This is a genomic window from Streptomyces sp. NPDC002795 (assembly GCF_042888725.1).
Lineage (GTDB): Bacteria > Actinomycetota > Actinomycetes > Streptomycetales > Streptomycetaceae > Streptomyces.
Window position 1 is genome coordinate 731,878 of record NZ_JBIAQB010000003.1, and the last position, 113,263, is coordinate 845,140.

Here is a 113,263-nt window from a genome sequence, read left to right on the forward strand (position 1 = left end):
CGTGTCGGCGACGGGAGCCTCCTCGCCCGGCTCCGCCGGTTCGAGGGGGTGGATGCCCTCGCGCAACGAGCCGTCCTCGGTGATGCCCCTGAAGTCGTTCTTGTAGAGCGGCCGCCAGCCCCGGATGAGCCCCCCGGTGAACGTGCCCTCGGCCTGCGCGACCTCCCGATAGGCGTACGGGGCAAGGCCCTTGAGGTCTTGGATGCGCGGATGACCCGGTGGAAAGAGATACTCGCGAAACGCGGCGGATGACATCGGGTTCCTCCCGGACAGGACCTAAAGCGGCGTGTTGTGGCGGGCCACGGCCGCGCGCACGGCGGCCTCGTCACCCGCGGCGATGGCGTCGACGAGGTCCTCGTGCGCTCCGCACCGCTCGGCCCGGTACCGCTGCGAGGCCTCCGCGTCGTCGTCGAGCCGGGAGGAGGTGGAGGAGTTGAGGTGGCCGAGTGTTCCGGTGTAGACGGCCGCCGCCATGCGGTTGGGGCAGATGGCCACGATCCGTTCGTGCAGCGCCCAGTTGGCCCGAATGAACGCGTCCCAGTCAGGCGCCGCCCGCATCCCTTCCAGGAGCGTACGCAGGTCGGTGACGTCCGCGTCGGTGCGGCAGCGGGCGGCGCCGACGTCGACCAACACCTCCAGATGATCGCGGAGTTCGATGGCGTCGGCGACCGTCTCGGGCTCGTCCTGGACGTCGAGCAGGGTGTGGCGCAGTCGCACCACCGGGCCCCGTTCGGCGACGAAGAGGCCGCCGCCGCGGCCGGGGCGGATCTGGAGCGCCCCGCGGTCCCGCAGGATCCGCACGGCCTCGCTGACCGTCGAGTAGGCGTAACCCGTCTCCTCCCGCAGGGAGTCGAGGGTGCCCACCGGGTCGCCGGCCCGGAGGCCGAGCGAGCGGATGCGGGCGTCGAGGTCGGTGGCGAGCTGCTCGGCGCGCGTGCGGCGGGGCGCGGCGCCCAGGCCGCCGATGACCGCTTGTCGGGCCGCTGGTTCGTCAGGCATAGTCGCCATCGAAGCACAAACCTCCGAACCTTTAAAGGGATTGAACCTTCAGAGGGATCGGGACGTCCTTCGAGCAGGGAGCAGTGCATGCGCATAGTGGGGATCCGACGGCCGGGCGCGGTAACGGAGGTGGCCCAACTCTCGGACGACGGGCGGGAGGTGACGGTGCTGGCCGCACTCGACGCGTTCTGGTCCGACCCCTTCGGACATCTCGCGGCGGACTTCGACGGGCCGAGCCTCGCGGCCTCGACCGTGAGGTTCGTACCGCCGGTGCGGCCCGACGCCCGCGTCGTCTGCATCGGCCTGAACTACCTGAAGCACGTGGCGGAGGGCACGTTCCGCGAGGCCGAACTGCCCGAGTACCCCACGCTGTTCGCACGCTGGAGCCAGTCGCTCACCGTGGACGGCGCTGTCGTTCCCGTCCCGTCCGGCGAGGACGGCCTGGACTGGGAGGGCGAGGTCGTCGCATGGGTCGGGGCGCCGCTCGTGGACGCCACCCCCGAGGAGGCGCTGGCCGCGGTGGTCGGCTACTCCACGTTCAACGACCTCACCGCGCGCCGCGCCCAGAAGCTCACCTCGCAGTGGATCCTCGGCAAGAACGCCGACCGCTCGGGACCGCTCGGGCCGATGGTCCCGGCCGCCGAAGTCGGCGACCTGCGCGAGGGGTTGCGCGTGGTCACCCGGGTGAACGGGGAGATCGTCCAGGACGGCAGCACCGACGAGATGGTGTACGGGGTGGGTGACACGCTCGCCCATATCTCCCGCACCTTCACCCTCCGCCCCGGTGACCTGCTGGCCACCGGCACCCCTTCCGGAGTCGGCTACGCGCGTACGCCGCCGTGGCTGCTGCGGCCCGGCGACGTGGTGGAGGTGGAGGTGGAACGCCTCGGATCGCTGCGCAACACGGTGGTCGGCAACGCGGCGCGCCAGGCCCCCACGGTCGCGCGCTGACCGGCCGCGCTCAGCCGGTCTGCTGCAGCGCGCGGAACTGCTCGAACCAGACGTTGCGGCCGAGGGTGCCGTTCTCGTTCGGCCGCACGGTCCGGTTGGCGTACAGGGGGTTGAGGATCCATGGTGTCTTGTCGGCGTCCCACTCCGAGGCCATCGACTCGATCTGCAGGCCTCCGTAGGTCGCCACCGCCAGTTTCCCGGTGTCGCGGAACGCCTTCATCTGCGCGGTGAGGTAGTTCCTGTGGGTGTCGAACCACTGGGTCATCGAGATGAAGTCGTTCCACTTCTCCTGCGGGAACGGCTGCTTGATGGCGTCCCCGATCACCTGCCACACCTTCCGGCCCGGGTCCACGTTGTGACGCTTGGCGAACGCCGGGGACACCGGGTCGTCCATGTGCTCCGTCCAGAACTGCACCAGGGAGAACTCCGTGGCGAGGAACTTCTGGTCCGAACGCAGGGTCGGCACCACGTAGTTGATGTACTTGGCGGCGTTCTGCAGCGACGTGACGTGCGGGTGGATGTCGACGCCGGCGAGCTCGGGTGTCCTGTTGACGAACCGCAGCCACCGCTCGGTCGCGGGCGTGCGGCTCTCCGGGTCGTCGAGGTGGTTGAGCGCGCCCATGTAGAGACTGGTCCCCGAGCCCGCGCCGCCGTGCTGTTCGCGGTACGCGATGACGTGGCGGGCCAGCGTCTCGTAGAACACGTTCAGGGTCTTGTCGCGCTCTTCGTTCAGCGTTTCCAGGAACGGCTCGTTGCCGATCGTGAGGATGTCGACCTTGCCGAGGACGGCGGCCAGCACCCGGTCCACGAGGGCCAGCAGGTCCTTCAGCTCGGGGCTGCCCGGCGCGGGGAGCGGGCCCTTCGTGGGGCCCAGCGAATAGGGGAACTTGAGGGAGAGGATCGTCTTGCGGCCGTCACCGTGCGCGGTCAGGAGCGCCTTGACGGCGCGCTGCCGCGTGATGTCCTCCTCGAGATCGCCCGGCGTCACCGGGACGAAGCCGCGCACCCAGGTGGCCGAGAGTGCCTGAAGTTGTGCGGCGCCGAGGCCCGCGGGGTCCTCGTTGAAGTTGACGCCGAGAGCGCCGTCGGGCGCGCCGGACGGGGCCTTTCCGGCGGCGGCCTTGCCCTCGATCGACTCGGAGGCCGACTTCGACGGCGAGCCCTTCGCGCCGGACGGCTTGGCATCATTCGATGACGGTGAGCACGCGGCGGCGAGGAAGGCGGAGCCGGTGACGCCAAGGAGCATGCGGCGAGAGGTGGTGTGCCGAGTCACTGCTGTCCGTTTCTGTGTGTGGGGGGATCGCTGTCCACTGCACCGACACCGTAGGCACGGACGTGCGCGCAATTGTGCTGCTGTGACAGCCCCGCGACATCATCCTGACAACGTCAAAACCCCGGATGTCTCAGGCGCGGGCCTCCACCGCCGGAGCCGAACCCGGCAGCGGCCGTCCCGCGGACTCCGCCGCGAAGTACGCCGCCACGGCGCCGATCGCACCCGCCGCCATCAGGTAGTAACCAGGCACGTTGACATCACCGGTGGCCTGCACCAGAAGGGCGTTGACGACGGCGGTCGTGCCACCGAACAGCGAGACCGAGAGGTTGAACGCGATCGAAAGACCGCCGTAGCGGATGTCCGTCGGGAACAGCGCCGGGAGCGTGGACGGGATCGTGCTGTTGAAGCAGAGCAGCATCAGCGACATCAGCACCAGGCCGAAGAAGACCGACATCAGGGTGTTCTGCTGGATCAGCAGCACCGAGGGAACGCCGAGCACGATTAGCATGCCGCAGCCGAAATACAGGACCGGCTTGCGCCCGATACGGTCCGAGAGACGGCCGACGAAGGTGATGAGCACCATGCCGACGGCGAGGACCGAGATCTCCAGAAGCTGCGCCCAGGTGGAGCTCACCGACGGGGCGAACTTGTCGATGTACTCCAGCATGTACGTCGTGAGCATGTAGTTGGTGACGTTGAAGACGAGCACCAGACCCATGCAGATCAGCATCGGACGCCAGTGGTCGGTGAAGACCCGGCGGATCTCCTTGAGGGTCTGATTGCCCTCCCGGCCCTGCTGCTTCGCCGCGGCCGCCTTGAACGCGGGGGTGTCCTCCAGCTTCAGACGGAGGTAGAGCCCGATGATGCCGATCGGCCCGGAGATCAGGAACGGGATGCGCCAGCCCCAGGACAGCAGGTCCTCGTGCGACATGACGCCCGGCAGCTGGATGACAAGCCCCGCGACGCCGCCGAGGAGATAGCCGGTCAGCGTGCCGAACTCCAGCCAGCTGCCCAGGAATCCGCGCTTCTTGTCGGGGGCGTACTCGGCGATGAACGTCATCGCGCCGCCGTACTCGCCGCCCGTCGAGAAGCCCTGTACGAGGCGGGCGAGCAGCATCAGCAGTGGGGCGGCGGGGCCCCACGTCTCGTAGCCGGGGATGAACGCGATCACGAAGGTGCCGATGGCCATCATGATGACCGTGATCGACAGCACCTTGGTGCGGCCGATCCGGTCGCCGAGCGGACCGAAGAACATGCCTCCGAGCGGACGCACCAGGAAGGCGACCGCGAACAGGCCGAGGGTTCCGATCGTGCCGACGGTCTGGCTCGCGCCGGTGAAAAACACCGCGGTGAGCACCGGGGTCAGATTGGCGAAGACGCCGAAGTCGAACCACTCGGTGATGTTTCCGATGGCTGCGGCGCCGACGGCCCTCCTGGTCACCTTGGGGTCGGTCACCAATGGCTCGTCGGCCGGGCCCGCCTTGCTGTCGGGAAGCTCGGAAACGGTGTGCGCGGCTGGCACGTACTACTCCTCAGAATTGCGGGGTACTGCGGGTGGGACGCCCGCACAGGGGCTTCGGGTCGATCCAGTGAACGAGGTGGGGGAGGTGCTGCCCCGGCCGGCGTACGGTGCGGCCGGCCTCCAGGACGGCGCCGGTCGCCGGGAAGACGAGCAGAGCGACGACCGAGGCCACCAGGGCCGTCGCGGTCGCCGGGGAGCTCGTGGGCGCGAGCAGCGCCGTACAGATGACCGGCAGGCCGAGGCCCAGGCAGGCGGCGGCAGGCGTGCGCACACCGAGGGCCGCGCTCGCTCCGGCGCGGGCGAGTCCATGGCCGAATCCGGCGCACACGGCGGCGCCCAGGGTCGCCCAGGTCGACGTTCCCGCCGTCAGCGACAGCACGGAAAGGCTCACCAGCAGTGCGGTGAGGCCGGTGAACTGCGCGCAGCGGAAGCCGAGTTCGGCGGCGAGCGGCCGCGCGAGTGCCGAGCAGACGAGAACGGACAGCGGGACACCGCAGACGACGGCCGGATCGCTCCGCCCCGAGACGATCAGGACGGCGGGAACGACGGCGAGGAACAGGCCCGCCGTGGCCCAGGCCAGAAAGCGGACGGCCGAGACCATGGCGTACAAGGCGCGCATCCCCGTGGGGACGACCCGATTCCGGCGCAGGAAAGGACTCTTGGACAACACCGGGGAAGAGTGTCACCCGTAACTGATCGACACAATTACACGATCTTGCATGTGACCGTGCAAGATGGTCGAATGATCGATCCCAAGCTCAAGGTGCTGCAGATGGTCGAGGCGCACGGCGGAGTGACCGCGGCCGCCGAGGCCTCGGGGCTCAAGCCGTCAACGGTCTCGTACCAGGTGAGGCAGCTGGCCGAGCAGGTCGGCGTGGTGCTCCTGGAGCCCGCGGGCCGCGGCATCAAGCTGACCGCCGCCGCCCGTACGCTGCTCCGGCACGCGGCCGTCCTGGACGCGCAGTGGGAGCGGGCCCGCAGCGACCTGGCCGCGATGGCCGACGTACAGACCGGCTCGTTCACGCTCTGCGGCTTCTCCACGGCCGCCACACATCTGCTGCCGTCCACCGCCGCGACCCTGCGCGACCGGCATCCGCAGCTCGGGGTCCGCCTGGTGGAGGCGGAGCCGGCGCGCTGCTTCGAGCTGCTGCTCACGGGGGAGGCGGACCTCGGCCTGGTCGTCGTGACGGCCGGCTCACCGCCGCTGACCGACGAGCGCTTCGAACAGCAGCCGCTGCTCGACGACCCGCTCGACCTGGTCGTCCCCGCCGACCATCCGCTGGCGGCGCGGGACCGGGTGGTCCTCGCGGACGCCGCCCGCGAGACGTGGATCGTCGGCACACCGGGCACCACGTACCACGACCTGCTGGTCACCGCGTGCATGGCCGCCGGGTTCATGCCCGACATGGGCCACCAGTCCGACGAGTGGGACACCGGCACGGCGATGGTGGCGCACGGCCTCGGCGTGATCCTGGTGCCGCGCCTCGCCCGCATCAACACGGAATGGCCCGTGGCCCGCGTCCCTCTCTCCGGCGAACCCGCCCCCGCCCGCCGCATCCTCGCCGCCACCCGCAAGGGCGGCGCCCGGCACCCCGTGGTGGCGCAGGCCCTCGACCTGATCAAGGCCTCGGCGTCGAACCTGGTGACGGCCGAGTAGCGGCGGCCTCCGAAGGGTGTGTGAGAACCACCAAGGAGTGCGCCTCCAGCCGGACGGTCGCTTCGGCCTTGTACTCGGACTCGTCCGACACACCATCGGACTCTGCCGTGTCGATCCGTGGTGCCCAGGAGGCGCCGTACGAGGCGTCGGGCAGCCGGAACTCCATCGGGGCCCAGTAGAAATTGAAGAGGATCAGGAACGAGTCGTCGATGACACGCTCCCCTGAGCTGCCGCGTCCCGCGATCTCGTCGCCGTTGAGGAAGACCGCGAGGGCGTGCGCGTCGGTCCTGTTCCAGTCCTCGTCCGCCATCTCCGTCGCGTCGGGGCGCAGCCACACCAGGTCCGGCAGGCTGTCGTGGTGGCCGGTGGCGGCCTCGCCGCGGAAGAAGCGGCGTTGGCGCAGCACAGGGTGCGTGGACCGCAGTTCGATGAGATCGCGGGTGAAGGCCAGCAGGGAGGCGCGTTCGTCGTCGAGGTTCCAGTCGACCCAGGTCAGTTCGTTGTCCTGGCAGTAGGCGTTGTTGTTGCCCCGCTGGGTGCGGCCCAGCTCGTCTCCGTGGCTCAGCATGGGGATGCCCTGGGACAGCACCAAGGTGGCCAGAAGATTGCGTTGCTGCCTGGCACGCAGTGCGCGCACGCCCGGGTCGTCGGTCGGCCCTTCCGCTCCGCAGTTCCAGGACCGGTTGTCGTTCTCGCCGTCGTTGTTGTGCTCCCCGTTGTCCTCGTTGTGCTTCTCGTCGTACGACACGAGATCGCGCAGCGTGAATCCGTCGTGCGCGGTGACGAAGTTGATGCTGGCCCGCGGGCGTCTGCGGTCGTGCTGATAGAGGTCGGCGGAACCGGTGAGCCGGGAGGCGAACTCCGGCAGGACCCCCTCCTGGGCCCGCCAGACGTCCCTGACGCAGTCGCGGTACTTGCCGTTCCACTCGGACCACAGCGGTGGGAAGTTCCCCACCTGGTAGCCACCTTCGCCGAGGTCCCAGGGTTCGGCGATCAGCTTGACGCGGCTGATGACGGGGTCCTGCTGGACGAGGTCGAAGAAGGCCGACAACCGGTCGACCTCATGGAACTGCCGGGCCAGCGTGGCCGCCAGGTCGAAGCGGAAGCCGTCCACATGACACTCGGTGACCCAGTACCGCAGTGAGTCCATGAGCAGTTGCAGGACGTTGGGGTGGCGCATGAGGAGGCTGTTGCCGGTGCCCGTGGTGTCGTAGTAACGACTGAAGTCGTGATCGGCGAGACGGTAGTACGACGCGTTGTCGATACCGCGGAAGGACAGCGTGGGGCCGTTCTCGTTCCCCTCCGCCGTGTGGTTGTAGACCACGTCGAGGATCACTTCGAGGCCCGCGGCGTGGAGCGACTTGACCATGCTCTTGAACTCGGTGACCTGCTCGCCGAGCGTGCCGTGGGCGGCGTAGGCGTGATGCGGCGCGAAGAAGCCGATCGTGTTGTAGCCCCAGTAGTTGGACAGGCCGCGGTCCCGCAGAAAGCCGTCCTGCACGAACTGGTGCACCGGGAGGAGCTCGACCGCGGTCACCTTCAGAGCCGTGAGGTGGTCGAGCACGGCCGGCGTGGCCAGCCCCGCGTAGGTGCCACGCAGGGCTTTTGGCACAGCGGGGTGTCCTGCCGTGAGGCCCCGCACATGTGCTTCGTAGATGACGGAATCGGCGTAGGCGTGGTCCGGCGGTTCATCGCCGGACCAGTCGAAGGCGGGGTCCACGACCACGCTGCACAGGCCCTGCCCACCGGCACCCGCTGTGTCGGCACGATCGTGGACGGCCTTGGCGTAGGGATCAAGCAGGAACGCCCCGGCGTCGCAGCGGTGCCCCGAGGCCGGCTCCCACGGGCCGTGGATGCGGTAGCCGTACTGCTGGGGCGGCCCGGTGTGCGGCACGTAGCCGTGCCACACGGAGCCGTACACCTCGGGCAGTGTCACGGTGCGTTCGGAGCCGTCGGTGTCCAGCAGTACGAGGTCCACCTGGTCGGCCACGGCACTGAACAAGGCGAAGTTCGTGCCGTGGCCGTCGTAGGTCGCTCCGAGCGGGTAGGGGCGGCCGCTCCGCACGCGGGTCGAGCCCGCGGGTCGTGCGGTCACGAAGGAACGCCGGTGCCGACAGGCGCGGGCTTCGAAGTGGTGAACAGCAGCGCGGAGCGGGGCAGTTGGAGCGCTTCGCTCGCACCCGGAACGGGATGCGTGGGTGTGAGGACCTCGCGTACCCCGGTCCTGCTGCGCAGGGAGAACCACGCGATGCGCCGGGCGGCATGAGTGCAGTTGCCCCACCCGTCGCTGATGGCCGCGATCTGCGCCGAGCAGTGCTCGGAGAGCTCCTGGGAGGCGCCGGTGGCGGGTGCTTCATGGGACACGGCGTTGATCAAGTGCTGCCCGGTCCACCACGCCTCGACCTCGATGCGGTTCTCCGGCTCCCCCTGAATGGCGAGTTCCAGCAGTAGACCGAGGCCACGGGTCACCGAAGGTGTCAGCCGGTCGAGCCCCCAGTACCGCGTGTGTGCGGCCATGATCCGCTGGATCTGGCCGACGCGTTCGGGGGCCGGCTCCACGGCGATGTGGTAGTAGCTGGGCGTTGCCTGATGCATGGTTCCTGCTCCTCACCGCGTAGCTCGTGGTCCGCCGCCACGGCGGAACCGTGCGTACGGACCGTGAGCATGGGTCGCTTGAGAGTCATCGATCAGCCTGTGCTCCGTACTCCATTCGTGCAACCCGAGCGTGACCGGGCCGCCACTCACGGTTCAACAGGCCGGATCGCCGCGGAGCCCACACCATGGGTGGGGGAGCAGCCGACGGTGACGAGGCGCTCCCTCTCCGTGATCGGCACACGGGCCCACCGGGTCCGGCGGCACGGAGGACCGGAGGTCGACCATGGGCACGTCGCGTGTCGCCGGAGAAGTTGGCCAGTGCCTGGTGAGCTACCGCTCCTGGGAGCGCCGATTCCTGATGTCTCCGGCCGACTCCGAGGCCCGCGAGGGATTCGAGCGCGCTGTCGCCGCCCTGTGCCGGGCGACGGGCGAGCGGTGCGGCCGGGAGGCCGCCGAAGCGGCGCAGCGCTCCGGGCCACCCGCGTCCGACCGGGAAGGTGACTTCGAATGACGACGCTGTCGAACACGGTTCTTCCCGTCCCGATCGAGGATGTGAGGCCCGCGGTGGACGGAGGCCGACGCCCGGCCAAGGCCGTCGTGGGGGAGTCCTTCACGGTCTCGGCCCTGGTCTTCGTCGAGGGTGACGGGGTCCTCGGCGCCGAAGTGGTGTTGCGCGCGTCCGACGGGGACGAGGTGGGCCGGTGGCCGATGGCGCGGTCGGAGCCGGGGGCCGATCGCTGGAGCGCCGAGGTGTGTGCGGACGGCCCCGGGCGGCTGAGCTACTGCGTGCGGGCCTGGCGCGACCCCGTGAGCACCTGGCTGCGGGACGCCAGGATCAAGGTGGGCGCCGGCGTGGACTGCGAAAGCACGCTGGAGGAGGGGGCCGTGTACCTGGAGACACTGGCCGAGGCCTCGAAGGGCGAAGCGCGCCGTGCCCTGAGCGCGGCGGCCGACCTGCTGTGCGACGCGGCCCGGTCCCCCCAGGACCGGCTGGCCGCGGCCATGAACCCCGCTGTGTGTGCCGCGTTGAGTGACAATCCTCTGCGCGAGCGCCTGACAGAGAGCCGGCGACTCCCTTTGCTGGTGGAGCGGGAGCGGGCTCTTTTCGGGTCCTGGTACGAGTTCTTCCCGCGCTCCGAGGGGGCGGTGGTCAAGCCCGGTGAGCCTGCGGTGAGCGGCACCTTCCGCACGGCGGCGCGGCGGCTCGCGGCGATCGCCGCGATGGGTTTCGACGTGGTGTATCTGCCGCCGGTCCATCCCATCGGTACGACGTTTCGCAAGGGTCCTGACAACTCGCTGTCGCCGGGTCCGGACGACGTGGGGGTGCCCTGGGCGATCGGCTCGCCCGAGGGCGGCCACGACGCGATCCACCCGGAGCTGGGCACGTTCGAGGACTTCGACCATTTCGTGGGCCGGGCGCGGGAGTTGGGCATGGAGGTGGCCCTGGATTTCGCGTTGCAGTGTTCGCCGGACCATCCGTGGGTGCAGAAGTACCCGGAGTGGTTCCAGCACCGGCCGGACGGCTCCATCGCGTATGCGGAGAACCCGCCGAAGAAGTACCAGGACATCTTCCCGCTCGCTTTCGACAAGGACATGCCGGGTCTGGTCGCGGAGACGACGCGGGTCCTGCGGCTGTGGATGGACCACGGGGTGCGGATCTTCCGGGTGGACAACCCGCACACCAAGCCGGTCGTCTTCTGGGAGAAGGTGATCGCGGACATCAACGGCAGCGACCCGGACGTGATCTTCCTGGCGGAGGCGTTCACCCGTCCTGCGATGATGCACACCCTGGCCGCAATCGGCTTCCAGCAGTCGTACACGTACTTCACCTGGCGCACCACGAAGCAGGAACTGACCGAGTACGCCCGGGAGTTGGCCGGGGAGGCGGCCTGCTACATGCGGCCGAACTTCTTCGTGAACACCCCCGACATCCTGCACGCGTTCTTGCAGGACGGCGGCCGTCCCGCCTTCGAACTGCGCGCCGTCCTGGCCGCGACACTCTCGCCGACCTGGGGTGTCTACAGCGGGTACGAACTGTGCGAGAACACCCCGCTGCGCGCGGGAAGCGAGGAGTATCTCCACTCCGAGAAGTACCAACTGCGGCCCCGTGACTGGGAGTCGGCGAAGCGGGAGGGTCGCACGATCGCCCCGCTGATCACCGCGCTCAACGCGATCCGGCGCCGCAACCCGGCCCTGCGCACGCTGCGCGACGTGCACTTCCACCACGCCGATCAGGACGCGGTGCTGGTGTACTCGAAGAGCGTCCGGACCGCACAGGGCTCGAACACGGTCCTGGTCGTCGTGAACCTCGACCCGCACCACACCCAGGAGGCGACGGTCCACCTCGACTGCGAGGCTTTGAAGGTCGCGCCTGACAGCACGTTTCGTGTGCACGACGCGTTGACCGGCGAGACGTATGCCTGGGGCGCCACCAACTACGTGTGTCTGACGCCGGGTGAGTCGCCCGCGCACATTTTCACCGTCGGTTGAGCCACGAAATCGCTCTCCGCAACCGGCATGAACAACGAGGGAGTGAACTTCATGACGGCGAACGAATTCGTCATGCCCGCACGCCCGGACGCCTTGCCGCGCGACCCGGACTGGTTCAAGCGTGCCGTCTTCTACGAGGTCCTGGTCCGCTCCTTCCAGGACAGCAACGGCGACGGCATCGGAGACCTGAAAGGCATCACGGCGAAGCTGGACTACCTCCAATGGCTGGGGGTGGACTGCCTCTGGCTTCCCCCGTTCTTCAAGTCACCGCTCAAGGACAACGGTTACGACGTCGCCAACTACATCGCCGCTCTGCCCGAGGCCGGCGACCTGGCGGACTTCGTCGAGTTCGTCGACGCGGCACACCACCGCGGCATGCGCGTGATCATCGACTTCGTCATGAACCACACGAGCGACCAGCACGAGTGGTTCCAGCAGTCCCGCTCCGACCCCGATGGCCCCTACGGCGACTACTACGTCTGGTCCGACGACGACAAACGCTACGCGGACGCCCGCATCATCTTCGTGGACACCGAGGCCTCGAACTGGACCTTCGACCCGGTCCGCAAGCAGTACTACTGGCACCGCTTCTTCTCCCACCAGCCGGACCTCAACTACGAGAACCCGGCCGTCCAGGAGGAGATCCTCGCCGCCCTGCGCTTCTGGCTCGACCTCGGCATCGACGGCTTCCGCCTCGACGCCGTGCCCTACCTGTACGCCGAGGAGGGCACCAACTGCGAGAACCTCCCCGCCACCCATCACATGCTCAAACGCGTCCGCAAGGAGATCGACGCCCAGTACCCCGACGTGGTGCTGCTCGCCGAGGCCAACCAGTGGCCCGAGGATGTCGTCGACTACTTCGGAGCACCCGAGACCGGCGGCGACGAGTGCCACATGGCGTTCCACTTCCCCGTGATGCCACGGATCTTCATGGCGGTGCGCCGCGAATCGCGCCTCCCCATCTCCGAGATCCTCGCCAAGACCCCGCCCATCCCGTCCGGCTGCCAGTGGGGCATCTTCCTGCGCAACCACGACGAGCTGACCCTCGAAATGGTCACGGACGAAGAACGCGACTTCATGTACGCGGAGTACGCCAAGGAACCGCGGATGCGCGCCAACGTCGGCATCCGCCGCCGTCTCGCCCCGCTCCTGGACAACGACCGCAACCAGATCGAACTCTTCTCCGCGCTCCTGCTCTCGCTCCCCGGCACACCGATCCTCTACTACGGCGACGAGATCGGGATGGGCGACAACATCTGGCTCGGCGACCGCGACGCGGTCCGCACCCCGATGCAGTGGACCCCGGACCGCAACGCGGGTTTCTCCTCCTGCGACCCCGGCCGCCTCTACCTGCCCACGGTCATGGACCCGGTCTACGGCTACCAGGTCACCAACGTGGAGGCGTCGATGTCCTCCCCGTCGTCCCTGCTGCACTGGACCCGCCGGATGATCGAGATCCGCAAGCAGAACCCGGCCTTCGGCCTCGGCTCCTACACCGAACTGCCCTCCTCCAACCCCGCGGTACTCGCCTTCCTGCGCGAGGCCCCCGCGACCGAGGACGCGGGAGACGACCTGGTCCTGTGCGTGCACAACTTCTCCCGCTTCGCCCAGCCCACCGAACTCGACCTCCAGGCCTTCAACGGCCGACACCCCGTCGAACTGATCGGCGGAGTGCGCTTCCCCGCCATCGGCGAACTCCCGTACCTGCTGACCCTGGCGGGACACGGCTTCTACTGGTTCCGCCTGAGCGAGGACTCGGGCGTGGCCTGCACCTCGGGCAGCCTCTCAGGATTGGACCGGATGTCATGACCCGCCCTCTGGCCGAACTCGACGACGCGCGCCCCGCACTTCTCGGCTCGTCGCTCAACGACCTGCTCGGACGATGGCTCCCGCGACAGCGCTGGTACGCCGACAGCGGCTGTCGGATCACGGACATCTCGGTAGCGGCCGCGACCGCACTGACACCAGAGTGCTTCCACCTGCTGGTGCGCGTGAACGTCGCCGGTGAACAGGACGTGAACTACTACCAGTTGATACTGGGCGCGGCCGTCGATCCGCCCCCGCGACTGTGGAAGCACGCCCTCGGACAGGTGGACGGGCCCTCTGGTGGCACCCTGGTCGTCTACGACGCCGTTCACGACCACCGCGTGGCGATCCTGCTGCTCGACCGTCTCCGTCAGGGCGGCGCGACCGGCACCCTCCGCTTCGAGTCCCTGCCGCGTGCGTCGGTGCCGACGGGGCTCGCCCCTCGCGTCCTGGACGTGGAGCAGACCAACACCTCGATCGTGTACGGCGACAGGCTCATCCTCAAGCTGTTCCGCCGTGTCCAGCGAGGCGTCAACCCCGACCTGGAGGTGACCGCCCGGCTGGCGCGATGGGGACACACGTCGGTCCCGGAGCCCACGGCCTGGTTCTTCATGACCGAACCGTTCCTGGGCACCCTCGGCATGGTCCAGCCCTACTTGGCCGGGGCGACCGACGGATGGGAACTGGCCCTGCACTCGGCCTCCACGCAGGGCGACTTCATCAAACAGGCGTGGGGCCTGGGCCGCACGACCGGCGAACTGCACGCGGCACTCGCGCAGGTCTTTCCCACGAGGTCGCCCGCGGGCCACCACCCGGCGCGTCTCGCCGAGGAGATGATGTGCCGCCTGAAACGCACGGCCGACGCGGTCCCGGCCCTCCGCCCCCATGTGCCCGCCATACAAGGCATCTTCGCGGACGCCGCGGCGACCCACAGCGACCTGTCCCTGCAACGGATCCACGGAGACCTCCACTTGGGTCAGGTCCTGTGGGCGGACGAGGGCTGGCACGTGGTGGACTTCGAGGGAGAGCCCTCACAGCCGCTGGCGGAGCGCCGTGCCGACCGTTCACCGATCCGGGACATCGTCGGAATGCTCAGGTCCTTCGACTACGCGGCGCACATGGGCCCCACACCACGCCCCGAGTGGGCCGACCAGTGCCGTACCGCGTTCTGTTCCGGCTACAGCGGAGCGGGGGGCTTCGAGCCGACGGGCGCGCCTGAGCTGCTGCGCGCGTACGAGGCCGACCGCGCCGTCTACGAGGTGCTGTACGAGGCGACACACCGCCCCGACTGGATGACCGTCCCGCTGAAAGCAGTGGCTCGTCTCGCCGACTCACGCTGAACCGCGAAGCCGCCGGACCGAACGCCTCCCGAACGCCTCCCGAAGGGGACGACCATGACCGTCAACGCGACCGCCGACCCTATCCTGCACCGACAGGCCGGCGCGGCACCGAGCGTCGACGCGGGTACTCGTACGGCGCTGCTGAGCGGAACCCACCATGATCCGCATGCGGTGCTCGGAGCGCACCCGGCACCGGGGGGCGTCATCGTACGATGCCTCCGCCCGTACGCCACCGAGGTGGCGGTGCTGGCCGACGGCACGGCCTGGACCCTGCGACACACGGGCGACGGCCTGTTCGAAGGTGAGCTCCCTCTCACTTCCGCCCTGGTCCTGGAATACCGGCTGCGGGTGACCACCGCCGAAGGGGTCGCCGAGGTGGACGACCCGTATCGATTCCTGCCTGCCTTGGGGGAGTTGGACCTGCATCTCATCGATGAGGGTCGCCACGAGGAACTGTGGACAGCGCTGGGCGCCCATGCCCTGGAGCACCAGGGTGTGCAGGGGACCCGCTTCGCCGTGTGGGCGCCCCGCGCACGCGGTGTCCGTCTCATCGGTGACTTCAACTACTGGGACGGCACCTCGACGCCCTTGCGTTCGCTGGGGCACTCCGGTGTCTGGGAACTGTTCGCACCGGGCATCGGCGAGGGCGAGCTCTACAAGTTCGAGATCATCGGCCCCGACGGTTCACGCCGCGAGCACGCGGACCCCATGGCGCGTCGCACCGAGCGGCCGCCGGCAACGGCGTCCGTGGTCCATGCCTCCCACCACACGTGGGGCGACGAGGCCTGGCTGGAGCAGCGCGGCGAGCGTCCCGTCCACGCGTCCCCGTTCTCGGTGTACGAGGTGCACCTGGCGTCCTGGCGCCCCGGCCTCACCTACCGCCAGCTCGCCGAGCAACTCCCCGCCTACGTATCGGACTTGGGTTTCACGCACGTCGAGCTGCTGCCGGTGGCCGAGCACCCCTTCGGCGGGTCATGGGGCTACCAGGTCACCGGCTTCTACGCACCGACGGCCCGCCTGGGCAGCCCCGACGACTTCAAGCACCTGATCGACGCCCTGCACCAAGCGGGCATCGGCGTCCTCATGGACTGGGTCCCCGCCCACTTCCCGCGCGACGACTGGGCGCTGGCCGAGTTCGACGGCCGCCCGCTGTACGAGCACGAGGACCCGCAGCGCGCCGCGCACCCCGACTGGGGCACCCTCGAATTCGACTACGGCCGCAAAGAGGTCCGCAACTTCCTGGTCGCCAACGCCCTGTACTGGTGCCAGGAGTTCCACATCGACGGCCTGCGGGTCGACGCGGTCGCCTCGATGCTCTACCTCGACTACTCACGCGAGGAAGGCCAGTGGACCCCGAACCGGTTCGGCGGCCGCGAGAACCTCGACGCCGTCGCCTTCCTCCAGGAGATGAACGCCACCCTCTACCGCCGCGTCCCCGGCGTGATCACCATCGCCGAGGAATCGACGGCCTGGGACGGCGTCACCCGCGCCACCCACCACATCGGCCCCGGCGCCAACGGGAATCAAACACGCGGAGGACTCGGCTTCGGCCTGAAGTGGAACATGGGCTGGATGCACGACTCGCTGGACTACATGAGCCACGAGCCGGTGCACCGCAAGTTCCACCACAACGACATGACGTTCTCGATGGTGTACGCCTACAGCGAGAACTACGTACTGCCCATCTCCCACGACGAAGTCGTGCACGGCAAACGCTCACTGGTCTCGAAGATGCCGGGCGACTGGTGGCAGCAACGCGCCAACCACCGCGCCTACCTGGGCTTCATGTGGGCCCACCCCGGCAAACAACTCCTCTTCATGGGCCAGGAGTTCGCACAGGGCGCCGAGTGGTCCGAGGCGGACGGTCTGCAATGGAGCCTTGTCGAAGAGGGCTCGACCGCCAGGGAGGACCATGTGGGAGTGCGGCGTCTGGTCCGGGACCTGAACCGACGCTATACGGCCGACCCGGCGCTCTGGGAGCGCGACACCGACCCGGCAGGTTTCCGCTGGGTGACTGCCGACAACGCGGACGACAATGTGCTTGCCTTCCTCCGCTACTCGGCCGAGGGCGACCCGCTCCTCGCTGTCTGCAACTTCTCCCCAGTGGTGCGGGAGGGTGTTCGGCTCGGGGTTCCGCTGACGGGCTCCAGCAGCTGGCGGGAAGCCATCAACACCGATGCGAAGCGGTACGGCGGCAGCGGGGTCGGCAATGAAGTGCCGCTGGTCCAGGAGTCGTTGGCCTGCCACGGCCTGCCCGGTTCGCTGACCGTGTGCCTTCCGCCGCTCGCCACGCTGTGGCTGACGCCAGGGTACGTAGGTTCGTGTGACGTCTGAACCCTCGACTCCGACGGCGACGTATCGGCTTCAGTTGCACCCGGACTTCGGGTTCGCCGCCGCGGCGGTGGCGGGTTCGACGCACGGCTACGACGTGGTGGACCACACGCGCGTACGCGCGGAACTGGGCGGCGAGCACGAGTACCGCGCCTTGGTCGACCCCGGCGAGGCGCACTGCCTCGCCTACACACGCTCGGGCCGCGTGGTCGTGGCAGCGACCCGGCTCTCCCTGCGGCTCGCCGACGCCGGCGCCGGCGGCTGGCGGACCACGCAACTCGCCCTCCCCGAAGGCGAATGGGTCGAACTCCTCGACGGCCCACGGTGCACCTCCCGGTGGCACTCCTCGTACCCGCCGAGTACACATGAATCGTCGAACCGGCGGGTCGGCCCACGACTCGGTCCACGGCGCAGGAGAGAGCCCATGAGTGACATCGAGATCCGCGACGACCGCGAGCACGGACTGCTGCGGGCCCGCTCCGGCGGCGAGGTCGTCGGCCACATCCAGTACCTCGTCCTGGAAGAACCCGAGCGGGCCCTCGCCCCGGTGCACACCGTCGTGGAGCCGGAGCACGAGGGGAAGGGGATCGCGGGCTCGCTCGCCCGCGAGCTGTACGGCATCGCCGCGCGCGAGGGGGTGGCCGTGGCGCCGCTGTGCCCGTTCGTCGTCCGGTGGGCCGAGCGGCATCCGGGCGAGGCGCCCGAGGCCCCCGCCGACCTGCTGCTCGCCGCGAAGGCGGCCCTTGAGGCCGACCCCGACAAGTGGTGAGACGGCCCTGCGCACGGTGATCACCCGCGCGTAGGGTGACCAGTCATGAACCTGACGCTCGTGCACACCTCGCCCGTCCACGTGCCGGTCTTCGACGCCCTGCGCGACGCCGACCACCCCGGCCTGGAACTGCGTCACGTCGTACGTGAGGAACTGCTGGTGCGGGCCGCCACCGAGGGGCCCGAAGCCGTCACCGACCAGGTTCGTACGCTGCTCGAAGCGGCCGTCGCCGACGGGGCGGACGCCGTGCTGTGCACGTGTTCCACGCTCGGCGCCGTCGCGGAGGGACTCGCCTTGGAGGCCGGCGTGCCCGTGCTGCGCGTGGACCGGCCGATGGCCGCGCGGGCCGTCGCCGAGGGGGAGCAGGTCGCCGTCGTCGCCACGGTGCGCAGCACCTTCGGGCCGACCCTCGACCTGGTCGAGGAGGAAGCCGCGCGGGCCGGGCGTGCGGTGGACGTGCGGACCGTGTTCGTCGAGGGTGCCTGGGAACGCTTCCTCGCGGGCGACCGGGACGGATATCTCGCGCTCGTCGCCGAAGCCGTCGACAGCATCACCGACGCCGATGTCGTCGTCCTCGCCCAGGCCTCTCTGGCCGACGCCGCCGAGCGCGCCCGCACTGCTCTGCCCGTGCTCTCCAGCCCGCGCCCCGGACTCCTTGCCGCCGCTTCGGAATGCGCGAGCGTCAAGAGCGCTTAGGTTGAGGGGAGTTGTCCGCACCGGACAGAGTTCCCCGAACAGGAGGCAGCGCACATGACCGAGCGTGACACCGACGTCGTCATCAGCCCCAGCGGATGGGTCGCCGAGCAGGCCCGCACCTACGAGGAGTCGGGCGGCACCAAGGGCACCACCTTGCAGGGCGCCCCGTGCCTGCTCCTCGACTACGAGGGCCGCAAGAGCGGCCAGTGGCGGCGCACCGTCCTGATCTACGGCACGGACGGTGACGACCAGCTGATCGTGGCGTCGTACGGCGGCGCGGACCAGCACCCGCAGTGGTACCTGAACCTTCAGGCCAACCCCGAGGTCCGGCTGCGCGTGGGAACCGAGCGGTTCACGGCGCGCGCCGAGACCCTTTCGGCGCAGGACAAGGAGCGGGTCTGGGACTCCCTCGTGGACCTGTTCCCGCCGTACGCGGACTACAAGAAGAAGACAAGCCGCGACATTCCCGTCGTACGGCTGCGTCGCACCGGCGGCTGAGACCCGGCAGCAGGCGTGGACTCGGCGGGCGTGGGAACGCGAGCCGGGAGACAGTGGACAGGTCCCCTCCGAACCGCTGGAGGATCCACCGATGACCCATCCGTTCCCCGACCCCATCCCGCCGATCCCCACGCCAGGACCGGATCCCGGTCCTGGTCCCGCTCCCGGTCCTGGCCCCGGCCCCGACCGGCCGGATCCCGGCCCGATGCCTGACCCGTTCCCGACGCCGGTGCCCGAGCCCACGCCGCGGCCCTCGCCGTCCCCGACTCCGCCGCTGCCGGACCCGGACCCCGACCCGCACCCGCCGGAGCCCGAACCGTCACCCGCTTAGCCGATGCGGCTACGCCTCGACCTCGGAGCGGTCACCGCCCCACAGCGTGTGGAACGAGCCCTCCCGGTCGACCCTGCGGTACGTGTGCGCGCCGAAGAAGTCCCGCTGGCCCTGCGTGAGCGCGGCCGGCAGGCGCTCGGCGCGCAGCGCGTCGTAGTAGGCCAGCGCGGCAGCGAAGCCCGGCGTGGGCACACCCTGCGTGGTCGCCGCGACCAGGACGGAACGCCAGTCGTCCTGCGCCGCGGCGATCTCGTCGGCGAAGCCCTTGTCGGACAGGAGCGAGACCAGGCCCGGCTCGGCCTCGTACGCCGCCGTGATCCGGTCGAGGAACGCGGCGCGGATGATGCAGCCACCGCGCCAGATCCGGGCCACCGCGCCCGAGTCGATGTTCCAGTCGTACGTCTCGCTGCCCGCGGAGATCTCGTGGAAGCCCTGCGTGTACGACACGATCTTCGAGGCGTACAGGGCCTGTTCGACGCGGTCCGCGAAGGCCGCGGCCTCCGACTCGCTCAGCGTCTCGGCCGTGGGGCCCGCCAACTCCCGTGACGCGGTGCGCAGTTCCGCGTGCCCGGAAAGGGAGCGCGCGAACACCGCCTCCGCGATGCCGGACACCGGCACGCCCAGGTCGAGCGCGATCTGCACCGTCCAGCGACCTGTGCCCTTCTGTTCCGCCTGGTCCTGGACGACGTCCACGAAGGGCTTCCCCGAGGCCGCGTCCACGTGCGAGAGGACCTCGGCCGTGATCTCGATGAGGTAGGAGTCGAGGCGGCCCGTGTTCCACCCGCGGAAGATGTCGGCGATCTGCGTGGGGGAGTATCCGGCCACATCGCGCAGCAACTGGTAGGCCTCGCCGATGAGTTGCATGTCGGCGTACTCGATGCCGTTGTGCACCATCTTCACGAAGTGGCCCGCCCCGTCGGGGCCGACGTGCGTCACGCAGGGCGCGCCGTCCTTCGCCTTGGCGGAGATCTTCTCCAGCATCGGGCCGAGCGAGGCGTACGACTCGACGCTGCCGCCGGGCATGATGCTCGGCCCGTGCAGCGCGCCCTCCTCGCCGCCGGAGACGCCCGTTCCGACGAAGTGGATGCCCTGCTCGCGCAGCTCCTTCTCGCGGCGCCGGGTGTCCGCGAAGTGCGCGTTGCCACCATCGATGATCATGTCGCCCGCCTCCATGAGCGGCGCGAACTCCTTGATCACCGCATCGGTCGGGTCGCCCGCCTTCACCATGACGACCAGGCGCCGCGGCCGTTCGAGCGCGGCCACGAACTCCTCGGCGGTCTCGGTCGGCACGAAGATGCCCTCCTCGCCGAACTCCGAGACCAGCGCGTGCGTGCGGGACGCCGTGCGGTTGTGGAGGGCGACCGTGTAACCGTTGCGGGCGAAGTTCCGGGCGAGGTTGCGCCCCATGACAGCGAGGCCCGTGACACCGATCTGGGCTGTAGTGCTCATGCCTGTCACTCCTGTCGTTTCTGTCGCTTCTATATACGGAAAATGAAAGATCTTGTTCATTTCTGGTGGGTGTCGGGTTAGTTTGGCGATCCGATCCCACCGTGGATTCTCTACACCGTGGACTCTCTACGAATTTGGAGCCGTGCGTGCCTCATTTCGACCTGTCACTCGACGCGTTGCGTACGTACCAGCCGGAGTTGACGGCCCCCGACGACTTCGACTCCTTCTGGGAGAAGACCCTGGTCGAGGCCAGGGAGCACGACCTGGACGCACGCTTCGAGCCCGTCGATGTCCCGTACACGGCGGTCGACGTGTTCGACGTTACGTACGCGGGCTTCGGCGGGCATCCCGTGAAGGGCTGGCTGATCCTTCCGGCAGGCACGAACGAGCCGCTTCCGGCCGTCGTCGAGTACATCGGCTACGGGGGCGGCCGCGGCCTTCCGCACACCCACCTGCGCTGGGCGGCCGCCGGGTTCGCGCACTTCGTGATGGACACGCGCGGGCAGGGCAGCGGCGGCAGCGTCGGCGACACACCCGACCCCGTCGGCTCCACGCCGTCCCAGCCGGGCTTCATGACGCGCGGCATCCAGGACCCGCACGCGTACTACTACCGCCGCGTCTACACGGACGCGGTGCGCGCCGTCGACGCGGCCCGCTCGCACCCGTTCGTGGACGCCTCACGGGTCGCCGTCACCGGAGGCAGTCAGGGCGGCGGCATCACCATCGCCGTGGCAGGACTCGTGCCCGACCTGGTGGCGGCCGCCCCCGACGTGCCGTTCCTGTGCGACTTCCGGCGCGCGGCCACGCTCACCGAACGGCACCCGTACCGCGAGATCGCCCTCTACCTCAAGGCGCACATCGGCGAGGACGAGCGCGCCTTCCGTACGCTCTCCTACTTCGACGGCATCAACTTCGCCGCGCGCGCCACGGCCCCGACCCTGTTCTCCGCCGCCCTGGAGGACCTGACCTGCCCGCCGTCCACGGTCTTCGGGGCGTACAACCACTGGGCGGGTGCCGAGAAGGCGATCGAGGTGTACGCGTTCAACGACCACGAGGGCGGCGGCCCCTTCCAGCAGGCCGCGCAACTTCGTTGGATTCCTGGCCACTTGAGGGCCTGAATCCCGCCAAAGTAGCCAGGGGCACTCTTGTCCACCTACGGAGGAGCGGCTAATTTGCCGCTCCTACGTGTGGCTGCTTGCGGCCGAGGGGGCATTCATGGCGATACGCGGCCGGCACCGCCGGTACAAGGCGGGCCGGGTCAACCGGGCGTCGCTCACCGTGACCGTGGGCGGCGTGGGCATGGCCATCCCGATCGTCGGCGCGGGCACGGCGCAGGCCGCGGACGCGGAGACGTGGAACAAGGTCGCAGCGTGCGAGTCCTCCGGAAACTGGAGCATCAACACCGGCAACGGGTTCTACGGCGGGCTCCAGTTCACCCGCTCCACCTGGGCCGCGTTCGGCGGCACCGCCTACGCGCCGCGCGCCGACCTCGCCACCAGGGGCGAGCAGATCGCCGTGGCGGAGAAGGTGCTCAAGGGGCAGGGGCCCGGCGCCTGGCCGGTGTGCTCGCAGCGCGCGGGCCTCACCCGCGAGGCCGCGGCGCCCGACACGCGGCCGCAGAGCACACCGCAGTCCCGGGCGGGACGCGCCCAGATGTACCGCGTGATCAGCGGGGACAGCCTCTCCGGCATCGCCGCCGAACGGTCCGTGAAGGGCGGTTGGCGTGCGCTGTACGCCGCGAATCGCGCCACGATCGGCGCCGACCCGGACCTGATCACCCCCGGGCAACGCCTCGCGGTGCCGGGCAAGGGGAAGACGCAGGCGCAGCCCGCGGAGAAGGCCGCCCCCAAGCCCGTCGCCAAGAAGTCCGACACGGCGAAGGCCACCACGCACAACGTCGTCGCCCCCGTCGCCGCCTCCCTCGGCACCCCCTACCGCGCCGCCGGTTCCTCCTGGTCGAAGGGGTACCACACGGGCGTCGACTTCGCGGTGCCCACCGGGACCTCCGTGAAGGCCGTCGCCGCAGGTCACGTCGTCTCGGCCGGCTGGGGCGGCTCGTACGGCTACGAAGTGGTGATCCGGCACGCCGACGGCAAGCACAGCCAGTACGGGCATCTGTCGGCGCTGACGGTCAAGAGCGGCCAGCGCGTGGTGGCGGGCCAGCGCATCGCCCGCTCCGGCTCCACGGGCAACAGCACGGGCCCGCATCTGCACTTCGAGGTGCGGACGGGGCCCGGCTTCGGCAGTGACGTGGACCCGCTGGCGTATCTGCGGGCCCGCGGCGTCAGGATCTGAGGGGCTGCGTCTCTGAGGGGCTGCGAAGGGCTGAGCGGGTTTCAGGGTCAGGACCGGATGTCCTCGGCCGTCCAGCCCCCGCACGGCGGCTCCTGCCGGGACTTCGGCGCGCGCGGCGGCAGCGGCACGGAGTCGAGCCCGGCCGGGCTGTCCGGCACCACGGGCGGGACCGCCGGTGACACTCCCTGCGCGACGACCGAGGCGCCCGCGACCGCGCCCGCCCCCGACCGGCGGCCGCGCCCGATGCGCTCCGTCGTCAGCAGGATCAGGCCGCCCGCCGCCACGACGCCGCAGCCGAGCGCGAGCGCCGTGCCGATCGTGCCGTACCGGAACGATTCGCCGAACATCGTGATGCCGATGGTCGCCGCCACCACCGGGTTCACGACCGTCGCGGTCGCCAGCGGCGCCGCGAGCCCCGCCCCCCGGTAGGAAGCCTGCGACAGCAGCATCCCGGCCACGGCCAGGCCCGCGATCGCCAGGAGCGTGGCGAGCTGTTCCAGCGGCTGCCCGGTCCAGTCCTCGGTCACGGACTTCGTGAACACCGACGCCATGCCGAACGCGCCACCGGCGGCCACCGCGAGCAGCACCGCGCGCACCACCGGGTGCCGGTGCGCCACGCGGGCCGTCGACATCAGGGCCAGCACACCGCCCGCCGTGATCAGACCGACGAGCAGGCGCTGCGTCCCGTCCAGCGACTGCTCGGTCGTGGACCCGGTCAGCGAGAGCAGGCCCGCGAGCCCGACCGTCGCCATGATCGCGCCGCGCCAGGCCGTCGCCCCGGCCCTGCGGCCCACGAGGAGCGCCGACATCGGCAGCGCGAGCACGATCGTCAGGGCGCCCAGCGGCTGCACGACGCTGAGCGGGCCGAAGGCGAGCGCCGCGACGTGCAGCAGCGCACCCAGGCCGTTCAGGCAGCCGGCGCCCCACCAGGCGGGCCTGCGCAGTGGCGCGTACGCCGCCTTGGGCGACGTCGCGGCCACGCGCTCCTGCACGATCGCCCCGCCCGCGTACGCGACGGCGGAGACGAGCGAGAGCAGCACGGAAAGCACCAGGTCGCTCATGTGGCGCCCCTGGGGGTGCGGCGTGGCGCACGATCGCTTCTCATACCCTCCACAATCCCTCTTTCCCGCCCTCCGCGTCGTCCGACCTGAGCACGCATTGAGTCCTACTCCCGTTGGAGTAGGCCGCATCCTGAGTCATCCCCAGGGCGGGTGCCCCAGGGGCCCGAGGGAGACTCGGGCCCAGTTGCCGTCCGTGCCCTTCCGCACGGGCCCCTCCATGGGTGACCATGAGGTGCGCTTTCGAACACAGCGATCCAGAAGCGAGTGTCGCCGACCGACGACTACGGGGGCCGCGCGTGCGTGTGGGACTGCTGACCAGGGAGTACCCGCCGGATGTCTACGGCGGCGCCGGAGTGCACGTCGAGTTCCTCGCGCGCGAGCTGCGCCCGCTCGTCGACCTCCAGGTGCACACGTGGGGCGAGGGAGCCGCCGACGGCGTGCGCCGGCACCGGGCCTGGCCCGCGCTCGACGGGGCGAACGACGCGCTGCGCACCCTCTCCGTGGACCTGGCCATCGCCGCGGCCCTGGAAGGCCGCGACCTCGCGCACTCCCACACCTGGTACACGAACCTGGCCGGGCACCTGGCGGCGCTGCACCTCGGGATACCGCACGTGATGACCGCTCACTCCCTGGAGCCGCTGCGCCCCTGGAAGGCCGAGCAACTGGGCGGCGGTTACGCGCTGTCGGCGTGGGCGGAGCGGACCGCGATCGAGGCGGCCGACGGGGTGATCGCCGTGTCGCACGCGATGCGCAAGGACATCCTCGCCTGCTATCCGGCCCTGGAGCCGAAGAAGGTCCGTGTCGTGCACAACGGCATCGACGTCTCGCTCTACCACGCCGACGCCGGCACGGACGTGCTGCGCCGCTACGACATCGACCCCCAGCGCCCCTACATCCTCTTCGTCGGCCGCATCACCCGGCAGAAGGGCGTGCCCCATCTGCTGCGCGCGGCAAAGGGACTGACGAAGGACGTCCAGGTGGTCCTGTGCGCGGGCGCGCCCGACACCCCGGAGGTCGGTCGCGAATTCCGGGAGCTGGTCGACGAGTTGAAGGCCTCGCGCGACGGGGTGCGCTGGATCCCGTCCATGCTGCCGCGTACCGAGGTCATCCAACTTCTCACGCACGCCACGGCGTTCGCGTGCCCCTCCGTGTACGAGCCGCTCGGCATCGTCAACCTGGAGGCGATGGCCTGCGGCACCCCGGTCGTCGCCTCACAGGTCGGCGGCATCCCCGAGGTCGTCGCGGACGGCGAGACGGGGCTGCTCGTCCCGTACACGGCCGCCGACCCGCAAGGCTTCGAGGCGGGGCTCGCGGAAGCCCTGAACCGGGTGGTCGCCGACCCCGGCGCGGCGCGGGCGATGGGCGAGGCGGGCCGGGAGCGGGCGGCCGCGGAGTTCGGCTGGGGCGCGATCGCCCGGCGCACGGTCGAGGTGTACGAGGAGATCCTCAACGGCACGTGAATCACAGGGGGGTTGGGATGCGCGGCGGACCTTCGGTGCTCGGGATCGTACTGGCAGGCGGGGAGGGCAAGCGGCTGTTGCCGCTCACGGCGGACCGGGCGAAGCCCGCGGTGACTTTCGGTGGCACCTACCGCCTGGTCGACTTCGCCCTGTCCAACCTCGTCAACGGCGACATCCTGCGGATCTGCGTCCTGACGCAGTACAAGTCGCACTCGCTCGACCGGCACGTCACGACCACCTGGCGGATGTCGAGCCTGCTCGGCAACTACGTCACCCCGGTCCCGGCCCAGCAGCGGCTCGGCCCGCGCTGGTACTCGGGCAGCGCCGACGCGATCCTGCAGTCCCTCAACCTGGTTCACGACGAACAGCCCGACTACATCGCGGTGTTCGGCGCCGACCACGTGTACCGGATGGACCCGCGGCAGATGCTCGCCCAGCACATCGAGTCGGGCGCGGGCGTCACGGTGGCGGGCATCCGCGTGCCGCGCAAGGAGGCGTCATCGTTCGGGGTCATCATGCCCGCCCGCAACGGCACGCGCATCGACGCCTTCCTGGAGAAGCCCACCGACCCGCCGCCGCTGCCCGGTACCCCGAACCAGGTCTTCGCGTCGATGGGCAACTACCTGTTCACCACCAAGGTCCTCGTCGACGCGCTCCAGACCGACGCGGAGGACGCGGGCTCGGCGCACGACATGGGCGGTTCCATCGTGCCGATGCTCACCGAGCGCGGCGTCGCCCAGGTCTACGACTTCGACGGCAACCACGTACCGGGGGAGACGGACCGCGACCACGGCTACTGGCGCGACGTCGGCACCCTCGACGCCTACTACGACGCCCATATGGACCTCATCTCGGACACCCCGGTCTTCAACCTCGACAACCGGCGCTGGCCGATCTACACCCACCCCGGCCAGCTGCCGCCGGCCAAGTTCTGCGCGGGCGGCATCGCGGCCGAGTCGATCGTCAGCCCCGGCTGCGTCATCCGCGGCCAGGTCACCCGCTCCGTGCTCTCACCGGGCGTCGTGGTCGAGGACGGCGCGGTCGTCCAGGGCTCGGTCCTGCACGACAACGTACGGGTCGGCAGGGGAGCGGTGGTGCGTGGCGCCGTCCTCGACAAGAACGTCGAGGTCCCGGTCGGCGCGACCATCGGCGTCAACCCGGGCCGGGACGCGGAGCTGTACACGGTGTCGAAGGGCGGCGTGATCGCGCTGGGCAAGGGGCAGGCGGTGCACTGAGCCCTCCGGCCGGCGCCCGCACCCGACCGCCTTGGCTAACCTGCACGGATGAGCCCCGACCTGACCCTCCTGCCCCGCGTCGCCCACCGCGGGCAGGAGGTCACCGCGCCCCGGCTGCGCGGCCTGCTCGCGCTCCTCGCGGGCGAGCCGCGCACCGGGTGCAGCACGGAGCGGCTCGTGGCCGGGCTGTGGCCGGAGGAACTGCCGCGGCGCCCGGGCAAGGCGGTGCAGGTCCTCGTCGCGCGGGCGCGGGCCCAGCTCGGCGCCGACGTGATCGTGAGCACACCGACCGGCTACCGGCTCGGCCTCACCGAGGACCAGGTCGACAGCTCCGCGCTGCTGCGGTACGCCGCCGTGTGCGCGGAGCGGGCCGGGGCCGGGGACCACGCCGGCGCGCTGGCCGTGGCCGATGACGGGCTCGCCCTGTGGGAGGGCGCCCCGGAGGAGGACGGCGGCGCGGACGATCCCGTGGCTGCGCTGCGCGCCGAACGCGCCCCGGTCCACCGGGAACTCGCCCGCGCGAAGGCCCTCGCGCTCGCCCGGCTCGGGCGGTACGCGGAGGCCGCGGGGCCGCTCGCCCAGACCCTCGCCCGGCTGCCGCGCGACGAGGAGGTCCTCGCCGAACTGCTGCGCGCCGAGGCGGCCACCGCGGGACCGTCCACCGCGCTGGCCCGCTACGAGACGTACCGCCGTGGGCTGCGTGAGGAGCTGGGCGCCGACCCGGGGCCCCAACTTCGCGCCGTCCACACCGAGTTGCTGCACGACGAACCATCCGTCGTCCGGCACGGCGTACCGCACGAACCGAACCAACTCCTCGGCCGCGACGCGGACATCGGCGCGGTGGAACGGCTGCTGCGCGGCTCGCGCGCCGTCACCGTCGTCGGCCCCGGCGGACTCGGCAAGACCCGGCTCGCGTACGCCGTGACCCGCCGGGCCGGACAACGCGTCGTGCACGCCGTGCCGTTGGCCGGTGTCAGCGCGGACGCGGACATCGCCGCCGAGGTGGCCTCCGCACTCGGCGTCGGGGAGGGGCGGCACGGCGCCGTCGGCGGGCACGCCCCGGCCGACCCGGTGTCCGGCATCGCAGGAATGCTGGGTGGCGGGCCCGCGCTGCTGGTCCTCGACAACTGCGAGCACGTCATCGAGGGCGTCGCCGGCCTCGTCCAGGCACTGCTGTCCCGCGCCCGCGACCTGCGCGTACTCGCCACCAGCCGGTCACCCCTCGGGCTCACATCGGAGGCCGTGTACGCGCTGCCGGAACTGGCTCCGGACACCGTCGCCGAGCTGTTCGGTCAGCGGGCCAGGGCCGCACGGCCAGGCGTCGACCTCCCGCCGGACGCGGTCGCCGAGCTGTGCGGGCACCTCGACGGGCTGCCGCTCGCCGCGGAGCTGGCCGCGGCGCGGGTGCGGACCCTGTCCGTACCCGAGATCGCGCGCCGCCTCGCCGACCGCTTCGCCCTGCTGCGCGGAGGCGTACGCGACGTCCCCGAACGGCACCGCACCCTGCACGCCGTCGTCGAGTGGAGCTGGAACCTGCTCGCGGACGAGGCCCGCACCGCCATGCGCACGCTGTCCGTCTTCCCCGGCGGATTCTCCGCCGACGCGGCGGAGCGGGTCCTCGGCGACAAGGCCCTGGACGTGCTGGAGCAGCTCGTCGAGCAGTCACTGCTCACCGTGTCCGACACCTCGTCAGGGGCCCGGTTCCGGATGCTGGAGACCGTACGGGAGTACAGCGCGGCCAGGCGCACGGAAGCCGGCGAGGAGGAGCGGGCCGTCGGCCACCTCTGCGCCTGGGCCCGCGAGTTCGGAGTCAGCCATCACGACACACTGCTCGGCCCACGCTCCCCGGACACCCGGGAGCTGATCAAATCCGAGCAGGACAACCTCGTGACCGCCCTCCGGTACGCCCTGGCCCGCGGCGAAGGACCCACCACCGCCGCCGTCACCGCCGTGCTCGCCGCCCTGTGGTCCACCGACTCCGACTTCGCCCGCCTCTTCGCCCTCGCGGCCGACACCGGCGCCCCGCTCTCGCACTACCGCCCCGAACCCGAGTACATCGAAGTGGCCCGCGCCGCCGCCGTGTTGTGCGCGGCGAGCCTCATCGTCGACCACGCCCCGCGCGTCCTGCGCCACCTCGTCACCCTGCGCCGACTGCCCCCGGCCCCACCGGACACGCTGCTGCGCGCCATCGCCGCCGTGCTGGTCGCCGTACCCGAGATGCTGCCTCCCAACTACGACGTCCTGCGCGAACTCTGCGGCAGCCCCTACCCGTTGGTCGTCTCGGTCGCCGAGAGCGTCGCCACGTACGTCTGGGAGTACGAGCACGACATGGACCGCACGCTCGCCTCGGCGCGGCGGGTCGTCGACGTCCTGGGGCCGGTCGACAGCCCACCCCTGGAGGTCATGGGCTACTCACGGCTGAGCCAGCTCTGCCTGACGACGGGGGACGGCGACGCCGCGTACCGCTACCTCGGGGCGGCCCGCGAGGCACTGCCCCGGTTCGGCGACGAGAACGACTACGTCGGCATCCGCTGGGGCTTCGCGCTCGCCTGCCTGCAGCGCGGGGACCCGGACGAGGCCGAGACCTGGCAGCGCCGCGCGGAGACCGAGGGCACCGCGCAGAAGGACCCCTTCTACAGCCCCGACCTGGGCGTACGCGCCGAGATCGCGCTCGCCCGCGGCGACACCGGAGCCGGGCTCGAACTGTGGCGCCGCGCCGTCGCCCGGCTGCCCGTCGCCGGGGCGCAGCAGGACGGCGATCCGTGGCACGACCCGTGGGCACTGCAGATCCAGGCGACGGCCGTGACGGCGCACGCGTACGCGGACCGCCTCGCACCGGTCGCCGACACGGTCGACCGGCTGCGGTCCTTGCCCGCGGGGCCGGCCGCCGCCTACGTGGCGCTCCCCGTCCTCGGCACCGTGCTGCACGCGCTCGGCGCGGCCGGGCTCACGGACCGTAACCCGGCAGCCGTACGGACGATCGCGCTGGCCGAACGGCTGTGGGTGCTGCGGGACTTCCAGCCCACGATGGCGGCGGCCCGCGCCCGTCACGCGGCCGAGAACACCGACCGGGCGGCGTACACCGACGCGGTGGCCGAATACGCCGCCCTGGGACGGGAAGAGCTGAGGGACGCGGCCCGCGCGGCTACCTTGTATGGCTTGTGAGCTTCGCGCCGACTACGCGTGGTTCGTTGAGGGGGGACTGTGCAGGGCGATCCGCCGTGGTAGGGCATCTTCGTGATCTCGGCCGCGGTGACGGTGGTCCTTGGCGTGATCGTCCTGTCGGTGATCGCCACGATCGCTCTCGGCGTGGGCCGAGTGCGCAGGTGGCGCCGCCGAAAGGCGCCTACGCCGGATCGCGGTTGAACAGCGCCCTCGACCAGAAGAACCCGAGCGCGGTCAGGGCCAGACACCAGGCCAGAGCGAGCCACCCGTTGTGGCCGATCTCCGTGCCGAGCAGCAGCCCGCGCAGTGTCTCGATGAGCGGCGTGAACGGCTGGTACTCGGCGACCGGCTGGAACCAGCCGGGCATCGCGTCGATCGGCACGAAGGCGCTGGAGATGAACGGGAGGATGATCAGCGGCATCGCGTTGTTGCTCGCCGCCTCGGCGTTCGGACTGGCCAGGCCAAGACCAACGGCCACCCAGCTCAGCGCCACGGCCACCAGCACCATCAGGCCGAACGCCGCCAGCCACTCCAGGGCCGTCGCGTCCGTGGAACGGAAACCCACGGCCACCGCCACGGCGCCGACGACGAGGACACCGGCGACCGCCTGCAGCACGCTGCCCACGACATGCCCGATCAGCACGGACCCGCGATGGATGGCCATCGTACGGAAACGGGCCATGATGCCCTCCGTCATGTCCATCGTCACCGAGATCGCGGTCCCGGCAGGAGTGGCGCCGATGGTCATCAGCAGGATGCCCGGCACGAGATAGCCGATGTACGCGGTGCGGTCGGCGGGGCCGCCACCGATCCCCGCGCTCATCACGTCGCCGAAGACGTACACGAAGAGCAGCAGCAGGACGATGGGCGTCAGCAGGATGTTGAGGGTGAGCGACGGATAGCGGCGGGCGTGCAGGAGGTTGCGGCGCAGCATCGTGCAGGAGTCGCGTACGGCGAGGGACAGGGCGGTGCTGCTCATCGGAGGGCCTCCTCGGGCCGGGTGGCGGACGTGTCCGCTCCGCCGGTCAGGGCGAAGAACACGTCGTCGAGGTCGGGGGTGTGCACGGACAGCTCGTCCGCCTCGACGCCCGCCGCGTCCAACCAGTCGAGTACGGACCGCAGTTCGCGCTGGGTGCCGTCGCTGGGGATCCGCACCGTCAGCGCCTCGTCGTCCGTGGTGACATCGCGCAGCGCGGCGACGGCGGCCCGGTAGCCGCCGGGGTCGGTGAACCGCAGCCGCACATGGCCGCCCGGCACGAGCCGCTTCAGCTCCTCGGCGGAGCCGGTGGCCGCGATCCTGCCCTCGCTCAACACGGCGATGCGGTCGGCGAGTTCATCGGCCTCGTCCAGGTACTGCGTGGTGAGGAAGACGGTGACACCGTCGGCGACGAGATCGCGGATCATGCGCCACATCGTGTGGCGGCTACGCGGATCGAGGCCGGTCGTCGGCTCGTCGAGGAAGAGGATGCGCGGGGAGCCGACCAGCGTCATGGCGATGTCCAGGCGGCGCCTCATGCCGCCGGAGTAGGTGGCGGCGGGCTTCCTCGCGGCCTCGGTGAGATCGAACCGGTCGAGGAGCTCGGCGACCGCCCGACGGCCGTCGCGCCGGGGCAGGTGGTGCAGATCCGCCATGAGGTGCATGTTCTCCTCGCCGGTGATCAGGCCGTCGACGGCCGAGAACTGTCCGGTCACACCGATCGCCGCGCGCACGGCCTGCGGGTCGGTGGCCAGGTCGTGGCCGCCGACGGACAGCTCGCCCGCGTCGGCGGTGACGAGCGTGGAGAGGATCTTGACGGCGGTGGTCTTGCCCGCGCCGTTCGGCCCGAGCAGCGAGAAGACGGAGCCGGTGGGCACCGCGAGCTCGATGCCGTCGAGGACGGTCTTGTCCCCGTAGGCCTTGCGCAGGCCGCGCGCTTCGATGGCGAGGGGTGGGGGCGGGGAGCCGCCTGTCGTGGTGGTCATGCCGCAGAGGCTGCGGCATGACGCATTCAGCATGGCTTCAGAGTGGCTTCAGCCCGGCACAAGGCTCCGGCGTCGGAGGATGCGCGGTCTGCGCTCTGGTGCTCACGGACAGGCCTGGGCATGCTGATTCGGAAGGCCAACTGTGAAGGAGCCGCCATGACCAGCGATTCCCGTAACGACGACGCGGCTGCTCGCCGCCGCAAGGCGAAGAAGGCCGACGAGCTTCGTCGCCGCCGCAGGCGGGAGGAAGAGGAGCGGGCGGCCCAGCACCAGGCCCAGGACGACGCGGCGAGGGCGGCCCAGCAGCAGGCCGCTGAGCAATAGGCCGCGCAACAACAGGCCGACGCGCTGGCGGCAGCCGACGCCGCCCCGCAGCAGTGGGGCTGAGCCGCCCTTCCGTTCGACCGTCGCCGAAGGGCCCACCGGGTGATCGACCCGGTGGGCCCTACGTGCTGCCGGGTAGCGCCGCCGGCACCCCGCCCCGCACCACCACCTTGCTCCCGCGGTCTTGCCGGACGCGGCCGCCCGTGCTGTGATGCCAACTGCCCGTCCTGGCAACAATGTTCAACGAAGTCCAACGCAATGCACCGCAGTTGCACAGACCCGAGCGGCGAGCCGCCACTCTTCCTCGAAGCGTCCAGCACAGGAGGATCCGTGCGCACTAGCAGACTCAGAAGCCTCAGAAGTCCCGGAGAACCTCGAACGCTCAGACGTCACGCAAGGCACCTGTCCCTGCTCCTCACCGCGGCCCTGGGCCTCAGCGCACTCGCTGTGGCCCCCTCCGGCGCCGCCGCCCCCGCGGACGACGACCCCGTCGTGCCACACGGCCTGAAGGGCGAGTACTACACCCAGTCCGCCGCCGGTGCCTTCGACTTCGACGAGCTCAAGGCCACCGGCTTCGACCCGCAGATCGACTTCAACAGCCTGGAGTCCCGGCTGTCGTCCGCGACCGGGCGCGCGGACGACGCGAGCGTGCGCTGGACCGGGAAGCTCGTCCCGGAGAAGTCCGGGCCGACAACGTTGTCAATGATCGGTGACAACGGCTTCCGGCTGTGGGTCGACAACAAGCTGGTCATCGACCACTGGGTCGACGACTGGGACAAGGAACAGACCTCCCAGCCCGTCGACCTGACCGCGGGCAAGGCGGTCGACATCAAGGTCGAGTACTTCGAGCACTACGGCGGCTCCAACCTCCACCTGCGCTGGACCGAGCCCGGCGCGCAGAAGGAGGCCATCCCGTCCTCCGCGTTCCGGCTGCCCGACGACTGGAAGTACGACGGCGCCATCGGCACCACCGTGCTCGGCGACGGCCGCACCCTGAAGCTGGACTTCGCGCAGAAACTGGGCGCCGTCCCCGGCGACATCAACGACCACCTGAAGGCCGTCATCGGCGGCGCCACGTGGCCGCTCGGCACGGCTGAGGCGGACCCCGACGACCCGCGCGCGCTGCTCGTGGGCCTCGACGAGCCGGTCGTCGGCAACAAGGAAGGCGACGCCCCCGGCCAGGCCGACGTCACCTACGACGGCAAGGGCGGACTAACCGGCAGCGACGGCACGGCCGTCGGCTCCTTCTGGTCCAGCGGGCCCAACCACTCGACGCACGAGCTGACCACCAAATGGGGCGACGACGTCACCCCGGCCAACGCCCACCGCGAGTACCCACGCCCGCAGCTCACCCGCGACAAGTGGCGCAATCTCAACGGCAGTTGGCAGTTCGCCGCGGCCAAGGAGGGCGAGCAGCCGCCCGTCGGCAAGAACCTCGGCGAGAAGATCCTCGTGCCGTACCCGGTCGAGTCCCAGCTCTCCGGCATCGAGCGCCACGAGGACCGCATGTGGTACCGGCGCACCTTCACCGTGCCCGCCGACTGGAAGGTCGGCGACAAGCAGCGGCTGCGGCTCAACTTCGGCGCCGTGGACTGGAAGTCCGAAATCTACGTGAACGGCACGAAGGTCGCCGACCACAAGGGCGGCTACGACAAGTTCAGCGCCGACGTCACCGACGCCCTCAAGCCGGGCCGCACCCAGGAACTGATCGTCGGCGTCTACGACCCGACCGACGCGGACAAGGGCGAGAACCCGCCCATGGGCAAGCAGCGCCTCGACCCCAGCGGCATCTGGTACACCCCGTCCTCCGGCATCTGGCAGACCGTGTGGATGGAGCCGGTCGCCACCGATCACGCCGGTGACCTGAAGGTGACGCCGAATGTGAAGACGGGCGAAGTGGCCGTGTCCGCGAAGGGAGTTCGTGACGGCGTTCCCGTCACGGCGAGCGCGTACGCGGACGGCAAGAAGGTCGCCACCGCCACCGGCACCTCCGGCGGACCGCTCACCCTGAAGATCGCCAAGCCGCACCTGTGGTCGCCCGACGACCCCTTCCTCTACGACCTCAAGGTGAGCGTCGGCGCCGACAAGGTCGGCAGCTACTTCGGGATGCGCTCCATCTCCGTCGAGAAGGTGAACGGCACCCCGCGCACCGTCCTCAACGGCAAGCCGACGTTCCTGATGGCCACCCTCGACCAGGGTTTCTGGCCCGACGGGCTGCACACCGCGCCCAGCGACGACGCGCTCGCGTACGACCTGAAGATGCACAAGAAGATGGGCTTCAACTCGGTCCGCAAGCACATCAAGGTCGAACCCGACCGCTGGTTCTACTGGGCCGACAAGCTCGGCCTGATGGTCTGGCAGGACATGCCGTCGATGGAGGCCGGGAAGAACCCGTCCACCGAGGCGCGCGCCGAGTACGAGCGCGAGATGAAGACCATGATCGACCAGCACATCAACCACCCGTCCATCGTCATGTGGGTCACCTTCAACGAAGGCTGGGGCCAGTACGACGAGGGCCGCATCGCCGACCAGGCGAAGTCCTGGGACCCGACCCGGCTGATCAACGGCCAGTCCGGGCTCAACCTCGGCCGCGACGGCGGCACCGGCGACATCATGGACGAACACGGCTACCCGAGCCCCGCCCTGCCGCCCAAGCCCGACGGCGAACGCGCCCTGGTCGCGGGCGAGTACGGCGGCCTCGGCCTCGCCGTACCCGGCCACGCCTGGTCCGTCCAGCAGTCCTACGTCGACGTGGACCCGGCGACGTACACGGACGACTACCTCAAGAAGCTGGACGAGGTGCGGGCGCTCGCCTGCAAGGGCGGCAACGGCGCCGTCTACACGCAGATCTCCGACGTCGAGGGCGAGCTGAACGGACTGCTCACCTACGACCGCCGCGTCGTCAAGCCGGACGTGAAGCGGGTGTCCGACGCCCAGCGGGCGCTGATCCGCGACGCCTCGCAGGACACCGTGGCGAACTGCTCCTGATCCCGTACGTCCCTGGGGCGGGCCCGTGTCGACGGGCCCGCCCTTGGTTTCCCCGCGGCCGCCGAAGTCTTGACGGGCGGTCGGACCGCGCGAAGAATGATCGCCCACGCTGACAACGTTGTCGAAGGGTGCACGACGATGAACAGGCGCACCACTACCAGAAGACTCGACCCCAGACCCGTATCAAGACCCGTCCGCCGCACGCTGGGCGTGCTGGCCGCCGCTGCGGCGCTGCTCGGCGCCGGGCTCGCCGCTCCCGCCACGGCCTCGGCCGCCTCCGGCAGCGGCCAACTCACCGACCTCGTCAACCCGTTCATCGGCACGGAGAACGAGGGCAACACCTACCCGGGCGCGGCCGTCCCCTTCGGGATGGTGCAGTTCTCGCCCGACACCGGGCACAACACCGGCTACGACTACTCGGAGAACCACATCCGGGGCTTCTCCACCGTCCATCTGTCCGGCGTGGGCTGCGGGTTGGGCGGCGATCTGCCGGTGCTGCCGACCGTCGGCGACATCGGCAGCACGGACTACGCGAAGTACGCGGCCGAGTTCAGCCACGACGACGAGAAGGCTTCGCCCGGCTACTACAAGGTGGGTCTGAAGTCCGGCATCGACGCCGAGCTGAGCGCCACCAAGCGGACCGGCGTGCAGAAGTACACGTTCCCGGCCACCGACAAGGCCAACGTGATGATCAACGCCGGCCAGTCGCTGCACAAGACCGTGCACACCAAGGTCGACATCCTCGACAGCAGGACCGTGCGCACCGCCATCACCGGCAGTGGCTTCTGCCAGGACACCAAGCAGTACACGCTCTACACGATCACCAAGTTCGACCGCCCCTTCACCACATCGGGCACCTGGAAGGGCGACACCGTCACCGAGGGCTCGAAGTCCTCGGCCGCGGACGCCGAGCGCAACGGCGCGTATCTCCGCTTCGACACCAGCAAGGACCGCACCGTCGAGGCGACCACCGCGATCTCCTACGTGGACGAGCACGGCGCCGCGCTCAACCTCAGTAAGGAGGGCGGCCGTTCCTTCGACTCCGTGAGCGGAGCGGCGCGGTCCGCGTGGGAGGACCGGCTCGACGACGTCAAGGCGCAGGGCGGCAGTGAGACCGTGCGCCGGACCTTCTACTCCTCGCTATACCGCTCGTTCCTCGCGCCGAACATCGGCAGTGACGTCGACGGCCGCTACACCGGCTGGGACCAGAAGATCCACCGCGCCAAGGGATTCACGTACTACCAGAACTGGTCGCTCTGGGACACGTACCGCACTCAGGCGCAGCTGCTGTCCCTGCTCGCCCCGCGCGAGTCGCGGGACATGGCGCTGTCGGTGATCCGCATCGACAAGGACAGCGGCTGGCTGCCCAAGTGGGGCTACGGCACGGTCGAGACGAACATCATGACCGGTGACCCGGTCACCCCGTTCCTCACCAACGCCTACCAGCAGGGCCTGCTCAAGGGGCACGAGGAGGACGCCTACCGGGCCCTGAAGAAGAACGCCGACGGCGTGCCGCCGGCCGACTCCGCCCCCGTGGGCCGCGAGGCCAACAAGCAGTACCTGGCCGACGGGTTCGCGCCGTACATCAAGGGCCGCGAGCATGTGAAGCCCGGTGACTCCGATTACGACCACGGTGCCTCGGCCACGCTGGAGTACGCCCTGTCCGACGCCATGCTCGGCCAGATGGCGAAGGAGCTCGGGCACAAGGGCGACGCGAAGCGGTATGCCGAGCGGGCGCAGAACTACCGGAAGATCTTCGACAGTTCGACCGGATTCTTCCGTGCGCGCGACGCGTCGGGCGCCTTTACGGGACCGGCCGACCCGGCGAAGAGCGAAGGCTTCCACGAGGGCACGTCCTGGCAGTACCAGTGGCTCGTGCCGCAGGACCTGCCCGGCATGGTCGGTCTGATCGGCGGAAAGGAGGCCGCGAACAAGCGGCTCGACTCGTTCTTCGCCTACGAGCAGCTGGTGAAGGACCCCGCGAAGACCGCCCGCGAGGTGTGGGTCAACGGCCCGTACGACTACTACAACGCGGACAAGTACAACCCGCAGAACGAGCCCGACCTGATCGCGCCCTACACCTACCTCTCCACCGGCCAGCCGTGGAAGACCACCGATGTGGTGCACGCCGCGCTGACCCTGTTCACCGACACCCCGACCGGCATGACCGGCAATGACGACCTGGGCACGATGTCCGCCTGGAACGTCCTGTCGTCGATCGGGATCTTCCCGGTGCAGCCCGGAACGGACACATGGAGCCTGTCCACGCCCGTCTTCGAGCGGGTCGACGTCAAGCTCGACCGGCACTACTACCCGAAGGGCGCGCTGACCGTCCGGGCGCCCGGCACCTCGGAGGGCAACCGGTACATCCAGTCGGCGCGGACGGACGGCGCCGCGTACGACAAGACGTATCTGACCACGGAGGATCTGCGGGGCCTGCGGAACCTGTCCTTCACCGTCGGCGGCGAGCCGTCGGCGTGGGGGACCGGTGCCGATGCGGCGCCACCCGCCCTCAAGTGACGTAAAAGACACGTCACTTGAGAGACCGGTGAGTCACATGAGGCCCACCCCTCCCAGGGGGGTGGGTCTTCATCAGTTGTTAACGCAGCGTGCCGTGATCGTACTTGACCGTAATCGACTGCTGGAGGTTGACTGCGGGCTCACCGTCGTCGACGCGAGAGCCCTCCATGACCTCTCTGAGTTCGGACTTGCTCGCTCCACTCGACCTGACCTTCTGGAACATCGAGACACCTGAACACCCCATGCACCTGGGAGCGTTGGGCGTCTTCGAGGCCGAAGGGACCGGCGCCGCACTGCACGCCTTCGAACTGCTCGCCACCCGCGCCGCGGGCGTGGCGGGCCTGCGCATGCGGATCGCCGGCGTGCTCGTGCCGGTCGGCGGAGCGGCACGCGTACCCGCCGCCGACTTCGACCCGCTCGACCACGTGTGGATGGCAGGCCCCGTCGACGACTTCCACGCCGCCGCGGGCGCGCTCATGGAACGCCCGCTCGACCGCCGCCGCCCGCCGTGGGAGGCGCACGTCCTGCCGGCCGCCGACGGAACGTCGTTCGCCGTGCTCTTCAAGTTCCACCACGCCCTCGCCGACGGACTGCGCGCCCTGACCCTCGCCGCCGGCGTCATGGACCCCGTCGACCTGCCGGCCGCCCGTCCCCCGAAGGCCGCGCCCGCCCCGCCCCGCGGCCTGCGCCTGCCGTTTCCCGGGCTGCGCGAGATCACCCTCGGTGACCTCGACCCGCGCCGCTACCTCGACCACGTGCGCACGCTGGCGGCCGGCGCCACCCAGGCCGTGTCCATCGGCGCGTCCGTCGCCCGCGCCACCTGGGGGGTACGCACGTCGCCCGCGCTCGCCTCGAAGGCCAGTGGCACCCGGCGCACCGCCGGTGTCGTGCTCGACCTCGACGACGTGCACCGCATCCGCAAGACGGTCGGCGGCACGGTGAACGACGTACTGATCGCCGTGGTCGCCGGAGCCGTGCGGCGCTGGCTCGACGAGCGCGGCGACGGCAGCGCGGGCGTCGAACCCCGCGCCCTCGTCCCGGTCTCCCGGCGCAGGCCCCGCACCGCCCACCCGCAGGGCAACCGGCTCTCCGGCTACCTGGTCCGCCTCCCCGTCGCCGAGCCCGACCCCGTGGAGCGGCTGCGCGCCGTACGCGCCGCCATGAACCGGCGCAAGGACGCCGGGCCCACACGCGGTGCGGGCGCCGTGGCCCTGCTCGCCGACCATGTGCCACCGCTCGGCCTGCGCCTCGGCGGCGGCCTCGTCGGCCAGAACGCGCGCCTTCTGTTCGACCTGCTGGTCACGAGCGTCCCGCTGCCCAGCCTCGGCCTGAAACTCGGCGGCTGCCCCCTCACCGAGGTCTTCCCGCTCGCCCCGCTCGCCCAGGGACAGGCCCTCGCCGTGGCGGTGTCGACGTACCGCGGGAAGGTCCACTACGGGCTCGTCGCCGACGCGGACGCCGTGCCCGATCTGGACGTGCTGGCGCGAGCGGTGCGGGACGAGGTGGCCGAGCTCGCGGCCGCGTGCGAAAAGGTGGCCTAGGACGGCGTGGACGGCTTGTCGTCGGGTGACACCTGCGGCGAGCCGTGGCCGTCGAACCAGAGTTTGTGCACGGCCGCCTCCAGGGTCGACTCCGTCTCCAGTACGCCGTCGAGCGAACGGACCCGACTTTGGAGGAAGGCCCACAGGTCCTTGGCGTCGGCGACGAGTACCTGGGCGAACACGTCCCACTTGCCGAGCGTCGTCGACACGTAACTCACCTCGTCGCAGGCGCACAGCGCCGCCACGACCGCGTCGTGCCGCTCCGGCGCGACGCGCACGAACAGCAGGGCCAGATTGCCCCTGCTGAAGCGGCCGGGATTCGCGAACGCGGTGATCTTGACGATGCCCGCCTCCTCCAGGCGGCGGAACCGCCCGCGCACCGTGCCTTCGGAGACGTCGAGGGACCGGGCGATCTCCCGGAACGCCCGGCGTCCGTCCTCCTCCAGCGCGGAGATGATCGCGCGGTCCAGTTCGTCGAGGTCGTCGAGTTCCGTCATGAGGCGATCCTAGGCGCGATGCGCGAGGCATCGGCCGTCGACCTCGTGTAATGCGTCGCACGGAGTGCACGCCGCTCCTGATCGCGTAGCAAAAGCCGCCATCGGATTTCTGATTGCGTAGAGCGGGACCCTTGATGTTCGCGCAATGCGCAGCGTATGTTTCCCGGCGTGACGCGATGCGCCCCCGAAATCCTTGCCTGCTGCGCAATCCGGGGCTGTCGTCGCGAGCTGGTACGCAACGCGCTGAGGAGTGTGAGCATGTCGACGCAAGCGACGCTGCCCGAGGTGGGGGAGTGGGGGTGGCCCGGCGGTGCGGAATCCGCCGTCTCCCTCACCTTCGACGTGGACGCCGAGGCCGGATGGCTCGGCGAAGGGCCCGCCTACGAACGCCGGTTGACGACTCTGTCCGAGGGCCGGTACGGCGTCGTGCGCGGCATGCCCCGCATCCTGCGGCTGCTGGCCGAGTACGGCATCCGGGCCACCTTCTTCGTGCCGGGTCACACCGCGCAGACCCACCCCGGTCTGGTGGAAGGCATCCTGACGGGCGGTCACGAGGTCGCACACCACGGACACCTCCATCTGCGCAGCGACAAGGTGTCGCCGGACGCGCAGCGCGCGGAGATCGAGCAGGGCCTCGCCGCGCTGGAGGAGGCGGGCGCACCGCGGCCCGTCGGGTACCGGTCCACGTCGTGGGAGCTGACCCCGGAGACCTTCGACCTGCTGATCGAGCACGGATTCGGCTACGACTCGTCCTGTATGGGCGACGACCGCCCGTACTACGAACTCCACCACGGCAAAGCCCTGTTGGAACTCCCGGTGCACTGGTCCCTCGACGACTGGCCCCGCTACGGATGGAACATCGACACCGGCGGCAACACCGCCGCGCCCGGCGAGCTGTACACGTCCTGGCTCGCCGAGTTCGACCTGGCCAGGGCCGAGCGCCGGCACGTCGTCTACACGATGCACCCCGAAGTCATCGGCCGACCCCAGCGCTACGTCGAACTCACCCGGCTCATCGAGAAGTTCGCGGAACGCGGAGGTGCCTGGTACGCGCCGCTCGCCGATGTGGCCGACCATGTACGCCCCCTCCTCCCGGTGAGCGGACGGTGAGCGCGGCGCACACCCGGTTCGTGTCGACCGCGCTCGAACCGAGGGCGCGCGGACGCGAGTTCGGAGAGACCTGGCGCGACCGGGTCGCCGCGACCGTCGCCGGATACCGTGAGCTGTTCGGGCGTGGCGGCCTGACCGGCCTGACTGTCCCCGGGCGCGCGGCCCTCACTGTCGTCGAACGCTGGGCACCCGAACTCGCCCAGGAAATCAGGGGGATCGCCGAGGGCTCCGGACAGCCCGTGGAGGCCGTCGCCGCCGTCAACGCCAGGACCGAACTCCTCGCGGACGCCCGCCGGGGGCCCGCGGCGGGAGAGTGCAGCACCGTCGTCGCGCTCCGTGGACCGGGGCAGGAGCCGCTCGCCGCGCAGAACTGGGACTGGTACGCCGGACTCGCCGACAACTGGCTGGAGTGGGAGATCCCGCACCCGTCCGGCGAAGGTCCACCGCGGCGCACCGTCACCCTCACCGAGTACGGCATCGTCGGCAAGATCGGCGTCAACGACCGAGGCGTGGGCTGCCTGTTCAACATCCTGCACCACCGGCGCGACGGGGGAACGCCGGGCGTCCCCGTCCACGTGATCGCCCGCCGGCTCCTCGACACCTGCGACACCGTGACCGAGGCCCTCGCCACCATCGGCTCCGCCCCCGTCTCCGCGTCCACCACGCTCACCGTCGTCGGCGGGCTCGACGCCGGGAAGACCGCCGTCGCCGCGGAGTTGTGGCCCGGCGGCCCCGCGCACGTGCTGCCCGACCCCGACGGGCTGCTGCTGCACACCAACCACTTCCTCGTCCGCCCCGCGGCCGACGGCGACACCGAACCGGTCACCGACCCCGACACCCTCGTCCGCTACGAGGTGCTGCGCCGCACCCTCACCGGACGCGGCGCCGACCTCGGCGACACCGAGGCCCTCGACGCCCTGCGCGACCACAGCGGAGGCGTCTGCGTGCACGCCCCGCACGGCCGCGCCGACGCCTTCCAGACCCTGGCGAGCGTCCGGATCGACTTCGCGGCCCGCGCGCTGCGCATCGTCCCCGGACCGCCCTGCCGCACCCCGCACACCAGCGAGTAAGGAGCAGCACACCGCATGATCAAGCTCAAGCGCATCGACAACATGGACATCCTCACCCACGACGTGCAACGCCTCGTGGACTTCTACCACGGCACCCTCGGCCTGCCTTTCCACCTCCCGTACGAGCCCGAGGAGGAGTGGGCCGCCATCGACCTCGGCAACCTCACGCTGTACCTCTTCAAGTCCGAGACGGGAGCGCACGCCCCACGCCGCTCCGAGGTCAACGCCGAGAACGCCCCCGGCCTCGACTCGATCGCCTTCGCGGTCGACGACCTGGACGCCGCCCACGCCGCGCTCGACGGCACCGTCGAATGGGTCACCGACCAGCAGATCGACTGGCACCACCCGTCCGGCACCTGGTACCGGTACCGGCCCTTCTACGACCCCGACGGCAACATGCTCTACGTCACCGAGCCGCACCCCGCGGGAGCCGCCGCGTGAGCACCGCACCCATGAACACCGATCTCACCGGCCGCCGCGCACTGATCACCGGCGCCGCCCGCGGCATGGGCCGCGCCCACGCCCTGGCCCTCGCCGCGCGCGGGGCACAGCTCGCCCTCGCCGACCTCGACATCGCCGAACTCGCCGACACCGCAGGCGAGATCACCGCGGCGGGCGGCACGGCCGTGCCGTTCACCGCCGACATCACCGACCGCGACCAGGCCGAGAAGCTGGTCGCAGGGGCCGTCGCCGCGCTCGGCGGGATCGACATCCTCGTGCACAACGCCGGCCTGATCCACTCCATGACGGGTCTCGCGGACACCGACGACGCCGACTTCGCCCGGCTGCTCGCGGTCAACGTCTGGGCCCCGCTGCACCTCACCCGCGCCGCCCTGCCCGAACTGCGCCGCAGCGACACCGCCCGCGTCATCTTCGTCAACTCGCAGTGGGGGCAGGTCCCCGACGGTCACAGCTACGGCTACATGGTGTCCAAGGCCGCCCAGCTGGGCCTGATGAAGACCCTCGCCCAGGAGTTCGCCGGCGAACGCATCCTCGTCAACGCCGTCGCGCCCGGCGCCGTCGCCACCCGCATGGTGCCCGACGGCAACTACGAGGCCGAACTGGCCGCCGTGCCCATCGGGCGGATCGCCCAGCCCTCGGAGATCGCCGACGTGGTCGCCTTCCTCGCCGCCGACACCGGCTCGTTCATCACCGGCCAGACGATCCCCGTCAACGGCGGCGCCCTCGTCGTCGGCATCTGACCCGGACCCCACCCCGTACAGACAAGGGCTCTTGATGACCCAGCAGACCCGCACCCTCAGCAAACGCGAGCAGGCAGAGCGCGCCATGCGCCACTCCTGGTTCCCCGTCGCCCGCTCCGTCGACCTCGGCGCGCCGCAGCCCGCCGTCCTCCTCGGCGAGCAGCTCACCGTGTTCCGCGACGACGAAGGCACCGCCCGCGTCACCGCCCGCCGCTGCCCGCACCGCGGCGCCGACCTCTCCCTCGGCAAGGTCCACGGCCGCTCGATCGGCTGCCCCTACCACGGCTGGCGCTTCGACGGCGCGGACGGCGGGTGCACGTACGTGCCCTCCCTCGCCGACCAGGGCCGTATCCCGCCGAAGGCGAAGGTTCCGGTGTACCCGGCCGTCGAACGCTTCGGGCACGTGTGGACCGTGCTGGAGGAACCCGTCACCGAGCTGTACGACCCCGAGGCCTGGCGCGGACGGGACCTTCAGTGGCTGGCCGCCGAGCCGCTCCACTCGCCCACCGGAGTCGCCGTCGCCATCGAGAACTTCCGCGACGTCGCGCACTTCCCCTTCGTCCACCAGGTGTCCATGGGGCCGACCCCGGAGGTCGTCGAGCCCCTCGAAGTGCGCCGCGACGGACTCGACGTGCACATGGAGCGCCCCCTGGACGCGGGCAGCGGCGACTGGGCCGCCCAGGGCGACTGCATGATGGCCTACCAGTGCACCGCACCGGGCCTCGCCAGCATCAGCTACCACTACGCGAGGGCGGGCCTGCGCATCGTCGCCGGATTCCCCTCCCCGGTCTCCTACGAGCAGGTCAAGATCTTCTGGGGCGTCGCCAACGACCGAGACTTCCAGGGCGACTCGATCGAGGAGTGTCTGCGCGTCGAGGAGATGGTCTACCTGGAGGACCTGCCGATCGTGGAGAACATCCGGCCGCGCGAGGTCCCCTGGGACGGTGAGGTGCCCGAGTTCTCCGCGCCCGCCGACCTGTTCACCCTCAACTACCGGCGCGCGTTCGGCGAGTTGATGCGCCGCACCGAGGCGGCGCTCGCCTCCGGGCAGGGATAGCGCGATGGCCCCCGGCACCCCCGAACCCGCGGTGGACCGCCTCCTGGTCCGCGCCGTGGAGCGCGTCGCCGACGGCGTGGTGGCGCTCACCCTGGCCCGTCCGGACGGAGCCCCGCTCGCCCCCTGGACGCCCGGCGCCCACCTGGATCTGCACCTCGCCCCCGGCCTCGTACGGCAGTACTCGCTCTGCTCCGACCCCGCCGACCTCGGGCACTACCGCGTCGCCGTGCTGCGGGTGCCCGAGGGTCGCGGCGGCTCGGCCCACGTCCACGACGAGCTGCGCCCCGGCGGCCTGCTGACGGTCTCGCGCCCCCGCAACAACTTCGAACTCGCCGACGCGGGACGGCATTTGCTCGTCGCAGGCGGCATCGGCATCACCCCGCTGCTCCCCATGGCCCGCCGGCTCGCCGCGCGCGGCGCACCGTGGCGGCTGCTGTACGGCGGCCGCTCCCGCGCCACCATGGCCTTCCTCGACGAACTGCCCGACGGATCCGTCACCCTCGCCCCGGAGGACGAGACCGGCCGGCCCGACCTCGCCGGATTCCTCGCCGAGTGGCCCGACGCCACCGTCCACGCCTGCGGCCCGCCGGGACTGCTCGACGCGGTCCGCGCCGCGCACCCCGGCCCCGTCCGCACGGAACGCTTCACACCGGCGCCCCAACCGGCTGGCACGGACGGGGCGTTCACCGTCCGGCTGGAGCGCTCCGGGATCGATGTCGACGTGCCCGCCGACCGGAGCGTGCTCGACGCCGTCCGCGGCGCGGGGGTCGCCGTCGACTCGTCCTGCGAGATGGGCCTGTGCGGATCCTGCGAGACCAAGGTCCTGGCAGGAGACCCCGACCACCGCGACGACCTCCTCACCGACGAGGAGAAGCGCACCGCCACCACCATGATGCTCTGCGTCTCGCGCTGCCTCGGCAGCCGCCTCGTCCTCGACCTCTGAGAACCCGGCCCTCACGACGGCGGGGCCCGCGCCCCGCCGCACCCCCCATGCACCCCGAAGGGGATCACGCATGTCCTCCCGACTCGACAACAGCAACCGGCCCCCGGCCACGGGACCGGCCCCCGCCCAGGCCGCCCTCGGCAAGAAGATGCGCTGGTACGACGGTTTCGCCCTGTCGCTCACCATGCCCGCCGCGCTCATCGCCTCCCTCGGCGGCTCCATCGGCGGACTCGGCGCGTGGGGCGCCCTCGCCCTGTGGGCCTTCGCCACCGTCCTGGCCACCGCCGCGAACTGGATCTACACCGAACTCGCCGCGATGTTCCCCGAGTCCTCCGGCGGCATCACCCACTACGCCACCGAGGGCTGGAGATCGCGCGCACCGGTCGTCGGCCCGCTCGCCAGCATCGGCTACTGGTTCCCCTGGTCCACCGCGCTCGCCGTGTACGCGGGCATCGTGGGCTCCCTCGTACAGGCCCAGTGGTTCCCCGGCCAGGACTGGTCGTGGAGCCTCGGCCCCGTCACCGTCGACTTCCCCGTCGCCGTCGGCCTCGTCGTCATCGTGCTGCTCTTCGCCGCCGCGATGACCGGCCTGCACGTCGCGATGGGTGTCGTCTACGTCACCGGCGCCATGCTCCTCGTGCCACTCGCGGTGTTCATCGTCGGCCCGTTCCTCAGCGGCGACTGGTCCGCGGCGAACCTGCACTGGAGCCTGCACGGCGGCGCGGCGGGGCTTCGCGAGGCGCTGGTGTGGCTGTACATCATGGCGTGGACCTCGTTCGGCGTGGAGGTCTGCGCGACCTTCGCCCCCGAGTACAGGGACACCGTCAAGGACACCTCGCGCGCCCTGCGGGCCGGCGTCCTGTTCTGCCTCGGCGTGTTCGTGCTGATGCCGCTCGCTCTCGGGGGGTACGTGGGCGAGGGTCCCATCGCGGCGGAGCCGACCACCTTCTACGTCACCGCGTTCCAGCGCCTCATCGGCGGCGGCGCCGACCTCATGGTCGTCTTCCTCATCGGCTCGCTGCTGCTCATCATGATCACGGGCCTTGCCGACGGCTCCCGTGTGCTCTATCACATGGGTGTCGAGGGCACGACGATCCGGCAGGCCGGTGTCCTCAACAGGCGAGGGGTCCCCGCCAGAGCCCTGGTCGTCGCCCTGATCCTGAACATCGTGGCGCTCACCACGCTGCGCACCCCGTTGGCGATCATCGTCACCGGGAACCTCGGCTACATCCTCACCCACGTCCTGGCCCTGTCCGGCTTCGCGCTGCTGCGCCGCGACCGCCCCGACATGGCCCGGCCGATCCGGCTGCCGAACGTGTTCGTGCCCGCTGCCTGGGCCCTCGCGGGCCTCCTCCTGGTCATCCTCGTCGTCGGCGCCACGGGCTTTTCCGTGAGTGGCTACGGGGGGTACAAGGAGCTGGCCGTGGCGCTCGGCGTCCTCACCACCGGCGTCCTGCTGTGGCTGTACCGGACGAAGGTGCAGGACGCCCGGGACCGGCCGGAGCCCGAGGCGGAGTGACGCCCGTCATTTGGTCGACCCCACTCCCGCCAGTATCCTCCGGATCTGGCGGGATCAACCGAGAGACCTGTAAGGTGCCGCCTTTTGGCAGCCGCGCGGCCCCAGACGGATTCCTCGCGGCACGAGCGACACGAGGAACAGCAGCGGCGATGACCGTGACAGAGGACAACCAGGCCGCCGACGCCGCCGAGGGCACGGACACCGCCGAGCACGACGATCCCGCCCTCGGCCCCGGCATCGACCCCGAGCGACTCGCCGTCTGCCTCGCCGTCCTCGAGGAGCTCGACAAGATCGACGTCGACCACCCCGACGCGATCACCGTCCGCAGGGCCACCGCCGGGATCTACCGGACCGTGAAGCAGCGCCGTCGGCAGGAGCGCCGCGCCGCCAAGACCGCTCACGACAAGGCGGTCACCGAGTCGACGGCGACCGGGTCCGCGCAGCGCATCGACGACGAGACCGAGGGAATCCTGCCCTCCTCGCAGACCGAGGAAGGCAGGCTCGCGGGGATACTCCAGCGCCCCCGTTCCTGCTACACCTGCAAGACCCGCTACGTGGAAGTCGACTACTTCTACCACCAGCTCTGTCCCGTCTGCGCCCGCCTGAACAGGACCAAGCGCGAGGCCCGCGCCGACCTCACCGGCAAGCGCGCCCTGCTCACCGGCGGCCGCGCCAAGATCGGCATGTACATCGCCCTTCGCCTGCTGCGCGACGGCGCGCACACCACGATCACCACCCGCTTCCCCAAGGACGCCATCCGCCGCTTCAAGGCGATGGAGGACTCGGCGGAGTGGATCGACCGACTGGAGGTCGTCGGCCTCGACCTGCGCGACCCGGGCCAGGCCGTCGCCCTCGCCGAGCAGGTCGCCGCCGCCGGGCCGCTCGACATCCTCATCAACAACGCGACGCAGACCGTGCGCCGCCTGCCCTCCGCCTACGCCGCGCTCGTCGACGGCGAGAGCGCGCCGCTGCCCGCGGGCGAGCTGCCGCCGCACACCGTCATCGGCGCCTTCAACTCGGGCTCCGTCGACGGCATCCAGGCGCTGCCGCTGGGCACCAGCGGCATCGACGCCCAGAAGGTCGCCGACCTCGCGCTCGTCGCGGGCAACGCGAGCGTCGAGCGACACCTCGACGGCTCCGCGATCGACGCGGGCGGACTCGTCCCCGACGTCGTCGAGTCCAACACCTGGGTGCAGACCATCGACCAGATCTCCCCGGTCGAGCTCCTCGAGACCCAGCTCTGCAACTACACCTCGCCGTTCATCCTGATCAGCGCGCTGCGCCCGGCCATGTCCGACGCCGCGAAGAAGGCGGAGAGCGGCCGCGCGTACGTCGTGAACGTCTCGGCGATGGAGGGCGTCTTCGGCCGCGGCTACAAGGGCGCCGGCCACCCGAACACCAACGCGGCCAAGGCCGCGATGAACATGGTGACGCGCACCAGCGCCCACGAGATGTTCCAGGCCGACGGCATCCTCATGACCTCCGTCGACACCGGCTGGATCACCGACGAGCGCCCGCACTACGACAAGCTGCGCCTCGCCGAGGAGGGCTTCCACGCCCCGCTCGACCTCGTCGACGGCGCCGCCCGCGTCTACGACCCCGTCGTGCGCGGCGAGGCGGGCGACGACGTGTACGGCGTCTTCCTGAAGGACTACGAGCCCGGCAAGTGGTGACGCAACTGCTGGTGGACGGCGTCGTTCGACGCGCCGCCCGCTGAGGCGGCGCGCACCCGCGTACCGCCGTCCACCAGTAGGTCCGCCCCGGTGATCCAGGACGCCTCGTCCGACACCAGCCAGCGCACCGCCCGCGCCACGTCCTGTGGCTCCCCGATCCGCCCGGACGGAAGGCCCGCCGCCACCGACTCCTCGGCCCGCTCCCACACGAAGCGGGCCATCTCGGTGCGGACAAGGCCGGGGGAGACGGAGTTGACGCGCACCAACGGGCCCATCTCGCCCGCCAGTTGAGCGGTCAGGTGCAGCAGTGCCGCCTTGCTGGTGCCGTACGCGCCGACGTTCGGGCCGACATGGCCCGCGCCCTCCGTGCACACATTGACGACGGCGCCGCCGTGTTCGCTCATCCACGCCCGCCACGCGCACTGCACCAGACGCAGCGGCGCCTCCACGTTGACCGTGAAGGCCGTGCGCCAGGCATCCGGATCGGCGTCCATGAGCGGCCCGTACGGCTGGTTGGTCGCGGCGTTGTTCACGACGATGTCGACCCGCCCGAACTCCGCCATCGCCCGCTCCGTCACCTCCCACAGATGCGCCGGATCAGCCACGGACCCGGGCACGCCCACCGCGTCCGCGCCGCGTGCCCGCAGTGCCGCGACGGCCTCCCGCACCCCGGCCGGATCCCGGGCGGTCACACACAACTGGGCGCCGCAGTCGGCGAGTTCCTCCGCGATCGCACGGCCGATGCCGCGCGAGGCGCCGGTCACGACGGCCGCCCTGCCGTCGAGCACACGCGGGTGATCCGTGAGAGCCATCGAGGACGCAGCCATGCGCGTACGGTCTCACGCACGGCCGGTACATGACGATGCGTCAGCTGTGCATGGTTCGTGCGCCGTTCGTGGAGGTGCTAGCGCACGTACGAAGCATGAGTGGCCGCCACGAGTTCGAGCACCGGGAGCCAGTCCTCCATGACCCCCGCGTCGAGCCCCACCACCTTGCCCGCATCGTCCGCCTGCCGCACCGTCACCGCGTCCTCGGCGTGCGGGTCCGCCTCGAACGCCGCCACCTCCCCGGACGTCATCGGCCCGCCCTGAACGCCCAGCGTCAGCGCGCTCTGCGCGGACAGACCGCGCCCCGGCTCGCTCGTCGCCAGATACCGCTTCGCCGGCACATGCAGCCTTACGAGCTGTGCCACCCGCTCGCCGAGCAGCCCGCGCACCGCGTCCGCCGCGCGGTCCGCGTGCCCCGCGTCGTCCCCCGGGCACAGCAGATGCCCGAGGTCGTGGACGAGCCCCGCGACCTGCAACTCCTTGTCACTGGGCCGGGAGCGGCGCAGCAGTGCCGCCGTCTGGAGCGCGTGATCGTGCAGATCGACGGGGTCGCCGCTGCGGTCCGGGGTGTCCCAGGCGCCCCGGCAGGCGTTCAACGAGGCCATCAGCTCTTCGACGGTGCGTAGTTCGACGCGTTCCATGGACGACTCCTCCCGAAGCTCTTCCGCAGCCTGCCCGGAAGCAGACCATGGTGAACTGAGGCCGAGCCGACCCACCGGTCAACAGGACGTGAACGCTGTCCCCTTTCCTCCATGGTGCAGAATTGCCGCATGCGCCGCCTCACCGTTCCCGCTCTCCTGGTGACCCTCCTGGTCACCGTGCTGGGCGCGGCATGGGGCAGCGACTTCGGCGGCGCTCCCGCCGGACCGGCCCCGGCCCTCGCGTCCGTACAGCAAGTGACGTCGCCCGGCGGCACACCCGACTGCGACCGGCAGGGACAGAACGCCCCCGACAGCCGCCAGGGCGTGCCCTCGCGCGGCACGAGTGCTCACGAACTCCTCGCCCCGCTCGCGTACGCACACGGGCACGGCGCCACCGCGCCGCTCACGGGCATCGTGCCGCCGCCCCCGGCGGGCCGTGGCCCGCCGCCGCCCAATGATCCGCCCTCACCGGTCGAACTGTCCGTCCTGCGCGTGTAGATGACGCCCCGCCCCACCCGTCATCACGCCTTCCTCACGCACGCAAGGACGACTTCGTCATGCCCAAGAACACCACCACCCGCACCAAGCAGCGCCGCTCAGCCGCGATCGCGGCGGCCGTCGCCGTGGCCGCGATCCTCCTCGGCACCGTCTCGTACACCGCGACCAGGCCCGAGGCCCGTACCGACGTGGCCGACGTGTCCGATCAGCAGGCGGACAGCACCGAGGCCAACGACGAGCTGACCGACAAGCTCACCAAGCTCGCCCGGCGCGACGCCAAGGACCCGCTCGCGCAGGGCCGCGCGGACGCCCCCGTGGTCCTCATCGAGTACGCCGACTTCAAGTGCGGCTACTGCGGGAAGTTCGCCCGCGACACCGAACCCGACCTGGTGAGGAAGTACGTCGACGACGGCACGCTGCGCATCGAGTGGCGCAACTTCCCTATCTTCGGCGCCGACTCGCAGTCCGCCGCGCGCGCCGCGTGGGCGGCGGGACAGCAGGGCCGCTTCTGGCAGTTCCACAAGGCGGCGTACGCCGACGGGGCCAAGGACAAGGGTTTCGGCGCCGACCGCCTCGACGCGCTCGCCCGCGAGTCCGGCGTGAAGGACCTCGACCGGTTCCGCACCGACCGCGAGGGCAAGGCGGCGCGGGCTGCGGTGAAGCAGGACAGCGACGAGGCGTACGCGCTCGGCGCCACCTCCACGCCGTCCTTCCTCATCAACGGGCAGCCCATCGCGGGCGCGCAGCCCGAGGCCGCGTTCGAGCAGGCCATCGAGGCGGCGAAGGCGCAGTCCGCGAAGTCCGGCGGCGGCAAGTGAGCGACATCGGCTACTTCGCGGCGTTCCTCGGCGGCCTGCTCGCCCTGCTGAGCCCGTGCAGCGCTCTGCTGCTGCCCGCGTTCTTCGCGTACTCCATCGACAGCCCGACCCGGCTCGTCGCCCGCACCGGCGTCTTCTACCTGGGGCTCGCCACCACCCTGGTCCCGCTCGGCGCCGCCGGCTCGTACGCGGGCCGCTTCTTCTACGGCAACCGGGATCTGCTCGTCTCCGTCGGGGGCTGGCTGATCATCGCGCTCGGGGTGCTGCAGATCGCGGGACGCGGCTTCGCCTCGCGCCGCATGTCGGAACTCTCCGGCCGCATCCGCCCCACCAACGCGGTGTCGGTGTACGCGCTCGGCGCGGTCTACGGCCTCGCCGGATTCTGCGCGGGACCGATCCTCGGCAGCGTCCTCACGGTCGCGGCGCTCGGCGGACACCCGGTGTACGGCGGGGCGCTGCTCGCGGTGTACGCCCTGGGGATGGCCGTGCCGCTGTTCCTGCTCGCCCTGTTGTGGGAACGGTTCGATCTTGGCGGGAAGCGGTGGCTGCGTGGCCGTCCGGTCCGCATCGGCCGTTTCGAGACGCACTCGACGTCGCTGGCCTCCGGCCTGTTCTTCCTGGTGCTCGGCACACTCTTCCTCGTGTTCGACGGGACGACGGCGCTCCCCGGACTCCTCGACGTCGACGACTCGTTCGCCGCCGAACAGTGGGCGCGCGGCATGGGCGGCCGCGTGCCGGACCTGCTCGTCCTGGTCGCGTCCGTCGTGCTGGTGGCCGGCTTCTTCCTCGTACGGGCACTGCGTGGGCGTGCGGAGGCGGAGAGGGTGCCGGTCGAGGGCGAGTAGCATGCGGCGGAAAGGGGCGAGTTGACGCCAATCTGACGCCGATCTCCGGCGTCGGCCGCCCCGCCCCACGCGCCCCGGTGGCCCCGGGCGGCGCCTGGGGCCGCGTCAGCATCGCCCGGCGACACGCCGTGATGTCCTGAAGTGCCCTCGTACGAGCGAAAACCCGTCGCGCCGGGGCGGGTGCCCGTGGCTGAATGAACGCCGGGCGACCTCCGAAAGACCCAGAGATTTCAGCCCCAGTGAGCGGGCCCCCGCTCATATGGTTAGGCTGTAGCCGCACGGTTACCGCAAGTGGGTCCGACACCTTGACCCATGGTGGCCGTACAGGGAGAGACCGAGAACCACGGCCGACCCCACCAGCGACAACCGGCGCCACCGCGCCCGAACTGGCCCTCTACACAAGCCCGATCGGGCGCCGGACCCCGCGCGACGCTGGGCCGGACTGCCGAAGCGGGTTACCCGACACACAAGGAGTGCGCGGTGACACCAGAGAAGACGAATCGCGAACAGAGCCCGAAGGACCGAGCCGAGCGGGCCGGCCGGCGCAGGCCGGAGAAGCTCGGCAGTCTCGACGTCTGGGCGAGGTCGGCGCCGATCCGCCTCGCGGGCTACGAGGACGATTTGGCGGAGCCGCACATTCTGCCCAGCGTGGATTAGTTCGCCGGGCTGTGGTCGGGGTCGCGGGGCTCTGCCCCGGACCCCGCTCCTCAATCGCCGGAGGGGCTTGAACGGTAGACCCGTTGGCCCCCCACGAAGGTCTGCGCGACCCGCGTCGCGCCGATCTCCGTCGCGGGCCCGGCGAACGGATCCCGGTCCAGCACGACGAGATCCGCCAAGCCCCCCGCCGCAATGGACCCCGTCTCCGCGTCCAGATGGTTCACGTACGCGCTGCCGGAGGTGTACGCGGCCAGCGCGTCGCCGAGCCCGATCCGCTGCTCCGGCAGGAACACCGGCGTCCCCGCAGGCGCATCCGCAAGGACCCGGTTCACCGCGACATGGATCCCCTGCAGCGGATCCGGGCTGCTCACCGGCCAGTCGCTGCCCGCCGCAAGCGTCGCCCCGGCCCGCAGCAGCGCCGCGAACGGGTACTGCCGGGCCGAGCGCTCCGCCCCGAGGAACGGGATCGTCAGCTCGTCCATCTGCGGCTCGTGCGCGGCCCACAGCGCCTGCATGTTCGCCGTCGCGCCCAGTTCCCGGAACCGGCCGATGTCGTCGGGGTGCACGACCTGGAGATGCGCGAGGTGCGGGCGTGTGCCGGTCCAACCATTGGCCCCCCGTGCCGCTTCCACGGCATCGAGTGCCTCGCGGACGGCTCGGTCGCCGAGCGCGTGGAAGTGCACCTGGAAACCGTGGGCGTCCAGCTCGGTCACGTACTTCTTCAGCGCCTCGGGCGGTACGAAGCTGATCCCGCTGTTGTCCGAGCGGCAGCCGCAGCCGTCGAGATACGGGCCGAGCAGCGCCGCCGTCCCGTTCTCCGCGACCCCGTCCTGCATGATCTTCACGGTCGTCGAGCGGAGGCGGCCACGGGTGCCGGCCTCGCGCCGGGCGAGCAGTTCCGGGATCTGCTCGGTGCCGCGCGCCCGGTCCCACCACAGCGCGCCCACGACACGCGCGGTGAGCCGGCCGTCGTCCGCGCACGCCAGATACGCGTCCGTGGGGTCGGTCAGGTTGGCGTGATCGCCGAGGATGGCGTCCTGCCAGGCCGTGACGCCGAGGGAGTGCAGGTGCTCCTGGGCGCGGAGCAGGCCCGCGATCTTCTCCTCGCGGGTGACCGGGGGAAGCAGTCGTCCGACGAGGTTCGCGGCGCCCTCCTGGAGCATGCCCGTCGGTGTGCCGTCCGCGTCGCGCTCGATGCGGCCGTCGGACGGGTCGGGGGTGCGGGCGTCGAGCCCGGCGGCGTGGAGGGCGCGGGAGTTGACCCAGGCGCCGTGGTGGTCGCGGTTGACGAGGTACACCGGCCGGTCCGGCACCAGGGCGTCCAGCTCGGCCGCCGTCGGCAGCCCGCCCGGGAACGCCTCCATCGCCCAGCCGCCTCCGGTGATCCACTCGGCATCCGGATGCGCGCTCGCGTACGCGGCGATCTGCTCCCGGTAGTCGGCGAGCGTCGTCGAGCCGCTCAGGTCGCACTGGCCCATCTCCATGCCGGCCCCGACGGGGTGCGCGTGCGCGTCCTGAAAGCCGGGGACCAGCAACTTCCCCGCCAGGTCGACCACTTCGGTCCGCGGACCGATCAACTCGCGCACCTCGTCGTGGCCGACGGCGACGATCCGTTCGCCCCGCACCGCGACCGTGGTGGCGCGGGAGCGGGCGGGGGAGCCGGTGTGGACGGGTCCACCGGTGAAGACGAGGTCGGCGGGTGCGGTCATGGTCTCAACTCCTAGTGCATGTACGGGTGTTGTGAGGGGTGGCGGTCAGTTGGCCGTCGGCCCGGCCAGTTCCACGGCGTCGGCGTCCGTGCCGCGCCCGGTCCTGAAGTACGGGGAGCGGCGCCCGTACTTGGCGACGGCGGCCATCACGAAACCGGACGCGACGATCGCCGACGGCACCGCCAGCATGAACCAGCCGTTGTCCGGCGACAGTTCGAAGTGGTCGCTCATCGTCGCGTACGAGTACGCCAGGTACGCCCCGATGCCGAGCAGCGCGAGCGCGCTGAGCCCCGGCACGAGCACCGCGCGCACCGCCTCCCGGGGCGCGGTGCGCAGCAGCGAGCGGAAACGGACCGAGCAGGCGAGGGCCGTGAGGCCGTAGTAGAGGGCGACGGTGAGCCCGATGGAGTTCACCGCGGCGAGGATCATCTCGTTCAACTTCGGTATCGCCAGGGCGAGCAGGGCCACCGCCGCCGCGATCGACATCACGACGACGGTGCCCGCGGCCGGCGAACCGTAGCGGGGGCTCACCCGTGTCCACACCTGGCCCATCGTGCGGTCCCGGCCCATCGCGAGCAGCCCGCGCGCCGTCGGGATCACGCCGGCCTGCAGGGACGCCACCGCCGAGAACAGCAGCGCGAGCAGTGGCAGGCTGGCCACCGGCTCGTCGGCGAGCTTCGCGCCGAGGTAGGTGAGGGCCTGCGGGCCCTGCTCGACGAGTTCGGGCAGCGACATCTCGCGCTGGAAGGCCACGGAACCGTAGAGGAACAGCGCGAGCATCGCGAACAGGGCGATCAGCCCGCCGCGCCCCGCGTCCCGCACGTCCTTCGTCTCCTCGGTCACCGCGAACGCCGCGTCCCAGCCCCAGAAGAAGAACACCGCGAGGACCAGCCCCTGTGCGAAGGCCGTGCCGCCATGGATGTCGAACGGGTTGAACCATGACCACTGGAAGGCGTGCGAGCCGGTGACCAGGGACCAGCCGCAGAAGCCGAGCAGCACCACGTACTCGAAGACGAGCAGCCACGCCTGGAGGCGGGTCGCCTTGCGGACGCCGGTGACCGCGGTGACGGTGACGGCGGTGAGCACGAGCAGTCCGACGACGGTCGAAAGAGCCGTCGAGTTCGGGTCGAGGTCGACCCCCAACAGCGTATGCAGATCTGCCTTGTTGGCGAACTGGAGGAAGACCGAGCCCGTCACCGCGCTCGTGTACGCCATGAAGACCAGCGTGCCGACGAGGGTGACCCAGCCCGTGAGGAAGCCGAGCCAGGGGCCGAGCGAACGGCCCACCCAGACGTAGCCGCTGCCCATGTTCGGCTCCTGGCGGTTGAGGCGCGCGTACGCCACCGCGATCCCCAGGATCGGCAGGAACGCCACGAGCAGGACCGCCGGCGCGTGCAGCCCGACCGTCGCGGCGAGGGAACCCATCCCGATGCCGATGCTGGTGGTCGCGGCGGTGCTCGACGCGGCCATGGCGATGCCGTCGACGACGCCGAGGGAGCGGCGCAGGCCCGGTGGTTCGCTTCTCATGATCGATCTCCTGACGGCAGGGGAGGCAGGGGAGTGGGAGGTGCGCGGGGGGCGGCGACCGCGATCAAATCGGCCTTGTCAGCTTGCGTCAATGGTGTTGTCATAAGCGGGACGTGTCGGGCGGAGGAGGGGAGAGTGCCGTGCCGGAAGGGCGGATCCCGGTGGAGCGGCGGCGCCGCAAGCCGACCAGGTCGGGGGTGCTGCTGTCCGAGGACGTCATCGTCGACTGCGCGCTGCGCCTGGTCGGGCAGCACGGAGCCGACGCGCTGAGCGTGCGCAGGCTCGGCGCGGCGCTGGGCTGCGACCCGAGCGCGCTCTACCGTTACTTCCACAGCACGGACGACCTGCTGCTCGCCGTCTCCGACCGGATCATCGGCGAGGCCATGGACGGCTTCCACCCCGAGCGGATGGCCTGGCGCGACGGACTGCGCGAGTTCGGCCTGCGCATCCACCGGGAGTACCGCACACACCCGCGGGTGGCGGCGCTCGCCTCGTACCGGGTGACGCGGCGGGCGCACGAGTTCCGGGCCGTCGACGCGGGGGTCGGGCTGCTCAGGCGGGCCGGCTTCGGGGACGAGGACGCGGTGCGGCACTACTCCGCCTTCGTCGACACGGTCCTCGGCCACGCGGCCCTCGACGCCGCGTATCTGGCGCTGCCCGCGGAGCGGCGGGAGGCGGACGACCGGGCGTGGACGGCGGAGTACGCGAACCTGTCGGCCGATACGCATCCCCAACTCGGCGCGGCGCGCGCGTACTTGCCGCTGATGGCGGGGAGTTCGTTCGAGGTGGCGCTGGAGCTGCTTCTGACGGCCCTGGAGGTCGCGGCCGCGGGGTGAGCGCAGGGCCTGCGCTAGCGCCCCGCCGGCGGGGCGGCGTAGGAGAACCGGTACCCGGCGAAGTCGGCGACGTGGACGAATCCGAGGCGCTGGTAGAGGGCGTTGCTGGTCGGGTTGTCCGGGTCGGTGAACAGGACGACGTCCGTCGCGCCGGCGGCCAGTGCGGCCCGGGCGGCCTCGGCCGTCACGGCGCCCGCGTAACCGCGCCCCCGGTGCTCGGCGGGGGTGTGGACGGGGTCGATCCGGATCATGTCTCCGACGAGCGAGGTGCCGGCCGCCATGGAGACGGGCGCGCCGTCCGGGGTCTCCCAGAACGTGAAGTGCCGGTCACCGAAGCGTGAATCGGCCCAGGCCCCGGCGTCGATCAGGCTGATGGACGCCTGCTCGCCGACGTCGACGCAGAACTCACGGCACCAGCGCACGAGTTGCTCATGGTCGCGGTCTCCCGTCGGACGCCCCCGTCCGTCCGGACCGGGCTGCGGCGCGGTGAGTGTGCCGAGCCGGTAGAGGTGGGTCCGCCAGAAGGGGTCCGCCGTCGCGCCGGTGTGCCGCTGCCATGCCTCGGCGAAAGCCGCGGCCGTCGCCCGGTCCGCGATGACGTCTGCGGGGGCATGGCCCAGGTCGGCCAGTTGGGCGGCGAGGCGGTCGGTCCGACGGGCGGACAGGGGCGTGAGGCCCAGACGGCCGCGCGGCGTGCGATAGAAGACGGCGCGGACCTCGCCCGCCGACTCCAGCCGACCGAAGACGGCCGTCTCGTCGCCCTGTGCTCCGGGGCCACCGATCCGCAGCTTCTCGATGTCCGTCAACGGTGTGTTGTGCAGGGCGGGGCGGGAGCGCAGGAACTTGTCTGCCCGGGCGAGGAAGTCCTCGACGTCTTCGGTGAGTTGCCAGTCGTCCGAGGTCATGCTCCACGATCTCCCGGGCCCAACTGTCCCCGCAACCACTCCTCCACCTCACCCACATGCGCCGCGGCAGCGGCCCGCGCCGCCTCTGGGTCGTGGGCGGTCAGGGCGCGGAGGATGCGGGCGTGTTCGCGGCGGGTGCGTTCGAAGGCGCCCTCCTGTTCGTAGCCGCGCCAGACGCGGGCGCGGAAGGTGCGGGAGGACAGGCCCTCCAGGATCGCCGCCATCGTGTCGTTGCCCGCGGCCGCGGCGATCGTGCGGTGGAACGCCAGGTCGTGGGAGAGGATCTCGTCCGGGTCGTCCGTCGCCTCCATCGCCGCCAAGTGGTCCTCGACCTCGGCGAGTTGGGTGCGGGTGATGCGGGCCGCCGCGAGCGCCGTGGCCGTCGATTCCAGGATGCGGCGCACCTCCAGGAGCTCTACGAGCTGGGGCCCGCGTGACAGGTCGGCCACCACGCCGAACGTCTCCAGGAGGTCGCCGGCCTCCAACTGCGTGACGTAGATGCCGGATCCGTGCCGCGCCTCCAGGGCGCCGAGCACGGTGAGTGCCCGGATCGCTTCCCGCATGGAGCTGCGCGAGATGCCGAGCTGCACCGCCAGATCCCGCTCCGTGGGCAGCCGTTGGCCCGGCTGGAGCTCCCCGCTGCCGATCATCACCTTGAGCTGCTCAATGGCCCGCTGGGTGACCGTGGCCTTCTGCATGCCGCGCAGTGTAACCAGCCAGGTGGTCGGACCACTACAAGGGAAGTCGGACCTCTTCGCGGCACCAGAGGGCGTAAATACCGAGAAAACTTGCCTACGAAGGGTGTTGGCGCCCCGAAGTGGTCTGATAAATATCTCGGCGCGGGCCGGAACCGGAAGGGCGGGGGCCGACCGCGCCCATGACTTCAGGAGCCGAGGAGCAGTCCGATGACTGGCACCACGATGGACTCGAAGGGAACGACCAGGGGGAACGGGGCGCAGCGCGCCCGTAGTTCCAGGCGGCGAGGGCTGAGCGCGGTGGCCCTGCTGGGCTGCGCCGCCCTCGCGCTCACCGCCTGCGGCAGCACCAAGGACACCGCGGCCGGCGCGGGTGGTGGCGGAGGAGGCGACGGCAAGGGCAAGGTGGGTGTCATCCTGCCGCTGCTGACCTCGCCGTTCTGGCAGTCGTACAACGACTACGTGCCGAAGATGGCGAAGTCCGAGGGCGTGGACGCGCTGAAGACCGTCAACTCCAACAGCGATCCCTCGCAGCAGATCACGGACATCAACAACCAGCTCAACCAGGGTGTGAAGGGTCTCGTCGTCGCGCCGCTCGACAGCGCCGCCATCGGCGCCGGGCTCGACCAGGCCGAGCGCAAGGGCGTCCCGGTCGTCGCCGTGGACGTCGCGCCCGACAAGGGCAAGGTCGCCATGGTCGTACGGGCCAACAACGTCGCGTACGGCAAGAAGGCCTGCACGTACCTCGGCGGCCAGGTGAAGTCCGGCAAGGTCGTCCAGATCATGGGCGACCTCGCCTCGGTGAACGGGCGTGAGCGGTCCAAGGCGTTCCGGGACTGCGTGAAGGAGAAGTATCCGAAGCTGAAGGTTCTGGAGATTCCGGCGAAGTGGGAGTCGGACACCGCCGCCTCCAAGCTCGACACCCTCCTCAACGCCAACCCCGACATCAAGGGCATCTACATGCAGGCGGGCGGCGTCTATCTCGCGCCGACGCTGCAGACCCTCAAGTCCAAGGGGATGCTGGAGAAGGCGGGCTCCGCGAAGCACATCACGATCGTGTCGAACGACGGCATCCCGCAGGAGTTCGACGCCATCCGCAAGGGCCAGATCGACGCGACGGTCTCACAGCCCGCCGACACGTACGCCAAGTACGGCATGTACTACATCAAGGCGGCGATGCAGGGGAAGAAGTTCAAGCCGGGACCCACCGACCACGGCTCGAAGATCGTGAAGCTGCCCAGCGGCACCCTTGAGGACCAGCTGCCCGCCCCGCTGGTCACCAAGAAGAACGTCGACGACCCCGAGCTGTGGGGAAACACCGTCAAGTGACCGCCGCCACCCCGCCGTTGGTCGAGGCCCGCGGCATCGTCAAGCACTACGGGCCCACGGTCGCCCTCGCCGACGGCCGACTCACCGTGCGCGCGGGCGAGTCCCACGCGCTCGTCGGGCGCAACGGCGCGGGCAAGTCCACGCTCGTCCAGGTCCTCACCGGGCTCCAGGCCGCCGACGCGGGCACGCTCACCTTCGACGGAGAGCCCGCACCGCCGCTCGGCGACCGCGAGGCGTGGCGCGCCAAGGTCGCCTGCGTCTACCAAAAGTCCACCGTCATACCCGAGTTGACCGTCGCGGAGAACCTGTTCCTGAACCGGCAGCCGCACGCCCGGCGCGGCTTCTTCAGCTGGAAGAAGCTCGACGCCGAGGCCCGCGAACTGCTCGACACCTGGGACGTCCGCGTCGAACCCGGCGTGCGCACCGCCGAGCTCAAGGTCGAGGACCGCCAAATGGTCGAGATCGCACGGGCGTTGAGCGGCGGCGCCCGGTTCATCGTGCTCGACGAGCCGACCGCACAGCTCGACAACCGCGAGATCGAGCGCCTCTTCGCCCGCATGCGCGCCCTCCAGGACTCGGGCGTGACCTTCCTGTTCATCTCGCACCACCTCCAGGAGGTGTACGAGGTGTGCCAGACGGTCACCGTGCTGCGCGACGCCCGCTGGATCACCACCGCCCCGGTCGCCGAACTGCCGCGGCCCGCACTCGTCGAGGCGATGGCGGGAGAGGTGGTCGCGGAGCAGGCGGCGGCAGCGGCGGAGGCGGTCGTCGAGCAGGCGGCCGACGACTCGGTCGAGCCCGTCGTGCTGGAGGTGGCGGGGCTCACCTCGGACACCTACGAGGACGTGGACCTGACCGTGCGGCGCGGCGAGGTCGTCGGGCTCGCGGGGTCCAGCGGCAGCGGCAAGATCGCGCTCGCGGAGTCCCTGGCCGGGCTGCACACGCCGACGTCGGGCGTCGCCCGGCTCGACGGGCGCGCGCTGCCCTTCGGGGACGTGTCCGCCGCGCTCGCCGCGGGCGTGGGGTGTGTGCCGCGCGACCGGCACGAGCAGGGACTCGTCACCGGGATGTCCATCGGCGACAACTCCACGCTGTCGGTGCTCGGGCGGCTCGGCCGACGCGGGTTCATCGGCACGGAGAGCCGCCGGCGGTTCGCCCGCGAGCTGATCGAGCGGCTCGACATCCACGCGGAGGGACCCGACCAGGCCGTGTCCGATCTCTCCGGCGGCAACGCGCAGAAGGTGGTGATGGCCCGTGCGCTCGCCTCTGACCCACGGTTGCTCGTGCTGATCAATCCGACGGCCGGGGTCGACGTGAAGTCGAAGGAATCGCTGCTGCGCAGGGTCGACAGCGCGCGGGACGACGGCACGGCGGTCCTCGTCGTGTCGGACGAACTGGACGACCTTCGGCGCTGCGACCGGGTTCTTGTGCTGTTTCACGGTCGCGTAGTCGCGGAGCACGCGGCGGGGTGGGCCGACCATTCGCTGATCGCGTCGATCGAGGGGGTTTCCAGTGACGTCCACCAGTAAGGCTCCGGCCTCCCCGCCGGCCCGGCCGCGGGGCTCTGCCCCGGACCCCGCTGCTCAAACGCCACAGGGGCTTGGCAGCGCCAAGAACGTCCTCTTCCGCCGCGCACGCGAACTCGCCCTCGTACCCGCTCTGTTGCTGCTCCTGATCCTCGGCGCCGTCCTCAACGACTCGTTCCTCACCGAGCAGAACATCATCTCCATCCTCGGTTCCTCCGCCGCCCTCGCGATGGTGGTGCTCGCCGAGTCCCTCGTCCTGATCAGCGGCAAGTTCGACCTGTCCCTTGAGTCGGTCGTCGGCATCGCGCCCGCGTTCGGCGCGCTGCTCGTGCTGCCCGTCGCGCAGTCGGGGTTCGGGGCCGAATTCCCCGTCGCCGTCTCGCTGTTGGCGGTGCTCGTGGCCGGGGCCTGCATCGGTGCCTTCAATGGTGTGCTCGTCGTCAAGCTGAAGCTCAACGCGTTCATCGTGACGCTCGCGATGCTGATCGTGCTGCGCGGACTGCTCGTCGGGGCGACCAAGGGCAAGACACTGTTCGGGATGCCCGACGCGTTCTTCGCGCTCGCCACCTCCACGTTCCTGCGGGTCCCGATGTCGGTGTGGTTCGCCGCGATCGCGTTCGGGGTCGCGGGGCTCATCCTCAAGTACCACCGCGTGGGCCGCGCCCTGTACGCCATCGGCGGCAACGCCGAGGCCGCGCGCGCCGCCGGCATCCGCGTCGAGCGCGTCATGCTCGGTGTCTTCGTCGTCGCGGGTGTGCTCGCCTCCGTCGGAGGCATCATGCAGACCGGATACGTGGGTGCCATCAGCGCCAACCAGGGCAACAACATGATCTTCACGGTGTTCGCCGCCGCGGTCATCGGAGGCATCAGCCTCGACGGCGGCAAGGGCACCATGTTCGGCGCCCTGACCGGCGTACTGCTGCTCGGTGTCGTACAGAACATGCTGACCCTCGCCCAGGTGCCGTCCTTCTGGATCCAGGCCATCTACGGCGGAATCATCCTGCTCGCCCTCATGGTCGCCCGAGTCACCACCGGCCGCGCCCAGGACTGACCCCCGCTCCCGCCCCGCCTCCGCCCGAAAGGCACCCCGTTGTCCTCGACACCGCCCCGCGTCACCGCCGTCGACACGTACGACATCCGGTTCCCGACCTCACGGGAGCTGGACGGCTCAGATGCCATGAACCCCGACCCCGACTACTCCGCCGCGTACGTCGTGCTGCGCACCGACGACCCCGACGGGCACGAGGGGCACGGCTTCACCTTCACCATCGGGCGCGGCAACGACGTCCAGGTCGCCGCGATCCGCGCGCTGAGCCACCACGTCGTCGGCCGCCCGCTCGACACACTGTGCGGCGACCCCGGCAGCCTCAACCGCGACCTGATCGGCGACAGCCAACTGCGGTGGCTCGGGCCCGAGAAGGGCGTGATGCACATGGCGATCGGCGCCGTCGTCAACGCGGCCTGGGACCTCGCCGCCAAGCGCGCCGCCAAACCACTGTGGCGGCTCCTCACCGAGGCGGACCCCGAGTGGCTGGTGTCCCAGGTCGACTTCCGGTACATCGCCGACGCCCTCACCCCGGAGGAGGCCCTGGAGCTGCTGCGGGCGGGGCGGCAGGGGGCCGACGACCGGACCGCGCGTCTCGTCGAGCGCGGCTACCCCGGCTACACCACCTCGCCCGGCTGGCTCGGCTACAGCGACGAGAAGCTCACCCGCCTCGCCCGGCAGGCCGTCTCCGACGGCTTCACCCAGATCAAGCTGAAGGTCGGCGCCGACCTCGACGACGACATCCGCCGCTGCCGCACCGCCCGCGCGGTCGTCGGCCCCGACATCCGTATGGCCATCGACGCCAACCAGCGCTGGAACGTCGGCGACGCCGTCCAATGGACCAACGCCCTCGCCGAGTTCGAGCCCTACTGGGTGGAGGAGCCCACCAGCCCGGACGACATCCTGGGGCACGCGTCGATCCGCCGGGGCGTCGCTCCGGTCAAGGTCGCCACCGGGGAACACGTGCAGAACCGCGTCGTCTTCAAGCAGCTCCTCCAGGCCGGCGCCATCGACATCCTTCAGATCGACGCCGCGCGCGTCGGCGGGGTCAACGAGAACCTGGCGATCCTGCTGCTCGCCGCGAAGTTCGGCGTCCCCGTGTGCCCGCACGCGGGTGGCGTCGGCCTGTGCGAACTCGTCCAGCACCTGTCGATGTTCGACTTCGTGGCACTGACCGGGACGACCGAGGACCGTGTCATCGAGTACGTCGACCATCTGCACGAGCACTTCGTCGACCCCGTCGTCGTCCACCAGGGTCACTACGCCGCCCCGACGGCCCCCGGCTTCTCCGCCACGATGCACGCCTCGTCCATCGCCGAATTCACCTACCCGGACGGCGAGTTCTGGGTGAAGGACCTCGCCACGAACGTACCCGAATCCGCCGACCCGAACGGAGCCGCCGCATGAGCGAGGCACGCGTCCACAGTGTTCAGGACTTCACGGGCCTGAAGGCCCTCGTCACCGGCGGCGCCTCCGGCATCGGCCGGGCCACCGCCGAACTGCTCGCCGCGCGCGGCGCCGACGTCGCTGTGCTCGACCGTGACATCACCGACGTGGAGAAGCCACTGCGCGGGTACGCCGCCGATGTCACGGACGACGCCGCCGTGCGGGCCGCCGTGGCCGCGGCGACCGGCGACCTCGGCGGCCTCGACGTACTCGTCAACAACGCGGGCATCGGCGCCCAGGGAACCGTCGCCGACAACGAGGACGCCGAATGGCACCGGGTCCTCGACGTCAACGTCATCGGGATGGTGCGCGTCGCGCGCGCCGCGCTCCCCACGCTCCGGGCCTCCGAGCACGCGGCGATCGTCAACACCTGCTCCATCGCCGCCACGGCGGGCCTGCCGCAGCGGGCCCTGTACGCGGCGTCCAAGGGCGCCGTCCTGTCCCTCACGCTCGCCATGGCCGCTGACCACATACGCGAGGGCATCCGCGTCAACTGCGTCAACCCCGGCACCGCCGACACCCCCTGGGTCGGCCGGCTCCTCGACAAGGCCGACGACCCGGCCGCCGAACGCGCCGCCCTCGAAGCCCGCCAGCCCACCGGGCGCCTGGTCTCGGCGGACGAGGTCGCGGGCGCCATCGCCCACTTGGCGAGCCCCCTGTCCGGCGCGACGACCGGCACGTCCGTCGCCGTGGACGGCGGCATGCAGGGGCTGCGGCTTCGCCCCGTGGAACAGTGACCGGCATGCGCACCAGCACACTCGGCCGCGGCGACGTCCCGGTCACCGCACTCGGTTTCGGCGGCGCGGCCATCGGCAACCTCTACACGCCCGTCCGTGACGAGGAGGCGCACCTCGCCCTGGACGCGGCCTGGGACGCGGGCATGCGCTACTTCGACACCGCGCCGCACTACGGCCTCGGCCTGTCCGAGCGCCGGATCGGCGCGTACCTGCGCACCCGGCCCACGGGCTCGTACACCTTGTCCACCAAGGTCGGCCGGCTCCTCGAACCGGATGGCGGAGGCGGCGACGACAGCGCCGACGGCTTCGATGTGCCCGCCGCGACGCGACGCGTGTGGGACTTCAGCGCGGCCGGGGTGCGCCGGTCCATCGAGGAGAGCCTCGGCCGGCTCGGCGTCGACCGCATCGACGTCGCCTACCTCCACGACCCCGACGACCACGCGCAGGAGGCCTTCGGCGAGGCATACCCCGAGCTGGAACGGCTGCGCGGCGAAGGGCTCGTCGGCGCCATCGGCGCGGGCATGAACCAGTCCGCGATGCTCACCCGCTTCGTCCGTGACACGGACGTGGACGTGGTGCTCTGTGCGGGCCGCTACTCCCTGCTCGACCAGCGCGCGTTGGACGAGCTGCTGCCCTCGGCCGCCGAACGCGGTGTCTCCGTCGTCATCGGCGGCGTCTTCAACTCCGGGCTGCTCGCCGATCCCCGGGAGGGCGGCACGTTCGACTACGCCGTCGCCCCGCCAGAGCTCCTCTCCCGCGCCCGGCGGCTGAAGGACCTCGCCGAGCGCCACGGCACCACCCTGCGCGCCGCCGCGCTCGCCTTCCCGTTCGGTCATCCAGGTGTCACCAGCGTGCTCGTCGGGACGCGCTCGGCAGCCGAAGTCACCGACACCGTGCGGCAGTTCACCGCGAAGGTGCCCGCCGCGTTCTGGCAGGAGGCCCGCGACCGGGACCTCCTGGCGGCCGACGTGCCCGTCCCCTCGGAACAGGAGCCGTACGCGTGAGAATCGCCCTGCACACCAAGGTCCGCGCCGACCTGATCGACGAGTACGAGGCCGCCCACCGCGAGGTACCGGAAGAACTCGTCACCGCGATCCGCGCGGCTGGCGCGCGGCAGTGGACGATCTGGCGCAGCGGAACCGACCTGTTCCACGTCATCGAATGCGAGGACTACGCCCGCATGCTCGCCGAACTCGACAAGCTGCCCGTGAACATCGCCTGGCAGGCCCGCATGGACGAACTCCTCGACGTCGCCCACGACTACTCCGCCGAAGGCGCGGACGCCGGACTGCCCGTCGCATGGGAGCTGCCGTGACACCCGGAATCGTCGACGCGCACCATCACGTCTGGGACCTCTCCGTACGCGACCAGGACTGGATCACCGGCCCCGAACTCGCCCCGATCCGCCGCACGTTCACCCTCGACGAGCTGACCCCCGAACTGCGGGCGGCCGGTGTCGACGCCACCGTGCTCGTGCAGACGGTGCCCGTCGCCGAGGAGACGCCCGAGTTCCTGGCGCTCGCCGAGCGCAGCGAACTCGTCGCGGGGGTCGTCGGCTGGACCGACCTGACCTGGCCCGGCGTCCGCGACACCCTGGAGGAGCTGCGGGAACTGCCGGGCGGGCGGCACCTGGTGGGCATCCGGCACCCGGTGCAGGGCGAGCCCGACCCCGAGTGGCTGCTGCGGTCCGACGTGCGGCGCGGGCTTGCCGCCGTCGCGGACTCCGGGCTCGCCTACGACCTGTTGGTCCTGCCGCACCAGCTGCCTGCCTGCGTGAAGGCCGCCGCCGAGCACCCAGAACTCACCTTTGTTCTCGATCACTTGGGCAAGCCGCCGATCGCGGCGGGGGAGCTCGCGCCCTGGCGGGACGACATCCGTGCGCTCGCCGCGCTGCCCAACACCTTCTGCAAGCTCTCCGGCATGGTCACCGAGGCCGACCGGTCGCGCTGGACCGTCGACGATCTGCGGCCGTACGCGGAGACGGTCATCGACGCCTTCGGCCCCGCCCGCGTGATGTTCGGCTCCGACTGGCCGGTGTGCACCCTCGCGGCCACGTATCAACAAGTCGTGGGCGCTGCGCGGGAGTTGGTCGGCGGGACGGACCCGCAGATCTTCGGGGAGGCCGCCCGCCGCGTCTACCTCAGCCGCGTCGGCGGCAGGAACTCCCGTACGTAGGTCCGCTCCCACCACGCCCCCGTCTCCCGCAGCTCCCGCCACGTCGTGAAGCGGTAGCGGTACACGCGCGCCCGGATGTGCACGGGCGGCGCGTCGGCGGGGAAGGGGGAGTGGCGCAGCAGCCGCAGCGTGTCCCGGTCGCCCTCCAGGAGCCGCTCGACCAGGACCTCGAACCAGGACCTGGCGTACGCGGGGGAGAGCGCGGCGAACCACATCATCCAGTCGAGCCGCAGATGGTACGGCGCGAACTGGCGCGGAAGACGGCGTGGATCGCCCGGCTTTCCCTTGAACTCGTAGGCCAGCCAGCCCGATTCGGGGTGCGGCACCTCCTGGGCCGTGCCCTCGATCACGATCTCCTGCCGGACCCGCCCGACCGAGCCGAACGCGCCGTACGTGTTGACCAGGTGGAGGGAGTCGTAGGAACGGTTCATGGACTGGCGGGGGGAGAGCAGATTGCGCACCGGGCGGTAGCTGAGCGCCGCCACCACTGCCGTGAGGGCGATGACCACGATCTCGTACCAGAGCGGCGCCGCGGGGAGCGCGGGAGGTGTGTGCAGGGCGGACAGGTCGAGCGCGGACGCCGCCAGGACGATCGCGAGCCAGTTCAGCCACGCGAAGTTGCCCGAGGCGACCAGCCAGAGCTGGGTGACGATCATGAGGGCCGCCGCCCAGGTGGCGACCGGCTGCGGCGTGAAGAGGAGGAAGGGGACCGCCAGCTGGGTGACGTGGTTGGCCGCGACCTCCACCCGGTGCAGCGGGCGCGGCAGATGGTGGAAGAACCAGCTCAGCGGGTTCGGCATCGGCTGTGTCTCGTGGTGGAAGTCGAGACAGGTCAGCCTCCGCCAGCACGCGTCGCCCCGGATCTTGATCAGCCCGGCCCCGAATTCCAGCCGGAACAGGAGCCAGCGCAGCAGGAACAGCACCAGGACCGGCGGCGCCACCTCGTCGTTCCCGAGGAACACCGCCAGGAAGCCGACCTCCAGGAGCAGCGACTCCCAGCCGAAGCCGTACCAGGTCTGGCCGACGTTCACGATCGACAGATACAGCGCCCACGGCACCAGCCACAGCAGCATCGCCGCCCACAGCGGCACCAGCCCGTCCACCCCCGCGAGCAGCCCGGCCGCCACCACCGCACCGCCCCACGCGCACCCGGCGAAGAACCGGTCCGAGTAGTGCAGCCGAAACAGCGAGGGCGCGGCCCGCCACGGCACCCGCGCCACGAACCGGGGGATCGGCGTCATCCCGCGCTCCCCGAGCAGCGCCCTGAACTGGAGCGCCGCCGCCACGAACGCCACGAGGTAGAGCGCCGCGAGGCCCCGCTGGAACACCAGGCGGGCCGGCCAGTAGTCCGAAGCGCCGAACCAGTCCATGCCTCCAGTGTGTGCCCCGTTCGCCGTCAGAAGCGCCCCAGGTCACGACGTGCGGGCGAGGGGGGCTCGGCCTAGCGTGGGGCCCATGGGCGCGGGTAGCGGGGGCGGCGAGGAGTCCGGGAACGCCCCAGGCGGGGAGGGCCCGGAGGACTCCCCACGCGGATTTCTGGAGGCCTACGGCCGGGGCCTGCGCATGGGCAGCTTCGACTGGGACCTCGACACAGGACTCATGGCGATGGACGCCCAGGCCCACGAGGTCTTCGACATCCTGCCGGAGGAGTACGACGACCACCCCGCCACGCTCGCCTCGCGCGTTCCGTCCAGTGACGGCGGACGGCTCGACACCCTCGTCTCCCGGGCCCTCAAGAGCGGCGACGAGACCTACGGAACGTACTTCCGCATCCGCACCCGCAAGGGCGAGATGCGCTGGACCCACACCCGCGGCTACATCCGGCGCGACGACAACGGCCGGCCGCGCCGCATCGTCGGCATCGTGCGCGACGCCACCGACGAGCTGAACGACGCCACCGTGCAGGCCGAGCGCGAGGTCCGCCAGGCCCTCAGACGCCGCGAGACCAGCGTCGTGCAGCAGACCACCGCCGCCCTCGCGCACGCCCGGACCGTCAAGGACGTCATCGACGTACTGCGCGACACCCACGGCATCGACCATCTCGGCGCCACCAGCTTCGTCATGGGCCTTGTCAAGGGCGGGCGCATCCACCTCGTCGCGGAGGGACCGCGGGGCAGCTTCGTGCCGGGCACCGGCATCAGCCGCGTCGACGCCCCGTACCCGATGAGCGAGGTCGTGCGCACCCTCAAGCCGTGCTTCATCGAGTCCGCCCGGGAGTTCGCCGAGACGTTCCCGGAGCTGTGGCCGCACCTCACCCACCTGGAGATCAAGTCCGCCGCCTACCTGCCGCTCATCGCGCAGGCCCGGCCCATCGGCGCGGTCGGCCTGCTCTACCACGACCGCGAGGGCTTCACCGAGTCCGAGCGCAACGTCCTCGTCGCGCTCGGCAGCAGCATCGCGCAGAGCCTCCAGCGCGCCATGTTCTACGAGACGGAGAAGGACCTCGCCCAGGGCCTGCAACAGGCCATGCTGCCGCGCACCATCCCCGACGTGCCGGGCGCCGACCTCGCCGTCCGCTACCGCGCGGCCTCCCTCGGCCGGGACATCGGCGGCGACTGGTACGACGTGATCCCGCTGCCCGGAGGCCGCGTCGGCGCGGTCATCGGCGACGTACAAGGACACGACACACACGCCGCCGCCGTCATGGGCCAGCTGCGCATCGTGCTGCGCGCCTACGCCGCCGAGGGCCACACGCCCGCCACTGTCATGGCCCGCGCCTCCTCCTTCCTGCACGAACTCGACACCGACCGCTTCGCGACCTGCCTGTACGCGGAGGCCGACCTGTCGACCGGCGTCGTCCAGCTCGTCCGGGCCGGACACCTCGACCCGCTGCTCCGCCTGACCGGCGGAAACTGCCGCAGGCTGGTGGTGGAGGGCGGCCTCCCGCTCGGCCTGTCCGCCGAGTTCGGGCGGCTCGAATACCCGGTGACCACCGCCGAACTCGACCCCGGTGAGGCGCTGGTCATGTGCACCGACGGCCTCGTCGAACAGCCGGGTGCCGACCTCGACGACGGGCTCCAGATCCTCACCACGCTCATCGGCACGGGCCCCGACGACCTCGACCAGCTCGCGGACCGGCTCGTCGCGTCGTGCGAGGAACGCGACGTCGAGGACGACGTGGCACTGCTGCTCCTGCGCCGCCGCGGTGCGGGCGCGGTGCAGAGTGCCGCCCGGCTCACCGAACACGTGCCGCCCGGCGACCCGGAGGCGCTGACGGCCGCCCGCCACATGATCCGGCACGCCGTCCGCGCGTGGGGAGCCAAGGAGAGCGCCGACGAGATCGAACTCGTCGCCGACGAGATGATCACCAACGCCCTCATGCACACCGAAGGACCCGCCATCGTCACCCTGCGCGTCCTCACCGGCGCCGACCGAAGACTCAGGGTCGACGTGGAGGACACCTCCAGCGCCCTGCCGCGCCGCCGCGAGGCGGGCGAGGACGGCGTCTCGGGGCGCGGACTGCTCCTCGTCGACCAGCTCGCCGACGTATGGGGCGTCGAGGCGCGCGGCGCGGGCAAGTGCGTCTGGTGCGAATTCGTGGTGCCCGGGCGCGGGTGAGAGGCTGGAGGACATGCCGGAGCTCCCCGAGGTCGAAGCGCTCAAGGACTTCCTCACCGAGCACCTGGTGGGACACGACATCGTGCGCGTCCTGCCGGTCGCGGTGAGCGTCCTGAAGACGTACGACCCGCCGCTCACCGCCCTGGAGGGCCGCACGGTCACGGCCGTGGCGCGGCACGGCAAGTTCCTGGACGTGAGCACCGGGGACGGCCCCCACCTGGTCACGCACCTGGCCCGCGCGGGATGGCTCCAGTGGAAGGAGCGCCTCCCCGACGGCCCGCCGAAACCCGGCAAGGGACCGCTCGCGCTGCGCGTCGCCCTGGAGACCGGCGAGGGCTTCGACCTCACGGAGGCAGGGACGACCAAGAAGCTCGCGGTGTACGTGGTCCACGACCCCGGCGACGTCCCCGGCATCGCCCGCCTCGGCCCCGACCCGTTCGCGGACGACTTCGACGAGGCGGCCTTCGCGCGCCTGCTGAAGGGGGAGCGGCGCCAGATCAAGGGCGCCCTGCGCGACCAGTCGCTCATCGCGGGCATCGGCAACGCCTACAGCGACGAGATCCTGCACGCCGCCCGCATGTCCCCGTTCAAACCGACATCCGGGCTGAGCGCCGAGGACGTGCACACCCTGTACGAGGCGATGCACACGACGCTGACCGAAGCCGTCGAGCGTTCGCGCGGGGTCGCCGCGGGGAAGCTCAAGGCCGAGAAGAAGAGCGGGCTCCGCGTCCACGGACGAGCGGGGGAGGCGTGCCCCGTGTGCGGGGACACCGTCCGCGAGGTCAGCTTCAGCGACAGTGCGTTGCAGTACTGCCCGACCTGTCAGACGGGCGGCAAGCCGCTCGCCGACCGGCGGATGTCGCGGTTGCTGAAGTAGGCGCCGCTGAAGGAGCGGGTCACCGGATGGGGAGCGTCAGCAGCGGGACGCCGTCCGCCGCCCGCACCTCGAACCGCGCGAGGTCCGCGGGCCGCTCCGCCACCCCGCCGTCCAGCGCCACCGGGTCGCCGCGCACCGTCCACGTCGCCACCGTCTGCTCCGAGCCGTCCCGGCCCACCGCGACCAGCTCGCACACCCGCGGACCGCCCGGGTCCCGGACATCCAGGCCCACTTGAGTGCCCCAGTCCCGGTCGTCCGCCGTCACGGTCGCCGCCACACCGGTCACCGCGTCGTGGCCGCGCAGCGTCGCCGTGTGCCCGGGACCCGCACCGACACCGGTGAGCAGCGCGACGCCCTGCCCCGCCGCCGCGAGCACGAGCACCGCCGCGACGGCCGCACCCCACAGGCGGCGCCGTGTCCTGCGGTGCAGCGCGCCGAGCCGGTCCACGGCCCGGTCGAGGAACGTCGGGGCCGGACGCGCGAGCACCTCCACACAGGGCGGCGTCGCCCGCGCGTACAGCGCCAACTGGCCCGCCGTGGGCGCCAGTTCACCGACAAGTGACGCACACGTGGCGCACTCGGGCAGATGGTCCTCGAAGCGGAAGCGTTCCGCGGGGTCGAGAACCCCCAGCGCGTAGGCGCCTACGTCGCGATGCCGTTCCAGGGACCACATGCCTTCCTCCGTTTGTCGCCCACGGGTACGCAGGAGGCGGCTGATTCATTCAAGCGACCGCGCGATTACACTCCGCCGCATGTTGCGCGCACTGGCCGTCGACGACGAGGAACCCGCCCTCGCCGAACTCCTGTACCTCCTGCGGGCCGACCCGCGCGTACGCAGCGCCGAGGGCGCCACCGACGCCAACGAGGCGCTGCGCCGCATCGGCCGGGCCCTGGAGGGTGGGGACGGCGCCATCGACGTGCTGTTCCTCGACATCCAGATGGCAGGCCTCACCGGCCTCGACGTGGCACGGCTCCTCGCAGGCTTCGCCCGCCCTCCGCTCGTCGTCTTCGTCACCGCCCACGAGGACTTCGCGGTCAAGGCCTTCGACCTGAAGGCCGTCGACTACGTCCTCAAACCGGTGCGCCGCGAGCGCCTCGCCGAGGCCGTCAGCCGGGTCACCGAACGCGTCGCGAGCAGCACGCCACCGGCCACCGTCGCCGACCGCATCCCCGTCGAACTCGGCGGCGTCACCCGGCTCGTGGCCGTCGCCGACATCACCTACGCCGAGGCGCAGGGCGACTACGCGCGGCTGCACACGCAGGACGGCGTCAGCCACCTGGTGCGGATACCGCTCAGCACCCTGGAGGAACGCTGGCAGGAACTCGGCTTCGTCCGCGTCCACCGCAGCCACCTCGTCGCCCTCCACCGCATCGACGAACTCCGCCTCGACGGAGCCGGAATGACCGTCAGGGTGGGCACGGCAGAAATCGCGGTGAGCCGCCGCCACGCAAGCCGAGTCCGCGAGCTGCTGATGCGCGGATCAAGCCCTCGCGGCGATTGAGCAGTTCAAGCTCCGGTGCCGGTCGAGCAATTCAAGCCCCTGCGGCGATTGAGCGGCGGGGTCCGGGGCGGAGCCCCGAGTCGGTACCCCGTGAGGCCACGAGCCACCCCTTCCCCCAGGCCACCCCACCTGCTTAAACTCCGCCCGTGTCCGATCACCCCCAACGCGAAACCGTGACCGGCGAACCCCGCCAGGTCCCCGGCCCGGCAGGCCTCCGTACGCAATGGGAGATCGACGAACAGACCACCCTCGGCGCCGCCTACGTCCGCTCCCTCATGCGCAGCCAACTCCGCGCCGGAATCACCGCGTTCATGCTCCTCGCCGTCCCCGTCGCCGCCCTGCCTCTGTTCTTCGGCGCACTGCGCAACGCCGCCGTCCAATGGCTCGTCCTCGGCTTCGGCTGCTACCCGTTCCTCGTGCTCATCGCCTGGTGGTACGTCCGCCGCACCGAGCGCAACGAGCGCGACTTCGCCGACCTCGTGCGCGGCCGCCCCGCCGACCACGGAGCGCCGTGAACGAGGCGTACGCGATCCCTGCGGTGGCCGTCGTCGTCCTCGCCACCGTCCTCATCGGCGGCTTCGGGCTGCGCGTCTCCCGCACGACGTCCGACTTCTACGTCGCGTCCCGCACGGTAGGGCCCCGGCTCAACGCGGCGGCGATCAGCGGCGAGTACCTCTCGGCCGCCTCCTTCCTCGGCATCGCCGGACTGCTTCTCATCCACGGCCCGGACATGCTCTGGTACTCGGTCGGATACACGGCGGGCTACCTCGTCCTCCTGGTCTTCGTCGCGGCGCCGCTGCGCCGCTCGGGCGCGTACACGCTGCCCGACTTCGCCGAGGGGCGGCTCGAATCCCGCCAGGTGCGGCGCGTGGTCAGCCTGTTCGTGGTCGGGGCGGGCTGGCTGTACCTGGTGCCCCAGCTCCAGGGCGCGGGCCTCACGCTGCAGATCCTCACGGGGGCGCCCCGCTGGTTCGGGGCGACGCTCGTCGCCGCGGTCGTGGTGCTCGCGGTCGCGGCGGGCGGCATGCGCTCGATCACCTTCGTCCAGGCCTTCCAGTACTGGCTCAAGCTCACGGCGCTCCTGGTGCCCGCCTTCTTCCTCGTGCTGACCTGGCACGGCGCGGGCGCCCCGCCACCCGAGGCCGCGACCCTCGCCCCGCCGTCCGCCGGAGTCGGCGCGGGCCAGCCGCTCGCCACCAGCCGTGCCGACCACCCGCTCTACGCCACGTACGGCCTGATCGTGGCCACGTTCCTCGGCACGATGGGCCTGCCGCACGTCGTCGTCCGCTTCTACACCAGCCCCAACGGTCGCGCGGCCCGCCGCACCACCGTCGTGGTCCTCGCCCTGATCGGCCTCTTCTACCTGCTGCCACCCGTGTACGGCTGGCTCGGCCGCCTGTACGCGCCCGAACTCACCGCCACCCAGGACGCCGACGCCACCGTGCTGCTGCTGCCGGGACGTGTCCTCGACGGCGTGGCGGGCGATCTGCTCGGCGCGCTGGTGGCGGGCGGCGCGTTCGCGGCGTTCCTGTCCACCGCGTCGGGGCTGACGGTGGCGGTCGCGGGTGTCGTCAGCCAGGACGTGCTACAGGCGCGCGGCGTACGGCACTTCCGGCTCGCCGTGCTGCTCGCGATCGCGATGCCGCTCGGCGGGGCGCTCCTGGTGGACGGGGTGCCGGTCGCGGACGCGGTCGGTATGGCGTTCGCGGTGTCGGCGTCCTCGTTCTGCCCGCTGCTCATCCTGGGCATCTGGTGGCGCCGCCTCACCCCGCCGGGCGCGCTCGCGGGCCTGCTCCTCGGGGGCGGATCGGCTCTGGTGGCGGTGACGCTGACGGTGGCCGGGCCGGTCACCTCCGGCTGGCTGCACACGCTGCTCGCCTGGCCGGCCGTGTGGTCGGTGCCGGTCGGCTTCCTGGCGATGATCCTCGGATCCCTGGCCACACGCGACGCGATCCCCCCGCACACCACAGCGACCATGACACGGCTGCACCTCCCGGAGTCGCTCGGGGCGGGCGCGCTACGAGGCCGGGAGACGGACGGCCCGACGCAGCACGCGGCCGCGGCGCCGTGCCCGGACGTAGAGCGGGGGCGGCCGGGGACGGACCCGCACAAGGACGCGCCCCACAACGGGGACGCCACGCCGTGCCCGGACGCGCGATCACACTCGGCCCCGGCCCGCGACCGGCCCCCCGCCGCCTCGCCTGCCCGGGACCGGCCGTCCGCGCCCGGTACCCGCCCCGGGCCCCCCGCCGCCTCGCCTGCCCGGGACCGGCCGTCCGCGCCCGGTACCTGCCCCGGGCTCCCCACCGCCTCGCCGGTCCGCGACCGGCCGCCCGCGCCCGGTACCCGCCCCGAGCCCCCCACCGCCGGAGGCGCCCCGTGAGCGGTACCGTCACCGCCGTCCTCATCGCCCTGTGCCCGCTGCTGCTCGGCGCCGGGTTCCTGCTGGGGCGGCGCACCGCGCACCCCGCCGGGCGCAGCGACGTCGGCACGCCCGTGGAGCGCGCGACGTTCGAGACCCTGCACACCGCGTCGCTCGCCGCCCCGGCGCTGCGCGCGGGCCTCACCGAGGACACGGCCCGCAAGTCCGCGCGCCGCCTGCGTACGCTGCTCGGCACCGACGCCCTCGCCGTCACCAACCGCTCCACGGTGCTCGCCTGGGACGGGGCCGCCGAACACGCCCACGCCGCCCACGTCATGGAGCACGTCGAGCCGGTGCTCGCCGGAGGCCGCAGCGCCGCGTTCGGCTGCGGCTGCCCGAACGACGACTGCCCGCTGCGGTGGGCGGTGGCGGCGCCCGTGGTCGCGGACGGCCGGGTGCTCGGGGCCGTCGTCGCCTACGCGGCCCGCGAGTCCGCGGTGCTCGCCCGCGCCACCGACGAGGTCGCCCGCTGGGTGTCGGTCCAGCTCGAACTCGCCGAGCTGGACCGCTCCCGCACCCGCCTCATCGAGGCGGAGATCAAGGCGCTGCGCGCGCAGATATCGCCGCACTTCATCTTCAACTCCCTCGCGGCGATCGCCTCGTTCGTCCGCACGGACCCCGAGCGGGCCCGTGAACTCCTCCTGGAATTCGCCGACTTCACCCGTTACTCGTTCCGCCGCCACGGCGAGTTCACCACGCTCGCCGACGAACTCCACTCCATCGACCAGTACCTGGCGCTGGTGCGCGCCCGCTTCGGCGACCGGCTCTCCGTCACCCTGCAGATCGCCCCGGAGGTCCTCCCGGTCACGCTGCCGTTCCTGTGCCTGCAACCCCTCGTGGAGAACGCCGTCAAGCACGGCCTGGAGGGCGCCGTCACCCGCAGCCGCATCTCGATCGGCGCCACCGACGCGGGCGCCGAGGCCGAGGTCGTCATCGAGGACGACGGCGTCGGCATGAACCCCGGCGAACTCCGTGGGATCCTGCGCGGCGAGGGCGGCCAGGGACACGGCATCGGCCTGTCGAACGTCGACGAACGCCTGCGCCAGGTCTTCGGCGACGCGTACGGCCTGGTGATCGAGACCGCGGAGGGCGCCGGCATGAAGATCACGATCCGCATCCCGAAGTACCGGGCGGGCGTATACGCGCCGTAGGCACCCTCGCGGACGCCTAGAACAGCGAGATCGCCAAGTGGCCGAGGGGTAAGCCCAGTTGCCACGCCGGCGTCCACACCTGCGGTCCGTCCTCCTCGTCCGGCACGGGCACCGCGTCCAGGTCGGGGGCGAGCAGCTCGGTCTCCTCCAGCCATCTCCACGCCGCCTCGGCGAGCAGCAGGTCGGGCGAGGGCCGCCGCGCGCCCGCGTCCTGGTCGAGCCGCTCCGCGAAGCGGTCCCGTACCCACGACTGCCACGGCTGGTCGTACGCCGTCAGCGACAGCCAGTTCTCCAGCTGGGACACGACGCGGATCCCGGACAGTTCGTCGCCCGCGTCCGACAGGAAGATCGTCAGCGCGAGCGCGTCACGCCCCGCCTTGAACTCGAAGGACGTGGGCGGCATCAGGTCGCCCGTCCGCAGCAACTCGTCCGCGATGTACTCCGCGTACAACCACGCCATGGGGACGACGAGTCCGCCGCCCGGTCCACCCTCGGCGCCGGACGTGCCGCCCGTGCCCTCATCGCTCCAGTACCGCATCGCCTTCCTGCCTTCCTCCGGTCCGCGTGCTGCTTCGGCCCCCGGACCCACCCGTCTCAACTCACCGGGGAGGACAGCGGATTACTCAACCGAGGAAAGGGGGTGCGGAGCAAGGCGCTTTACCGATGCTTGACCCGGCCTTCGGTTTCAGTGCAGGTCGGACGCATAACCCGGAAGGACGCGCCGCAACGCCCGCAACGCGTAGTACGCACGGGATTTGACCGTACCGGTGGGGATGCCGAGCGTTTGTGCGGCTTCCGCCACACTGGCGCCCTGGAAGTAGACCTCGAGCAGTACGGCTCGGTGCTCGGGGGAGAGGGTCGCCACGGCTTCTCGCACGTCGAGCGCGGCCGCCGAACGCTCCGCGTGGTCCGCGCACACGCGGGCGTTCTCCAGGACGGCGTCGCCCACCTCGGCGGGCCGCGAGAGCCGGGCCCTGCGGGCGTCGATGGCGAGCCGCCGCCCGACCGTGAACAGCCAGGGCCGCACCGACTCGTAACGCGGGTCGAGGGCCTCGGGATGCTGCCAGGCGCGTACGTACGTCTCCTGGACCAGGTCCTCCGCACGTTGGGCGTCACCGTCGCACAGGCGCAGCAGGAACGAGAACAGCGGACCGCCGTGCTCCCGCTGGACCTGGGCGAGGTCCTTCTCCGTCGTCCTGGGTGTCGTGAGCGCCGTCGTCATGGCCGTATGGCAACGCAGCCCGCCCCGCGGCGCCCAGGGGACGCGCGGGGCTCTGCGGCGGGCGGGGCGAAGCCCTCGACGAGCGGTGCGGTGAGCGGGACGGGCGGAGCCCCGCCGGGCAGTGCGGAATCAGTCGGATGTGCGGGCCAGTTCGGACTTCCGGTAGGAGTAGGCGAAGTAGATGACCAGACCGATCAGGAACCACACGGCGAACCGCACCCACGTCTGCCACTGCAGGAACGTGATCAGCCAGAGCGAGAACACGATGCCCACGGCGGGCACGACCGGCATGGCCGGCGTACGGAAGGTGCGCGGCAGCTCCGGCTGGCGGTAGCGCAGCACGATCACCGCGACGCAGACCACGACGAACGCCAACAGGATGCCGATATTGGTGAGTTCGGCCGCCTCGCCGATCGGCAGGAAGCCGGCGATGAGCGCGGAACAGACGCCGACGATCCACGTCACGCGGGTCGGCACGTGCCGCGTCGGGTGGGTCTTCGCGAACCACTTCGGCAGCAGGCCGTCGCGCGACATGGAGAACCACACGCGCGTGACGCCCAGCATGAACGTGAACATCACGGTGAGGATGCCGATGATCGCGCCCACCGCGATCACGTCCGCGAGACCGCCCAGGCCCACCGACTTGAACGCGGTCGAGAAGCCGCTCTCCGGGTCGATGTCCTTGTAGTTCTGCATGCCGGTCAGGACCAGGCAGGCGAGCACGTACAGGACCATCGAGATGACGAGCGAATAGATGATCGCCTTCGGCATGTGACGCTGCGCGTCCTTCGACTCCTCGGCCGCCGTCGACATGGCGTCGTATCCGAAGACCGCGAAGAAGACCGTGGCCGCGCCGGTGAACGCGCCGCTGACGCCGAACGGGAAGAACGGCGTGTAGTTGTCCGAGTTGATGTGGAAGACGCCGACGCCGATGACGAGCAGTACGACGAGGACCTTGAGGATGACCACGAAGGTCTCGAAGCGGGCCGCGTTCTTCATGCCCATGTTCAGCAGCCACGCGATGAGCAGACACAGCACGGCGGCGAACAGGTCGACCTTGTGGCCGCTGCCGGTGCCCGGCGCGCCCAGCATCCAGCTGGGCAGGTCGACGCCCATCTCGCCCACCAGGAAGCTGAAGTAGCCGGAGATGCCGATCGCGACGACCGCGACGATCGCCGTGTACTCCAGGAGCAGGTCCCAGCCGATGAGCCAGCCGACGAGCTCACCGAGCACCGCGTAGCCGTACGTGTACGCGGACCCGGCCTTCGGGATGAGTCCGGCGAACTCCGCGTACGACAGGGCGGCCGCCGCGCTCGCGATGCCCGCGATGAGGAACGAGATGAGGACGGCGGGCCCCGCCGTGCCGTTGGCGACGGTGCCGGCGAGGGTGAAGATGCCCGCGCCGATGATGCCGCCGACGCCGATCGCGGTGAGCTGCCACAGACCGAGGGAACGGGTGAGCTTTCCGCCGGACTCCGTGTCCTCGATCTGCTCGATGGGCTTACGGCGCAGTACGCCCTGCCCTCTCGGGATCTTCGGGGGGACGTTCATGGGGACCTCACCTCTTCGCTGCTGCGACGACGGCTGACGGCCGATCATGATGCCCCTGTGACAGCAGGGAAGGAAGACAGCAGCGCCGTCCAGGCACCCATGGAAATGTTTACGGGACGACCGTGACCGGCCAGCGACCCGCCTTCACCAGACGTACGGCGACCGAGCCGACGATGCGGTGACCCGCCTGCTCCGAGGCGCCGACCACCACCGCGTCCGCCTTCAACTCGTCGGCGGCCGTGACCAGACCGTTGAACGGGTCGCCGCGGAAGGTGTGGAACTCCCAGCGCACGTTGTATATGCCCTTGACCCGCTCCGTGGCCTCGCGGATGTACGCGATGAGCCCCTCCGCGATCTCGTCCGTCGTCTCGGCGACGGGGACCCCGAGCGCGGCCCCGCCCGTCATCACGGGCTGCACATAGACCACGGCGAGCAGAGCGTGCTGTCTGCGGGCCAGGCCCCCTGCGTAGGCCGCCGCGCGGAACGAGGAATCGGAGCCGTCGACACCGACGACGATCACTTTCGGTCCGTCGGTGCCACGTTCGAACTGATGAGGCTGCTCTTCGGTCACGCGGCAGAGGTTAACCGAGAAGCCGCCGATCAGGTGCTTTCCCGCGTCCCAACCGGTGGTTCCGCGCACGGAACCCGCGCGCCGTGTCACGCATTAATCATGACAAAGCATCAGGACACCACGGGACGGCGCACATTGCTGCGCGGCTTCACCGCCGCCGGCCTGGCCGCGCTCACCGGCTGCACCGGAACCGACCGGCAGGGCGCCGCCCCGGCCCCCGCGGCCGGGCCCGCCCGCCCCGTGCGCGAGCCGTCCACGTACCGGCTGCGCCCGATGGCCGGAGCCGGTGGCGCGCGGCGCCCCGCCCTGAAGGTGCGCACCGCGCCCGTCCTGAGCCTCGACACCGAACCCGGCGACCGCGCCATGGCACTCACCTTCGACGACGGACCCGACCCCGCGTACACCCCCGAGATCCTGCGGATCCTGCGCCGGTATGACGTGCGCGCGACGTTCCTCGTGTGCGGGGACAGGGCGCGGGAGAGCCCCGACCTGCTGCGCAGGATGGCCGGTGAAGGGCATGTCGTCGGCAACCACACCTGGACACACCCCCTGCTCCTCAAGCTGGACAGGACACGCATCCGCGCCGAGATCGAGCGCACCAGTGAGCTCGTCGAGCGGACCATCGGTGAGCCGCCGCTCTGGTTCCGGGCCCCCTACGGCGCGTGGAACCGGAACGTCTTCGAGCTGGGCACCGAACTCGGCATGGAGCCCCTCGCCTGGACCGTGGACTCGCTCGACTGGGACAACCCCGGCGCCCCCACGGTCATCTCGCGGGTCGTGCGGCGTGCCGCGCCCGGTGTCATCGTCCTCAACCACGACGCGGGAGGCGACCGCTCCCAGACACTCACCGCCGTACGCAGCTACCTGCCGCGCCTGCTCGACGCCGGATACCGGATGACGGTGCCGCGCCCCTACGGAGTGTGACGTCAGCGCGTCGACACCAGGCGCGCGAACGCCACGACGTTCCCCTCGTAGCCCTCGCTCTTCGAAAAGCGGCCGCCACATGTGATGAGCCGCAACTCAGGTGTGGCGCCCGAGCGGTAGACCTTCCGGCCCGGGAAGCGGGACTTCGCGAACACCTCGACCCCGTAGACCCGGAACACGGCCGTCCTGCCGTCCTTGCGCCGGATCTCCACGTGGTGGCCCTCGCGCAGCGAACCCAGGCCGTAGAAGACGGCGGGGCCGCGCGCGTTGTCGACGTGGCCCACGACGACCGCGGTGCCTCGCTCGCCGGGCGCCGCCGCGCCCGAGAACCAGCCCGCCAGATTCGCCTCCTTCGGAGGCGGCGCGTCGATCCAGCCGTCCGTGTCAAGGCCGACCTCCGTCACGGGGGCGTCGACCCGGATCGCCGGGATCCGCACGCGCTCGACCGGCGAGAAGGACAGCGGGCGGGTGGCCTTCGCCCGCGCCGGCTCCGGCGAGCGCCGTTCGGCGGCCGCGGCGGAGGCGGGCTGCGGCGGCCCTGAGTCGAGCTCCCCCGAGCCGCTGCGGACGAGTGCGAGCCCGGTGAGCAGCACCAGCGCGAGCGCACCCCAGGGGGCGCGCCGTCTCGGCTGTTCCTCGTCCGCTTCTGCGAAGGGGCGGTACGACATGGGGAGGCGGGGCGGTTCAGGCGCGCTTGTCGCCGGTGCGGCGGCGGGCCACGAGGTACGCGGTGCCGAGCGCGCCCGCGATCAGGGCGCCACCGAGGGCGACCTCCTGAAGGTCGAGCCCACCGGCACTGCCACCGATGCCGGCCCTGACGCCTTGGGGGACGGGGCTGGGGGTGGAGTCGGGGCGGCCGGTGGCGATGGTGAGGTTGAGCATCACGGGGTCCTGGTCACCGCACCTGAACTTCACCTGGTACACGGACCCCTGCTCGGCGTCCCAGTCGACCGTGCGGGTTTCGGGGCCATCGCCGGGGTAGATCTCGGCCTTTTCGAACACGGCGGCCTTCACTCTGGTGACTTTGTCGCAGCCCCTCGCCGACAGAGTCACCTTCCCGCCCGCAGCGATCGTGGTGGGGGACACGCTCGGCCGGAACGAGCCGGAGTCCGAGTCCGAGGCGTGTGCCGACGGCGCGGTCAGGGTCAGGGCGCTGAGCGAGAGCACTACGGCGGATGCGCCACGTATCGCGTGCATAGGGGTTCCTCCGGGGTTCACGAGGAGCGGCAGCGGACTGGTTCCGCGTGACGGGGGACAGGCACCTCGATGCCGGAAACGCTAAGGACACCCCCGTACGGCCGCGATCCGTGTCGTACGAACGGGGCACTCATGTGGGCCGGTCAGGTGTCTTCCGGGCCGGGCCGGAGCCGGAGGCATGTCACTGGGCCCCCGGGAAGAGCATCAGGAACGGTTCCGCCGTGGCCGCGACGCCCCGGCTGTACGGCGCGTCGAGGTCCCAGATCAGGAACAGCAGGAACGCGATCAGGGACGAGAAGAGCCCGGCGAGGACCAGCTCGCGCGCGGTGCGCCGGATCTGCAAGGCGAAGATCATGCCGATGGTGACCAGTCCGCCGGCGATCAGGCCGAACCAAACGACGCCCGGCATCGTGGCGCCCGTCGAGTCCGTGCGCGCGCCGCGTGCCTCGTCCGCGGCCGTCACCTGGTCGAGCAGCGGCTGATAGGCCTGCGCCTGGAAGTCGTTCTTCGGCTCGAAGTCCGTGACGTCCTCGCGCACCGTCTTCAGCAGCGCGTCGCCCTTCGCCGTCATTTCACCCTTGTCGCGCATCGAGTCCCATTCGGTGGTCACGACATGGCTGACATACCTGTCGACATCCGCGCGAATGTGGTCCCGGACGTCCGCCGGGTAGACCCGGACGCGTTCGTGGATCTCGTGCAGCGCTTGCGCCTCATTGCGGACGTGGTCCTCCGCGGCGTTGCGGCCCTCCCAGACGCCCGCGATGGCGAGGCCGAGGACGATCGCGTAGACCACGCCGATCATCATCGTCATGTACTCGATGACGTCGGGAGTCTCGGACGGGTCGTCGTCATCGCCGATCCTGCGCTGCTGCAGGACCTGGACGACGAGGACGACACCGCAGACCGCGAGCATCGCGAGGGCGAGAACAAGCCATTCCGACATCGACAACTCCACAAGGATTCAACAAGTTCAGCGGGGACGCAGTGCGGCGACAGCGAGCACCGCGGGCGCGGTGATGAGCAGGGTGAGCGTGACCAGGGACGGGCCGCCGCGCGGTGGGGCGCGGTGGGCGGTGGGGCGGTAGGCCGGGTAGTGCACCGCCTTCGGGCTGGGAGGCGGCGGCTTCGTATGCGTCGGGGTCGGGGTCGGCTCCGGTTTCGGGGGCGGTTCGGGAGCCGGAGGTGGAGGCGGGGGAGGTGTCGGTGTCGGCTGCGGCGGGGGTGGAGGCGGAGGCGCGGGCGCAGGTGGAGGAGGCGGTGGTGGGGGTGCCGGCTCGGGAGGCGGAGGCTTGGGTGCGGGCTTCTTCGGCGGGGGAGTGCTGGGGCCCGCGCGGCAGATGACGCCGCTGCCGGAGACCGCCACCGCGTCGCCCGACGAGCCGCCGTCGACGGAGGCGTACGCGCAGCTGTCGGCCGGGACGGCGGCCGGTGCGGCGGTGGCGGCCGCGCTCGGCGCGCCGCACAGCCAAGCGGTGGCGAGCACCGCGACGACGCGGGTGACCAGGGCTGACCCGGAGCGCTTGGTTGGATGCACGACCAAGATCCTGAGCAGCGGCGGGCCCCGGCACGCCGACACGGACGCGGAATGGCCCGATGGTGGGGCGCGGGAGCATTCGGGTTTGCGCGCGTGCGCGGGCCTGCTACAGGCGTTGTGCTCCACGACGCACGACTCCGCCGCACCCGAAGAAATCTGCCCCCGCATTGAACACAGCCGTCACCGCCGCCCGTACCTAGGGCCATGTGCGGCCCGTCCGGGCCCGCACAACACCCAAGCAATGTGCGGGAGTTGAGAGATGAAGACCTCCTGGCGGAGCGCCTCGCTCGTAGCGACAGCTGCGGCCCTGCTGGCGCTGACGACGGCGTGCGGTCAGGACCAGGGCGACCAGGCGGCCACGGGCCAGAACGTAGGCAGCGCGGCCGACGCGCAGGGCGGTTACGGGGCCTCCGACGGCTACGGCTCGTCGGGCAGCACCGACAAGAGCGCGGCCAAGGCGAAGTCCGCGGGGCAGCTTGCCTCGTGGGACAGCAAGGAGCTGGGCAAGGTGCTCACCGACAGCGCCGGGCTGACCCTGTACCGCTTCGACAAGGACACCGCCGAGCCGCCCAAGTCGAACTGTGACGCGGCCTGCCTGAAGGCGTGGCCGGCCGTGCCGGCGAGCGGCGCCAAGGCCGCGCCCGGGGTCGACGCCTCGCTGCTCGGCGAGGTCACCGCCGCCGACGGCACGAAGCAGCTGACGGTCGACGGCTGGCCCATGTACCACTACGCGATGGACAAGAAGGCCGGTGACGTCAAGGGGCAGGGCGTGGGCGGCACTTGGTGGGCCGCGGCCCCCGACGGCAAGAAGGCCAACAAGAAGGCCGAGGAGGAGGCCGGGGCCCAGCCCGCCGACCTCAAGGGCCTGTCCACGCGCAACGACCCCAAGCTCGGCGAGGTCGTCGTCGACAAGAACGGCATGACGGTCTACCGCTTCCTCAAGGACTCGGCGTGGCCCATCAAGTCGAACTGTGTCGGCGCCTGCGCCGAGAAGTGGCCCGCGCTCGCTCCGGTTGCGAAGAACGACACGCAGAACATTCCACTGAAGGGATACATGACCTTCACGAGGCCCGACGGAACGAAGCAGCAGACCCTGGACTGCTGGCCCGTCTACACCTTCGCGGGCGACAAAAAGCCAGGTGACACGAACGGACAGGGCGTAGGAGGTACTTGGTACGCGGCGGCTCCGAATGGAAAGCCGGTAGGCGCTCCGAAGTAACAACCAGGTGGGTCCAGCGCGTTCGGTGAGGCGCTCACAGTAGAGTCGTCAACGGAATTGGCTCGTTTGCCGGTCCGTTCCCCGCATGGCCAGGTCAGGCCGTGTGGAGGGAGCGGGCCGGTTCTTTTCGTCGAGGAAAGAGAAGGTTTCGGGATGGTTTCGGATCGTTGCCGATTGGCACGTGACGGAGGCAGTGACCGGGAACGGACGGTCAATTTCCGTTTTGACTCGCTCCATTGGCGGTGGATCAGTAGCCTCTGCTCGAACACCGGCACGCCTACGCCATGGAGACCTTGATGCAGCGTCCCGCCTGGGCCCCACAGGGCATTGACATCTCGGTGCCCAGTGTGTCCCGAATCTACGACTTCTACCTGGGCGGTTCGCACAACTTCGAGGTCGACCGGGAAGCCGCCCGCAAGGCCATGGAGTTCCTGCCGGGGCTGCCGAAGATCATGCAGGCGAACCGGGCGTTCATGCGCCGGGCCGTGCGGTACGCCGCCGAGCTCGGCATCACGCAGTTCCTCGACATCGGCTCCGGCATCCCGACGTTCGGCAATGTGCACGAGGTGGCCCAGCAGGCGAGTCCCGGAGCGAGCGTGGTGTACGTCGACCACGATCCGGTAGCCGTCGCGCACAGCAGGGTGGTCCTCGAGGACGTCCCGAACACGGGCGTCGTCACGGCGGATCTCCGCAAGCCGCGGGAGATCCTGGAGAGCCCCGAAGTCGCCGAACTGCTGGACCTGGAGCGACCGGTGGCGCTGCTCCTCGTCGCCGTACTGCACTTCATCGAGGAGGCCGACGACCCGTACGCGGCCGTGGCCGAACTCAGTGAGGCGCTGGCACCGGGCAGCCTGCTCATTGTGACGCATGCCTCCAATGAGGGCATGCCCATAGAGACGGAGCGGGCGGACGGGATGGTCGGCGTCTATCGAAACGATGTCCGCAATCCGCTGATCATGCGGAACCGCGACGAGGTCAAACGGTTCTTCAAGGGGTACGAGGTGGTCGAACCGGGCATCGTGGCGATGCCGGTGTGGCGGCCCGACACCGCACCAGAGGACGAGGACCCGTACACCTTCGCGGGCTATGTGGGAGTGGGGCGCAAGGCGTGACTGCTGCATCCTCCCGGGGCACGAACCCCGGGCCTCCGGCCGGTAAAGCCGGCCGGACGGGAAGGTCGGCACAGGCCGACGACGGCATCGGCGGTGATGCGCCGGGCGGACCGGAAGACAGAGTGCGCGAGTTCGCCGCGACCTGGGGCCGGGCCATCTTCCCGGTCACGGCGACCTCGCTGACCCGGCACGAGTTCGAGGCGGAACTCGTGCCGCTCGTACGCCGACTGCGCACCACGCTGGCCGCGCCGGCCCTGGACAGCGCGGAGGCACAGGCCGTCGGCGCGGCCCTGGTCGCCGCGCACTGCACCGACCCCGAGGCGCTCACCCACACCCTCGACGTGGTGGAGACACACCTCGTCCGGCACTGCGGCGAAGAGGCGCCCTCCGCACAGCGCGCGGAGGAACTGCGCTCCCGCTGCGCCCGCGTCCAGCACGCGATGGCCGCCGGGTTCGCGGCCGCGCTGCGGGAGCGCACCCGCGCCGAACAGGAAGCCATATCGCGCGCCGCGCTCGACGCCCGCAGCGCCGTCGCCGAGGCCCTGCACGCGAGCGAGGCCAAGTTCCGCGCGGTGTTCCACGGCGCCGCGATCGGCATCGGGATCGCCGACCTCGACGGCACCATCCTCGAGGTCAACGAGACGATGGTGCGGATGTTCGGCGGCAGCCGGCAGCAGCTGCTCAAGCGCAGGGCCCACGAGCTGACACACCCCGACGACGCCCCGCACATCTGGCGCATGTACCACGAGCTGGTGCAGGGAGAGCGCGAGCACTACCGGGTCGAGAAGGCCTACTCGCGCCCGGACGGCACCGCGCTGTGGACGAACCTGACGGTCTCGCTGCTGCGCGACGCGGACGGCGCCCCCCAGTACCAGCTGGCGCTCATGGAGGACGTGACCGAGCGCCGCCTGCTGAACCTGCGGCTGCGCTACGAAGCCACCCATGACGCGCTCACCGGGCTGCCCAACCGCACCCTGTTCTTCGAGCGCCTGGAGAAGGTGCTCAGCGCGGGCGGCGGCATGCGCTTCGGCCTGTGCTACCTCGACCTCGACGGCTTCAAGACCATCAACGACAGCCTCGGCCACGCGGCGGGCGACCGGCTCCTCGTCGAGGTCGCGGACCGCCTCCAGGCCTGCGCCACGGCTCCCGGCGAGATGGTCGCGCGGCTAGGCGGCGACGAGTTCGTGGCCCTGACCACCGGCAAGGACACCGAGGCCGAGGTCGACGAGCTGGCCGGACGCATCATGCACGCCCTGGCCGCCCCCATCCGTATCGACGGCCGTGAGCTGACCGTGCGCGGCTCGGTCGGCATCGTCGAGGGCCCCGCCGCCGAGCGCAGCCCCGCCGAGGTGCTGCGCAGCGCCGACATCACGATGTACCGGGCCAAGTCCGCGGGCGGCAACCGCTACGAGCTGGCCGACCCCGAGGCCGACGCCCGCGCCATCACGCGGCACGGACTGACGACGGCGCTGCCCGCCGCCCTGGACCGCGGCGAGTTCTTCATCGAGTACCAACCCCTGGTGCACCTCGGCGACGGCAGTGTGCGCGGAGCCGAGGCACTGGTCCGCTGGCTGCACCCGCAGCACGGCGTGCTCGGGCCCGACCGCTTCATCCCGCTCGCCGAGCACACGGGCCTGATCGTGCCGCTCGGCCGCTGGGTCCTGGAGGAATCGGTCCGGCAGGCGCGGATCTGGCAGGACCGGTACGAGGAGGCGGGCCCGTTCCGCATCAACGTCAACCTGTCCCCGATGCAGCTGACCCACCCCGGCCTGGTGGCGGAGACCGTCGACATCCTGGAGCGCTTCGGTCTCGAACCGGACGCGCTGTGCCTCGAAGTCACCGAGTCGGCGCTGATCGGGGCGGACGACGACCTCCTGAAGCCCCTCAGACGCCTCTCCGAAATGGGCGTCGACATCGCCCTCGACGACTTCGGCACCGGCTACTCGAACCTGGCGAACCTGCGCCGGCTGCCCGTGAACGTCCTGAAGCTGGACCGCTCCTTCACCCAGGGCATGCAGCAGTTCCCCGCGGACCCCGTCGACCTGAAGATCGTCGAGGGCATCGTCTCGCTCGCCCACAGCCTCGGCCTCTCGGTCACCGTCGAGGGCGTGGAGACCGGCGCCCAGGCCGAGCAGCTCAAGCACCTCGGCTGCGACACGGCACAAGGCTGGTACTACGCCCGTCCGGGCCCGCCGGACCGCCTCCACGAACTGGCGTTGGCGGACGCGACATAACAGCCCCGCCGGCGATTGAGGCGCAGGGTCCGGGGCAGAGCCCCGCGACCGCCACGCCGTGCAAGCGCCCGCCTCAATCCCGTCCCTCGAACAACATCCGCTGAAGCTCCCGCGCAGCGCGCGGCGGCGCCACATCCGACCGATGCGCGAGCGCGATCGTCCGGCTCAGCCCCGGCTTCGCCAACGGAGTGACCCGCAGATCCGCCCCGGCCCGGTGCGCCACCATCCACGGCACCACCGCCACCCCGAGCCCGGCCCGCACGAAGCCCAGCACCGCGTCCATCTCGCCGCCCTCCACCGCGAAGTCCGGTTCGAACCCCTCGCCCCGGCACGCGGCGACGGTCAGCTCCCGCAGGTCGTACCCGTGCCGGAACATGACGAGCCGCTCGCCCTCCAGGTCGGAGATCCGCACGGACCCCCGGCCACGCCCCGGCGCGGGCGCGTCCTTCGACGACACCACCACCAGCTCCTCGCGCAGCAGCTCCACCGTCGTCAGGGCGGGCGCGGGCGCGGGCAGCGGGAGGACGACGAGCGCGAGGTCGAGGGCGCCGCGCGCGAGCTCTCGTACGAGGTCGTGGGAGCCGCCCTCCTCGATCATCAGCTGGATGCCGGGGTAGCGGTCGTGGAAGGAGCGCAGCACGTCCGGCAGCAGCCCCGTGCACAGTGAGGGCGTCGCGCCGAGCCGCACCCGGCCCCGCTTGAGCTGCGCCAGCTCCTGCACCTCGTGCCGCGCCGTGTCCGCGTCGGCGAGGATCCGGCGGGCGAGCGGCAGGAGTGCCTCCCCGGCGTCGGTCAGCGAGATGTTCCCGCGGGCGCGCAAGAAGAGGTCGACCCCCAGCTCCCGCTCCAGCGCCCGGATCTGCTGGGACAGCGACGGCTGGGCGACGTGCACCAGCTCGGCGGCGCGCGTGAAGTGCCGGGTCTCCGCGACCGCGACGAAGTACTGGAGCTGCTGGAACTGCATACGGGCCACCATAGTCCCTCGATAGCGAATGCCTATCGAAATGAGGCGGACCATGTCTTGGACCGATCGGGCCTTCGGGCTCTAGCGTCTTGACCCATGGCTCTGGCAACGCGGACGGACCGACGGTCGTCCATGGCACGTACTGTCTGGGACAGCTCCGTCGGCAAGAAGACAGTGATGGCGGTGAGCGGGCTCGTCATGCTGCTCTACCTGGTCGCCCACATGATCGGGAACCTCAAGATCTTCTTCGGCCCCGAGGAGATCAACCACTACGCCTCCTGGCTGCGCACCATGGGCTCCCCGGTGCTGCACTACGAGTGGGGCCTGTGGATCGCCCGGGTGGTGCTGGTCGTCGCCGTCGTCGCGCACGCCACGTCCGCGTACCAGCTGAGCCGGCGCGGCATCAAGGCGCGCCCCAGCAAGTACGCGCACAAGAAGCGTGGTTCGGACTACGCCACGCGCACCATGCGCTGGGGCGGCATCATCCTCGGCCTGTTCATCGTCTGGCACATCCTCGACCTGACGACCGGCACCGTGCACCCCGGCGGCTACCAGCACCTGCACCCGTACCAGAACATCATCGACACGTTCTCGACCTGGTACAGCAACGTCATCTACATCGTCGCGATGCTCGCCCTCGGCTTCCACATCCAGCACGGGTTCTGGAGCGCCGCGCAGACCCTCGGCGTCGGCAGCCGCACCCGCGACCGCGTCCTGAAGACCGTCGGCAACGTACTCGCCGTGATGCTCACGCTCGGCTTCATCGCCGTGCCCGTGGGCGTCATGACCGGATTGGTGAGCTGAGAGACATGACTGCATCCACGGAGTACGCCGAATACACCACGGGTGAACCGGTCGTCGACACCAAGGCCCCGCGAGGGCCCGTCAACGAGCGCTGGGACACCCGCCGCTTCGAGGCCAAGCTGGTCAACCCGGCCAACCGCCGCAAGCACACCGTCATCGTCGTCGGGACGGGCCTGGCCGGCGGCTCCGCCGGTGCCACGCTCGCCGAACAGGGCTACCACGTCGTCCAGTTCTGCTACCAGGACTCGCCGCGCCGCGCCCACTCGATCGCCGCGCAGGGTGGCATCAACGCCGCGAAGAACTACCGCAACGACGGCGACTCGGTGCACCGCCTCTTCTACGACACCGTCAAGGGCGGCGACTTCCGCGCCCGCGAGTCCAACGTGCACCGCCTCGCGCAGATCTCCGTCGAGATCATCGACCAGTGTGTCGCGCAGGGTGTGCCGTTCGCCCGCGAGTACGGCGGCCTCCTCGACACCCGCTCCTTCGGCGGTGTGCAGGTGTCCCGCACCTTCTACGCCCGCGGCCAGACGGGACAGCAGCTCCTCCTCGGCGCGTACCAGGCGCTCAGTCGCCAAGTCGCCGCCGGGAACATCGAGTTGCACCCGCGCACCGAGATGCTCGACCTCGTCATCGTCGACGGCAAGGCCCGCGGCATCGTCGCCCGCGACCTGATCACCGGCAAGATCGACACGTACTTCGCGGACGCCGTCGTACTCGCCTCCGGCGGCTACGGAAACGTCTTCTACCTGTCGACGAACGCCATGAACTCCAACGCGACGGCGATCTGGCGCGCCCATCGGCGCGGCGCCTACTTCGCCAACCCGTGCTTCACGCAGATCCACCCCACCTGCATCCCGCGCACCGGCGACCACCAGTCGAAGCTGACCCTGATGTCGGAGTCCCTGCGCAACGACGGCCGCATCTGGGTGCCGAAGGCGAAGGGCGACACACGTCCCGCGGGCGAGATCCCCGAGGACGAGCGCGACTACTACCTGGAGCGCATCTACCCGGCGTTCGGCAACCTCGTGCCCCGTGACATCGCCTCCCGCGCCGCGAAGAACGTGTGCGACGAGGGCAGGGGAGTGGGCCCCGGCGGGCAAGGTGTGTACCTCGACTTCGCCGATGCCATCAAGCGCATGGGCAAGAAGGCCGTCGAGTCGAAGTACGGCAACCTCTTCGACATGTACGCGCGGATCACCGACGAGGACCCGTACAAGACACCGATGCGGATCTACCCCGCCGTGCACTACACGATGGGCGGACTCTGGGTCGACTACGACCTCTCCACCACCATTCCGGGGCTCTTCGCGGTCGGCGAGGCCAACTTCTCCGACCACGGCGCCAACCGGCTCGGCGCGTCCGCGCTGATGCAGGGCCTCGCGGACGGCTACTTCGTCCTCCCGGCCACCATCAACGACTACCTCGCCAAGCACCCGCACACCGACGAGGTGAACGCCGACCACCCGGCCACCGTCGAGGTCGTGCGCGAGACCGAGGAGCGGCTCGCCAAGCTGCTCGCCGTCGACGGGGACCGCACACCGGACTCCTTCCACCGTGAACTCGGCGAACTCATGTGGGAGTTCTGCGGAATGGCCCGCACCGACGCGGGACTGCGCAAGGCCCTCGACCGGATCCCGCAGATCCGCGAGGAGTTCTGGCGCCGCATCAAGGTGCCCGGCGTCGGCGAGGAGTTCAACCAGTCGCTGGAGAAGGCCAACCGCATCATCGACTACATCGAGCTCGCCGAGCTGATGTGCCTCGACGCCCTGCACCGCGCCGAGTCCTGCGGCGGCCACTTCCGCGAGGAGTCGCAGACCCCCGACGGCGAGGCCGCCCGCGTCGACGAGGAGTTCTCCTACGCGGCGGCCTGGGAGTTCACCGGCACCGGCACGGCCCCCACCCTGCACAAGGAAGACCTCGTCTTCGAGTACGTCCACCCCACTCAGCGGAGCTACGCATGAAGCTCACCCTGCGCGTCTGGCGCCAGAAGAACGCCGACGCCGACGGCGCCATGTCCACGTACGAGGTCGACGGGATCTCGACGGACATGTCCTTCCTCGAAATGCTCGACACCCTCAACGAGGAGCTCATCCTCAAGGGCGAGGACCCGGTCGCCTTCGACCACGACTGCCGCGAGGGCATCTGCGGCGCCTGCTCGCTCGTCATCAACGGCGACGCGCACGGCCCGGAGCGCACCACCACCTGCCAGCTGCACATGCGGTCCTTCAAGGACGGCGACACGATCGACATCGAGCCGTGGCGCGCCTCCGCCTTCCCGGTCGTGAAGGACCTGGTCGTGGACCGCTCGGCCTTCGACCGGATCATCCAGGCCGGTGGCTACATCACTGCCCCGACGGGCGCCGCCCCCGAAGCGCACAGTGTCCCGGTCCCCAAGCCCGACGCGGACTTCTCCTTCGAGCACGCCGAGTGCATCGGCTGCGGCGCGTGTGTGGCGGCGTGCCCGAACGGCGCGGCGATGCTGTTCACGTCGGCGAAGATCAACCACCTCAACGTCCTGCCGCAGGGCGCGCCCGAACGCGAGACACGGGTCCTCGACATGGTGGGTCAGATGGATGAGGAGGGCTTCGGCGGCTGCACCCTCACCGGTGAGTGCGCGACGGCCTGCCCGAAGGGAATCCCGCTGTTCTCCATCACCAGCATGAACAAGGAGTGGCTGCGCGCGAACCGCAAGGTCAGCCGCTGATCCACGGGCCACTGAACCAGCGATAGGCGTCCCGCGAAGAGCGCGGGGTGGGCGGGACCGGCGTGGTGCTCAACCTCCGGTCCCGTCATCGCGTTCGCGTCACCCTTTGCAGGTACGGAGCCGTCCGGCTCGACGAGTCCGCGGCCACGTCCGCCGGCGGCCCCGCGGCCACCACCCGCCCGCCCTCGGCGCCGCCGCCGGGCCCCATGTCGACGACCCAGTCCGCCCCGGCGACCACCGCCATGTCGTGCTCGACCACGACCACGGAGTGCCCGGCGTCGACGAGGCCGTTCAGCTGCCGCATCAGCACCTCCACATCGGCCGGGTGCAGACCGGTCGTCGGCTCGTCGAGGAGGTACAGCGTGTGCCCGCGGCGCACCCGCTGCAACTCACTGGCCAGCTTGATGCGTTGGGCCTCGCCGCCCGACAGTTCGGTGGCGGGCTGCCCGAGCCGCAGATAGCCGAGGCCGACGTCGAGGAGCGTGCGCAGGCTGCGCAGCACGGGCCGCGCCGCGGCAGCCGTCTCGGCGTCCGCCGCCTCGAAGAACTCCGCCGCCGACTCCACCGTCAGATCGAGGACCTCGGCGATGTTCCGCCCCCTGTACGTGACGTGGAGCGTCTCGGGGTTGTAGCGGGCGCCCGCGCAGTCCGGGCACGGTGTGTACGTACTCGGCAGGAACAGCAGCTCCACGCTGACGAAGCCCTCCCCCTGACATGTCTCGCAGCGCCCGCCGGTGACATTGAACGAGAAGCGGCCGACGCCGTAACCGCGTGCCTTCGCCTCGTCGGTGGCGGCGAACACCTTGCGAACGACGTCGAACAGGCCCGTGTACGTGGCCAGGTTGGAGCGAGGTGTCCGCCCGATCGGCTTCTGGTCGACGACCACGAGCCGGCCGACACCTTCGAGGTCCTCGGTGATCTCGCCGATCAGTGTCGACTTCCCTGACCCGGAGACACCCGTGACGGCGGAGAAGGCGCCCAGCGGGAACGCGGCGGTGACCTCGCGCAGATTGTGCCGGGTGATCGGACCGACCTTCAACCACCCTGTGGGGGTGCGTACTTGGCGCCTCTCGACGGGTTCGTCGTCGAAGAGATAGCGGGCCGTCGCCGACTCCGCGACCTCGCGCAGCCCGTCCACGGGACCGCTGTGCAGCACCAGGCCGCCGTGCTCCCCGGCCTGCGGCCCGACGTCGACCAGCCAGTCGGCGTGTCTCATGACGTCCAGATGGTGCTCGACGACGAAGACGGAGTTGCCGGAGGTCTTCAGTCGGTCCAGGACGGTGAGCAGTGACTCGGTGTCGGCCGGGTGGAGCCCGGCGGACGGCTCGTCGAGGACGTACACGACACCGAAGAGCCCCGACCTCAACTGCGTCGCCAGGCGCAGACGTTGGAGCTCGCCCGCCGACAGGGTGGGGGTCGGACGGTCGAGGCTGAGGTAGCCGAGGCCGAGCTCCGTGACCGTGGCGATGCGGGCCCGCAGATCCTCGGTGAGCACCCGCGCCGTCTCGGACGTGTCGCCTTCGGTGGCCAGCAGTTCGGCGAGGTCCGCCAGCGGGACACCGGCGAGCTCCGCGATCGTACGGCCGCCGAAGGTGACCGCCAGCGACTCCGCGCGCAGCCGGGCGCCGCCGCAGGCCGGGCAGGGCGTGCTCTCCAGGAACCGCTCCGCCTTCGCGCGCAGCGACTGGCTCTTGGAGTCCGAGAAGGTCTTGAGCACGTACCGGTTCGCGCTCATGTACGTGCCCTGGTACGGGCGGTGAATGCGGCCCGCGTCCCGCACCGGGTGTACGGTCACCACCGGCTGCTCGTCCGTGAACAGGATCCAGTCCCGGTCCGCCTGGTCCAGCTCCCGCCACGGCCGGTCGACGTCGTGGCCCAGCGCGTCGAGGACGTCGCGCAGGTTCTTGCCCTGCCATGCGCCCGGCCACGCCGCGATGGCCCCCTCGCGGATCGACACCGAGGAGTCGGGCACCAGCAACTCCTCGGTGGTGCGGTGCACTTGACCGAGCCCGTGGCACGAAGGGCACGCCCCGGCAGCCGTGTTCGACGAGAACGCGTCGGAATCGAGCCGCTCGGCACCCTCCGGGTACGTACCGGCCCGCGAGAACAGCATGCGCAGAGAGTTCGACAGTGTCGTGACCGTGCCGACCGAGGAGCGGGACGTCGGCGCCGACCGGCTCTGCTGGAGCGACACCGCGGGCGGCAGGCCGCTGATCTCGCCGACCTTCGGCGCGCCGACCTGGTGGATCAGCCGGCGCGCGTACGGGGCGACCGACTCGAAATAGCGGCGCTGCGCCTCCGCGTAGATCGTGCCGAAGGCGAGCGAGGACTTGCCCGAGCCCGACACCCCCGTGAAGACCGCGAGGACGTCCCGCGGGATGTCCACGTCGACGCCCTTGAGGTTGTGCTCGCGGGCGCCGCGGACCCGCACGAGACCGTCGTGGCGGGGGTCGGGCGAGGTGGGGTGGTGCATGGGGCGGGCTCCCGGTCGTACGGCTGTCGCTGCTGCGTACCCATGATCCACCACCGGCGTGCCGGAGGCGGCCCGGAGAACGCCCGATGAATGATGTGCACACGCCTTGACTGGTGGTCATGGGATCACCCACGGTTACGGAGGTCGTCATTCGAGCAGTGGGGGGTTCGTGAACGGCAGACTGTTCGGCGCGGGCGCGGTGTTCTGCGCTCTCGCCCTCGTGGGCGCGGCACCGGCGCCGGCCTCGCCGTCACCGGCCCCGCCCGTGCCCCGGCACAGCGGCGGCCTGGCGCTCGGCGCCGCCGACCTGTCCGAGACGCGGACGACGCGCACGTTGCAGCCGGGCGTGACACTCACCCGGATCGTGCGTGGCGCCGACGCCCCGGCCATGGCGTGGACCGTCGAGGTCACCATCCCGGGCGGCGCCGGATCACCCGACCCGGACGCGCCACCGACCGCGCTGAAGGACGAGTCCAGCGCCGCCGAACTCGCCTCCGGCCTGCGCGCGGACGGTTTCGACGCCCGTTCGGAGAAGGTCACCACGGCGCCTACCGCCGACTACGCGGGTGGCACGCTCGGCTGGCGGGTCCGCGTCGGCACCTTCCCGACCGAGGCCGCCGCCACCGCCGAACGCACCCGCCTGCGCGCCGCCGGACACACCGGATCCGCCTGGTACACCGGCTGGGACGGAAACGCGGGGGACCGCGGCCCCTGGCACGTCGACGTCCTCACCATCGACCCGAAGAAGTTCGACGGTGACCTCAAGGCGTCGTACGGCCCGGACCTGGAGAACCGCGAGACCACCAGCGCGCTCGCCGCCGCCGAGGGCGCGAGCGCCGGGGTCAACGCGGGCTTCTTCGTCCTCGACCCCAAGGCGGGCGCCCCCGGCGACCCGGCCGGTGTCGGCGTCTACGACGGCCATCTGCTGAGCGAGGCGGTGAACGGCCGGCCCGGCCTCGTCGTCCACGACTCCGCGCGCGGCACCGAGGTGGAGCGGTTCACCTGGCGGGGGAGCGTCCGCGCCGGCGGGACGAAGCTGCCGCTCGACGGCATCGACCGCGTCCCCGGCCTGATCCGCAACTGCGGCGGCACCGCCGACGACACCCCGACCGCCCGGCCGCTGCACGACACCACCTGCACCGACCCCGACGAACTCGTCGCGTTCACACCGGAGTTCGGCAAGCGGACCCCGAAGGGCGACGGCGCCGAAGCCGTCCTGGACCGGAGCGGCCGCGTCGTCGAGGTGCGCTCGCCGCGCGGCGGCGCCCTGCCCTCCGGAGGCCGCAGCGTCCAGGCCACGGGCGCGTACGCGGCGCGGCTGACCGCCCTCGCGCAGGTCGGCCAACCCCTCCGTATCCAGAGCGGGTTGGAGGACACCAAGGGGCGCGCCGTCGCCGCGTCCCGCTCGACCAGCATCCTCAACGGCGGCCCCGAACTCGTCCGCGACGGCCGCCGCCACGTCACCCCGGCCACCGACGGCATGGTGCAGCCCGGCAACCCGAGCTTCTACTACGGCTGGGTGCACAAGCGGAACCCGCGCACTCTCGCGGGCACGGACGCCGCGGGACGCACCGTGCTCGTCACCGCCGACGGCCGCGGCACGAATTCGCTGGGCCTGAGCATCAACGAGAGCGCCGATGTCGCCAAGTCTCTCGGTCTGCGGGACGCCATCAACCTCGACGGCGGCGGCTCGACCACGATGGTCGTCGACGACCGGGTGATCAACGACCCGTCCGACGCGGCCGGTGAACGCCCGGTCGGGGACGCCCTGTTGGTACTTTCCGACACCCGTTGACGCACTGAGGTACTGACGCGTCGACGCACCAACGCATACGCCTCATCGGACGACGACGATTCGAGGGAGCCGCCATGACCGCCGCCCTGACCCTCCGCACCAGACGCCTGCTGCTCGTCCTCGGCGCCCTGCTGCTCATGCTGGGCTCGGCCCCGTCGGCCGTCGCCGCCACGAAGCCGCGGCCCGCCGCCGAGGTCGTCGACGTCACCCACGTCGCCGACCGCCAGGTGGACCTCTCCGTACGCGCGTCGGCGCTCGGCGGGCGCACGGCCAAGGTCCGCCTGCTCACCCCCGACGGCTGGGACCCGGACGACCGCGGCAAGCACTGGCCCACCCTGTGGCTGCTGCACGGCTGCTGCGGCGACTACACGTCCTGGACGAACATGACGGACGTCGCCTCCGCCGACAGCCTGCGCGACGTCCTCGTCGTGATGCCCGAGGCCGGCTGGAACGGCTGGTACAGCGACTGGTGGAACTACGGCGAGGGCGGCGACCCGGCCTGGGACACCTTCCACACCCGCGACCTGCGCCGCCTCCTGGAGAACGACTGGGGCGCGGGCTCCCGCCGCGTCGTCGCGGGCCTCTCGATGGGCGGCCAGGGCGCGCTCCTGTACGCGGCCCGGCACCCGGGCATGTTCAAGGCGGCCGCGGCCTACTCCGGCTCCGCCCACCCACTCCTGAACGACGAGTCGACGAAGCGGATCATGGGCTTCTTCGCCGGCCAGGGCAACGACCCCCTGCGCGTCTGGGGCGACCCCGTCGCACAGCGCGACATCTGGGCCGCGCACGACCCGTACTACCTGGCCAAGCGCCTCAAGTCGCTCCCCGTGTACCTCTCCTGCGGCGACGGCACCGCGGGCCCGCTGGACCCGCCGGGCGCCACCAACGCCCTGGAGGCCGACTTCAACCGCCAGAACCACGCCCTCGCCGCCCAGCTAAGGAAGGCGGGTGCCAAGCACCTCACCACCCATTTCTACGGCCCGGGTACCCACACCTGGCCGTACTGGCAGCGCGAACTGCACGCGTCGCTGCCGATGCTGCTGCGCGGTCTGGGAGTGAACTGAGGTGGCTAGGAGGCCCTACCGGGGCGTAAGGCGCGCGATCCTTGCCAGGCGGCGCAGCGACTCCATCAGGGCCTCGCGGTCGTACGTACTGGTCGTCACCAGCACCTCCTGCGCCCCGCTCTCCTTGATCACCACCTCCAGCTCCTCGGTGACCTGCTGCTCCGTGCCCGCGATGTGGCCGCGCAGCCCGGCCTCGTACAGTTCGCGTTCCTTGTCGGTCATCTCGAAACCCGCGATGCGTTCGACGGGCGGCAGCGGGGGGAACGTGCCGTGGGTGCGCGAGTGCGCCATCGACCAGGCCTCGGGGGCGAGGATCCGGCGCGCCTCCGGCTCGCTGCCCGCCACGGCGACCGTCCCCGAGATCACGACGTACGGCTCCGCGGCCCAGGGTGAGGGGCGGAACTCTTCGCGGTAGCGGTCGATGCCGCGCAGCATCTTCTCTCGGGAGTGGAAGTCGCCGATCACCATCGGCAGACCGGCGCGGCCTGCGATCGAGGCGCCCTCGCCCATCGCGAGCACGAACGGCGGCACGGCCAGGCCCTCGGAGGGGCGGGCGTGCACGCGCGTGGACGAGGTGCCGGTGAAGAACGCGAGGAGTTCGTCGAGCTGCGCCGCGAAGTCGTCGGCATCGTCCTTGTCCCGGCCGAGCGCCTTGCGGACCCCGCCGGTGAAGCCGACCGAGCGGCCGAGCCCCATGTCGATCCGGCCGGGGAAGAGTGACTCCAGTACCCCGAACTGCTCGGCCACGACCAGGGGTTGGTGGTTGGGCAGCATGACGCCGCCGGTGCCGACGCGGATGGTGCGCGTCGCCGCGGCGACGGCCGCCGCGAGCACGGTCGGCGCGGAACCGGCGACGCCCGGCACACCATGGTGCTCCGAGACCCACAGGCGGTGGTAGCCGAGGCGCTCCAGGTCCTGGGCCAGGGACACGGTGTCACGCAGCGCGTCCCGGTCGGAGTGGCCCTCGCGAGTGCGGGAGCGGTCCAGGACGGAGAAGCGGGTCGATTCGATCACGGTGCTCACACCTTGGTTCAACGCCGTGGCGCCCCAGGGATTCCCGGGGCCGACCCGTGCCCCGCTCAGGCGCTGTCGTCCTCCATGCGGAAGCCGACCTTCAGGCCGACCTGCCAGTGCTCGACCTGGCCGTCGACGATCTGCCCCCGGACCTGTGTGACCTCGAACCAGTCGAGGTTGCGCACGGTCTGCGAGGCGCGCGCGATCCCATTGCGGACCGCCTCGTCCACGCCTTCGTGAGAGGTGCCGACGATCTCGGTGACGCGATACGTGTGGTTCGACATGGTTCCACCGTGCCCCAGCGCGGCGTGGCCCGCCATCCGTATGACACACCCCTTGACCCTTTCGTTGGTCTATACCAAACTCCGCTGCACGCCCGTACGAGCCGTGCGCTCTTCCCCCACGTCGGGTCGACCTTCCCTGTCCGCAGGCAGAAAGTGACCGACGTGAACTCCCGCCGCCTTGCCCTGACTTTCGGTTCCCTCCTCGCCACCGGCACGCTGCTCACCGGGTGCGGAGCCATACCGGGCGCAGAGGAGGGGAAGGACTCGGTCACCGTGTGGCTGATGCGTGGCAGCGCGTCGGAGGCCTTCGTCGAACGCTTCACGGAGGACTTCGAGGCCCGGCACGACGGCATCACCCTCGACATCCGCGTCCAGGACTGGACCGGGATCGGCGCCAAGGTCACCAAGGCGCTCGACGAGGGCCACGGCGGCGAGTCCGGCGCACCCGACGTCATCGAGGTCGGCAACACCCAGGTCCCGCAGTACGTCGAGGAGGACGGCCTGCTCGACCTCTCCCTGGAATCCGCCCGCGACCTCGGCATGCACGACTGGCTGCCCGGCCTCGCCGAACCCGGCGTCGAATCCTCCCGGCAGTACGGCATCCCCTGGTACGCGGCCAACCGTGTCGTCATCTACAACAAGGACCTCTTCCGGCAGGCGGGCATCGACGAGCCACCCGCCACCCGCGCCCAATGGCTGGACATGACTGCAGAGTTGAACTCCGGCGCCACCCAGGGCATCTACCTCGCGGGCCAGGACTGGTACACGCTCTCCGGGTTCATCTGGGACGAGGGCGGCGGCCTCGCCAAGGAGACCTCGGGCGTCTGGTCCGGCACCCTGGACACGACCGCCGCGCTGCGCGGCATGGCCTTCTACCGCCAACTCCAGGCGCTCGGAGGCGGCCCCAAGGACGCCGACGAGGAGCACCCGCCGCAGGCCGAACAGTTCGCCCGCGGCGACATCGCGCAGATCATCTCCGTGCCGGGCGCCACCCAGCGCATCCTCCAGAAGAACCCGGAACTGAAGGGCAAGCTGGGCTACTTCCCGATCCCCGGCAAGACGGCGGCCAGGCCGGGCACGGTGTTCACCGGCGGCTCCGACCTGGTCGTGCCGGCCAACACCGACGACCGGAACGGCGCCGTCGAGGTCGTCAAGGCGCTCGCCGGCGAGAAGTGGAACACCGACCTGGCCCGCACCATGAACTACGTACCGAACAAGGCCACCCTCGCCGACGCGGTCGCCGGCGAGCCGGGCGTCGCCGCGATGGCCGTCGGCGCCGCCCACGGCAAGGCGACACCCGGCTCACCGCTGTGGCCGAACGTGGAGGCCGGCGACAACCCCATCAAGCAGTACATGTCCAAGGTCCTCGCCGGCGGCGACCCGTCGACCGAGGCCGAGCGCGCCTCCCGCGAGATCACCGCTCGCCTCGACGAGCGCAACTAGGGCCCTTCTGGCGGGTGTTGCCGGAGTCGCGGGCCCTGGCACACCCGTCTGCCGCGTTGTCGTCGGTTGCCAACGCTCCGCGTCGACGCCCTCCTCCGCCTAGCAGCTGCACCCACCAGACCCCACTCGCCTGCACCGCACATGACGGCCACCCGGATCCAGCCTGAGAAGGACCCTAGGGCCTGTCTTCAAACTCCCGCCTGCGCGGCGGCGTCTGGCACGCACGCTCGCTGCGTTGCCGAAAAGCCCGAGTAGCTCCGCTCCTAGGACTTCCCGGCGCCTTGCGATCGCACGCACCAGACGCCGCCGCGCCGCCCTCCGGGCGACGACGGGAGTTTGAAGACAGGCCCTAGGGCCCGTCCACCAACGACGCGACCAAGCGCGTCATCGCCGGCCGTGGGTCGGGTGAGCCCGGCCAGCTGGTCATGAGCAGGTGATGGGCCGTGCCCACGACGGCCAGGGCCACCGTGCCCGCGTCCAGGGTCCGCACCACCCGGCCGAGATCCCGCTCGGCCTCCAGGTAGACGGTGACGGCCTCCTGGATCGCCGCGAAGCCGGGGGCACCGCCTTCCAGGGCCTCGCGTACGCGCTGCGCGGCGGCGGGGCGGGTCATGGCGAGGCCCGAGATGGCGGGGCCGCCGGACTCGAACAGCGCGAGGGTGACGTCGTCGACGTTCCCCGCCACCGTGGCCTGCCCGGCGAGCCCCGGCAGCGCCCGCGCCTTGGCCGCGGTCCGCGCGAAGCGGTCGAGGCAGAGCTCGGCCACGAACGCGTCGAGCCCCGCGAAATGCGTGTGCAGTAGCCCCTTGGCGCATCCCGCCTCGGTGGTGACGGACCGGCTGGTGAGTGCGCCCGGCCCGTCCCTCTGCACGACGCGCTCGGCGGCCGCGAACAGTCGCTCGCGTACGTCCGGCGTCGCCACTCCGCGCGGTGACATGGGCCCCTCTTTCGTTCCGGCTCCGCTGCCCGCGAGGGGCCCGACTCCTTGGATCGTAGCGGGGGATTGCCAGTTTGGGCATGCGCCCATACTGTTTGGGCGTACGCCCATTCTCCGTTCCTCACTCAAGGAGGCACCGTGCCGGACATCGTCAACACAGAGCAGGCGCAGGCGTGGAACGGCCCCGAAGGCGCCCACTGGGCCCGTCACCAGGACCGCTGGAACGCCGTCAACGAGGGCTTCAACGAGGCGCTCCTCGACGCCGCCGCCATCACTGGGCGCGACCGGATCCTCGACCTCGGCTGCGGAACCGGGCAGACCACACGGCTCGCCGCACGCCGGGCGCCCCGGGGACACGCGCTGGGCCTCGACCTGTCAGGACCCATGCTGGCCGAGGCCCGGACCCGCGCCGAACGGGAGGGTGTCGCCAACGCCTCCTTCACGCAGGGCGACGCGCAGACGCACCCCTTCGAGGCGGGCGCGTTCGACACGGCGATCAGTCGCTACGGGGTGATGTTCTACGCCGACCCCGAAGCGGCGTTCGCCAACGTCGGCAGGGCACTGCGTCCCGGCGGCCGGCTGGCCTTCGTCTGCCCGGCCGACGCCGCGCTCAACGACTGGGTCGCGGCGATCGCCGCCCTGCGGGACGTCCTGCCGGTCGGAGACTTCGGACGGCCGGGGCTGCCCGGCATGTTCTCCCTCGCCTCGCCGGACCGTGTCCGCGAAGTCCTCACCACGGCCGGGTTCACCGGCATCACCGCCAACCAGACGCAGGCATACGGAACATGGGGGAGCGGAGCCGAGGACGCCGCGGAGTTCCTGCTGGGGACGGGCCCCGGCCGCCATCTGATGGAGCGGGCCGGCGCGAGCGCGGCGGCCCGCGCCCGCAGCACCCTGACGGACCACCTGCACGGGTTCGAGTCGGCGGACGGGACGGTCCGACTGCGCAGCACGTCCTGGCTGGTCACGGCGGACCGCCCCGCCGACGCGTCGGCCGGTTCCCGGGCCGCCGCGCCGCCCTCCGGGCGACGACGGGAGTTTGAAGACAGGCCCTAGGGCAGCCCGGCCGACGCCCTGCTCAGCGACAACGCGAACCTTCCCTCCGTGTCCGTCCACCAGTGCCCCAACTCAAGGCCCACGTCGTGCAGTTCCGCCTTCACACCCTCCTGGCGGAACTTCGCCGAGATCTCCGTGCGCACTTCCTCGCCCGCCGCGAAGTCGACCGCGAGGCCGAGGGCCGGGATCTTCACGGTCTGCGCCGTGGTGGACCGCAGCCGCATCTCGATCCACTCGCACTCGGCGTTCCACAGGGCGACGTGCTCGAACGCGTCGGGCCGGAAGTCGGCGCCGAGCTCGCGGTCCATCACGCTCAGCACGTTCTTGTTGAACGCGGCCGTGACACCCGCCGCGTCGTCGTACGCCGCCACCAGCGTCGCCTCGTCCTTCACCAGGTCCGTGCCGAGGAGGAAGAAGTCGCCGGGCGCCAGCAGTCCGCGTACCGCCTTCAGGAACGCGGCCCGCTCTCGCGGCAGCAGATTGCCGACCGTGCCGCCGAGGAAGGCGACCAGCCGCGGCCCCGGTGTCTCGGGCAGGTCGAACGCGGCCGTGAAGTCGGTGACCATGGCGTGGATGTCGAGCGCGGGCCGCTCGGCGAGCAGCGTGTCCGCCGCGCCGCGCAGCGCGCTCTCGCTCACGTCCACGGGCACGTACGTCGTGAGATCGGTGAGCGCGTCCAGGAGGTGGCGCGTCTTGTCGGACGAGCCGGAGCCCAGCTCGACGAGCGTGCGCGCACCCGTCGCCGCCGCGATCTCGTGGGCCCGCGCGAGCAGGATCTCGCGCTCGGCGCGGGTCGGGTAGTACTCGGGCAACTGGGTGATCTCGTCGAAGAGTTCACTGCCGCGAGCGTCGTAGAACCACTTGGGCGGGAGTGTTTTCGGGACGGTGGTCAGGCCGTGTTGGACGTCGGCGCGAAGGGCCGCGCCGGTCGCGTCCTCGGGCAGGGTGCGGGTCATGCGGAACGGGCTCACGCGGAGGGCTCCTTGAGCGGGGTCAACAGGACGTCGGTGCGGCTCGCCGCCAGCAGCGTGCGGTCGGGGACCTCGATCCAGTGCGGATCGTCGTCGTAGGGCTCGGAGGCGACGACGGTGGAGCGGCCGGGTTCCGTGCGGTACCACAGGGTGTCGCCCCAGGCCGTTGCGGTGATCGTCTCGCCGTTGGTGAGCAGGAAGTTGAGGCGGGCCTCGGGCTTGAGGGCGGCGACGTCGAGCACCGTCTCGGCGAGCGCCTGCGCCTCGCCGACGCCCGCGCGCAGCCGGTGCAGGACCAGCGCCCAGAGGAACGCCGCGTCGCAGCGCGCCTCCATGGTCAGCAGCGCCCTGGCGGGCAGCGAGTTGGCCAGCGGTACGAGCGAGTGGGGCCAGCCCGGCACCGCCCCGTTGTGGCTGAACAGCCAGGACCCGGTCGCGTACGGGGCCGCCGCCGCCTCACCGTCCGCCCCGGCGAGCGTCGCGTCGCGGACCGCCGCGAGCAGCGCACCGGAGCGGACGACACGGGCCAGGTCCTGGTAGGCCGCGTCGCCCCAGATGGGCCCGGCGCGGCGGTAGCGGGCGGGCACCGGATCGCCGTCCGCGTACCAACCCACCCCGAAACCATCGGCGTTGACCGTGCCGTTGCGCTGTCTTCGCGGCGCCCACGACTGGCGGAACAGACTGTGCGGCGGCCCGTCGACGACCTCGCCGAGCGGCACAGGAGGCCCCACATAGGCCAGGTGACGACACATCAGGCGCGCTCCCCCGGCTCGGCGTCACGGGCCGTGCGGAACCCGGAGAAGATCTGCCGCCGGATCGGATGGTCCCAGTTGCGGAACGTGCCCCGGCACACCACCGCGTCCACGGCGAACGAACCGCCGCGCAGCACCTTGTGGTCCGACCCGAAGAACACCTCCGAATACTCGCGGTACGGATACGCCACGAATCCCGGATAGGGCAGGAAATCGCTCGACGTCCACTCCCAGACGTCGCCCATCAACTGCCGTACACCGAGCGGGGATTCGCCGAGTTCGTAAGCGCCGGCGGGGGCGGGCCGCAGGTGGCGCTGGCCCAGGTTCGCACGGTCCGGCGTCGGATCCGCGTCGCCCCAGGGGTAGCGCATCGAACGGCCCGAGGCCGGGTCGTGCCGGGCCGCCTTCTCCCACTCCTCCTCGCTCGGCAGCCGCCGCCCCGCCCACCGGGCGTAGGCGTCGGCCTCGTACCAACTCACGTGCAGCACCGGCTCGTCCGGCGGCACGGGCTCGCTCACCCCGAACCGCCTGCGCAGCCACTGCCCGCCCTCGCGGCGCCAGAACAGCGGCGCCTCAAGGTCGTGCTCGCGCACCATCGCCCAGCCGGCCGGCGCCCACCAGCGCTCCTCCCGGTAGCCGCCCTCCTCGACGAACTCCATGTACGCGGCGTTCGTCACCGGCGTCGTATCGATGTGGAACGGCGGCACCAGACGGGTGTGCGCGGGACGCTCGTTGTCCAGCGCCCACGGCTCGGCCGTCGTGCCCATCGTGAACGGGCCGCCGGGGACGAGGGCCTCGGCGGGACCGTCGTACGGCCGCGCCAAGGGCTCGGGATCGGGTGCGGTGAGCGCCGCGCCGCCCTTGCGCAGCTGGTGTGTGATCAGCATCGTCTCGTCGTGCTGCTGCTCGTGCTGCGCGATCATCCCGAAGGCGAAGCCCGAGCGGGTCAGGCGCTGTGTCCCCGCCGCCTCGAACGAGGCCTTCTCCAGTACGTCGAAGGCCCGGCCGCGGACGTCCGCCGCATAGCCGCGCGCCTCCTCCGGCGCGAGCAGCGGCAGGCTCGGGCGCTCCGAGCGCGGGTGCTCGAAGGCGTCGTACAGCGGGTCGATCTCGGGGCGGATCGCCTCCTGGCCCGCGACAGCGCGCAGCAGCCACTGCTCCTCCTGGTTCCCGATGTGCGCGAGATCCCAGACGAGCGGCGACATCAACGGCGAGTGCTGGGCGGTGAGTTCGCCCTCGTCGACACAGTTCGTCAGCAGCGTCGTGCGGCGCCGGGCGGCCTCAAGGGCCTGAGCGGCGCGGCCGCGGAGCGCCTCCGGGTCCGTGGTGACGTTCTCCTCAGCGGTCATGATCGGACGGTCCTCCCCTGAGCGGGTTGTCGCGTGAGCAGATCGAGCACGTCGTCGGCGGGGCAGCGGCCGCGGACGACATAGCGGTGCGTGAAGTCCGCGACCGCCTGTCGTACGTCCGCGTCCACGCCGAGCCTCGGCAGCGCTTCGAGCGCCGTCGTGAAGCAGGCCGTGGCGGCCTCGCGCAGCTCGGGATCGGCGAGGCCGAGCCGGGCCGCGTCGCGCCACAGCGGATTGTGCGGAGCGGGCAGCGGACCCGCCCGCTCCGCGAGCGGCTTGACCGCGCGGTACGCGGTCTCGGCGGCCTGCGGATCGTCGAACAGGGCGGTCGTCACGGCGAGCGGCACCAGCCACCCGTCGTCGCCCGGCTGCGCGTCGATCATGCGCAGTTCGAGGTGCCCACGCGGGCGCACGGGCGGGAAGAGGGTGGTCAGGTGGTAGTCGAGATCCGAGCGCGTCGGCGGCCGCGGCTCACCCGTGCGCGCCCACTGGCGGAAGGCCAGCGCGTCCGGCACCTGCCACGGCCCGTCGTCGGTGCGCACACACATCACGGGCGCGTCGAGCGCGTGCCGCGTCCACGCCTCGCGCGGATCGAAGTCAAGGGGTACGCCGCCGGAACGGCCCACGTCGATCCGCTCCCACAGCAGCTGCCGCGTGGAGCGCCAGCCGGTCGGACGGCCGGACAGCATCGGCGAGTTGGCGAACGCGGCCACCAGCACCGCGCCCAGCAGATGCGCGAGCCGCCAGCGCCGCCCGAGCCCCTGCGGGCCCGGCTCCTCGTGCCCCGCGTCCAGACACACCTGCACGGACGCGGACGAGCACATCATGGAGCGCCCGGCGGGCCCGGCCCGGTCGAGCGAGGCCTCCAGGGCGTCGTAACGGGGCTGATGGAGAACGCGCCGGGGCGGGAGCCACGGGTCGGTGCCGTGGCCGGAGAGGACGAGTCCGTGGCCGCGAAGCGTGGCGCGCACGGCGGTCAGATCGGCCCGCATGGCCGAGACGCATTCGGTGAGGGTGTCGGCGGGGAGCGAACTGAGTTCCAGCTGCCCGCCGGGTTCCACGGTGAGCGCCGAGCTCAGGGGCAGGGCGCGCAGTGCGACGTAGGCTGCGTCGAGACGTTCGGGTGGTAACGGGAGCCACGGCTTCAGCAGGGGGCGCGGCTCGTGCACGATCCATTCCAGTTCGACCCCGACCTTGCGCGGTGGTCCGGTCTTGAAGCAGATGCCCCGTACCAGGGCCTCCGCCTCGGCCTCGGTGATCACCTCACCGAGCGCCGTACAGTCTCCCTCGCTCATGGGGGATTCCTCCTGGTTCGCACGTTCTCCATGGTCCCCGGTGGGGGCCATCCCGTCGATTCGGCCGGGTGCCGACAAACAGCCCCTTCCGGGCGACGCAGACCCTCCACCCAAGACGGTTCGGGCGCCTCGCACAAGAGTGCCTCTGGACATCCCGGGGACATCCAGGGGACTTCCAGAAGGCGGCAAAAACCTGTTGCCCAGGCGGTCACTGTGCGTACACGATGGATTCATGAACACGACGGGGGAGACCACGGGGCACGCGGCGTGAGCGCGCGACTGCGCGAGCTCGCGCGGAGCACGGAGAAGATCGTCGAATCGGGGGAGTACGCGGGCGACGGGGGCCGCGTGGTGACGATCGGCGCCGCGGTGGCACGGGCGCGGGCGGGCACCAGGATGTACGGGCCCGACCCGGTGCCCGTGCCACCGATACCGCCCGTGGACCGGACATACGTCGAGGTCACGGGCGAGAGCAGCCTGGAAGCGGCCCGCCGCATGACGGGGGAGCGACCGCGACCGGTGGCTGTCCTGAACTTCGCCTCGGCGCGCAACCCGGGAGGCGGCTACCTCAACGGGGCGCAGGCCCAGGAAGAGGCGCTCTGCCGCTGCTCCGCGCTGTACACGTGCCTGATCGAGGTGCCGGAGTTCTACGCCCACCACCGCGAGCACCGCGACGCCTTCTACACCGATCGTGTGATCCACGCGCCGGGCGTCCCGGTGTTCCGCGACGACCAGGGCCGACTGCTCGACGCACCGTTCGAGGCGGGCTTCCTGACGTCACCCGCGCCGAACGCGGGAGTGATCGCGCAGCGCACCCCGGAGCGGGTGCACGAGATACCCGCGGCCCTGGCCGCGCGCGCCGAGCGCGTGCTCGAAGTCGCCGCGGCCAAGGGGTACCGGCGGCTCGTCCTCGGAGCCTGGGGCTGCGGGGTGTTCCGCAACGATCCGGGGCAGGTGGCCGAGGCGTTCCGGACGCTGCTCGAAGGGCGCTTCGCGGGCCGCTTCGAGCAGGTCGTGTTCGCCGTCCTCGACCGGACGAAGGGCGCGGCCACCCGCTCCGCGTTCGAGCGCGCCTTCACCCCGGCGGATCAGCGCCAGCCGTAGCGCTCCCGCAGCCGCAGCACCACCGTGTTGAACCGGCCGCGGTCCAGGGCGCAGGCCTCGCGGCGCATCCCCTTGTCGTGCACGCGCAGCACGCGGTCCAGGTCCACCCACGAGTCCCGGCCGTCCTTGTCCCAGGGCCCCGAGCCGAGCGCCACCCACTCGCGGTCGCCGTCGTGCCGCTTGCTGGACAGCTGCACCGCCAGCAGCGTGCCGCCGGGCTCCCGGGCGACCACGAGCACCGGGCGGTCCTTGCCGCGCCCGTCGTTCTCCTCGTACGGCACCCACGTCCACACGATCTCGCCCGGATCCGGGTCGCCGTCGTGCGCGGGCGCGTACTCGGTGCGCACCTTGCCGACCCGGGTCGGCTCGGCCTCCACCGTGGCCGTCGCGCCGCCGCGGCCGGGGTGTTCGTATGCGTGGTCATCCGTGTAGGCAGTCACGCGGGTCACGTTAGACGCCGACCGGCCCAATCCCTGCGGCGGGTACGCCGGATGGGCCGCAGGCTCACCCCATGAAACGACGTCACACCACCGTCCTGTGCGTCCTCGCGGGGACCCTCGCCCTCACCGCCGCGGCGCCCGCGGGACCCGCCGCATCCGAGGCCGCGCCCCCGCGCACCGTCTCCGCGTGGCTCCCGTACTGGGACCAGGAGTCCGCCTACCAGAACGCCCTCGACCACGCCGCACAGCTCCGCACCGTCAGCCCCTTCTGGTACGAGACGAAATCCGCGGCCCGCGTCACCGGCCACCCCGGCGCGGGCGAACGCCGCATCATCAACGGCCTGCACGCCCGCGGCATCCAGGTCGTCCCCACGGTCATGGAAACGATGAAGCCGGGAGCCCTGGCCAAGGTCCTGAACAGCAAGAAGTCCCGCACCCGGCACATCGACGCGCTGCTCGCCGTCACCCGCAGCCGCGCCTACGACGGGCTCGACATCGACTACGAGTCGATCGCCACCGCCCCCGACGACAAGTACCGCGCGGTGCGCGCCGGTTACACCGCCTTCGCCACCGAACTCTGCGCGCGCCTGCACGCGTCCGGCAAGAAGTGCTTCCTGACCGTGATGCCCAAGACCCGCTCGACGGGCCGCATTTGGGACTACGAGAAGCTGGGCGCCGCCGCCGACCGCGTGCGGATCATGGCGTACAACCTGCACTCGGCGGAGGGCAAGCCGGGACCGCTGTCCTCGCCCCAGTGGTACGAGGAGATCCTGTCCCGCGCCACCACCCAAGTCCCGCGCGCCAAGCTGGAGATGGGCCTGCCCGCGTACGGCTGGAACTGGAAGGTGGGCGGCGCCCGCGGCGCCGGCAAGGAGCGCGCCCGGCACGTCACGTCCAAATCGGCCGAGGTGCTGCGCCGCAAGGTCGGCGCGCGCTACGCCCTCGACCCCGACTCCCGCACCCCCCACTTCACGTACAAGGAGGGCAAGGGCAAGAAGGCGACCCGCCGCACCGTCTGGTACCAGGACGCCGCCGGCACCGCCGCGCACCTCCCCGTCCTGCGCGAACACGGCGTACGGAACACGGTCCTGTGGGCCCTGAACTTCGAGGACCCGAAGCTGTGGAAGACCTTGGCGCGGGGGTAGGCCAGAGGTAGGCCAGGGGGAGCCGCAGCCGCTGGGCGGCGTCTGCAAGGATGCCGTACGTCATGGTGCAGATACCGAAGCAGCAGTCCGCCCAGCCGTCCGTGCCGAGCCAGCCCTTGCCCGGCACCCTGCCCACGAGCGCCGACGTCGCACGCCTCGCCGGGGTCTCGCGCGCCACCGTCAGCTACGTCCTCAACAACACGAGCGCGGTCCGCATCAGCGAGCCGACCCGCCGCCGCGTCCACGAGGCCGCCAAGGAACTCGGCTACGTCCCGCACGCCGCCGCCCGCAGCCTGCGCGCCGGACACACCCGCATCGTCCTCGTGCCGACCCCCGACGTACCGATCGGGCCTCTGTACAGCGCCTTCCTCAACGAACTCCAGTGGGCGCTCAGCCGCCTCGACTACACCGTCGTGCAGTACGGCAGCGTGGGCCTCAGTGGCGACGCCGCCGCCCGCGCCTGGGCCGAGCTGCGCCCCGTCGCCGTGCTCGGCCCGGTCGGCATGGGCGCCGACGGGATCGCCGTGCTCCGCCGCTCCGGCGCCCGCGCCGTCATCACGCTCGGCGCGGAGCCGGTCGAGGGCGCGCACGCCCTGCTCACGGACCACCGGCAGGTCGGCCGCGTCGCCGCCGCGCACCTCCTGGCCGGGGGCCACCGGCGTATCGGCGTGGTCATGCCGAAGGAACCGGGCCTCGACACCTTCGCGGTGCCGCGCCTGGACGGCGTGCGCGCGGCGGGCGCCGAGACGGTTGCGCTGCCACTCGCGTACGACGAGCAGGACGCGGCCCAAGTCGCCGCGCAGGTAGGCGAGTTGGGGCTCGGTGCAGTGTTCGCGTACAACGACGAGTACGCCATGCTGCTGATGCGCGCGTTGCAGGACGCGGACGTCGACATCCCCGGCGACGTCGCCGTGATGGGCGCCGACGACCTGATGCTGGGCCGGCTGCTGCGCCCCCGCCTGAGCACGGTGCGTCTCGATCTGCCCTCGGGCCGGGAGCTCGCCGAACTGGTGGACCGCCTGGTCAGGAACCCGGACCAGGACCCGGAACCGCGTGAGGCTCTCGCGGTGACGCTGGTGGCCCGCGAGTCGGCCTGACACCCTCCCGAACGACAGAGGGGGCAGACATGCCGCGAGGCGGCCGCCAAAAAGGCGACCGCCTCGGGGTCAGTCGGGTGACGGGAGGAGGGGGAGGAGGCTCAGCCTTCCTGGCCCTGGCCCTCCTGCTCGGCCTTCGCCTGCTGCTCGGCGACCGACGCGCGGACCTCGTCCATGTCCAGCTTGCGGGCCTGGCCGATGACGTCCTCAAGGGCTTCCTTCGGCAGCGCACCCGGCTGCGCGAAAACGGCGACCTGGTCACGCACGATCATCAGCGTCGGGATCGACTGGATCCCGAAAGCGGCGGCAAGCTCCGGCTGCGCCTCGGTGTCGACCTTGCCGAACACCAGGTCCGGATTGGCCTCAGCGGCCTCCTGATAGACCGGGGCGAACTGCTTGCAAGGCCCGCACCAGTCAGCCCAGAAGTCGATCAGTACGAACTCGTTCTCCGTAACCGTCTGATCGAAGTTCTCCTTGGTCAGCTCCGTGGTGGTGCTGCTCATGGTGTTTTCCCTCTTCCTGCTTCCGGGGTTCGGGGCGAAGCCGTCGGGGGCAAAGCCGCTGTGCACAACCGTCCGGATGTCGGACGTATTCCGCGCTCGTACCCATGTGCTCGGCACGCACACATCCGACCACACTGAGAGACTGGCGCGTATGACGGAAGCCATTGCGTACGACGTCGTAGTGCTCGGAGCGGGACCCGTCGGTGAGAACGTCGCCGACCGCGCACGGGCCGGCGGACTGAGCGCCGCCATCGTGGAGAGCGAGCTCGTCGGCGGTGAGTGCTCGTACTGGGCGTGCATGCCCAGCAAGGCGCTGCTCCGCCCGGTGATCGCCCAGGCCGACGCCCGCCGGGTGCCCGGCCTGCGCCAGGCGGTCCAGGGCCCGCTCGACACCCCGGCGGTCCTCGCGCACCGCGACGACTACACCTCCCACTGGAAGGACGACGGCCAGGTCGGCTGGCTGGAGTCCATCGGCATCGCCCTGTACCGCGGCCAGGGCCGCCTCGACGGACCGCGCAGCGTCACGGTCACCGCCGAGGACGGCACGGTGACCACCCTCACGGCACGCCACGCGGTCGCCGTGTGCACGGGCACCCGGGCCTCGCTCCCACCCCTGCCTGGCCTGGACGCGGTCAAACCATGGACCAGCCGGGAGGCCACGAGCGCGGACCGGGCGCCGGGCCGCCTCATCGTGGTCGGCGGCGGCGTGGTCGCCACCGAGATGGCCACGGCCTGGCAGGCACTCGGCTCGCAGGTCACGGTGCTCGTACGCGGGGGCGGCCTGCTGGAGCGCATGGAACCGTTCGCCGGAGAACTGGTGGCGGACGCGCTGCGGGAGGCGGGCGCGGAAATCCGCACGGGAGTCTCGGTGGCGTCGGTGGAACGCGCTGCCTCCGGCACGGTGGTGGCGACCATCGACGACGGCACGACCCTCGAAGCCGACGAGATCCTCTTCGCGACGGGCCGTGCGCCGCGCACGGACGACATCGGCCTGGAGACGGTGGGCCTGGAACCGGGCTCCTGGCTGGACGTCGACGACTCCCTCCGCGTCACGAACAGCACCTGGCTCTACGCGGTCGGCGACACCAACCACCGCGCGCTCCTCACCCACCAGGGCAAGTACCAAGCGCGCATCGCGGGCGCCGCGATCACCGCCCGCGCGCAGGGCGTCCCGCTCCTGGAGTCCGACCGCTGGGGCGCCCACGCGGCGACGGCCGACCACGACGCGGTCCCGCAGGTCGTCTTCACCGACCCCGAGGCCGCAAGCGCGGGCCTCACCCTCGCCGAGGCGGAGGCGGCGGGCCACCGCGTCCGGGCGGTCGACTACGACATGGCGAACGTGGCGGGCTCCGGCCTCTACGCCGACGGCTACACGGGCCGCGCCCGCATGATCGTCGACCTCGACCGGGAGATCCTCCTGGGCGTCACGTTCGTCGGCCCTGCGGTCGGCGAACTCATCCACTCGGCGACGATCGCGATCGCGGGCGAGGTCCCGATCGACCGGTTGTGGCATGCGGTGCCGGCGTATCCGACGGTGAGTGAGGTGTGGTTGCGGTTGCTGGAGACGTATAGGGGCTGACGCATAGACGTATGGGGGCCGGGCACGTGACGTTGAGTACAAACGGTGGAGGCGGCTCGGCCGGAGACGCGGGGCGGGCCGGGCCGCAATGATCAGCCGGCTCGTCCGAGTTTCTCCGCTGCCTGCGGAACTCCTCCCGGAACCGTGAATCGAACCGCAGAGCTCGGCCTGAGCCAGGTGCCGCGGGTGACTCCGGGCACGCGCAGCAACCTGCGGGCCCTGCTCGACCGGGCGTTCGCCGCCCACGGCCTCGTGCCCAGGAACGTCGGCGACGTGGAATCCCGCGGCACACTGATCCGGATCGCGGAGAGCGGCGAGGCCCGGACGATCCTGCCGCGCTCGGCAGCCGCGGTCCACGGAACCCACGACCGGCCGGCCGCCGCATCGTCGGCCCGGCGCTGTGCCGCCACATCGCGGTGCGCACGGCCACGGACGGCTGCGAGCCGCGCGACGCAGTGGGGATGTCCGGCGCGGCATCGTCGCGGTCACGAGGGAACTGGCGACCACGGGTCGCTGGCCGGGCATCCACCCGACGTAGCCCGGGCATCCACCTGACGTAGCTCGGCGCCCCGCCCGCGCGGACGTACGCCTTCTCGCCTGGGCAGGTGATCCTTCCTGCCACCCCGCACCCGTCGGCCGCACCGCATCGTTCGCCGGGCATGAAGAAGATCCTCAGCGCTGCCGGCCTCGCCCTCGCCATCACCGGACTCGCCGCACCGGCCCACGCGGCCAACGGCGGCAGCCTCGGCTCCGGAATCGGCGTCGCGGACGACTGGGACGCCACCGCCGCGGCCACCTGCCTTCAGGAGGTCGCCGTAGCCCCCATGCTCGGCGGCGGCCATGTGGGCGAGCACACCGAGCACTGCCA

Annotated in this window: 102 protein-coding genes (2 of these 102 running past the window's edge); 63 read left to right on the forward strand and 39 right to left on the reverse strand. The window is 71.1% G+C overall.

Going from position 1 to position 113,263, the window contains the following annotated elements:
- Positions 1–255, reverse strand: partial view of a DUF3500 domain-containing protein gene (locus ACFYWS_RS12725; protein ID WP_389273748.1) — the start only. It extends 996 nt beyond the left edge of the window; only the first 255 of its 1,251 coding nucleotides appear in the window; it begins with the start codon at positions 253–255; the stop codon falls past the left edge of the window.
- Between the two features lie 21 nt (positions 256–276).
- Positions 277–999, reverse strand: coding sequence for a FadR/GntR family transcriptional regulator (locus ACFYWS_RS12730; protein WP_389273751.1), 723 nt, complete (start codon positions 997–999; stop codon positions 277–279).
- A gap of 87 nt (positions 1,000–1,086) precedes the next feature.
- Between ACFYWS_RS12730 and ACFYWS_RS12735 the strand changes: the two genes are divergently transcribed.
- Entirely contained in the window at positions 1,087–1,950 is an 864-nt protein-coding gene (locus ACFYWS_RS12735) for a fumarylacetoacetate hydrolase family protein (protein WP_389273754.1), read from the forward strand.
- 10 nt (positions 1,951–1,960) lie between these two features.
- Here the strand turns inward: ACFYWS_RS12735 and ACFYWS_RS12740 are convergent, their stop codons facing one another.
- The 3 genes from ACFYWS_RS12740 to ACFYWS_RS12750 form a co-directional block, all read right to left on the reverse strand.
- The gene (locus tag ACFYWS_RS12740; RefSeq protein WP_389273757.1) at positions 1,961–3,196 is read right to left on the reverse strand and encodes a hypothetical protein; all 1,236 of its coding nucleotides are present in this window, start codon (positions 3,194–3,196) and stop codon (positions 1,961–1,963) included.
- A gap of 157 nt (positions 3,197–3,353) precedes the next feature.
- Entirely contained in the window at positions 3,354–4,745 is a 1,392-nt protein-coding gene (locus ACFYWS_RS12745) for an MFS transporter (protein WP_389273760.1), read from the reverse strand.
- A 10-nt stretch (positions 4,746–4,755) separates the two neighbouring features.
- Positions 4,756–5,412: a hypothetical protein gene (locus ACFYWS_RS12750; RefSeq protein WP_389273763.1), complete on the reverse strand. Its 657-nt coding sequence runs from the start codon at positions 5,410–5,412 to the stop codon at positions 4,756–4,758.
- A 75-nt stretch (positions 5,413–5,487) separates the two neighbouring features.
- Between ACFYWS_RS12750 and ACFYWS_RS12755 the strand changes: the two genes are divergently transcribed.
- Positions 5,488–6,402 carry a LysR family transcriptional regulator gene (locus ACFYWS_RS12755; RefSeq protein ID WP_389273766.1) on the forward strand — a complete coding sequence of 305 codons (915 nt, stop codon included), beginning with the start codon at positions 5,488–5,490 and terminating at the stop codon, positions 6,400–6,402.
- On the opposite strand, the gene glgX is transcribed toward ACFYWS_RS12755, so the two are convergent.
- The gene (gene glgX, locus ACFYWS_RS12760; protein ID WP_389273769.1) at positions 6,365–8,497 is read right to left on the reverse strand and encodes a glycogen debranching protein GlgX; all 2,133 of its coding nucleotides are present in this window, start codon (positions 8,495–8,497) and stop codon (positions 6,365–6,367) included. The genes ACFYWS_RS12755 and glgX overlap by 38 nt on opposite strands.
- Positions 8,494–8,997: a pep a2 gene (locus tag ACFYWS_RS12765; RefSeq protein WP_389273772.1), complete on the reverse strand. Its 504-nt coding sequence runs from the start codon at positions 8,995–8,997 to the stop codon at positions 8,494–8,496. Before ACFYWS_RS12765 ends, glgX begins: the two co-directional genes overlap by 4 nt.
- Positions 8,998–9,280: 283 nt before the next feature.
- On the opposite strand from ACFYWS_RS12765, the gene ACFYWS_RS12770 reads away from it, so the two are divergent.
- From ACFYWS_RS12770 to ACFYWS_RS12805, 8 genes are all read left to right on the forward strand, one after another.
- The gene (locus tag ACFYWS_RS12770) at positions 9,281–9,508 is read left to right on the forward strand and encodes a DUF5133 domain-containing protein (RefSeq protein WP_389273776.1); all 228 of its coding nucleotides are present in this window, start codon (positions 9,281–9,283) and stop codon (positions 9,506–9,508) included.
- Complete coding sequence (locus tag ACFYWS_RS12775; protein WP_389273779.1) at positions 9,505–11,487, forward strand: maltotransferase domain-containing protein; 1,983 nt, start codon at positions 9,505–9,507, stop codon at positions 11,485–11,487. Before ACFYWS_RS12770 ends, ACFYWS_RS12775 begins: the two co-directional genes overlap by 4 nt.
- A gap of 51 nt (positions 11,488–11,538) precedes the next feature.
- On the forward strand, positions 11,539–13,296 hold the full coding sequence (treS, locus tag ACFYWS_RS12780; RefSeq protein WP_389273782.1) for a maltose alpha-D-glucosyltransferase: 1,758 nt from the start codon (positions 11,539–11,541) through the stop codon (positions 13,294–13,296).
- Positions 13,293–14,633: a phosphotransferase gene (locus ACFYWS_RS12785; RefSeq protein WP_389273785.1), complete on the forward strand. Its 1,341-nt coding sequence runs from the start codon at positions 13,293–13,295 to the stop codon at positions 14,631–14,633. The genes treS and ACFYWS_RS12785 overlap by 4 nt, the downstream gene beginning before the upstream one ends.
- A 54-nt stretch (positions 14,634–14,687) precedes the next feature.
- A complete protein-coding gene (gene glgB / locus ACFYWS_RS12790) occupies positions 14,688–16,967 on the forward strand; it encodes a 1,4-alpha-glucan branching enzyme (RefSeq protein WP_389273788.1) in 2,280 nt (759 codons plus the stop codon).
- 421 nt (positions 16,968–17,388) lie between these two features.
- On the forward strand, positions 17,389–17,733 hold the full coding sequence (locus tag ACFYWS_RS12795; protein WP_389274123.1) for a GNAT family N-acetyltransferase: 345 nt from the start codon (positions 17,389–17,391) through the stop codon (positions 17,731–17,733).
- A gap of 45 nt (positions 17,734–17,778) precedes the next feature.
- The gene (locus ACFYWS_RS12800) at positions 17,779–18,429 is read left to right on the forward strand and encodes an aspartate/glutamate racemase family protein (RefSeq protein WP_389273791.1); all 651 of its coding nucleotides are present in this window, start codon (positions 17,779–17,781) and stop codon (positions 18,427–18,429) included.
- A gap of 54 nt (positions 18,430–18,483) precedes the next feature.
- Positions 18,484–18,927: a nitroreductase family deazaflavin-dependent oxidoreductase gene (locus tag ACFYWS_RS12805; protein ID WP_389273794.1), complete on the forward strand. Its 444-nt coding sequence runs from the start codon at positions 18,484–18,486 to the stop codon at positions 18,925–18,927.
- Between the two features lie 340 nt (positions 18,928–19,267).
- Here ACFYWS_RS12805 and gndA read toward each other — a convergent pair whose 3' ends face one another.
- The gene (gndA, locus tag ACFYWS_RS12810) at positions 19,268–20,707 is read right to left on the reverse strand and encodes an NADP-dependent phosphogluconate dehydrogenase (protein WP_389273797.1); all 1,440 of its coding nucleotides are present in this window, start codon (positions 20,705–20,707) and stop codon (positions 19,268–19,270) included.
- A gap of 146 nt (positions 20,708–20,853) precedes the next feature.
- Here gndA and ACFYWS_RS12815 point away from each other — a divergent pair, with 146 nt between their 5' ends.
- Both ACFYWS_RS12815 and ACFYWS_RS12820 read left to right on the forward strand, forming a co-directional pair.
- Positions 20,854–21,825 carry an acetylxylan esterase gene (locus ACFYWS_RS12815; RefSeq protein WP_389273800.1) on the forward strand — a complete coding sequence of 324 codons (972 nt, stop codon included), beginning with the start codon at positions 20,854–20,856 and terminating at the stop codon, positions 21,823–21,825.
- A gap of 97 nt (positions 21,826–21,922) precedes the next feature.
- Positions 21,923–23,002, forward strand: coding sequence for a transglycosylase family protein (locus ACFYWS_RS12820; protein ID WP_389273803.1), 1,080 nt, complete (start codon positions 21,923–21,925; stop codon positions 23,000–23,002).
- A gap of 47 nt (positions 23,003–23,049) precedes the next feature.
- Here ACFYWS_RS12820 and ACFYWS_RS12825 read toward each other — a convergent pair whose 3' ends face one another.
- Positions 23,050–24,063, reverse strand: a complete 1,014-nt coding sequence (locus ACFYWS_RS12825; protein WP_389273806.1) for a DMT family transporter — start codon at positions 24,061–24,063, stop codon at positions 23,050–23,052.
- A gap of 296 nt (positions 24,064–24,359) precedes the next feature.
- Here ACFYWS_RS12825 and glgA point away from each other — a divergent pair, with 296 nt between their 5' ends.
- The 3 genes from glgA to ACFYWS_RS12840 are packed head-to-tail and all read left to right on the forward strand — an operon-like array spanning position 24,360 to position 29,923.
- Positions 24,360–25,523, forward strand: coding sequence for a glycogen synthase (gene glgA / locus ACFYWS_RS12830; protein WP_389273809.1), 1,164 nt, complete (start codon positions 24,360–24,362; stop codon positions 25,521–25,523).
- Positions 25,524–25,540: 17 nt separating this feature from the next.
- The gene (gene glgC, locus ACFYWS_RS12835; protein ID WP_389273812.1) at positions 25,541–26,758 is read left to right on the forward strand and encodes a glucose-1-phosphate adenylyltransferase; all 1,218 of its coding nucleotides are present in this window, start codon (positions 25,541–25,543) and stop codon (positions 26,756–26,758) included.
- A gap of 48 nt (positions 26,759–26,806) precedes the next feature.
- Positions 26,807–29,923 (forward strand): ATP-binding protein, encoded by a 3,117-nt coding sequence (locus ACFYWS_RS12840; RefSeq protein WP_389273815.1) that lies wholly within the window; start codon positions 26,807–26,809, stop codon positions 29,921–29,923.
- A gap of 181 nt (positions 29,924–30,104) precedes the next feature.
- On the opposite strand, the gene ACFYWS_RS12845 is transcribed toward ACFYWS_RS12840, so the two are convergent.
- Positions 30,105–30,902 (reverse strand): ABC transporter permease, encoded by a 798-nt coding sequence (locus ACFYWS_RS12845; RefSeq protein ID WP_389273818.1) that lies wholly within the window; start codon positions 30,900–30,902, stop codon positions 30,105–30,107.
- The gene (locus ACFYWS_RS12850) at positions 30,899–31,885 is read right to left on the reverse strand and encodes an ATP-binding cassette domain-containing protein (RefSeq protein WP_389273821.1); all 987 of its coding nucleotides are present in this window, start codon (positions 31,883–31,885) and stop codon (positions 30,899–30,901) included. The genes ACFYWS_RS12845 and ACFYWS_RS12850 overlap by 4 nt, the downstream gene beginning before the upstream one ends.
- A 156-nt stretch (positions 31,886–32,041) precedes the next feature.
- Here ACFYWS_RS12850 and ACFYWS_RS12855 point away from each other — a divergent pair, with 156 nt between their 5' ends.
- The 4 genes from ACFYWS_RS12855 (at position 32,042) to ACFYWS_RS12870 (ending at position 39,258) form a co-directional block, all read left to right on the forward strand.
- Positions 32,042–32,209 (forward strand): hypothetical protein, encoded by a 168-nt coding sequence (locus ACFYWS_RS12855; protein ID WP_389273824.1) that lies wholly within the window; start codon positions 32,042–32,044, stop codon positions 32,207–32,209.
- A gap of 408 nt (positions 32,210–32,617) precedes the next feature.
- Entirely contained in the window at positions 32,618–35,197 is a 2,580-nt protein-coding gene (locus tag ACFYWS_RS12860) for a PA14 domain-containing protein (protein ID WP_389274126.1), read from the forward strand.
- Between the two features lie 138 nt (positions 35,198–35,335).
- The gene (locus ACFYWS_RS12865; protein WP_389273827.1) at positions 35,336–37,717 is read left to right on the forward strand and encodes a GH92 family glycosyl hydrolase; all 2,382 of its coding nucleotides are present in this window, start codon (positions 35,336–35,338) and stop codon (positions 37,715–37,717) included.
- Between the two features lie 176 nt (positions 37,718–37,893).
- Positions 37,894–39,258 carry a wax ester/triacylglycerol synthase family O-acyltransferase gene (locus ACFYWS_RS12870; protein WP_389274129.1) on the forward strand — a complete coding sequence of 455 codons (1,365 nt, stop codon included), beginning with the start codon at positions 37,894–37,896 and terminating at the stop codon, positions 39,256–39,258.
- Here ACFYWS_RS12870 and ACFYWS_RS12875 read toward each other — a convergent pair.
- The gene (locus ACFYWS_RS12875) at positions 39,255–39,755 is read right to left on the reverse strand and encodes an Lrp/AsnC family transcriptional regulator (protein ID WP_389273830.1); all 501 of its coding nucleotides are present in this window, start codon (positions 39,753–39,755) and stop codon (positions 39,255–39,257) included. The genes ACFYWS_RS12870 and ACFYWS_RS12875 overlap by 4 nt on opposite strands.
- Positions 39,756–40,013: 258 nt before the next feature.
- Here ACFYWS_RS12875 and ACFYWS_RS12880 point away from each other — a divergent pair, with 258 nt between their 5' ends.
- The 8 genes from ACFYWS_RS12880 (at position 40,014) to ACFYWS_RS12915 (ending at position 48,329) form a co-directional block, all read left to right on the forward strand.
- Positions 40,014–40,865 (forward strand): polysaccharide deacetylase, encoded by an 852-nt coding sequence (locus tag ACFYWS_RS12880; protein WP_389273833.1) that lies wholly within the window; start codon positions 40,014–40,016, stop codon positions 40,863–40,865.
- Complete coding sequence (locus ACFYWS_RS12885; RefSeq protein ID WP_389273836.1) at positions 40,862–41,935, forward strand: C45 family autoproteolytic acyltransferase/hydolase; 1,074 nt, start codon at positions 40,862–40,864, stop codon at positions 41,933–41,935. The genes ACFYWS_RS12880 and ACFYWS_RS12885 overlap by 4 nt, the downstream gene beginning before the upstream one ends.
- Positions 41,936–41,950: 15 nt before the next feature.
- Positions 41,951–42,376, forward strand: a complete 426-nt coding sequence (locus ACFYWS_RS12890) for a VOC family protein (protein ID WP_389273839.1) — start codon at positions 41,951–41,953, stop codon at positions 42,374–42,376.
- Positions 42,373–43,137: an SDR family NAD(P)-dependent oxidoreductase gene (locus ACFYWS_RS12895; RefSeq protein WP_389273842.1), complete on the forward strand. Its 765-nt coding sequence runs from the start codon at positions 42,373–42,375 to the stop codon at positions 43,135–43,137. The genes ACFYWS_RS12890 and ACFYWS_RS12895 overlap by 4 nt, the downstream gene beginning before the upstream one ends.
- A 34-nt stretch (positions 43,138–43,171) precedes the next feature.
- The gene (locus tag ACFYWS_RS12900; protein WP_389273845.1) at positions 43,172–44,194 is read left to right on the forward strand and encodes a Rieske 2Fe-2S domain-containing protein; all 1,023 of its coding nucleotides are present in this window, start codon (positions 43,172–43,174) and stop codon (positions 44,192–44,194) included.
- A gap of 4 nt (positions 44,195–44,198) precedes the next feature.
- The gene (locus ACFYWS_RS12905) at positions 44,199–45,137 is read left to right on the forward strand and encodes a PDR/VanB family oxidoreductase (RefSeq protein WP_389273848.1); all 939 of its coding nucleotides are present in this window, start codon (positions 44,199–44,201) and stop codon (positions 45,135–45,137) included.
- Between the two features lie 70 nt (positions 45,138–45,207).
- On the forward strand, positions 45,208–46,656 hold the full coding sequence (locus ACFYWS_RS12910; protein WP_389273850.1) for an APC family permease: 1,449 nt from the start codon (positions 45,208–45,210) through the stop codon (positions 46,654–46,656).
- 149 nt (positions 46,657–46,805) lie between these two features.
- Positions 46,806–48,329: an SDR family NAD(P)-dependent oxidoreductase gene (locus tag ACFYWS_RS12915; protein WP_389273853.1), complete on the forward strand. Its 1,524-nt coding sequence runs from the start codon at positions 46,806–46,808 to the stop codon at positions 48,327–48,329.
- Here ACFYWS_RS12915 and ACFYWS_RS12920 read toward each other — a convergent pair.
- A complete protein-coding gene (locus ACFYWS_RS12920) occupies positions 48,308–49,156 on the reverse strand; it encodes an SDR family oxidoreductase (protein ID WP_389273856.1) in 849 nt (282 codons plus the stop codon). The genes ACFYWS_RS12915 and ACFYWS_RS12920 overlap by 22 nt on opposite strands.
- A 77-nt stretch (positions 49,157–49,233) precedes the next feature.
- A complete protein-coding gene (locus ACFYWS_RS12925) occupies positions 49,234–49,797 on the reverse strand; it encodes an HD domain-containing protein (protein ID WP_389273859.1) in 564 nt (187 codons plus the stop codon).
- 129 nt (positions 49,798–49,926) lie between these two features.
- On the opposite strand from ACFYWS_RS12925, the gene ACFYWS_RS12930 reads away from it, so the two are divergent.
- The 4 genes from ACFYWS_RS12930 (at position 49,927) to ACFYWS_RS12945 (ending at position 52,615) form a co-directional block, all read left to right on the forward strand.
- Positions 49,927–50,295, forward strand: coding sequence for a hypothetical protein (locus ACFYWS_RS12930; RefSeq protein WP_389273862.1), 369 nt, complete (start codon positions 49,927–49,929; stop codon positions 50,293–50,295).
- Between the two features lie 59 nt (positions 50,296–50,354).
- Complete coding sequence (locus ACFYWS_RS12935; protein WP_389273865.1) at positions 50,355–51,113, forward strand: DsbA family protein; 759 nt, start codon at positions 50,355–50,357, stop codon at positions 51,111–51,113.
- Positions 51,110–51,958 carry a cytochrome c biogenesis CcdA family protein gene (locus ACFYWS_RS12940; RefSeq protein ID WP_389273868.1) on the forward strand — a complete coding sequence of 283 codons (849 nt, stop codon included), beginning with the start codon at positions 51,110–51,112 and terminating at the stop codon, positions 51,956–51,958. Before ACFYWS_RS12935 ends, ACFYWS_RS12940 begins: the two co-directional genes overlap by 4 nt.
- Positions 51,959–52,438: 480 nt before the next feature.
- A complete protein-coding gene (locus tag ACFYWS_RS12945; protein WP_267072111.1) occupies positions 52,439–52,615 on the forward strand; it encodes a hypothetical protein in 177 nt (58 codons plus the stop codon).
- A 50-nt stretch (positions 52,616–52,665) separates the two neighbouring features.
- Here the strand turns inward: ACFYWS_RS12945 and ACFYWS_RS12950 are convergent, their stop codons facing one another.
- Positions 52,666–54,324 carry an amidohydrolase gene (locus ACFYWS_RS12950; protein WP_389273871.1) on the reverse strand — a complete coding sequence of 553 codons (1,659 nt, stop codon included), beginning with the start codon at positions 54,322–54,324 and terminating at the stop codon, positions 52,666–52,668.
- A 45-nt stretch (positions 54,325–54,369) separates the two neighbouring features.
- Positions 54,370–55,851 (reverse strand): APC family permease, encoded by a 1,482-nt coding sequence (locus tag ACFYWS_RS12955; RefSeq protein ID WP_389273874.1) that lies wholly within the window; start codon positions 55,849–55,851, stop codon positions 54,370–54,372.
- A 140-nt stretch (positions 55,852–55,991) separates the two neighbouring features.
- Between ACFYWS_RS12955 and ACFYWS_RS12960 the strand changes: the two genes are divergently transcribed.
- Positions 55,992–56,687, forward strand: coding sequence for a TetR/AcrR family transcriptional regulator (locus ACFYWS_RS12960; RefSeq protein ID WP_389273877.1), 696 nt, complete (start codon positions 55,992–55,994; stop codon positions 56,685–56,687).
- A gap of 14 nt (positions 56,688–56,701) precedes the next feature.
- Here the strand turns inward: ACFYWS_RS12960 and ACFYWS_RS12965 are convergent, their stop codons facing one another.
- Both ACFYWS_RS12965 and ACFYWS_RS12970 read right to left on the reverse strand, forming a co-directional pair.
- The gene (locus ACFYWS_RS12965) at positions 56,702–57,592 is read right to left on the reverse strand and encodes a GNAT family N-acetyltransferase (protein WP_389273880.1); all 891 of its coding nucleotides are present in this window, start codon (positions 57,590–57,592) and stop codon (positions 56,702–56,704) included.
- Positions 57,589–58,290: a FadR/GntR family transcriptional regulator gene (locus ACFYWS_RS12970; RefSeq protein ID WP_389273882.1), complete on the reverse strand. Its 702-nt coding sequence runs from the start codon at positions 58,288–58,290 to the stop codon at positions 57,589–57,591. Before ACFYWS_RS12970 ends, ACFYWS_RS12965 begins: the two co-directional genes overlap by 4 nt.
- Positions 58,291–58,512: 222 nt before the next feature.
- On the opposite strand from ACFYWS_RS12970, the gene ACFYWS_RS12975 reads away from it, so the two are divergent.
- Genes ACFYWS_RS12975 through ACFYWS_RS13010 form a run of 8 tightly spaced genes read left to right on the forward strand, consistent with a single transcriptional unit; the run spans position 58,513 to position 66,545 of the window.
- Positions 58,513–59,616 carry a sugar ABC transporter substrate-binding protein gene (locus ACFYWS_RS12975; RefSeq protein ID WP_389274132.1) on the forward strand — a complete coding sequence of 368 codons (1,104 nt, stop codon included), beginning with the start codon at positions 58,513–58,515 and terminating at the stop codon, positions 59,614–59,616.
- The gene (locus ACFYWS_RS12980) at positions 59,613–61,145 is read left to right on the forward strand and encodes a sugar ABC transporter ATP-binding protein (RefSeq protein ID WP_389273885.1); all 1,533 of its coding nucleotides are present in this window, start codon (positions 59,613–59,615) and stop codon (positions 61,143–61,145) included. Before ACFYWS_RS12975 ends, ACFYWS_RS12980 begins: the two co-directional genes overlap by 4 nt.
- A complete protein-coding gene (locus ACFYWS_RS12985; protein WP_389273888.1) occupies positions 61,129–62,193 on the forward strand; it encodes an ABC transporter permease in 1,065 nt (354 codons plus the stop codon). The genes ACFYWS_RS12980 and ACFYWS_RS12985 overlap by 17 nt, the downstream gene beginning before the upstream one ends.
- A 39-nt stretch (positions 62,194–62,232) precedes the next feature.
- Complete coding sequence (locus tag ACFYWS_RS12990) at positions 62,233–63,594, forward strand: L-fuconate dehydratase (protein WP_389273891.1); 1,362 nt, start codon at positions 62,233–62,235, stop codon at positions 63,592–63,594.
- Positions 63,591–64,370 carry an SDR family NAD(P)-dependent oxidoreductase gene (locus ACFYWS_RS12995; RefSeq protein ID WP_389273894.1) on the forward strand — a complete coding sequence of 260 codons (780 nt, stop codon included), beginning with the start codon at positions 63,591–63,593 and terminating at the stop codon, positions 64,368–64,370. The genes ACFYWS_RS12990 and ACFYWS_RS12995 overlap by 4 nt, the downstream gene beginning before the upstream one ends.
- A gap of 5 nt (positions 64,371–64,375) precedes the next feature.
- Entirely contained in the window at positions 64,376–65,374 is a 999-nt protein-coding gene (locus tag ACFYWS_RS13000; protein WP_389273897.1) for an aldo/keto reductase, read from the forward strand.
- Entirely contained in the window at positions 65,371–65,685 is a 315-nt protein-coding gene (locus tag ACFYWS_RS13005) for an L-rhamnose mutarotase (RefSeq protein WP_389273900.1), read from the forward strand. The genes ACFYWS_RS13000 and ACFYWS_RS13005 overlap by 4 nt, the downstream gene beginning before the upstream one ends.
- A complete protein-coding gene (locus tag ACFYWS_RS13010; RefSeq protein ID WP_389273903.1) occupies positions 65,670–66,545 on the forward strand; it encodes an amidohydrolase family protein in 876 nt (291 codons plus the stop codon). The genes ACFYWS_RS13005 and ACFYWS_RS13010 overlap by 16 nt, the downstream gene beginning before the upstream one ends.
- Here the strand turns inward: ACFYWS_RS13010 and ACFYWS_RS13015 are convergent.
- Positions 66,506–67,915, reverse strand: coding sequence for a lipase maturation factor family protein (locus tag ACFYWS_RS13015; RefSeq protein WP_389273906.1), 1,410 nt, complete (start codon positions 67,913–67,915; stop codon positions 66,506–66,508). The two genes, ACFYWS_RS13010 and ACFYWS_RS13015, sit on opposite strands and share 40 nt — an antisense overlap.
- Before the next feature lie 85 nt (positions 67,916–68,000).
- On the opposite strand from ACFYWS_RS13015, the gene ACFYWS_RS13020 reads away from it, so the two are divergent.
- Positions 68,001–70,103 (forward strand): SpoIIE family protein phosphatase, encoded by a 2,103-nt coding sequence (locus ACFYWS_RS13020; RefSeq protein ID WP_389273909.1) that lies wholly within the window; start codon positions 68,001–68,003, stop codon positions 70,101–70,103.
- Between the two features lie 13 nt (positions 70,104–70,116).
- Positions 70,117–70,980: an Fpg/Nei family DNA glycosylase gene (locus ACFYWS_RS13025; RefSeq protein WP_389273912.1), complete on the forward strand. Its 864-nt coding sequence runs from the start codon at positions 70,117–70,119 to the stop codon at positions 70,978–70,980.
- A gap of 19 nt (positions 70,981–70,999) precedes the next feature.
- Here ACFYWS_RS13025 and ACFYWS_RS13030 read toward each other — a convergent pair whose 3' ends face one another.
- Entirely contained in the window at positions 71,000–71,653 is a 654-nt protein-coding gene (locus ACFYWS_RS13030; protein WP_389273915.1) for a zf-HC2 domain-containing protein, read from the reverse strand.
- A 79-nt stretch (positions 71,654–71,732) separates the two neighbouring features.
- Between ACFYWS_RS13030 and ACFYWS_RS13035 the strand changes: the two genes are divergently transcribed.
- From ACFYWS_RS13035 to ACFYWS_RS13050, 4 genes are all read left to right on the forward strand, one after another.
- Positions 71,733–72,482: a LytR/AlgR family response regulator transcription factor gene (locus tag ACFYWS_RS13035; RefSeq protein WP_389273918.1), complete on the forward strand. Its 750-nt coding sequence runs from the start codon at positions 71,733–71,735 to the stop codon at positions 72,480–72,482.
- A gap of 173 nt (positions 72,483–72,655) precedes the next feature.
- Positions 72,656–72,997 carry a hypothetical protein gene (locus ACFYWS_RS13040; protein ID WP_389274135.1) on the forward strand — a complete coding sequence of 114 codons (342 nt, stop codon included), beginning with the start codon at positions 72,656–72,658 and terminating at the stop codon, positions 72,995–72,997.
- Positions 72,994–74,865, forward strand: a complete 1,872-nt coding sequence (locus ACFYWS_RS13045) for a cation acetate symporter (protein WP_389273921.1) — start codon at positions 72,994–72,996, stop codon at positions 74,863–74,865. The genes ACFYWS_RS13040 and ACFYWS_RS13045 overlap by 4 nt, the downstream gene beginning before the upstream one ends.
- Complete coding sequence (locus ACFYWS_RS13050) at positions 74,862–76,055, forward strand: sensor histidine kinase (protein WP_389273924.1); 1,194 nt, start codon at positions 74,862–74,864, stop codon at positions 76,053–76,055. The genes ACFYWS_RS13045 and ACFYWS_RS13050 overlap by 4 nt, the downstream gene beginning before the upstream one ends.
- Before the next feature lie 16 nt (positions 76,056–76,071).
- On the opposite strand, the gene ACFYWS_RS13055 is transcribed toward ACFYWS_RS13050, so the two are convergent.
- The 4 genes from ACFYWS_RS13055 to ACFYWS_RS13070 form a co-directional block, all read right to left on the reverse strand.
- Positions 76,072–76,593 carry a hypothetical protein gene (locus tag ACFYWS_RS13055; protein WP_389273927.1) on the reverse strand — a complete coding sequence of 174 codons (522 nt, stop codon included), beginning with the start codon at positions 76,591–76,593 and terminating at the stop codon, positions 76,072–76,074.
- A gap of 147 nt (positions 76,594–76,740) precedes the next feature.
- A complete protein-coding gene (locus ACFYWS_RS13060; protein WP_389273930.1) occupies positions 76,741–77,277 on the reverse strand; it encodes a sigma-70 family RNA polymerase sigma factor in 537 nt (178 codons plus the stop codon).
- A 129-nt stretch (positions 77,278–77,406) separates the two neighbouring features.
- Positions 77,407–78,828 (reverse strand): amino acid permease, encoded by a 1,422-nt coding sequence (locus tag ACFYWS_RS13065; RefSeq protein WP_389273933.1) that lies wholly within the window; start codon positions 78,826–78,828, stop codon positions 77,407–77,409.
- 109 nt (positions 78,829–78,937) lie between these two features.
- On the reverse strand, positions 78,938–79,399 hold the full coding sequence (locus ACFYWS_RS13070) for a universal stress protein (RefSeq protein WP_389273935.1): 462 nt from the start codon (positions 79,397–79,399) through the stop codon (positions 78,938–78,940).
- A gap of 99 nt (positions 79,400–79,498) precedes the next feature.
- Between ACFYWS_RS13070 and ACFYWS_RS13075 the strand changes: the two genes are divergently transcribed.
- On the forward strand, positions 79,499–80,323 hold the full coding sequence (locus ACFYWS_RS13075; protein WP_389273938.1) for a polysaccharide deacetylase family protein: 825 nt from the start codon (positions 79,499–79,501) through the stop codon (positions 80,321–80,323).
- 2 nt (positions 80,324–80,325) lie between these two features.
- On the opposite strand, the gene ACFYWS_RS13080 is transcribed toward ACFYWS_RS13075, so the two are convergent.
- From ACFYWS_RS13080 to ACFYWS_RS13095, 4 genes are all read right to left on the reverse strand, one after another.
- Positions 80,326–80,991, reverse strand: a complete 666-nt coding sequence (locus tag ACFYWS_RS13080; RefSeq protein WP_389273941.1) for a class F sortase — start codon at positions 80,989–80,991, stop codon at positions 80,326–80,328.
- A gap of 16 nt (positions 80,992–81,007) precedes the next feature.
- A complete protein-coding gene (locus ACFYWS_RS13085) occupies positions 81,008–81,520 on the reverse strand; it encodes a hypothetical protein (RefSeq protein WP_389273944.1) in 513 nt (170 codons plus the stop codon).
- 181 nt (positions 81,521–81,701) lie between these two features.
- On the reverse strand, positions 81,702–82,463 hold the full coding sequence (locus ACFYWS_RS13090; RefSeq protein WP_389273947.1) for a hypothetical protein: 762 nt from the start codon (positions 82,461–82,463) through the stop codon (positions 81,702–81,704).
- Positions 82,464–82,490: 27 nt separating this feature from the next.
- The gene (locus ACFYWS_RS13095) at positions 82,491–83,054 is read right to left on the reverse strand and encodes a hypothetical protein (protein WP_389273950.1); all 564 of its coding nucleotides are present in this window, start codon (positions 83,052–83,054) and stop codon (positions 82,491–82,493) included.
- A gap of 259 nt (positions 83,055–83,313) precedes the next feature.
- On the opposite strand from ACFYWS_RS13095, the gene ACFYWS_RS13100 reads away from it, so the two are divergent.
- The 3 genes from ACFYWS_RS13100 (at position 83,314) to ACFYWS_RS13110 (ending at position 87,619) form a co-directional block, all read left to right on the forward strand.
- The gene (locus ACFYWS_RS13100; RefSeq protein WP_389273953.1) at positions 83,314–84,273 is read left to right on the forward strand and encodes an SCO0930 family lipoprotein; all 960 of its coding nucleotides are present in this window, start codon (positions 83,314–83,316) and stop codon (positions 84,271–84,273) included.
- Between the two features lie 296 nt (positions 84,274–84,569).
- Positions 84,570–85,385: an SAM-dependent methyltransferase gene (locus ACFYWS_RS13105; RefSeq protein ID WP_389273956.1), complete on the forward strand. Its 816-nt coding sequence runs from the start codon at positions 84,570–84,572 to the stop codon at positions 85,383–85,385.
- An 86-nt stretch (positions 85,386–85,471) separates the two neighbouring features.
- The gene (locus tag ACFYWS_RS13110) at positions 85,472–87,619 is read left to right on the forward strand and encodes a putative bifunctional diguanylate cyclase/phosphodiesterase (RefSeq protein WP_389274138.1); all 2,148 of its coding nucleotides are present in this window, start codon (positions 85,472–85,474) and stop codon (positions 87,617–87,619) included.
- Between the two features lie 73 nt (positions 87,620–87,692).
- On the opposite strand, the gene ACFYWS_RS13115 is transcribed toward ACFYWS_RS13110, so the two are convergent.
- The gene (locus tag ACFYWS_RS13115; protein ID WP_389273959.1) at positions 87,693–88,583 is read right to left on the reverse strand and encodes a LysR family transcriptional regulator; all 891 of its coding nucleotides are present in this window, start codon (positions 88,581–88,583) and stop codon (positions 87,693–87,695) included.
- Between the two features lie 132 nt (positions 88,584–88,715).
- On the opposite strand from ACFYWS_RS13115, the gene ACFYWS_RS13120 reads away from it, so the two are divergent.
- Genes ACFYWS_RS13120 through ACFYWS_RS13130 form a run of 3 tightly spaced genes read left to right on the forward strand, consistent with a single transcriptional unit; the run spans position 88,716 to position 92,094 of the window.
- Complete coding sequence (locus tag ACFYWS_RS13120; RefSeq protein WP_389273962.1) at positions 88,716–89,387, forward strand: succinate dehydrogenase; 672 nt, start codon at positions 88,716–88,718, stop codon at positions 89,385–89,387.
- Between the two features lie 5 nt (positions 89,388–89,392).
- A complete protein-coding gene (locus ACFYWS_RS13125) occupies positions 89,393–91,351 on the forward strand; it encodes a fumarate reductase/succinate dehydrogenase flavoprotein subunit (protein ID WP_389273965.1) in 1,959 nt (652 codons plus the stop codon).
- Positions 91,348–92,094, forward strand: a complete 747-nt coding sequence (locus ACFYWS_RS13130) for a succinate dehydrogenase/fumarate reductase iron-sulfur subunit (protein WP_389273968.1) — start codon at positions 91,348–91,350, stop codon at positions 92,092–92,094. Before ACFYWS_RS13125 ends, ACFYWS_RS13130 begins: the two co-directional genes overlap by 4 nt.
- Positions 92,095–92,179: 85 nt before the next feature.
- Here the strand turns inward: ACFYWS_RS13130 and ACFYWS_RS13135 are convergent, their stop codons facing one another.
- Positions 92,180–94,567 carry an ATP-binding cassette domain-containing protein gene (locus tag ACFYWS_RS13135; RefSeq protein WP_389273971.1) on the reverse strand — a complete coding sequence of 796 codons (2,388 nt, stop codon included), beginning with the start codon at positions 94,565–94,567 and terminating at the stop codon, positions 92,180–92,182.
- A 169-nt stretch (positions 94,568–94,736) separates the two neighbouring features.
- Between ACFYWS_RS13135 and ACFYWS_RS13140 the strand changes: the two genes are divergently transcribed.
- On the forward strand, positions 94,737–96,362 hold the full coding sequence (locus ACFYWS_RS13140) for a phosphodiester glycosidase family protein (RefSeq protein ID WP_389273974.1): 1,626 nt from the start codon (positions 94,737–94,739) through the stop codon (positions 96,360–96,362).
- A 74-nt stretch (positions 96,363–96,436) separates the two neighbouring features.
- Entirely contained in the window at positions 96,437–97,426 is a 990-nt protein-coding gene (locus tag ACFYWS_RS13145) for an alpha/beta hydrolase (RefSeq protein ID WP_389273977.1), read from the forward strand.
- A gap of 15 nt (positions 97,427–97,441) precedes the next feature.
- Here the strand turns inward: ACFYWS_RS13145 and ACFYWS_RS13150 are convergent, their stop codons facing one another.
- Complete coding sequence (locus ACFYWS_RS13150; RefSeq protein WP_389273980.1) at positions 97,442–98,449, reverse strand: MsnO8 family LLM class oxidoreductase; 1,008 nt, start codon at positions 98,447–98,449, stop codon at positions 97,442–97,444.
- A 56-nt stretch (positions 98,450–98,505) separates the two neighbouring features.
- Positions 98,506–98,724, reverse strand: coding sequence for a dodecin (locus tag ACFYWS_RS13155; protein ID WP_389273983.1), 219 nt, complete (start codon positions 98,722–98,724; stop codon positions 98,506–98,508).
- A 162-nt stretch (positions 98,725–98,886) separates the two neighbouring features.
- On the opposite strand from ACFYWS_RS13155, the gene ACFYWS_RS13160 reads away from it, so the two are divergent.
- Positions 98,887–100,167, forward strand: coding sequence for an extracellular solute-binding protein (locus ACFYWS_RS13160; RefSeq protein WP_389273986.1), 1,281 nt, complete (start codon positions 98,887–98,889; stop codon positions 100,165–100,167).
- A 349-nt stretch (positions 100,168–100,516) separates the two neighbouring features.
- On the opposite strand, the gene ACFYWS_RS13165 is transcribed toward ACFYWS_RS13160, so the two are convergent.
- Positions 100,517–101,104, reverse strand: a complete 588-nt coding sequence (locus tag ACFYWS_RS13165) for a TetR/AcrR family transcriptional regulator (RefSeq protein ID WP_389273989.1) — start codon at positions 101,102–101,104, stop codon at positions 100,517–100,519.
- Between the two features lie 138 nt (positions 101,105–101,242).
- Between ACFYWS_RS13165 and ACFYWS_RS13170 the strand changes: the two genes are divergently transcribed.
- Entirely contained in the window at positions 101,243–102,160 is a 918-nt protein-coding gene (locus tag ACFYWS_RS13170) for a class I SAM-dependent methyltransferase (protein WP_389273992.1), read from the forward strand.
- Here ACFYWS_RS13170 and egtD read toward each other — a convergent pair.
- Genes egtD through egtA form a run of 4 tightly spaced genes read right to left on the reverse strand, consistent with a single transcriptional unit; the run spans position 102,157 to position 106,527 of the window.
- The gene (gene egtD / locus ACFYWS_RS13175) at positions 102,157–103,131 is read right to left on the reverse strand and encodes an L-histidine N(alpha)-methyltransferase (protein WP_389273995.1); all 975 of its coding nucleotides are present in this window, start codon (positions 103,129–103,131) and stop codon (positions 102,157–102,159) included. The genes ACFYWS_RS13170 and egtD overlap by 4 nt on opposite strands.
- Positions 103,128–103,883: an ergothioneine biosynthesis protein EgtC gene (gene egtC / locus ACFYWS_RS13180; protein WP_389273998.1), complete on the reverse strand. Its 756-nt coding sequence runs from the start codon at positions 103,881–103,883 to the stop codon at positions 103,128–103,130. Before egtC ends, egtD begins: the two co-directional genes overlap by 4 nt.
- Positions 103,883–105,232 carry an ergothioneine biosynthesis protein EgtB gene (gene egtB, locus ACFYWS_RS13185; RefSeq protein ID WP_389274001.1) on the reverse strand — a complete coding sequence of 450 codons (1,350 nt, stop codon included), beginning with the start codon at positions 105,230–105,232 and terminating at the stop codon, positions 103,883–103,885. The genes egtC and egtB overlap by 1 nt, the downstream gene beginning before the upstream one ends.
- Positions 105,229–106,527: an ergothioneine biosynthesis glutamate--cysteine ligase EgtA gene (gene egtA / locus ACFYWS_RS13190; protein ID WP_389274004.1), complete on the reverse strand. Its 1,299-nt coding sequence runs from the start codon at positions 106,525–106,527 to the stop codon at positions 105,229–105,231. The genes egtB and egtA overlap by 4 nt, the downstream gene beginning before the upstream one ends.
- A gap of 267 nt (positions 106,528–106,794) precedes the next feature.
- Between egtA and ACFYWS_RS13195 the strand changes: the two genes are divergently transcribed.
- Complete coding sequence (locus ACFYWS_RS13195; RefSeq protein ID WP_389274007.1) at positions 106,795–107,631, forward strand: TIGR02452 family protein; 837 nt, start codon at positions 106,795–106,797, stop codon at positions 107,629–107,631.
- Here the strand turns inward: ACFYWS_RS13195 and ACFYWS_RS13200 are convergent.
- Positions 107,616–108,071: a type II toxin-antitoxin system PemK/MazF family toxin gene (locus ACFYWS_RS13200; protein ID WP_389274010.1), complete on the reverse strand. Its 456-nt coding sequence runs from the start codon at positions 108,069–108,071 to the stop codon at positions 107,616–107,618. The two genes, ACFYWS_RS13195 and ACFYWS_RS13200, sit on opposite strands and share 16 nt — an antisense overlap.
- A 71-nt stretch (positions 108,072–108,142) precedes the next feature.
- Between ACFYWS_RS13200 and ACFYWS_RS13205 the strand changes: the two genes are divergently transcribed.
- Positions 108,143–109,216, forward strand: a complete 1,074-nt coding sequence (locus ACFYWS_RS13205; RefSeq protein WP_389274013.1) for a glycosyl hydrolase family 18 protein — start codon at positions 108,143–108,145, stop codon at positions 109,214–109,216.
- A gap of 62 nt (positions 109,217–109,278) precedes the next feature.
- A complete protein-coding gene (locus tag ACFYWS_RS13210) occupies positions 109,279–110,313 on the forward strand; it encodes a LacI family DNA-binding transcriptional regulator (RefSeq protein ID WP_389274017.1) in 1,035 nt (344 codons plus the stop codon).
- 101 nt (positions 110,314–110,414) lie between these two features.
- Here the strand turns inward: ACFYWS_RS13210 and trxA are convergent, their stop codons facing one another.
- Complete coding sequence (trxA, locus tag ACFYWS_RS13215) at positions 110,415–110,816, reverse strand: thioredoxin (RefSeq protein WP_389274020.1); 402 nt, start codon at positions 110,814–110,816, stop codon at positions 110,415–110,417.
- 151 nt (positions 110,817–110,967) lie between these two features.
- Here trxA and ACFYWS_RS13220 point away from each other — a divergent pair, with 151 nt between their 5' ends.
- The 3 genes from ACFYWS_RS13220 to ACFYWS_RS13230 all read left to right on the forward strand — a co-directional run.
- Entirely contained in the window at positions 110,968–112,395 is a 1,428-nt protein-coding gene (locus ACFYWS_RS13220) for a dihydrolipoyl dehydrogenase family protein (RefSeq protein WP_389274023.1), read from the forward strand.
- A 177-nt stretch (positions 112,396–112,572) separates the two neighbouring features.
- Positions 112,573–112,950 (forward strand): hypothetical protein, encoded by a 378-nt coding sequence (locus tag ACFYWS_RS13225; RefSeq protein ID WP_389274141.1) that lies wholly within the window; start codon positions 112,573–112,575, stop codon positions 112,948–112,950.
- A gap of 104 nt (positions 112,951–113,054) precedes the next feature.
- On the forward strand, positions 113,055–113,263 hold the 5' portion of the coding sequence (locus ACFYWS_RS13230; RefSeq protein WP_389274026.1) for a hypothetical protein. 31 nt of this gene lie beyond the right edge of the window; only the first 209 of its 240 coding nucleotides appear in the window; the start codon lies at positions 113,055–113,057; the stop codon falls past the right edge of the window.

What these genes read in the sequence shown, in the direction of transcription:
- egtB (WP_389274001.1), bottom strand. Translation starts at nt 105,232, where the DNA reads ATGACCGCTGAGGAGAACGTCACCACGGACCCGGAGGCGCTCCGCGGC.
- ACFYWS_RS13085 (WP_389273944.1), bottom strand. Translation starts at nt 81,520, where the DNA reads ATGCACGCGATACGTGGCGCATCCGCCGTAGTGCTCTCGCTCAGCGCC.
- ACFYWS_RS12970 (WP_389273882.1), bottom strand. Translation starts at nt 58,290, where the DNA reads ATGCAGAAGGCCACGGTCACCCAGCGGGCCATTGAGCAGCTCAAGGTG.
- trxA (WP_389274020.1), bottom strand. Translation starts at nt 110,816, where the DNA reads ATGAGCAGCACCACCACGGAGCTGACCAAGGAGAACTTCGATCAGACG.
- ACFYWS_RS13090 (WP_389273947.1), bottom strand. Translation starts at nt 82,463, where the DNA reads ATGTCGGAATGGCTTGTTCTCGCCCTCGCGATGCTCGCGGTCTGCGGT.
- ACFYWS_RS13000 (WP_389273897.1), top strand. Translation starts at nt 64,376, where the DNA reads ATGCGCACCAGCACACTCGGCCGCGGCGACGTCCCGGTCACCGCACTC.
- ACFYWS_RS12965 (WP_389273880.1), bottom strand. Translation starts at nt 57,592, where the DNA reads ATGACCTCGGACGACTGGCAACTCACCGAAGACGTCGAGGACTTCCTC.
- ACFYWS_RS12800 (WP_389273791.1), top strand. Translation starts at nt 17,779, where the DNA reads ATGAACCTGACGCTCGTGCACACCTCGCCCGTCCACGTGCCGGTCTTC.
- ACFYWS_RS12730 (WP_389273751.1), bottom strand. Translation starts at nt 999, where the DNA reads ATGCCTGACGAACCAGCGGCCCGACAAGCGGTCATCGGCGGCCTGGGC.
- ACFYWS_RS13220 (WP_389274023.1), top strand. Translation starts at nt 110,968, where the DNA reads ATGACGGAAGCCATTGCGTACGACGTCGTAGTGCTCGGAGCGGGACCC.
- ACFYWS_RS12845 (WP_389273818.1), bottom strand. Translation starts at nt 30,902, where the DNA reads ATGAGCAGCACCGCCCTGTCCCTCGCCGTACGCGACTCCTGCACGATG.
- ACFYWS_RS13100 (WP_389273953.1), top strand. Translation starts at nt 83,314, where the DNA reads ATGAAGACCTCCTGGCGGAGCGCCTCGCTCGTAGCGACAGCTGCGGCC.
- glgC (WP_389273812.1), top strand. Translation starts at nt 25,541, where the DNA reads ATGCGCGGCGGACCTTCGGTGCTCGGGATCGTACTGGCAGGCGGGGAG.
- ACFYWS_RS12925 (WP_389273859.1), bottom strand. Translation starts at nt 49,797, where the DNA reads ATGGAACGCGTCGAACTACGCACCGTCGAAGAGCTGATGGCCTCGTTG.
- ACFYWS_RS12890 (WP_389273839.1), top strand. Translation starts at nt 41,951, where the DNA reads ATGATCAAGCTCAAGCGCATCGACAACATGGACATCCTCACCCACGAC.
- ACFYWS_RS12765 (WP_389273772.1), bottom strand. Translation starts at nt 8,997, where the DNA reads ATGCATCAGGCAACGCCCAGCTACTACCACATCGCCGTGGAGCCGGCC.
- ACFYWS_RS12850 (WP_389273821.1), bottom strand. Translation starts at nt 31,885, where the DNA reads ATGACCACCACGACAGGCGGCTCCCCGCCCCCACCCCTCGCCATCGAA.
- ACFYWS_RS13055 (WP_389273927.1), bottom strand. Translation starts at nt 76,593, where the DNA reads ATGCGGTACTGGAGCGATGAGGGCACGGGCGGCACGTCCGGCGCCGAG.
- ACFYWS_RS12855 (WP_389273824.1), top strand. Translation starts at nt 32,042, where the DNA reads ATGACCAGCGATTCCCGTAACGACGACGCGGCTGCTCGCCGCCGCAAG.
- ACFYWS_RS13205 (WP_389274013.1), top strand. Translation starts at nt 108,143, where the DNA reads ATGAAACGACGTCACACCACCGTCCTGTGCGTCCTCGCGGGGACCCTC.
- ACFYWS_RS12950 (WP_389273871.1), bottom strand. Translation starts at nt 54,324, where the DNA reads ATGACCGCACCCGCCGACCTCGTCTTCACCGGTGGACCCGTCCACACC.
- ACFYWS_RS12900 (WP_389273845.1), top strand. Translation starts at nt 43,172, where the DNA reads ATGACCCAGCAGACCCGCACCCTCAGCAAACGCGAGCAGGCAGAGCGC.
- ACFYWS_RS12920 (WP_389273856.1), bottom strand. Translation starts at nt 49,156, where the DNA reads ATGGCTGCGTCCTCGATGGCTCTCACGGATCACCCGCGTGTGCTCGAC.
- ACFYWS_RS13020 (WP_389273909.1), top strand. Translation starts at nt 68,001, where the DNA reads ATGGGCGCGGGTAGCGGGGGCGGCGAGGAGTCCGGGAACGCCCCAGGC.
- ACFYWS_RS12930 (WP_389273862.1), top strand. Translation starts at nt 49,927, where the DNA reads ATGCGCCGCCTCACCGTTCCCGCTCTCCTGGTGACCCTCCTGGTCACC.
- ACFYWS_RS12775 (WP_389273779.1), top strand. Translation starts at nt 9,505, where the DNA reads ATGACGACGCTGTCGAACACGGTTCTTCCCGTCCCGATCGAGGATGTG.
- ACFYWS_RS12785 (WP_389273785.1), top strand. Translation starts at nt 13,293, where the DNA reads ATGACCCGCCCTCTGGCCGAACTCGACGACGCGCGCCCCGCACTTCTC.
- ACFYWS_RS12735 (WP_389273754.1), top strand. Translation starts at nt 1,087, where the DNA reads ATGCGCATAGTGGGGATCCGACGGCCGGGCGCGGTAACGGAGGTGGCC.
- ACFYWS_RS13120 (WP_389273962.1), top strand. Translation starts at nt 88,716, where the DNA reads ATGGCACGTACTGTCTGGGACAGCTCCGTCGGCAAGAAGACAGTGATG.
- ACFYWS_RS12805 (WP_389273794.1), top strand. Translation starts at nt 18,484, where the DNA reads ATGACCGAGCGTGACACCGACGTCGTCATCAGCCCCAGCGGATGGGTC.
- ACFYWS_RS12755 (WP_389273766.1), top strand. Translation starts at nt 5,488, where the DNA reads ATGATCGATCCCAAGCTCAAGGTGCTGCAGATGGTCGAGGCGCACGGC.
- ACFYWS_RS12875 (WP_389273830.1), bottom strand. Translation starts at nt 39,755, where the DNA reads ATGACGGAACTCGACGACCTCGACGAACTGGACCGCGCGATCATCTCC.
- ACFYWS_RS13145 (WP_389273977.1), top strand. Translation starts at nt 96,437, where the DNA reads ATGACCGCCGCCCTGACCCTCCGCACCAGACGCCTGCTGCTCGTCCTC.
- ACFYWS_RS13080 (WP_389273941.1), bottom strand. Translation starts at nt 80,991, where the DNA reads ATGTCGTACCGCCCCTTCGCAGAAGCGGACGAGGAACAGCCGAGACGG.
- ACFYWS_RS13035 (WP_389273918.1), top strand. Translation starts at nt 71,733, where the DNA reads ATGTTGCGCGCACTGGCCGTCGACGACGAGGAACCCGCCCTCGCCGAA.
- ACFYWS_RS13155 (WP_389273983.1), bottom strand. Translation starts at nt 98,724, where the DNA reads ATGTCGAACCACACGTATCGCGTCACCGAGATCGTCGGCACCTCTCAC.
- ACFYWS_RS12905 (WP_389273848.1), top strand. Translation starts at nt 44,199, where the DNA reads ATGGCCCCCGGCACCCCCGAACCCGCGGTGGACCGCCTCCTGGTCCGC.
- ACFYWS_RS13125 (WP_389273965.1), top strand. Translation starts at nt 89,393, where the DNA reads ATGACTGCATCCACGGAGTACGCCGAATACACCACGGGTGAACCGGTC.
- ACFYWS_RS12955 (WP_389273874.1), bottom strand. Translation starts at nt 55,851, where the DNA reads ATGAGAAGCGAACCACCGGGCCTGCGCCGCTCCCTCGGCGTCGTCGAC.
- treS (WP_389273782.1), top strand. Translation starts at nt 11,539, where the DNA reads ATGACGGCGAACGAATTCGTCATGCCCGCACGCCCGGACGCCTTGCCG.
- ACFYWS_RS12840 (WP_389273815.1), top strand. Translation starts at nt 26,807, where the DNA reads ATGAGCCCCGACCTGACCCTCCTGCCCCGCGTCGCCCACCGCGGGCAG.
- ACFYWS_RS13015 (WP_389273906.1), bottom strand. Translation starts at nt 67,915, where the DNA reads ATGGACTGGTTCGGCGCTTCGGACTACTGGCCGGCCCGCCTGGTGTTC.
- ACFYWS_RS12820 (WP_389273803.1), top strand. Translation starts at nt 21,923, where the DNA reads ATGGCGATACGCGGCCGGCACCGCCGGTACAAGGCGGGCCGGGTCAAC.
- ACFYWS_RS12975 (WP_389274132.1), top strand. Translation starts at nt 58,513, where the DNA reads ATGGACTCGAAGGGAACGACCAGGGGGAACGGGGCGCAGCGCGCCCGT.
- ACFYWS_RS12880 (WP_389273833.1), top strand. Translation starts at nt 40,014, where the DNA reads ATGTCGACGCAAGCGACGCTGCCCGAGGTGGGGGAGTGGGGGTGGCCC.
- ACFYWS_RS13030 (WP_389273915.1), bottom strand. Translation starts at nt 71,653, where the DNA reads ATGTGGTCCCTGGAACGGCATCGCGACGTAGGCGCCTACGCGCTGGGG.
- ACFYWS_RS13025 (WP_389273912.1), top strand. Translation starts at nt 70,117, where the DNA reads ATGCCGGAGCTCCCCGAGGTCGAAGCGCTCAAGGACTTCCTCACCGAG.
- ACFYWS_RS12825 (WP_389273806.1), bottom strand. Translation starts at nt 24,063, where the DNA reads ATGAGCGACCTGGTGCTTTCCGTGCTGCTCTCGCTCGTCTCCGCCGTC.
- ACFYWS_RS12915 (WP_389273853.1), top strand. Translation starts at nt 46,806, where the DNA reads ATGACCGTGACAGAGGACAACCAGGCCGCCGACGCCGCCGAGGGCACG.
- ACFYWS_RS12935 (WP_389273865.1), top strand. Translation starts at nt 50,355, where the DNA reads ATGCCCAAGAACACCACCACCCGCACCAAGCAGCGCCGCTCAGCCGCG.
- egtA (WP_389274004.1), bottom strand. Translation starts at nt 106,527, where the DNA reads ATGAGCGAGGGAGACTGTACGGCGCTCGGTGAGGTGATCACCGAGGCC.
- ACFYWS_RS13135 (WP_389273971.1), bottom strand. Translation starts at nt 94,567, where the DNA reads ATGCACCACCCCACCTCGCCCGACCCCCGCCACGACGGTCTCGTGCGG.
- ACFYWS_RS13105 (WP_389273956.1), top strand. Translation starts at nt 84,570, where the DNA reads ATGCAGCGTCCCGCCTGGGCCCCACAGGGCATTGACATCTCGGTGCCC.
- glgB (WP_389273788.1), top strand. Translation starts at nt 14,688, where the DNA reads ATGACCGTCAACGCGACCGCCGACCCTATCCTGCACCGACAGGCCGGC.
- ACFYWS_RS13060 (WP_389273930.1), bottom strand. Translation starts at nt 77,277, where the DNA reads ATGACGACGGCGCTCACGACACCCAGGACGACGGAGAAGGACCTCGCC.
- ACFYWS_RS12770 (WP_389273776.1), top strand. Translation starts at nt 9,281, where the DNA reads ATGGGCACGTCGCGTGTCGCCGGAGAAGTTGGCCAGTGCCTGGTGAGC.
- egtC (WP_389273998.1), bottom strand. Translation starts at nt 103,883, where the DNA reads ATGTGTCGTCACCTGGCCTATGTGGGGCCTCCTGTGCCGCTCGGCGAG.
- ACFYWS_RS12795 (WP_389274123.1), top strand. Translation starts at nt 17,389, where the DNA reads ATGAGTGACATCGAGATCCGCGACGACCGCGAGCACGGACTGCTGCGG.
- ACFYWS_RS12740 (WP_389273757.1), bottom strand. Translation starts at nt 3,196, where the DNA reads ATGCTCCTTGGCGTCACCGGCTCCGCCTTCCTCGCCGCCGCGTGCTCA.
- ACFYWS_RS13010 (WP_389273903.1), top strand. Translation starts at nt 65,670, where the DNA reads ATGGGAGCTGCCGTGACACCCGGAATCGTCGACGCGCACCATCACGTC.
- gndA (WP_389273797.1), bottom strand. Translation starts at nt 20,707, where the DNA reads ATGAGCACTACAGCCCAGATCGGTGTCACGGGCCTCGCTGTCATGGGG.
- ACFYWS_RS12910 (WP_389273850.1), top strand. Translation starts at nt 45,208, where the DNA reads ATGTCCTCCCGACTCGACAACAGCAACCGGCCCCCGGCCACGGGACCG.
- ACFYWS_RS12865 (WP_389273827.1), top strand. Translation starts at nt 35,336, where the DNA reads ATGAACAGGCGCACCACTACCAGAAGACTCGACCCCAGACCCGTATCA.
- ACFYWS_RS12995 (WP_389273894.1), top strand. Translation starts at nt 63,591, where the DNA reads ATGAGCGAGGCACGCGTCCACAGTGTTCAGGACTTCACGGGCCTGAAG.
- ACFYWS_RS13210 (WP_389274017.1), top strand. Translation starts at nt 109,279, where the DNA reads ATGGTGCAGATACCGAAGCAGCAGTCCGCCCAGCCGTCCGTGCCGAGC.
- ACFYWS_RS13115 (WP_389273959.1), bottom strand. Translation starts at nt 88,583, where the DNA reads ATGCAGTTCCAGCAGCTCCAGTACTTCGTCGCGGTCGCGGAGACCCGG.
- ACFYWS_RS13130 (WP_389273968.1), top strand. Translation starts at nt 91,348, where the DNA reads ATGAAGCTCACCCTGCGCGTCTGGCGCCAGAAGAACGCCGACGCCGAC.
- ACFYWS_RS13075 (WP_389273938.1), top strand. Translation starts at nt 79,499, where the DNA reads ATGACAAAGCATCAGGACACCACGGGACGGCGCACATTGCTGCGCGGC.
- ACFYWS_RS13165 (WP_389273989.1), bottom strand. Translation starts at nt 101,104, where the DNA reads ATGTCACCGCGCGGAGTGGCGACGCCGGACGTACGCGAGCGACTGTTC.
- ACFYWS_RS13065 (WP_389273933.1), bottom strand. Translation starts at nt 78,828, where the DNA reads ATGAACGTCCCCCCGAAGATCCCGAGAGGGCAGGGCGTACTGCGCCGT.